The sequence below is a fragment of the Sphingomonas sp. genome (assembly GCF_045810705.1).
In the GTDB taxonomy this organism is placed as follows: domain Bacteria; phylum Pseudomonadota; class Alphaproteobacteria; order Sphingomonadales; family Sphingomonadaceae; genus Sphingomicrobium.
Window position 1 is genome coordinate 1 of record NZ_JBJMVI010000016.1, and the last position, 108224, is coordinate 108224.

Here is a 108224-nt window from a genome sequence, read left to right on the forward strand (position 1 = left end):
AGGATGGTGCGGCTGTCGATCTTGCTCGTCACCTGGAAGCTGATGCGCGTCGGCAGATTGGCCTTGATGACGCCGGTGATGACGTCGACCGACGGACGCTGCGTCGCCATGATCAGATGGATTCCGGCGGCACGCGCCTTCTGCGCCAGCCGCTGGACGAGGAACTCGACCTCCTTGCCGGCGGTCATCATCAAATCGGCGAGCTCGTCGATGATCACGACAATCTGCGGCAGCACCTCATATTCGAGCTGCTCGGTCTCGTAGAGGGGTTGGCCGGTATCGGCGTCGTAGCCGGTCTGCACGCGGCGTCCGAGCTTGGCGCCCTTGGCCTTGGCCTCGCGCACCTTGGCGTTGAAGCTCGGCAGCGCGCGGACACCGAGGTTCGCCATCATCCTGTAGCGCTCCTCCATCTGCTCGACCGTCCATTTGAGCGCGCGGATCGCCTTGCCCGGCTCGGTCACCACCGGAGAGAGCAGGTGCGGGATGTCGTCGTACATACTCAGCTCGAGCATCTTTGGGTCGATCATGATCAGTTTGCACTGGTCCGGACCGTAACGGTAGAGCAGCGACAGGATCATGCAGTTGAGGCCGACCGACTTGCCCGAGCCGGTCGTTCCCGCGACCAGCAGGTGGGGCATCGGCGCGAGATCCGCGATCACCGGGTCGCCCGCGATATTCTTGCCGAGGATCAGCGGCAGCGACATGTTCTGGTCGTCGAACGCCTGGCTGCCGATCAGCTCGGACAGCGTCACCGCCTCGCGCTTGGGGTTGGGCAGCTCGATGCCGATCACGCTACGGCCGGGGATCGTCGCAACGCGTGCCGAAAGCGCCGACATGTTGCGGGCGATGTCGTCGGCCAGCGCGATCACGCGGCTGGCCTTGATCCCGCTCGCCGGCTCGAGCTCATACATGGTGACCACCGGGCCGGGGCGCACTTCGACGATGTCGCCGCGGACGTTGAAATCCTCGAGCACGGTTTCGAGCAGGCGGGCGTTGCGTTCGAGCCCGGCGCGGTCGATCTGGTGGCGGGTCTCCCTCGGCGGCGGCGCGAGCAGGTCGACGGTCGGCAGCTGGTAACTGTCGCCGAACGCGAGTGTTGGCTGGGCCGAGGGTTTTCGGCCCGCGCCCCGCGCCGCGGGTGCAACTCCCCTTGCCGGCTCGGCAACGGCGACCGTCGGCTTCGAGCGGGGCGGAGCGGCGGGAAACACCTGCTCATCGGCGATTTCGGTCTTGCGCGGCGCGGCGCGGCCTCGACGTGGGGTGCGACGGAAAAGACCGCTGATCCATTCGCGCTCGCCTTCGCTGAGGCCGAGAGCGAAATATCCCATCCCGAGGCCGGCAAGTGCAAACAGCAGCAGGGTGGCAAAGCGCGCGGGCGCTTCGATCTGGGGCTTGGGAATGAGGGCGAGGCCGGCATCGACGCCGTGCGCCGCGGCGAGCCCGATGGCGCCGCCCCACCCGGCGGGCAGGCCGGACACGGAGGATCCGCTGGTGAGGCCGAGCGCGATTCCGAGCAGAAGGGCGCCGGTGGCCGCGAGAAACAGGCCGCGGCCGATGCGGCCGGCCGGCTCGAGCCGGATCAATCTCAGCCCCGCGATCGCGATCACCGGGAGGAGCAGCACAGCGCCGAGGCCGAACAGCAGGAGCAAGGCGTCGCTGAGATAGGCACCAAAGGCGCCCAGCCAGTTGGTCGGCGGACCGCCGGCGGCGGTGCTCAGCGACGGGTCATTGGGGTTGTGCGTGGCCAGCGCCACGGCGCCGGCGAGGCTGAGGGCGACGAGCACGACGCCCCAGCCGCGCACGGCGAAGCGGCGCACCGCTTCGCGCAGTGCGTCCCGCCAGTCAGGCGCCAGGTCGCGCTTGGGTGCGCGTGTCGCCACGGTTGCCATGTCCCACCCCCTAAACCGCGCGTAGAATCCCTCACGCGGAGTCCGCGGTCAAGCGACGACGTGGCGTCCTTGCGACGAACGGCGTAGGGGCGCCGCCATGGACCGGGCGGATGTGATCATCTTCGGCGGCGGGCTGGTCGGGCTCGCGCTCGCGTCCGCGCTGGATTCGAGCGGCCTTTCGGCGATCCTGGTCGATCCGGCCGATCCGGCGCCGCGCGCCGGCGCAGGCTTCGACGGGCGCACCAGCGCCGTCTCATCGAGCTCGATGCGCATGCTCGAGACGATCGGGGTTGCCGATCACCTGGCCGAAGCCGGCTGTCCGATCTGGCGCATCGCGGTCGCCGACGGTCTGAAGCCCGGCGGGCTGCACTTCGACCCCGACGACGGCGAGCCGCTCGGCTTCATGCACGAGAACCGCAACCTCCGCGCCGCGCTCCAGGCCCGCGCCGAGGCCGGCAAGAATTTGTGGCTGGTGTGGAAGTCCCGCGTCGCCAATGTCGAGCGCGGCGACCATGGCGTTGTCGTTGCGCTCGAAGACGGCCGCAAGCTCTCGGCCCCGCTGCTCGTCGCCGCCGACGGCCGCAACTCGAAGACAAGAGAGGCCGCCGGCATCAACATCGCGCGCTGGAAGTACGATCATCAGGCGATCGTCTCGGTGCTCCGCCACGAACGGCCGCACGACAATGTCGCCTACGAGATCTTCTATCCGACGGGTCCTTTCGCGCTGTTGCCGATGAACGAGGACGCAGGTGGACACCGATCGGCGATCGTCTGGTCGGTGCCGGAGGAAGATGCGGCAGGCTGGCTGTCGCTCAATGACGAGGATTTCTCCGCCGAGGCTCAGGCGGCGATGGGCGGCTTCCTCGGCGCGATCGAGATGCTCGCCCCGCACTCGTCCTTCCGGCTTGGCTTCCACCATGCCGCTCAGATCACCGCGCAACGGCTCGCCCTGGTCGGCGACGCCGCGCACGCGATCCATCCGATCGCCGGACAGGGCCTCAACCTCGGTTTCCGCGATGTCGCAGCTTTGGCCGAAGTATTGGTCGAGGGCGCGCGACGGGGGCTCGACCTCGGCGACCGGCAATTGCTCGACCGCTACCAGCGCTGGCGCTCGCTCGACGCTTTGTCGGTCGCCTTCGCCACCGACAGCCTGACACGGATTTATGGCGTTCCCGGCGCCACCGCGTCCGCGATCCGTCGCTTCGGCATGGGGCTGGTTGGCCGCATCTCCCCGCTGCGCAACCGCCTGATGAGTGAGGCGCGCGGCACCAGCGGCGAGCTGCCGCTGCTGCTCAGGGGACTGCCGATCTAACTACTGAAGCGTCGGTTCGATTTCGGCGCCGCCGGAGACGGCCGCACGGTGGAACTGCATCAGCTGGACCAGCAGATCGGCGCGGCCATCGAGCGTCGCCTGTTCGAGCAGCGCCTGCTTGGCCCCGACATCGAACGGCGCCACCTGCGCGATCGCATTGACCAGCATTTCGTCGTCGAGCTTTGCGACCGCAGACCAATCGACGGCCAGCCCCAACGCATCCCCGAGGCGGCGCGCCTCGCGCTCCACCTCGGCCCGCTCGATCAGCGCCAGCGGTGGCGGCTCCTCGTCGTTGAACGCCTCGATATCGACCTCGGCGCAGCGGTAGGCGGCATCGGCCTCGGTCTCGCGCACCAGCCGGAAGCGATTCGAGCCGAGGAGCACGATGTTGAAGCGGCCGTCCTCCAGCTCTTCCACGCCGACGAGCTCGCCCACGCAGCCGACCGCGTAGAGGGGCGCCTGGTTGTCGTCGTCGAGACGGTGCGGCTGGATCATCGCGATCCGCCCAACGCCGTCGATCGCGTCGCGGACCATCTCGCGATAGCGCGGCTCGAAAATGTGCAACGGCAGCTGCGAGCGCGGGAACAGGATCGCGCCGGGAAGCGGGAAGAGCGGCACCCGCAGCGTCCGGCTCACGTGAACAGCACGGCCGACAGGCGGCGGCGCTGCGCCCCCGACCACGGATCTTCGAGGCCCTGCGCTTCGAGGAGCTGGAGAAAGCGGTGGCGCGCGGCGCCATCGTTCCATTCGCGGTCGCGGCCGATGATCTCGAGCAATGCGTCCGCTGCGGCGTCGCGATCGCCGGCGGCCATCTTCGCCGATGCATATTCCAGACGGGCCTCATGGTCGTCCGGGCTGGCGGCAAGCCGCGCTTCAAGCGCCGAAGTATCGGCCGCCGGCGCGGAGGCGACTTCGAGCGCGGCCCGCGCGCGGCTGATCTCCGGCTTGCTTGCCAATTCTTCGGGAACGCCGTCGAGGATTTGACGCGCTTCGGCCGTTTCCCCGGCCGCGACCAGCGCCCGGGCCAGCCCGCCGATCACTTCCGCATTGTCCGGCGCCATCTCGCGTACCTGAGCGAAGATGTTCGCGGCCCGTGCTGCGTCGCCTTCGGCGAGCACCTGCTCGCCCATGACGATCAGCGGCTCGATCTCAGCTTTAGGAGTTGCGCCCTCGGGCTCAATCTTCAGCTGCTCGAGTAGCTGGTCGAGAACCTTCTTGATCTGCCCTTCGCTGCGATAGTTGGTGAGGTCGGCAACCGGCTGGCCGCGATGGATCGCATAGACCGTCGGGATCGATTTGATCTGGAACTGCGCCGCGAGCAATTTCTCCTGCTCGACGTCGATCTTGGCGAGCTTCACGCCCTTGTCGGCGTAATCGGAAGCGACCTTGTCGAGCACGGGCGAGAGCTGCTTGCACGGCCCGCACCACTCGGCCCAGAAATCGAGAATGACGAGCGCCGTCATCGACGGCTGGATGACGTCGCGTTCGAAGCGCTCGATCGATTCGCGCTCGGCTTCGGTCAGGCCCACAGTCGCCACTGGTATTCATGCTCCTGCTGGTGGGCCCGCTCATATGGCGCGCCGCGGCGTGGGCCACAAGATAACAGCCGCTTAACCGTACGCGGGTAAGGCGGATGGATGATTTCGCGCGATCGCCAGGCGATGCAGTGGTGGGCGACGGTCGCGGCGGCAACGCTGGCGGGCCTGGCGCTGCGCATTGCCGCCGCACGAGGCGGTCTGTGGACCGATGAAGCCTGGTCGGTGATCTACGCCGCGCGGGCCCGCGACGCAGTAGGCGTGTTCCTGCGCATCAACCACGACAACAACCACCACCTCTATTCGCTATGGCTCCAGGCGATCGGCATGGGCGCGCCACCTTTGCTCGCGCGGCTTCCGGCGATCGTCGCGGGCACCTTGTGCGTGCCGCTCGCGGCATTGGTGGTGGCTCGCCGCTCGGCGGTGGCTGGAATCGTCGCCGCGATCTTGTTCGCGGTGTCGCCGACGATGGTCAACTTCGGCTCCGAAGCGCGCGGCTACTCGCTGATGTTGCTCGCCGCCCTCGGGCTGCTGTGGCTCGCCGCCGAAGCGGTCGAAGGGCACGAGAGGCCGTGGACGCCGTGGTGGCTCGCGCTCGTTGCGGCGCTAGGCATGCTTTCGCACATGACGATGGCGGCGCCCGTCGTCCTCGTTGCGCTATGGGTCTACCTCGAGCGGCGGGCGCGCTTCGGACCGGCCATGGCGATGCGCGACGCGGCTCGGCTAATGGCGCCCTCACTCATCACCACCGCCGGGGTCGCGCTATTCGTGTTTGCCGCTGCGGCGGCCAGCCCGACGGGAATGCAGCTTGGCGGCTATCGGCCATTTGCCTGGCGCGACTTCATCGCCGCGCTCAACGATCTGGCAGGCTGGACCGTGGGCCTCGATCTACTGCGCAATTGGGTCGCGCCCCTGATACTCGGCGTCGTCGCATTGTGGATCGTAGTGCGGCCGCCGCAATGGCTTGGGGGCCGTGCTCGGCTTTACGCGATCCTCATCCTCGGCGTGCCCGTTGCCGCCGCCCTGGTTCAGTCGGGAAACAGCGGCTTCGCCCGTTATTACCTGTCGAGCGCGATCGGCCTGCTGCTGCTCGCTTCCGAATGGGCCGCTCGCGCCCTCGGCGGTCGCGGCCGCATCCGTGCCAGCGGCGCAATGTTGCTTGCGGTGCTGACCTTGACCGCATTGTGGCGCGATCGGGAGTTGATCGCGCTTCAGCGCGGCGCTCCGGACGGCGCGCTCGCTCTGATGCAACGCCGCTCGCCGAACGGCGCGCAGGTCGCGCTCCAACCCAAGCGACTTGAGGGCATGCTTGCCGTCGCGGCGAGCCAAACCGGCTATGCGATTCACATCGCCAAAGGCTGCGCGCGGGCCGACTATGTGTTCGCGGCGCAGTCACGCTCGGCGCCGGCGGCGGCGGCCATCGAACATTGCGGAATCCCGATGCGAGCAATCGGGTCGGCGGTCAGTCCATCGCTGAGCGGCGAAGCTTGGGTGCTGTACGGTGCGGAGAGCTTGCAAACGACGGGGGTGCCTGTTAGCGGGCCCGCTCCAGCGGCGAGCTATCGCCGAACATCCGGCCGAGCGGGCGTAGCTCAGGGGTAGAGCACAACCTTGCCAAGGTTGGGGTCGAGGGTTCGAATCCCTTCGCCCGCTCCAGTTTCCAACATTGCTTCGGACGGCCATGAGTGCGTGGTGGACACAACCACCCTCGCCGCTTTGTGCCTGCTGTTCGCGCTGGGCGCGGCGCTCTATTCGAGCGTCGGTCACGGCGGCGCGTCGGCTTACATCGCGGCGATGGCTTTGTTCTCGGTCGCGCCCGAGGTGATGAAGCCGACCGCGTTGGCTCTCAACTTGCTAGTGGCTGGGTTCGGCACGTGGCGCTACGCGCGGCGCGGCCTCACCAACTGGAGACTGGTGGCCGCCTTCGCACTGACCGCGACCCCGGCGGCGTTCATCGGCGGCGGCATCCATTTGCCGGCGATCACCTATAAGCCGCTGGTCGGGCTCTTGCTCTGGGCCGCGGCGGCGCGGCTGCTGTGGCAGCCCAAGGCCCTCGCCGAGCGGCCGGTCGCGGCGCCCCCGCCGTGGGTCAGCTTGCCCGCCGGGGCGGTGCTCGGCCTGCTCGCCGGCCTGACCGGGACCGGCGGCGGCATCTTCCTCAGCCCCTTGATCATCCTCAACGCATGGGAGGAGCCGCGCCACACGTCGGGCGTGGTCGCCGCATTCATTTTCCTGAATTCGGTCGCAGGACTTGCCGGCAATGCGGCTTCCGTCGGGCATTTGCCGCGCGAACTGCCATTTTTCCTGGTGGCGGTCGCCGCCGGCGCGCTTCTCGGCACCTGGCTCGGAGTCGAGCGGTTGCCGCGGCCATGGCTGCTGCGGACGTTGGGCGCGGTGCTCGTGGTCGCCGGCGCGAAGCTGCTGTTCACCTAGCCCAGCTGCCGGACTTGCCGCCGGTCTTCGCCGTTATCTGGATTTCGCCGATGATCATCGATCGGTCGATGGCCTTGAGCATATCGAACAAAGTCAGGCAAGCGACCGAGACTGCCGTCAGCGCCTCCATCTCGACGCCGGTTTCCGCTCTTGTCCGCACCTCCGCTTCGACACGGAAGCCCGGCAAAGCATCGTCGGTCTCGATCCGCACGTCGAGGTGGGTCAGCGACAAAGGATGGCACAGGGGAATGAGCTCGGCGGTGCGCTTCGCGGCCATGATTCCGGCGAGTTCGGCGGTCTGGATCACCGCCCCCTTCGGCGCGGTGCCGGCGAGCGCTTTTTCCACCGTCGCCGGCTCGCACCTCACCTGCCCGCGCGCGATCGCGGTTCGCAGTGTCGTCTCTTTGCCGGAAACATCGACCATGCGCGCGCGGCCAGCCTCGTCGATGTGGCTGAGATTGCTCATGAGGGAACGAGCTCACGCAATCGCGGAACCAGCCCGGCCAGCGAGCAGGGCCGGTAGCGGCTGTCGAGCTCGTCGCGCAGCACCAGGTCCCAGCCATCGCGGCAGGCGCCGGTCGAACCCGGCAGGCAGAAGATGAACGTGTCGCCGATCTGGCCGCCGAACGCGCGCGACTGGAGCGTCGAAAGCCCCACCGTGCCGCGGCTTGCCTGATGGAACAGCACGGCGAAGCCCTCCATTTCGCGGCGGCATAGCGGCCGGATCGCCTCCGGCGTCACATCGCGCGGCGCAAAGCCAGTGCCGCCAGTCGAGATGATCACGTCAACCTGGCCGGCCCAGGCCCTGACCTGCGCGCGGATCGCCTCGACATCATCGGGGACGATTGCCTTGCCCGCCAGCATGTGGCCCGCCGCCGTCAGGCGCTCGGCGAGCAACGCACCCGATTTGTCGCTCGCCTCGGTCCGCGTGTCCGACACGGTGAGTACCGCGATGTTGAGCGGGTAAAAGGGCAGGCTGTCGTCGATGCCAGCCATGTTAGCCCCAGCGGCCGCGGTCAGCGAAATCGGCTTCGGTCGGCTCGACCCAGCGCGCGCCCGACTCGCCGACCTCTCGTTTCCAGAACACTGCCTCGGTCTTCAGCCGATCCATCAAATAGTCCGCCGCGTCGAACGCCGCTCGCCGGTGGAGCGAGGCCGCGCCGGCGAAGACGATCGGCTCGCCAGCGGGAATTGTCCCGCAGCGATGGACGACTCGCACATGGCTGACGTCGAAGCGCTCGCCGCAGGCGACGGCGATCTCCTCGAGCGATTGAAGGGTGAGCGTTGCATGATGGTCGAGCACGACCGCGTCGACCGCATCGCCGCTCTTCGACTCGGGCCGCGCAAGTCCGATGAACGTGACGATCGCGCCGTCGCCCCGCGCGGCCTCGGTCAGCTCGGCCAGCTCGAGCTGCGGGTCGAGCGCTTGCGCTTCGAGAAGCGCGACGACGCTCATCCGCCCGACACCGGCGGGAGAAATTCGACCTGCTCGGTCCTCGTGACCGCGTGATCGTCGCCGACCAGGACGCTAGCGACGCGTGCGCGCGACCGGCCGAGCGTCTCGGCTGAAGCCGGGTACAGAGTTGCAAGTCGCCTGCGCAGCTCGCCGACCGAGCATGGGTCCGGCGCATCCACCTCGACCTCGCGGCCGAGGCCGTTCGCAAGCCGGCCATGGAGCAGGATTCTCAAGCCGAGGCTCCTTCGTCGCCGGACCGCTGTCGCGGCGCGGCGCGGCGAGGTCAACTGCCTTGGTGAAGTCGCGCGAAAGGTCTAGTTGCCGCGCGTCAGGAGACTCATCATGGCTGAACAGGCTGAGCTCACGCGCCCCGAGACTTCCGCAAAGAAGCTCCAAACCGTCAATCCGGCGACCGGCGAGCCAGGCAAGTTCTACGACCCGCATTCGATCGACGACGCGAAGGCGGCGGCGAAGGCCGCGCGGGCAGCCTTCCTCGAGTGGCGGCGGTTGAGCTTCGAGCAGCGCTCCGCGGTGCTGCATAAGGCGGCCGATATCCTCCGCGCGCGCGAAACCGAGCTTGCTCGCCTGATGACCGAGGAGATGGGAAAGACGCTCGACGATGGTCGGGCCGAGACGGAAAAATGCGCGTTCCAGTGCAACTGGTTTGCCGATCACGCCGCCGAATATCTCGCCGACCAACCCGTCGACATCGGCGGCGCCGAGGCGTTCGTCACCTTCAATCCGATCGGAATCGTCCTCGCGGTCATGCCGTGGAACTTCCCGCTCTGGCAGGTCTTTCGCGCCGCAGCGCCCGCGCTGATGGCGGGCAACGGCATGCTCCTCAAGCACGCCAGCAACGTACCCGGCTCGGCCCTTGCGATCGAGGAGGTGCTTCACCAGGCAGGCGTGCCGAAAGACCTGTTCCGGACCCTGCTGCTGCCAAGCAGCGAGGTCGAAGCGCTGATCAAGGACGACAATATCGCCGCGGTGACTCTGACCGGCAGCGTGCCGGCCGGGCGCAGCGTCGCGACGGCGGCGGCATCGGTCCTCAAGAAGTGCGTGCTCGAGCTCGGCGGATCGGACGCCTACGTCGTGCTCGAAGATGCCGACATCGAAGCGGCGGCCAAGGTCGCCGCAACGGCGCGGATGGTCAACGGCGGGCAGAGCTGCATTGCTGGCAAGCGCTTCATCGTCGTCCGCTCGATCGTCGAACCGTTCGAGCGCGCGATGGTCGAGGCGATGCGCAGCTACGAAATGGGCGATCCAACGCGTGAGGGCACAAAACTCGGTCCGATGCAGAGCATGAAAGCGCGCGACGAGATCCACCGCCAGGTCGAAGACAGCATCGCCAAGGGCGCCCGCTTACTGCTCGGCGGATCGGTTCCGGAGCGGACGGGCGCCTGGTATCCCGCGACGGTCCTGACCAATGTGCTTCCCGGCCAACCGGCGCACGACGAGGAAGTTTTCGGGCCGGTTGCGGCGATCATCGCGGCCGATGATGAAGCCGACGCGATCCGGATCGCGAACGACAGCCCGTTCGGGCTGGGCTCGGGCGTGCTGACGTCGGACCTCGACCGGGGCCGGCGAATCGCGTCGCAAGAGCTCGAGGCCGGGTTGAGCTTCGTCAACGAGAATGTCCGGTCCGATCCGCGCACCCCCTTCGGCGGGGTCAAGCATTCGGGCTTCGGACGCGAATGCTCGGCCTACGGGATCCGCGAGTTCGTCAACATCAAGACTGTCCACGTGAAGCCGTTGGAGCACGCCAACGGAAGCCAGGTCGAATAGCGGCGTCAGTCCTCGAACAATGAAGTGCCGACGCGGACCACGGTCGCGCCGAGCATCACCGCGGCCTTGAAATCATTGGACATTCCCATGCTGAGGCCGGTGACGTCATGACGCCGCGCGAGCTCCGCCAGAAGCGCGAAGAAGGGTGAGGGTTCGAGTCCGAGCGGCGGGATCGCCATCAGGCCCGCGAGCGGCAGAGGCGAACCGCGAACCGCGTCGACCAGCACGCCGACGTCGCCGATCGGGCATCCGCCCTTCTGCTCCTCTTCGCCGATGTTGACCTGGACATAGACCGCGAGCCACCGTTCGGCCTCGTCCGCTTGCTTCACCAGCGCCTCGAGCAGCGATGGCCGGTCGAGTGAATGGAGGGCGTCGAACAAGCGAACCGCCTCGGGCGCCTTGTTGGACTGCAGGCGGCCGATGCCATGCAGCCGCAGGTCCGCATATCGCTCCAGCAGCGGCGGCCATTTTTCGATCGCCTCCTGCACCCGGCTTTCGCCGAAGTCGCGCTGGCCGGCAGCGATCAACGGCTCGATCTCCTCGACGGTGCGGCCCTTGGTGACCGCGATCAGCTGGACATCGGCGGGGTCGCGTCCGGCGAGCGACGCCGCCTTGGCGATCTCGTCGCGGATATGCCCGAGCCGGTCGGCGGCGCTGCTCATATTCGGCCGGTCTTCGCTGTCTCTACGCGTTGCCGGCGATTGCGCGGCGACGGCAATGCCGCTCAGGCTAGAACCTGAACGCGGTGCCGACGTAAACCGCCTGGCTGTCGCGGCGTTGGTCTTGCAGCGCCGACAGGCGATCGCGCTCGATATTGTAGCGGACGCCGCCGGTCAGCGCGATGCGGCGCGACAGCGAGAAGGACGCGCCGGCGTCAAGTGAGACATTGTCGCCACGGCGCAGCGCGGGCAACGGGTTGCCGGATGCGCGGTCGGCGCCGACCGCGACACGCGTGCTCAGGCGGTCGCTGAGCGAATAGCTGACCCCGAGGACGGCGCGTTCGCGGCCGCCAATCGCCGGATCGGCGCTCTTCGCCTGGGCGACGTCACCGGCAAGGGCGAAGCGGCGCCAGCCGACGGCCACGCCGAGATTATAACCGGTCGGCGTAAGCTGGTTGACAGCCACCGGCGTAGCCGACGCTTCGGCCAGCCGCGTCGGCGCGAGTGTCCGCGCGCGAATCGCAACCCGGACTTGCGATGGCCGGCCCTTGGCCGGTGCCGGCGTGAATTTGAGATCGGTTAGCGCGAACCCCTTGCCGGCAAGCGCGGCCGCAAGCTTGGGGTCGGCATTGGCCGGGGTGAAGGAGGAGACCGGGTCGAAGCTCAGCGACACCGCAGGGGCGCGCTTCTTGGCGGGCATGCTCGTCGCAATTGCAGGAGTCAGCACAAGACCGGCTGCGGCGGCTGCCGCAACCAGCTTGGATCCTCTGCGCTGCGCGACTCTGAGCACCAAAAGAACTCCCTGTCGAAAGTTGATATAGCCACAGTTGGATGAAGGTTCCATGAGCGGAATCGATTCCGCCGGCCCCTGTTGCTGACTCAACACAATGACCTGGGGACGATCCGTGTTCCGGCACCTGCTTGCGGGCGGGGCTTGACCTTCTATAACGCGGCAAAGCCGTTTCCCCGATGCCCCCGAGGACCCCAGATGAATCGCCTGCATACGACCGCCGCCGCCGTCATGGTCTTGGCTCTTGCCACGCCCGGCTGCTCACGCAACCGTACCCTGCCGACCCAGCTTGCGCCGTCGCAAGTCACGACGCTTGCGATCAATTCCTATTTGTGGCGCGCGGCGATCGATACGGTTTCGTTCGCGCCGCTGCTGCAGGCGAACGCGAGCAGCGGGGTGATCATCACCGACTGGTACCGCAACCCCAAGGTGCCGACCGAACGCGTCAAGCTGACGGTGGCCGTGCTCGACCCCGACCTGCGCGCCGACGCGCTTCGGGTCTCGGCCGCGAAGCAGGTCTATCAAAATGGCGCGTGGAACGATGCACCGGTGAGCGCGGCGACCGTCCAGAAGCTCGAGGACATTATCCTGACCCGGGCCCGCGACCTCCGCCGATCGACAATACCGGGCGAGGGCGCAAGGCGCGTGCGCGGACGACGTAGCCGGTAAGCTTCAGCATGGGCAGCCGGTTCAACGCGGCTGAGGCCGACCGCCAGTGGCAGGCGCGGTGGGACGAGGCGCAATGCTTCCGCGCCGACAGCAACAGCAACAAGCCCAAGACGTATGTGCTGGAGATGTTCCCCTATCCGTCGGGGCGGATCCACATGGGACACGTGCGCAACTACACGATGGGCGATGTGCTTGCCCGCTTCCGGCGGATGCAGGGCATGGAAGTGCTCCACCCGATGGGCTGGGACGCGTTCGGCATGCCGGCCGAGAATGCGGCGATCGAGCGCAAGGTCCATCCCGGGGCATGGACGTGGGCGAACATCGCGGCGATGCGCGAGCAATTGAAGAGTATCGGCTTCGCGCTCGACTGGTCGAGAGAGCTCGCGACCTGCGATCCCGCTTACTACGGCCATGAGCAGGCGCTTTTCCTCGACCTGTTCGATGCGGCGCTCGTCTACCGCAAGGAGAGCGAGGTCAATTGGGACCCGGTCGACATGACCGTGCTCGCCAATGAGCAGGTGATCGACGGGCGCGGCTGGCGCTCCGGCGCGCTGGTCGAGCGGCGCAAGCTCTCGCAATGGTTCGTCAAGATCACCGATTTTGCCGACGATTTGCTCGAGGGCCTGCAAACGCTCGACCAGTGGCCGGACAAGGTCCGGCTGATGCAGGAAAATTGGATCGGCAAGAGCCGCGGCCTGCGGTTCGACTTCCGCCTTGCCGCCCCGGTCGGCGGCATCGACTCGGTCGCGGTGTACACGACGCGGCCGGACACGATTTTCGGCGCCAGCTTTGTTGCGGTCGCGGCCGACCATCCGATCGCCCAGGCCGTCGCCGCGTCGAGTCCGGAAGCGGCGAGGTTCGTCGCCGAATGCAAGGCCGGCGGGACCAGCGCCGCGGAAGTGGAGACCGCCGAAAAAAAGGGGTTCAAGACCACCATCGAGGTGGTCCATCCGCTCGACGCCGAATGGCGCCTGCCGGTCTTCATCGCGAACTTCGTGCTGATGGACTATGGGACTGGCGCGATTTTCGGTGTGCCTGGTCACGACCAGCGCGATTTCGGATTTGCGAGGCAATATCATCTGCCCATCGCGCGCGTTGTTGCCAGCAGTACCGACCTGGCGTCGGAGCCGATCGGGGACGAAGCCGAAAATGCGCCGGGAATCGCGGTCAACTCGCGTTTCCTCGACGGTCTGACGACGGAGCAGGCCCAGGCCGAGGTCATCCGCCGCGCCGAAGCCGCCGGCTGGGGCCAGGGGACCGTCCAGTACAGGCTGCGCGATTGGGGCGTGTCGCGCCAGCGTTACTGGGGAACGCCGATCCCGATCATCCACTGCGCGCAGTGCGGCGCGGTGCCGGTCCCGCGCGAGCAGCTGCCGGTCGTGCTCCCCGACGATATCGAGTTCGACGAGCCCGGCAATCCGCTCGACCGTCATCCGACGTGGAAGCAAATCGCCTGTCCGGCGTGCGGCGGGCCGGCGACCCGCGAAACCGACACCCTCGATACCTTCGTCGATTCAAGCTGGTACTTCATCCGCTTCGCCAGCCAGCCGACCGATCGGCCGTTCGACCGCGCCGAGGCCGAAAAGTGGCTGCCGGTCGCGCAATATATCGGCGGGGTCGAGCATGCGATCCTTCACCTGCTCTATGCCCGGTTCTGGACCCGCGCGCTGCAGCGGCTGGGCCGAATCGCGATTGCCGAGCCATTCAAGGGACTGTTCACCCAAGGCATGGTCACGCACGGGACCTATCGCGCCGGCGACGGCAGCTGGCTCAGCCCCGATGAAGTCCGCAAGGACGGCGACGACTGGGTCCATATAGAAAGCGGTCATCCGGTGACGCCTGGCCGAGTCGAGAAGATGTCCAAGTCGCGGCGCAACACGGTCGACCCCGAGCCGATCCTCGCCAAATATGGCGCCGACGCGGTGCGCTGGTTCATGCTCTCGGACAGCCCGCCCGAGCGCGACCTCGAATGGTCCGAGGCCGGGATCGAGGGCGCTTCGCGTTTCGTCCAGCGCGTGTGGCGGCTTGCGACGAGCACCAAGCCCGCGGACGGCGAGGATCCGGAATTGAAGCGCAAGCTCCATCGCACCATCGCCGCGGTCGGCGAGGCGATCGACAGCCTGCAGTTCAACAAGGCGGTCGCCCAGATCTACGAGTTGACCAGCGCGATCGAAAAAGCCGGTCCGTCGGGCACCCGGCATGACGCCGTCCGCACCTTGATCCTGCTCGCCGCGCCGGCGGCGCCGCACTTGGCCGAGGAGTGCTGGTCGGTGCTCGGCGAGAGCGGCATGATTGCCGGGGCCCCGTGGCCGAGCTTTGATCCTGCACTGCTGGTTGACGACCAGGTGACGCTCGCGGTGCAGGTCAACGGCAAGCTGCGCGATACGCTGAGCGCTCCGCGCGGGCTCGACCGCGCCGCCGCCGAGGCGCTCGCGCTGGCCTCGGACAAGGTGCAGCGTCAGCTTGCCGGGGCATTGCCGCGCAAAGTCATTGTCGTTCCCGACCGGCTGGTGAATATCGTCGCCTGATGCGCGCCCTCGTCCTCCTTGCCCTCGTGCCGCTCAGCGCGTGCGGCCTGCATCCGCTCTACGGCGGGGGATCGGCCAGCTCCGTCGCATCGACCCTGCGCTCAATCGCGGTCGGACCGATTCCCGGCCAGTCAGGCTGGCTTGTCCGCAACAAGCTGGTCGACCGGCTCGGGGAAGCGGGCAGCGGCACGGCGATCTACCGCCTTGACGTCACGCTCGACGACAACATCACCGCGTTCGGCCTCAGCAGCAATCAAGCCGCAACTCAGGAGCGGCGGACGTTGCGCGCGCGCTACCAGCTGGTCGAGGTCAAGACCGGCATGGTTGTCCTCGACGCAACCGCCGGGTCGGACAGCGGCATCGATATCGTCGGCTCCGAATATGCGACCGTGGCTGCGGAGCAGACCGCGCTGGAAAATCTCGCTGAAATCGTCGCCGACCAGATCACCGCGCGCGTCGGGCTCTACGCGTCGCGGACCGCCCAGCCGAAGTGAAGGCGACCAAGGCCAACGTCGGCCGCGCGGTCGACCAACCTGCCGACCAGGTGCGATTCTATCTTTTCCACGGTCCCGACGAAGCCCAGTCGCGGGCGCTCGCGGCGCGCCTGCTCGAGACGCTAGGTGCGGACAAGGTCCAGCTTAGCGCCGGAGCGATCAAGACGGATCCCGCCGCCCTCGCCGACGAAGCCAGCGCCATGAGCCTGTTTGGCGGTAAGAGGCTGATCTGGATCGAGCCGGCCGGTGATGACATCGCGGAAGGCGTCGCGGCGCTGTTGGAAGCGTCGGCGGGCGAAAGCTCGGTGGTCGCGATCGGCGGCGCGCTGCGCAAGACCTCGGCGCTGCTCAAGCTTACGGAAGCGTCGCCGCAAGCGCTCGCCTTCGCCGCTTATCCGCCCGAGGGGCAGGATGCCGAGCGGATGGTGATCGACCTTGGCCGCCGCTTCGGTCTTAAGATTAGCTCTCCGGTCGCTGCTCGGCTCGCCGAGAGCGCCGGCAACGACCAGGCCATCGTTGCGCAGGAGCTGGCAAAGCTCGCGCTCTACATCGACGCTTCGCCCGAGGCGCCCAGGGAACTCGATCACGACGCGGTCGACGCGGTCGGCGCCGACACCGCTGAGGGCGATTTCCAACGTCTTGCCGACCTCGCGCTCGCCGGCGAGGTCGCCGAGCTCGCCGGCGAACTGGCTCGGCTCCCGGCCGGCGGCGGCGAGGCCATCCCGGTGGTTCGGTCGCTCCAGCGCCGGCTGCTGATGCTCGCCCCCCTGAGGGCCCGTGTGGAGCGAGGCGAGCGGATCGACGGCGTCATGACGTCAATGGGCAAGGCATTGTTCTTCAAGGATAAAGTCAAGGTCCAGCGCATGCTCTCGAAGTGGACCGCCGAGGGTCTCGCGACTGTTGCAGAGCGTGCCGGCAAGCTCGAGCGGGCGCTAATGTTCACGCGGGTGCCGGATCAGGAAGCGCTCGGCGAGGAGCTGCTGGCGATCGCCCGCAAGGCGCGGTCGGCGAGCTAGATCGGCTCGCCGGAGAGCCGCTGGCAGATCATGTCGAGCTGGTCGAGGCTCGAATAATGAAGGGTGACCGCGCCGCCATGGCCCTTGTGAACGACCTGGACCTTGAGCCCGAGAAGGTCTCCCAATTGCCGTTCGAGCACTTCGAGGTCGGTGTCGACCGCCTTGGCGGCGTTGCGCGCGCTGGCGCGGCCGATGTCCGCGCCGGGGCCGGGACGCACCTTCTCCCGCCGGGCGCGGCTCTCCGCCTGGCGCACCGACAGCCCCTTGGCGACGATCTCGCGGGTTAATTCCTCTGGATCCGGCGCGGTGGCCACTGCCCGCGCGTGTCCCATGCTGATATCGCCTTTCAACAGCGATTGCCGGACAAACTCCGGTAAATCGAGCAGCCTCAACAGATTGGCGACATGGCTGCGGGACTTGTGCACGATCCGCCCGACCTCGTCCTGGGTATGGCCGTGGCGGTGGATCAGCTGCTTGTACCCTTCCGCTTCCTCGAGCGGATTGAGGTCCTCGCGCTGGGTATTCTCGATCAGCGCAAGTTCGGACGTGGTCGAATCGTCGATTTCGCGGACGATCGCGGGGATCGCATGAAGCCGCGCCCGCTGCGCCGCCCGCCAGCGCCGCTCGCCGGCGATGATCATATAATCCTCGCCGTCGGGCCGGAGCAGGATCGGCTGGAGCACGCCGCGTTGCCGGATCGACTCGGCGAGCTCGTCGAGCGCCTCCTCGCCGAACTGGATCCGCGGCTGACCCGGATTGGGCCGGATGCGCGCGATCTCGATCTCGCGCACGCCGCCCCTCGAAGCAGGCGAGCCTTCGCTCGCGCCAGGCGCAGGTGTCTGGCGCCCCGCTTCCCCGAGCAACGCCTCAAGGCCCATGCCGAGGCCTTTCGCCGGCCGCTCGCCGCTCATGCCGCGGCCGCGAGCTGCGGCAGACGTCCGATCAACTCGCGCGCAAGCCGGATATAGGCCTCCGACCCCGGGCATTTCAGATCATAGATCAGTGCCGGCAAGCCATGGCTCGGCGCCTCCGACAGCCGGACATTCCGCGGCACGACCGTATCGAACACCGTCGCGCCGAGGCATGCGCGGACGTCCTCGGAGACCGCCTGAGACAGGTTGTTGCGGCGATCGAACATGGTCAGCGCGACGCCGAGGATCGACAGATCGGGATTGAACGCCACGCGGATCCGCTCGACCGTCTGGAGCAGCTGGCTGAGGCCCTCCAGCGCAAAGAACTCGCATTGCAGCGGCACCAGCAAGTGGCGCGCAGCAACCAGGGCGTTGACGGTGAGCAGCCCCAGCGAGGGCGGACAGTCGATCAGCGCGATGTCCCAGCGGCCGACGGGTGCGCCGGCGAGCGCCTTTTCCAGCCGGTGGGCCCGGTCGGCGAGCGCGACGAGCTCAATCTCGGCCCCCGACAGGTCCTGCGTCGCCGGCAGCAGCTCGAGCCGCGGCACGCGCGTGGCGACCGCGACGTCCGTCGGCGAAGCGCTGCCGATCAATACGTCGTAACTGGTCCGCAATCGTTGCGCCTGCGAAACGCCGAGCCCGGTCGAGGCATTGCCCTGCGGATCGAGGTCGACGAGCAGGACGCGCCAGCCGATCGCCGCCAGCGCGGTTGCGAGATTGATGCAGGTCGTGGTCTTGCCGACCCCGCCCTTCTGATTGGCCACCGCAATGCGGATCATCATCTCGCCCTCACCCCTGTGCCGACCACGATCAGCGATTCGGCGTCGGTCACGCTGCGTTCCACGTGGAACGTACCTTGCCACGCTTGTTGCGCCGCGGCCAGTTCCCGCTCGGCGCTTCTACCCTTCGGCAGCAGCCATAATGATTTTCTTGTGGACAGATGTGCGGATATCTCAAGCAATTGCGGCAGGGCCATGACCGCGCGGGCGGTGATTACGTCGTACTTTCCATGAGCGCGCTGCACCTTGGCGCCGATGATCGTGACAGAAAGCCGTAACGATTCGGCGGCCTTGTGGAGAAACTCCGCGCGGAGGCGCCGCGGCTCGACCAACGTGACCGGTCCGTCCACGACGCAGGCGACGACGATTCCAGGCAGCCCCGCGCCCGAACCGATGTCGACCCATGAGGCTCCTTTATGCGGCTCGAACCGGACGAGCTGCGCCGAATCGAGCAAATGCCGCTCCCACAGTTGCTCCAGCGTCGAAGCGGAAACGAGATTCTGCTGCTTGCTCTCCTCGCGAAGAAGAGCGGCATAAGCTTCCAGCTTGTCGTATGTTTCACGTGGAACATCTCGCCCCGCGACTTGGGCGAGCCGTTCGATCACGCCGCCGCGCGGCGCGCCGCCGCCACATAAAGCGCCGACAGGGCTGCCGGTGTCACCCCCGGCACCCGCGAGGCCTGATCGAGCGTCTCCGGCTGGGCGGCCGCAAGGCGCTCCACCATCTCATTGGAAAGCCCTGGGATCGCCGAGAAATCCAGCTCGGCTGGAATCCACACGCGCGAGTCGTGCCGCACGACTTCCCACTCCCGTTGCTGCCGCGCGACGTAGGGCGCGTAGAGCGCGTCGGCCTGTCCCTCTGCCGTTTCCGCCCAGGCCGCGGTCGAGCGAATCGCCAGCTGGGCTCCGATCTGCCGCCGACGCCGGGCCGAAACGCAGCCAGCCGCCAGCGCAGCCTGGCCGAGCCGGGAAATCGCATTGTCGGCGCGCAGCGACAAACGGTACTCGGCGCGCGCGGTCATCATTCGGTACGGCTCGCTCACGCCCTGCAGCGTCAGATCGTCGATCATCACGCCGATATATGAGGTGCGGCGGTCGAACCGGACGTCGTCGAGCCCACGCGCCGACGCCGCGGCGTTGAGGCCTGCCGCAAGCCCCTGCGCCGCCGCTTCCTCATAGCCGGTCGTGCCGTTGATCTGTCCCGCGAGGAACAGCCCCGGCACGTCGCGCACCTCTAGCGTTTGGTTGAGCCGCCGCGGATCGACGAACTCATATTCGACCGCATAGCCAGGGCGAACGATCTCCGCGCGCCCGAGGCCCGGGATTGAGCGGACGAAAGACTCCTGCACGTCGGCCGGAAGCGAGGTCGAAATGCCGTTGGGATAAACGAGAGGATCGTCGAGCCCCTCCGGCTCGAGGAAGATCTGGTGCGCGCCGCGGTCGGCGAAGCGCTTCACCTTGTCCTCGATCGAGGGGCAATAGCGCGGTCCCCTGCCCTCGATCGCGCCGTCGAACAAAGGCGACCGGTCGAAGTTGGCGCGGATGATGTCATGCGTCCGCTCACCGGTGCGGGTGATCGCGCAGCGCAGCTGCGGCACGCGCGCCCCGTCGTCGAACGCCGACATCGTCCATTCCTCCGAGTCGCTCGGTTGATCTTCGAGCCGCGCCCAGTCGATCGTCCGCCCGTCGAGCCGAGGTGGGGTCCCGGTCTTGAGCCGTCCTTGACCCATCCCGAGCTCGCGCACCTGGCTCGCCAAGGCGAGGGACGCACGTTCGCCCCGCCGACCGCCCTCAACCACCTGCTCTCCGATGAACATGCGCGCGTCGAGAAAGGTGCCGGTGGCGATCACCACGGAACGGCAAGGCAAGGTGCCTGCGCTGGTTTCGAGACCAACGACCCGCCCGTGCTGGATGGTCAAGCTCAGGGCTTCGGCGACGATCAGCTCCACCCCGCTCTCGTCCAGCAGCGCTGAGATCGCGGCGCGATAGAGCTTCCGGTCGGCCTGAACCCGCGGACCCCACACGGCGGGGCCCTTGCTCCGGTTGAGCATCCGGCGATGGATCGCCGCGCGGTCCGCCGCCCGGGCCATGAGTCCGTCGAAAACGTCGAGCTCGCGGACCAAATGGCCCTTGCCCACACCGCCGATCGATGGATTGCACGACATCTGGCCGACATCCTCGGCCCGAAAGGTCAGCAGGCCCACGCGCGCGCCGCGCCGCGCCGCGGCAGCCGCGGCCTCGCACCCGGCATGGCCGGCGCCGATGACCAACACATCGTACATGCGCGGGCCCTTAGCGGAACGACGTTCCACGTGAAACTATTTGCCGAGGCAGAAGCGGGCGAACAGAGCGTCGAGCACATCCTCGATGCCCGCCCGGCCGGTGAGCCGATCGAACGCCGTCCGCGCGAGGCGCAATTGCTCGGCGATCAAGACGAGATCGTGCTCGGCCGACGCCGCGTTCATCGCCTCGGCGGCCTCGCCAACATGATGGGCCTGGCGGCGATTGAGCGCGATCGCATCCTCAGCGGGCAGCAAGGATCGGGCACGGCGCCCGATCTCGTCGAGCAGTGCAGTCCGCCCCTCTCCCGTCACAGATGAAACGGGGATCGAACCATGCGGTGCCGCGGACCGATCCGGCAGATCGGCCTTCGCATGCACGAGGATGAGGCGTCGGTGATCCGGTGCGTCCTCGGGCTCGCCGAGCCACACCAGCACGTCCGCGGCATCGACCAGCCGCCCTGAGCGCTCGACGCCGATGGCCTCCACCCGGTCCTCCGTCTCCCGCAAACCCGCGGTATCCGTGAGCAGGATCGGCACGCCCGCCAGCGACATCGGCACCTCGATATGATCGCGAGTGGTGCCCGGCACGTCCGTCACGATCGCCCGATCTTCTTCCGCTAGAAGATTGATAAGGCTGGACTTTCCCGTATTCGCCGGTCCAGCGACAACAACCCGGACGCCGTCCTTCAGCGGTTCGATGCGCGGCCCAGCCAGCCATTGCCGAAGCTCTGCGGCAAAAGCGGCGCAATCGCGCAGCAAGGATGGATCGACCGCCTCGTCTTCCTCATCATAGTCGATCGCCCGCTCGGCCCGCGCCGAATATGCCAGGACCTGCTCCTGCCAGGCGGCGATCTGCTTCCTCAGCCCGCCCTCCGCCAACGCCATCGCTGCCTTGCGCTGCGATTCGGTTTCAGCCTCGATCAGGTCGGCGAGGCCTTCCGCTTCCGTCAGGTCGATGCGGCCGTTTTCGAACGCGCGGCGGGTGAACTCCCCCGGTTCTGCCTGGCGCAGGCCGGCGACGCTGCCGAGCGCCGCGAGCAGGGCATCGACCACCGCCCTGCCGCCATGACATTGGAATTCCACGACATCTTCACCCGTCGCGCTTGCGGGCGAGTCGAAGCGAAGCATCAGGGCCCCGTCGAGCAACTCGCCCGAAGCCGGATGGCGCAGCTGGCGCACTGCCGCTGTCCGGGGGCGAGGCAATTGACCTGCTAGCCGGGCCGCGGATGAATGCGCGAGCGGCCCGCTGACGCGGATCACCGAGATCGCCGCCGGCGGACGGCCGCTCGACAAAGCGAAAATGGTGTCGCGCTCGCTCACAAGGGCCAAGTCCTACGCCAACAACGGCGCGACGTCGTGCCACCCCTCCCAGATCATTTTCAGGGCGACGTAGAGGATCATCAGCAGGCCAGCCCAGGCGAGCAGCGGGAAGCGGTGGACCAGGCGCGCGACGAAGCTCGCGGCGACGCCCATAAAGGTGACTGAGAGCACCAGTCCGACGAACAGCACCGCCGGGTGTTCGCGCGCCGCTGCGGCCACCGCGAGCACATTGTCGAGGCTCATCGATAGATCGGCGACGGTGACCTGTACTGCTGCCCGGAGAAAGGTCTTGGTCGCGGGCGGGCCCTCGACCCCCGGCGTGTCGGGGTCGTCGGCGGTCACCAGCGCCTTGGGCTTGAGCTCGCGGAACATGTTGTACGCGACCCACAACAGCAGCAGGCCGCCGGCGAGCAGCAGCCCGGTGATCTTGAGGAGTTGCGTCGCGATCAGCGCAAAGGCGATCAGGAAGACCACCGCGAGGGCGACGCCGAGCATGATCACCTTGCGCCGCTCGCGCGCCGGCAGCCCCGAGGTCAGGGTGCCCATGATCACGACATTGTCGCCGGCCATGGTCAGGTCGATGAGGATCACCTGGACGAGCACGGCCAGCCCGACGGGAGTCAAGATCTCGGCGAAGTTGAACATTCCGTCGGGCATGGCCGGCGTGAACTCTTACTGGTTCATCGACGCGAAGAAGTCCTCGTTGGACTTGGAGTCCTTCATCTTGTCGAGCAGGAATTGCATCGCGTCGACAGTGCCCATCTGCATCAGGATCCGGCGCAGCACCCACATCTTGGTCAGCACGTTCTGATCGACCAGCAGCTCTTCCTTGCGGGTGCCGGACTTACCGACGTCGAGCGCCGGGAAGATGCGCTTGTCCGAGACCTTGCGGTCGAGCACGATCTCGCTGTTGCCGGTGCCCTTGAACTCTTCGAAGATGACCTCGTCCATCTTGGAGCCCGTATCGATCAGCGCGGTGGCGATGATCGACAGCGAGCCGCCCTCCTCGATGTTGCGCGCGGCGCCGAAGAAACGCTTCGGCCGCTGCAGCGCGTTGGCGTCGACGCCGCCGGTCAGGACCTTGCCCGACGAGGGCACGACCGTGTTGTAGGCGCGTCCCAAACGAGTGATCGAATCGAGCAGGATGACGACGTCTTTCTTGTGCTCGACCAGACGCTTGGCTTTCTCGATCACCATTTCGGCGACCTGGACGTGACGTGACGCCGGTTCGTCGAAGGTCGAGGATATCACCTCGCCCTTCACGCTGCGCTGCATGTCGGTGACTTCCTCGGGCCGCTCGTCGACCAGCAACACCAGCAGGAACACCTCCGGGTGGTTGTCGGTAATCGCCTTGGCGATGTTCTGTAGCAGGACGGTCTTTCCGGTCCGCGGCGGCGAGACGATCAGCGCGCGCTGGCCCTTGCCTTGCGGCGAAACGATGTCGATCACCCGCGCCGACTTGTCCTTGACCGTCGGGTCGCCGCTGTCGAGGGTCAGCTTCTCGTCCGGATAGAGTGGCGTCAGATTGTCGAAATTGACGCGGTGGCGGACCTGCTCGGGGTCGTCGAAATTGATCTGGGTGACCCGGGTCAGCGCGAAATAGCGCTCGCCTTCCTTGGGCCCGCGAATCTCGCCTTCGATGGTGTCGCCGGTGCGAAGCCCAAAGCGGCGGACGATCGACGGCGCGACATAGATGTCGTCCGGCCCGGCGAGGTAATTGGCCTCGGGCGAGCGGAGAAATCCGAAGCCGTCGTTCAGCACCTCGATGGTGCCCGATCCCATGATCTCGACGCCATTATCGGCCTGGATCTTGAGGATCGAGAACATCAGGTCCTGTTTGCGCATCGTCGACGCGCCTTCGACCCCCATCTCCTCGGACATTGCGACCAGGTCGGCGGGGGATTTCTTTTTCAATTCTTTCAAATGCATGTGGACAGTCTTTTCGTGGGGAGTGGTGTTCGAGCTTGTTGACGATCGGTCGAAAGCTGAAGGCGGCAGGACGCCGCGAACGGAGATGGATCGGTCACCGGCGAATTTGGGAAACGGGCCGGGGCCGCTCGCGATTGAGGTATGTCTGGCGCTTGCCCGTGTCAATCAGCAGCGGGCAGGACTTGCGGCGAAAAGTTCAGAACGGGCGAACGATCACCAGCACGACGATCAGCGCCGCTGCAATTCCCGGGATTTCATTGATCATGCGGACGGCCTTGCCCGACAGCGGCCGCTCGCCCCGCGCGAGCTTCTTGCCGTACGCGCCGAGCCAACCCTGGTAGCCGGTCAACGCGACTACAAGCGCAAGCTTGGCGGAGAACCAGCCCTGGCCCCAAACATCGAGGTGGAAGGCAAGCATCAGGCCGAGAATCCACACCACCAGCATTGCGGGCGTGAGGATGATCGAGCGGACTCGCGCCTCGCGCTCGATCCAGGCGCGGTCCTCGGGCGAGCCGACAATCGTCTCCTGGTGATAGACGTAGAAGCGCGGCAGCAGGAACAGGCCGGCCATCCAGAAAATCACGAACGTGATGTGCGCCGCCTTGACCCACGGGTAGGCGAGCCCGAGCCAGCCGGTCAGATTGGTCACTTCGCCCCCTTCACCAGTGCGATCAGCTGCTCGACATGGGCAATCGGCGTGTCCGGCAGGATGCCGTGCCCGAGATTGAAGATGTGAGGACGGCCGGCGAAGGCGTCAAGGATATGCTTCACGGCGCTCGTCAGCTCCTCCCCTCCGGCGATCAGCGCGAGCGGGTCGAAATTGCCTTGCACGGGGAGGTCTTCCGGCAGCTCTTCCGCGGCCCACGCCGGATCGACGGTCTCGTCGAGACCGATGGCGTTTACGCCGGTCTCTCGCGCATACGCCGAGAGCTTTCCGCCCGCGCCCTTGGGGAAACCGATCACGGGCACTTCGGGATGGCGCGACCTCAGCTCGGCCACCAGCCGCGCCGTCGGCGCGATCACCCATTGCTCGAACTGTGCGGGCGACAGGCTCCCGGCCCAGCTGTCGAACAATTGCAGCGCCTCCGCGCCCGCTTCGACCTGCCCCGAAAGATAATCGAGCGTCACCGACTCGATCCGCGCGATCAACTCGCCGAACTTCGCCGGATCGGCATAAGCGAGACGACGCGCTTCCGACTGATCGCGGCTTCCCTGGCCGGCGACCATGTACGTCGCGACCGTCCACGGACTTCCCGCGAAACCGATCAGGGCCTTGTCCGGCTCGAGCCCCGCCTTGACCTTCCGAACCGTCTCGTAAACCGGCTCCAGCCGCGCGAGATAGGGCGTCAGGTCATCAAGGTCGGCGCCGATCAGCGGAGGCGTCAGCCGCGGCCCCTCGCCGGTGACGAAAGTCAGGTTCTGCCCGATCGCAAAGGGCACGATCAGAATGTCGGAAAAGAGGATCGCCGCGTCCAGCTTGGGGAAGCGCTTCAAAGGCTGGAGCGTGACCTCGGCCGCGGCGTCGGCGTCATAGACGAGATCGAGGAAGCTGCCTTTGTCCTGACGCAGCGCCCGATACTCTGGGAGATAACGTCCGGCCTGGCGCATCATCCACATCGGCGGCGGATCGCGGCGCGTTCCGCGAAGCACGGATAGCAAGGGCTTGTCGACCTGCGTCTCGGCTCGTTCCGCAGGCTTTGGAGCCACTCCTTCTTCTCTTCCTTATATATTTAGAATCTAAGATTGATGATGTAGTTGGCCGCTTGGCAGCGGGGTTTAGGCAGCCTTTCCCAAATTGCCAACAAGCGCGCTCGCGCAGCGCCCGCTGCAGTTGCGCGAGTCGCACCGATTCCACCCCGTGACTCACAGGCTGGGGACGGATTTAGTCCCCGTGGATGGATTGTCGGATCAAGCGAAGGGCGTGGCCTCGAAATCAGCAGTTGAGACCGCCCCCAGGCTCGGGCTAGCTGCCGTTCGGTCCTTTTCCACAAGGTTGTTCCTTTGGCCCTGATCCTCGCCTCGACCAGTGCAATCCGGAGGCAGATGCTGTCCGCCGCGGGGGTTGCGCATGAAACGGTCAAGCCGGACGTCGACGAGGATGCAGTCAAGGCGCAGCTCGATGATGCAGGAGGGATTGCGTCGGCGCTCGCAGCTGCCAAGGCGTGCAGCATCCCAGGCGATGATTGGGTGATCGGGAGCGACAGTGTCGTCAGTGTCGGCGGCCGACTGTTTGACAAGCCCCGCGACCGCGAGGAGGCCACCGAGCACCTGCGCTTTTTCTCGAACAGGACGATGCTGCTGACGAGCGCGGTCGCTCTTGCTCGCGGCAGCAGCGTGGATTGGCAGCATATCGCGACGGCGCGCCTCGAGGTGAGACCGTTGTCGGATGAATTCATTGCCGACTATCTCGATGCCGAATGGCCCGAGGTCGGTTACACTGTCGGCGTCTTCCAGCTGGAGGGACGCGGGGTGCAGTTGTTCTCGACGATCGAGGGGGATCATTTCACCATCCTCGGGATGCCTTTGATCCCCCTGCTCGGCGCGTTGCGTGAACGGGGATTGCTTGCATCATGATCCGCATCGCGCTCACCGGGTCCATCGGCATGGGCAAGTCGACCGTTGCCGCGATGTTCGAGCGCGCGGGCGTCCCGGTGTTTGACGCCGACGCCGTCGTTCGCCAGCTGCAGGGTGCCGGCGGCGGGCTGGTCGAAAAGATCGCCGAGCTGTTTCCCGGCTGCGTGCGCTGCGGCACGCTCGACCGCGAGTGCCTCGCGCAGATCGTTCTTGCCGATCCCGCCAAGCTCGCCGCGCTGGAACAGCTCGTTCATCCCGCCGTCCGAGCCGCGCGGGAGCAATTCATCGCCGACCATGCCGACGCGGCTGCGCTTGTGTTCGAGATCCCGCTTTTGCTCGAGACCGGCGGTCAGGCGGAATTCGACAAGGTCGTTGTCGTCTCCGCTCCGCCCGACGTCCAGCGTGGCCGAGTCCTGCGGCGCACCGGGATGACCGTGGCCAAGCTGGATGCGATCCTAGCCCGTCAAATGCCTGATGCGGAGAAACGCGCCCGCGCCGATTTCGTGGTCGATACCGGCGCCGACCTATCCACAACAGAAAGCCAGGTCGGCGACATTCTCGCTTGTCTCGGAATCCCCGGGGGCCGATAGATTCTGTCGTGCGGGAAATCGTCTTCGATACAGAAACCACGGGCCTCAACCCCGCCGGCGGCGACCGGATGGTCGAGATCGGCTGCGTGGAGATGTTCAACCGGGTCGAGACCGGCCGTCACTTCCACTGCTATTTCAACCCCGAGCGCGACATGCCGTTCGAGGCGGAAATGGTGCATGGCCTGTCGACGACCTTCCTGTCCGACAAGCCGCTGTTTACCGACAAGGCGCTCGATCTGATCGAGTTCATCGAGGATTCGCCGCTGGTCGCACACAACGCCAGTTTCGATTTCGGCTTTCTGAATTTCGAGCTGGAGCGTTGCGGCCGGCCGGGCGTCTCAATGAGCCGTATGGTCGACACCCTGACGATCGCACGTTCGCGGCACCCCGGCGCCAAGCACAGCCTCGACGCCTTGTGCATGCGCTTCGGGATCGACCGCAGCCATCGCGTGAAGCACGGGGCGCTGCTCGACGCGCAATTGCTGGCGCAGGTCTATGTCGAGCTTACCGGCGGGCGCCAGATCGGCCTCGGCTTGGTCGCCGATGCCGGCACCGTCGCGGTCCACAAGTCGGCCGGTCCGGTGACGATCCGCGAGCCCCGACCGGCGCGTCCGCACGCGGCGCTGGCCGAGGAACTTGAGCGGCATCGTGCGTTTATTGCCAAGCTCGTCAACCCGCTGTGGGACCGCTTCGCCCCGCCGCACTAGCCGCTGGTTGACGGCGCAATGGGCGCAGTCCTAAGCGCCCCACAGCGAGAGGAGCCAGCCACGGTGGACGTTCGGGTCGCGGGTCATCAGGTCGACACCGGCGAGTCGCTTCGCGCGCACGCGCAGCGGCGAGTCGGCGAGATCACGGAAAAGTATTTTTCGCGCTCGGTCGGAGCCAATGTGACGTTCGGCCGCGGGCCGAACAACGATTATACCTGCGACATCGTCGCGCCGGTGGTGAACGGCGTGGTGCTGAAGGCATCGTTCAGCGGGCGGGAGCCCGAGATCGCATTCAACGGTGCGGCCGACCGGATCGAAAAGCAGCTCCGCCGCTACACCAACCGGCTGAAGGAACATAAGGTCGACGAAACCGAGACCCAGCCGTTCGTTGAGAATGCCGGCTACACGATTTTCTCCGGAGGGCCGCGTGGCGACTCCGAGACCGAGGACGCGGGCTTTCCAACAATCGTCGCCGAGACCCGGATCGACATCCCGGATTCGAGCGTCTCCGACGCAGTCATGCTGATGGACCTTAGAAACACCGACGCGCTCATGTTCAGGAATAGCGCCACCGGTGAGTTCAACATGATCTATCGCCGCGAAGACGGGAATATCGGCTGGGTCGAGCCGCATACGAACTGATCCCCATTCAATTTGAAGCGGCCGCGGTGCGCCCGGTCGCGCCAGTGACGAGTTCCTTATCCGATGCAGCTTGCCGATTTCCTTGACTGCGACGCGATCAAGACCGCCCTGCCGGGCGGCAACAAGCGCTCGCTGATGAAGCAGCTGGCGGATCTTGCCGGCCAGCGGCTCGGAGCGGACAGCGCCGCTGTGCTTGTCGGCCTTAACGACCGCGAGCAGGTCGGTTCGACCGGGTTTGGTCACGGCGTCGCCATCCCGCACGCCAAGATCGACGGCCTCGTCCAGATCTACGGCTTGTTCGCGCGTCTCGGCGAGCCGGTCGATTACAAGGCGATCGACGGCCGTCCGGTCGACCTCGTGTTCCTTTTGCTCTCCCCGCCCAATGCCGGCGCCGAGCATCTCAAGGCGCTCGCGGCGATCAGCCGGGTCACGCGCGACGCCGCGACCCTCGAAAGGCTGCGTGGTGCGCGCAGCCGCGATGCGCTGGCCGCCGTTCTCATGGGCGCAGACGAACGGGAAGCGACCTGAGCAGCGACCGACTCCCGACCCACGTCGAAGTTGCCGGCATCCTTCGCCGGGTCGAGGCCGCGGGCGGTTTCGGCGCAGTAATGAGGAAAGGCGACCGGGAGCGCGGTTCGCTGCTGATGTTCGTTAGCAGTCGGGGCGTCCACGTCGCCGGTCTCGAGCGCGTGCTGAATCTCGATGGGAGCTATGGCTGGCAGCGCGTCGGCCCGGGCGACTCGGCAAGTTCCACCGAAATCCGTGATTTCCTCGCCCGTAGGGCACGGTTCGACGAGGATTGCTGGGCAATCGAACTGGATATCGCGGACGCCGAACGGTTCATCGCTGAAACGACCTCTGCGGGTTGACCCCTGCGCTGGGCGCGGTGAAAACCCCGAACAACAACAAGAGCGGGGGGTATTTCTCTGGCGCCAAGTGCCGGGAAATGCCACGCGAGACGGGGAATCGCCAGGCGTCGCCGAAGTAACGGCAAAATAAAGGCGCTGTAGTTTCAGGCTGATTCACCGCACTATACGGCTGATATTTTGGCTTCTTTTCGTTCGGCGCTGCTGATGGTTGCTGCGCTCACCACGACGATTATTGCCCCGGTCAAGGCCGGACCTGCTGCTGAACCGCTGGTTTCGGTGGCCAACGCGACCCTTCCGACGGTCGTGGTTCCCGATCTGCTCGACCCCGAGGGGCAGGCAGTCCTGTCCGAGCCACAGGCGCCGGACACCGACATTCAACTCGATGCCAACGATGACCAGGCCACGGCCAAGCCGAGCGGCGATCTTGCGGCGATGGTCGCACAGCTTCGTGGCCCCGAGGCGGGCACCCGCGAGCTCGATTGCCTCGCGACCGGCATCTATTTCGAATCCAAGGGCGAACCGCTCGCCGGCCAGCTTGCCGTGGGCAAGGTGATCGCCAACCGTGCCGGCAGCGGCGGGCGCTTCCCCGGGACATATTGCGGCGTGCTGTTCCAGCGCGGCCAATTCTCGTTCGTGCATGGCCAGGGGCTGCCGAGCGTACCGCACTCGAACCGGCAGTGGCAGACCGCGGTGGCGGTCGCCAAAATCGTCGACCAGCGGCTCAAGGAGTCGGCCGTCGGCAACGCTCTCTTCTTCCACGCGCGCTACGTTTCCCCGGGTTGGGGCATGAAGCGCGTTGCCTCGATCGGCAATCACATCTTCTATCGCTAATTGGTCGAGAGTGGGGCGGGCAGCGGGCGGGCTTTGGATCGCCCGCTATCTTTTTGGCAAACGCAGTGCTCCCAGGATTGGCGCCGTTTGCGTTTTGTTCTAGTTTCGGCTGATGGCCACGCAGCCCGATTCTCCCTGCTTCGTTGACGCACCACCGATCGCGGCCGAAGTGGCGCGCGGAGTCACCCGATTGTTCTGCCGGCAGGATCAGTTCGCGGTGTGTGAGATGCCGCTTCCCAACGGCCGCCGCGCCGACCTTATGGCCATCGACGGCAAGGGCGGTTTCACCATTGTCGAGATCAAGGTCGCGAAGGCCGACCTTGTCGGAGACGGCAAGTGGCCGGATTATCTCGATTATTGCGACCGTTTCTATTGGGCGGTGCCGCCGCATCTCGCGCTCATCCTTGAGGAAGAGCGCTACCTGCCGAGCGCAGCCGGGCTGATCGTGGCCGACCGTTATGATGCGGCCGTGGTGCGCGAGGCCGCCCACCGACCCCTCGCCCCGGCGCGGCGCAAGGCCGAGCTTCTGCGCTTCGCCCGCCGCGCGGCACGACGGCTCGCGGCACAGGTCGACCCTTCGCTCGGAGATTTTACTTAGCGGCCGCGGCCTTCGGCTTCTTGTCTTGGATCAGCTTGAGGATGTCGCGGGCGCGCGGGTCGCGCGTCGCATAGTCGCGCGCGGAATAGCCGGCAGCGGCATCAGACCTGTCCGGATTCGCCCCGGCATCGAGCAGCATCCGGGCCATCGGCAGCTCGCGCTGCTGGACGGCGATGATCAGGGGCGTTTCGCCCATGCGATTGGTGGCGTCGACCTTGGCACCGAGCGCGATCAGCCATTGGGCCGCCTGCTCGAAGCCGACGCGAGACGCGGAGATCAGCGGCGTGTCCCCGCCCTTGCCGCCAAGATTGGGGTCGGCGCCCTTGTTGAGGAGATACCCGGTCCACGTCTCGTCGCTGCGGCTGATGGCAATGATCAGCCCGGTGTTTCCTTCGCCGTCCCTGGTATCGACGATGCCGTGCGGATGCCCTTCAAGGATGCTGGTGGCCTTGTCCCCGTCGCTCTTCTTCACGGCTTCGACGAAGTCGTTGCCGGCCGTACCCGCCGACTGCGCATACAGCGGAGAAGCGACCGTCGCCGTTGCGGCAAGAATAACAAAAGCTAGCTGTTTCACGACCTTATGCCCCGATGCGCTGGGTGACGATGCCCCTTGATCAGGCTCGCTTAGCAGAGCAAGGCTCGACATCAAATGAACGGCGAAGCACCATTTTGGGAACGACCCCTCGCGACGCTCGACAGCGGCGAGTGGGAAGCCTTGTGCGACGGGTGCGGTCGGTGCTGCGTTCACAAGCTCGAGGACGAGAAGACGGGGCTGCTCTACCCGACCAATGTCGCGTGCAAGCTGCTTGATCGCCGCAACGGGCGTTGCCTCGATTATAAGAACCGCAAGAAGCTGGTCGCGGATTGCGTGAAGCTCGATCGCAAGAATCTCGATCGCCTCGACTGGCTTCCCGCCACCTGCGCTTACCGGCTTCGCGCCGCCGGTCAGCCGCTGCGGGAGTGGCATTATCTGATCTCGGGAAGTCGCGAGACGGTGCACGAGGCCGGTTTGTCCACGCGCGGCTGGACCGTCAGCGAGGACGACGCCGGCGAGCTCGAATATCATGTGGTCGACCGCGCGCTCTGAGGCGGCACTCGAAGCCGCGCTGCCGGCGCCGATCGAGATCCGGCGGCTGAGGAGCGCGCGACGCTTGCGCCTTCGGTTCGATGAGGTTGGCGGTACGCTGAAGCTGACCTGCCCTTGGCGTACCAGCCGCCGGGCAGCGCTTGCCTGGGCGCTCGACCAGCGTGACTGGATCGACGCACAAATCGCGAGGACGGAACCGGGCGAGCCGTTCGAGCCCGAAGCGACCATCCCGCTCGAAGGGCGGGACGTGCGGCTGGTGTGGGATGCGCGGGCTCCGCGGACGCCGGTCATGACCGACCATGTGCTGCGCTGCGGCGGGCCTCGGGAGGGCTTCGCCCGCAGGATCGAACGGTTTCTCCAACGTCGTGCGCTCGAGACAATGAGCGACGAGGTCGCGGATTATGCAACGGCCGCCGGCGTTGCCGCGCGGTCGGTGAGCGTCGGCGATGCCGGGACCCGCTGGGGCAGCTGCTCGTCCCACGGGCGAATCCGGCTCAGCTGGCGGCTGATCCTCGCCCCGCCTGCGGTGCGTCGCTACGTGGTCGCGCACGAGGTCGCGCATTTGGCTCATCTCGACCACAGCGCGAAGTTCAAGGCGCTCGAGGCGCGTCTCTACGGCACCGGGCTCGCTGAAGCGAAAGCGCTGCTACGGCGCGCCGGGCCGCGGTTGCGACGGGTCGGGCGGCGGCACTGAGTCCTGGGGCTGCGGCTGTCGCTGCCGCGGGTTGGCCGGCTGCCGCTGCGGCTGCGGCGGGAATGCCTGGTCGAGCTCCTGCTGGCTGGGCTCGCCGGTGCCGTCGGGCCTGACCATCGGCTGCTGCTGGGGGGGCTCCTGCGCGGGCGGAGTTCCGAGCGGCATGCCATTCTCGTCGACCATCGGCTGCATGTCGTTGGCGTCGATCGCCTGGTCGCCGAACATCTGCTCCTCCGGAGTCAGCTGCCAATCGGGCATCGGCACCTGCGTCTCGAACTGCTCGACCGGACGATTGGCGACCGCGACACTCATGAAGTCATGGAACGCCCGGGCGGGCGCGGTGCCGCCCTGCAGTCCACCCACGGGCCGCGCGTCGTCGCGTCCCATCCAGACGCCGGTCGTGAGCCCGCTCGAGAAGCCGATGAACCAGCCATCCTTGTTGGAACTGGTCGTGCCCGTCTTGCCGGCGACCGGGCGTCCTATCTGCGCCGCTCGGCCGGTGCCGGACAGCACCGCCGACTGCAGCAGGTCCGTCATTTCCGCGGCGACCCACGGGGCGACGAGCACGCGCTCTTCGTCGGCCTCGTGCTGGTACAGCATCCGTCCGTCGGCAGTGACGACGCGCCGGATTCCATAGGGCGTGACCGCGACCCCCTTGTTGGAAACCGACGCGAAAGCGCGAGTCATGTCGACAAGGCGCACGTCGCTGCTGCCCAGGACCATCGAGGGATAGGTCGAGATCGGAGTCGTGATTCCGAACCGCCGCGCCATGTCGGCGATGGTCGAAAAGCCGACCTGCGCGCCGATCTTCGCGCTGATCGTGTTGATCGACCGCGAAAAGGCCTCGCGCAGCGTGACCGGACCCAGGTTGGTGCGCGTCGAGTTGCGCGGGCTCCAGCCATCGATCGTCACCGGCTCGTCGATGATCGTGTCGGTCGGCTTCATCCCCGATTCGAGCGCGGAGAGATAGACGAACAGCTTGAACGCCGAGCCGGGCTGGCGCACCGCCTGGGTCGCGCGATTGTAGATCGAAGAGACATAATCCTTGCCGCCGACCATTGCCCGCACCGCCCCGTCGCGATCGATCGCGACGAGCGCGCCTTGGGTTCCATCGGGTGCATTCGCGCGGATCGCCCGGTCCGCAGCCACCTGCATGGCGGGATCGAGCGTAGTCCAGACGTCGATCGGCTCGCTGGTCTGGTCGATCAGCGTATCGAGCTGCGGCAGCGCCCAGTCGGTGAAATAGCGAACGCTGTTCTGGCTGGTCGTCTGCTGGATCCGCACCTTGGCGGGATCGACCGCGGCTGCCGTTTGCGCGGTGATAAAGCCGTTGCGGACCATCGTCTGCAGCACCACGCCCGAGCGCGATCGTGCGGCTTCGACATCGGCTGACGGCGAATAATTGGACGGCGCCTTGACGAGGCCGGCGATGATCGCCGCCTCGCCGAGGCTCAGATGGTCGGCGCCGTGGCCGAAGAACTTCCGCGACGCCGCATCGATTCCATAGGCCCCGCCGCCGAAATAAACGCGGTTGAGGTAAAGCTCGAGGACCTGGTCCTTGCTGAACTTGCGCTCGACCGCCATCGCCAGGATGGCTTCCTTGATCTTGCGCACAAAGCTGCGGTTGTTGGTCAGGAAGATGTTGCGGGCGAGCTGCTGGGTGATGGTTGAGGTCGCCTGCACCCGGTGACCGCTGGCAAAGGCAGAGGCGAGGGCGCGGCCAATGCCGATCGGGTCGATGCCGATATGGCTGCGGAAGCGCCGGTCCTCGGTCGAGATCATCGCCGCGCGCATCTCCGGCGGGATGCGGTCGTAGGTCAGCCACTGGCCGAAGCTCGGGCCCATCGAAACGAGAACCTGGCCGTTGGCCGCGCGGACGCGGATCATTTGGCCGAGGTCGGACCGCTTGGTGAGGTCGGCGTAGCTCGGCAAATAGGCAGTGGCGACGGCGACCGCGACAATCAGCGCCAGAATCGACAGCAGCGCCGCATATGCGAGGCCCTTGAGGATAGTCATGAAGGTGGAGCGTCCTCTTGACGATGGATCGGGGCGCGGTCGGGCCATGGAATGTGGGGGGATAGAAAGCTGCGGGCGGCGCGACAATAGTCGCACGGCCAAGGTTAGCGGCGCCTTAACCCTGAATTAGCCTGTCGCGGCTACACGCTGCGTCATGGGCCGCCTTCGCAGTCTCGCCTTCTCACTCGCCGCCGCGTGCGCAGCGGGCATTCCGTCGCCGGGAATGGCGCAATGCCGTCTCTGTACGCAGCCTTCGACCCAACTTGCCGCCGACAGTGTCGACGGCGATGTCGAGCTGCGGGTGGAAACCAACCTCGACTTCGACCGGCTGATCTTCTCCGGCGTCGGACTCGGCGCGGCGCTTCTCCGCCCCGACGGCTCGAGCGCCGCCGAAGGGATCGTATCCGCGGTCGGCCCGCGGGCGACCGTCGGCACTGTGCTCGTCCATGGCGAGGCCGGGCGCGCGCTCCGGGTCGAGCTGCCGCACCGGATCGAGCTTTATTCGATGAATGGGGCGCGGATGACGCTCGAGCAGGTGACCACCGACCTGCCCGCGGCGCCGCGGCTGGATTCGGCGGGCAATCTTAGCTTCCGTTTCGGCGGGCGCCTGGTCGTCACGGGCGACGGCGACGGCCAGTATCGCGGCGATCTGCCGATCACTGTCGAATATCTCTGACCGTCCCTCCGATCCGGACCGAAACCTAAGTCCGCATTAACCATGTGCTTGAGCGAAGCCGTAAGCGCTTCTGGTTAATGAGGCGGACACGATAAGTGGGGGCTGCGTGGCCATCGCGACGAAGTGGGGACGTACGATGAACAAGTCGATCGCGACTGCCGGTGCGCTTGCTGCGCTGATGCTGACGAGCAGCCCGGCCGCGGCAGTTAGCCCGGTGACACAGGCGACCGCCAATGCCCATGTTTACAAGGCGCTCCAGATCTCTTTCGTGCAGAACCTCGACTTCGGTGCGCTCGCCCTCGCCTCGGGAAGCTGGACGACCCAGCTGATCAGCATGGACCAGGCAGGGACCCTGACCGGATGCGGCGGCAACGTGACCTGTTCGGGGGCGGCCCAGCCGGCAAAATACCACCTCTTCGGCACCAACAATTCGGTTGTTAAAATCACCGCGCCGCCGTTCAACCTGAACGGTCCCACCACGATCGCCTTCACCCCCAACGCACCGCTGACGGTGAATCTCGGCCCGGGGGGGCTCGCCACCGGCGTCGATTTTTCCATTGGCGGATCGATCACTCTCACCTCCACGACGCCCGAAGGGCTCTACACCGGCAACTTCGCAGTCACCGCCGACTATCAATAACCTCCGGCTAGCGGCGCTGCCGCGAGTGGGGGAAGGGGCTGCCGGAAGGCGGCCCCTTTCCTTTTGCGGACCAGGCGATCGTTGAGAGCCGCGACATGGTTGACCGAAATTCAACCATTTCGGTTGTACGCCCTCAATCGGCTCAACAGGTGGGGATGGGCAGGACTTGTCTCATAGCGTCGCAAAGCTCGCGCCGATGATCGCAGCGCTGGTCGGCCTCGCGGCGACCGGAGGGCCTGCGGCCGCGGCGACGGTGACGGCGCAGGTGACGGCGAGCAACGTCAAGCCGTTGATCCTGACGAAGCTGCAGGATCTCGACCTTGGCACGGTGTCCCTCGGCCCCGGCGTGTGGAGCAACGCAGTGATTGCACTGTCGCAGGCAGGGGCGTTGAGCTGCGCCAGCGCCAATCTCGTGTGCAGCGGCGCGCCCCTCGTCGCGCGCTACAATGTCCAGGGATCGAACCAGCAGCCGGTTCGGATCAGCGCGCCCAATGTGACCATGGTCAACCAAAGCGATTCGACCCAGACGCTGACGCTGGTCACCGACGCGCCCGCCAGCGTCCAGCTGACCAACTCGGGGTTTCCCGGGGTGAACTTCTCGATCGGCGGTTCGGTGACACTGAACTGGTCGACGCAGGCCGGCACCTATGTCGGCACGTTCAACGTAACCGTGGATTACTGACTTCGACCTCGGCTATCCGGGCGGTTTGCCGGTCATGGTTGACCGAAAATAAACCATTCCGGTCCAATACGATCGGCGATCGCTCCATCCAGGAGCAAAGTGGGGATCGCCGTGATGACATTCTGGACCAGGTCCATCCTTGCCGCCGCGCTCACCGCCGCGGCGCTCTTGCCGAGCCCGGCCGGCGCCGGCGTCGGCGACCTTCTGGTCGCGCCGACCCGCCTTGTCCTCGACGGGCGCAGGGGTGCCGAGATCATCCTCAACAATATCGGCGAAGAGCCGGCGACCTATCGCGTGTCTGTCGAGTTCCGCCGCATGACCGAGAAGGGTGATCTGGTCGATGTCCCGACTCCGACCGATGCCGACAAGGCCGCGGAGGACATGATCATCTATGCGCCGCGCAAGGTCACCCTCGCGCCGCACGAACCGCAGGCGATCCGCATCGCCGCCCGCGCACCGCAGGGCCTGCCCGATGGCGAATATCGCGTGCACATGCTGTTCCGCGCGATTCCGCCCGCGACACCGGTCGTGCAGCCGACCGGCGAACAAGCCAAGGGCGTGCAATTCCAGCTTACCCCGATTTACGGCGTCACCATCCCGGTGATCGTGCGCCTCGGCAACCTCGAGGCGAGTGCGGGAATCGCCAATGTCCAGCTCGAGAAAAAGGACGGCGGCGATGCGGTCGGGCTCGATCTCACCCGCACCGGCTCGCGCTCGACCTATGGCGAGGTCCGGGTGCTGAAAGCGGGCGTCAAGGACCCGATCGCGCTCCAGAAGGGCATCGCGATCTACACCGAAGTCGCCCGCCGCCATGTCACCATTCCGCTCGGCCCGGCCTACAAGGCCGGCGTCACGGGCCCGGTGACGGTCGAATATATCGAGACGTTCGACGACGGCACCCACCTGCTTGCGCAGACGCAGGCGGTGCTGCGCTAGAGCGAGCAGGTCAGCGCGGACATAGGCCAATGGTCGGCGGCCGCTTCTGGCTGCGCAAGGCGGCGGCGCTCCTCGCGCTCGGCGCCGGCAGCCTCGGTGCGTCGGCGCCCGCGCCGGGCACCAGGCCGTGGACGGCCGACCCCGACGAGCAGTTTCTTCTCGACGTCAATATCCGCCAGCTGCGGCTCGGCGACACGGTGCGCGCCTACAACCCGCCCGAAGGCCCATGTGTCGTCTTAGGCGACTTTCTGACCGCGCTGGACGTGCCGATGCGCATCGATGTGAGCGCCAGGAAGGCGAGTGGCTGGGCGTTCCGGGAAGCTAACAGGATTTCGATCGACGCCGCCGCTCTGAAAGTGACCTACGGGAGCAAAAGCGAGCCAATCGAGCCCGGCACGATTCGCGAAACGCCCGAGGGCTGGTGCGTCCAGGCCGCGGCGCTTGGCCGCTGGTTCGGCATTGGTGTCAGGCCGATGACCTCGGGCTCGGTCCTGTTGCTCGAATCGGACACCAAGCTCCCGGTCGAGCTCGCGATGGAGCGCAAGCAGCGCGCCGCCCGCATTCACCGCGCGAGCTTCGACCTCAACAGCTTGCCGCAGGTCCGCGTGCCGTACCGCATGTGGCGCTCGCCGGCGCTCGATTTCGTCGTCAGCGGCGGCGCCACCTATCGCGCCGGTGACGGCGTGCGAGTCGATCGCCAGAGTTCGGTCTACGCCGCCGGCGAGGTGGCGCATTTGTCGTACGACGCCCAGGTCACGACCAATGCCAAGGGCCGGCCAAATCTCCTGCGGCTGCGCGCCTTTCGGTCGGATCCCGACGCGCATTTGCTCGGACCGCTCAAGGCGACGCATTTCGGGTTCGGCGACGTCGAGGGATTCGACACGCGGCTCACCGGGTCCGTCGCGGCGGGCCGCGGGGCGGTCGTCACCAATCGGCCGCTGACGGCGCGGACGGCATTCGATCGCACTCGCCTGGAAGGTGATCTGCCGATCGGTTGGGAGGCGGAGGTCTATCGTAACGGCGAGCTGCACGGTTTCGCCAAGTCGGACGCGTCGCAGCGCTACGTGTTCGACGACGTCCAGCTTCTCTATGGCGAGAACAGCATCCGGGTCGTGCTCTACGGGCCCCAAGGCCAGGTCCGCGAGCGCGACGAGACGATCGATGTCGGCCAGGACAATGTCCCCAAGGGCAAGACTTGGTACTGGCTCGGCGCGAACCAGCCCGGCCGCGATCTTATTACGCTGGAAAAGCCGCCGGATTCCGCGCTTCCGAGGGCGCAGGCGGCGCTGTCGGTCGAACATGGACTCGATACGCGCACGTCCGTCGCCGTCCTGGCGCGGGCGATGCTCGTTGACGACCAGCGCCTGACCTTCGTCGAGGGCATTGTTCGCCGCTCGATCGGCGGGGCGATGGTCGAAGTCAGCGCCGCCCGCGAGTCGAACGGCGGCACGGCCGCGCACGCGCAGCTTCTGGGCAAGTTCGGGGCCGTCTATGTCAACGTGGATGCGCTAATCGCGAATGATTTTCATTTGCGGGGAGCGGAGCCGGAAACATCGCGCGAGCTGCGGGCGTCGCTCGATTCCCCGCTCAAAATCGGCAAGGCGCTCATTCCCGCCCATGCCGAGGCGCATTTCGTTCAGCACGCCGACGGTTCCCGACTGCTCGAGGCGGCAACGCGGCTCTCGGCCAGCATCGACCGTTTCAATCTCGGCGCCGAAGTCCGGTACCGAAAGGATTATGTGCCCGCGGGGCCGGCGCCGCCCGGTGAGTTTCGGCTCGGCCTGATCGGCAGCGGGCATATCGGCGACGTCCGGGTGCGCGGCTCGACCGAGTTCGATGTCAAGCCCTCGGCGCGTTTCCGCAGTGCCGAGCTGTCCGCTTACTGGTCCGCTTCGGAGAACATAGATTGGGAGGGCGTCCTCGCCTACGACGAGCTGCAGCACCGCGGCCGCGCGCGCATCACCCATATCATGCGCGTCGAATCCTTTGCGCTCGCGCTAACCGCTGAAGCGACCACCAGGGGCGACCTGGCGGTCGGCTTCAACCTCAATTTCTCGCTCGATCCGCGCCACGGCCTCAGCCTGTCGCGGCGCCCGCTCGCCGAGGGCGGGATGGTGCACGCGACGGTGTTCCGCGATCTCAACGACAATGGCGCGCTCGATCCCGGCGAACCGCTCGAGAAGGGCGCGCTGATCACCACCGGTTCCCGCCAGGCCCAGCGCAAGACCGATGCGAAGGGCTCAGTCACGATCGGAGGCCTAACTGCCTATGTGCCTGTGCCCGTGGGGATCGACGTGACCAGCCTCGACGATCCGATGCTGACGCCGAAAAAAGCGCTGCAGGTCGTCGTCCCCCGCCCGGGAGTCGCTGCCGACGTGGCGATCGCGCTGGTTGGCGGCGGCGACGTCGAAGGCGCGCTGATCAAGAGCGGCGAGCTCGGCTTCGAGGGCGTCGACCTCGAGCTGTTGGACGGCACCGGCAAGGTGGTCGCGACCGCGCGGACCGACTTCGACGGCTTCTTCCTGTTCGAACGGGTTCCTTACGACGCTTATCGGCTGCGGGTCAGCGCCGCGTCGGCCAAAGCCGCCGGAATTGTGTCGGATCTGGGCATTTCCTTGAAGGTCACGACCGAGCACTCGATCGTCCGGCTTGGTTCGATCCAGGCGCGGCCTCAGCTGCGCATCGCGACAGCCGAATTGCCGAAGGCTGGATTGTAGGGGGCCGTCCCGTCGATGGTGCGGTCGAGAAGACTCGAACTTCCACGGCCTTTCGGCCACAGCGACCTCAACGCTGCGCGTCTACCAGTTCCGCCACGACCGCACGTCATGAAAAGGCCGGCATGCAGGGGCAGCCGGCACTGGCAAGGCGCGGCCCGTAGCAAAGGCTCCCAAGGCGCGCAATGCCGTCTCGCCGGCGGCGAAGCCGGTCCGTTCTGGCACAAACCTTAAAGCGCGGTTTACCATTTCCCGCCGAGTGCGTTAGCACCTGGTCATGTTCATGCTTGCCGCCGCCGTCCTCGCAACCGCCGCACCGCATTCCGCGGCGAACTCGGCTGTTGCTCAGGCGACCGCGACGATCCGCGTCGTGACCGCCGTCCGGCTCAAGCTCGGCGCACTCAACAACCCAGGCGCTCCATCGGCGCGCAACGCCGTGGTACGCCTCAACGACGGCACTGCGAAGCCGGCGAAACTCATTGAATTCCAGTAACTTGGGTGGTCAGGCTTTTTGGCCGACGGTGATCGTCAGATACTCGCCGCCGGGCGGGACATTGACTTCGGCGCTGTTGAAGCTCGCGCTGGCGCCAGCCGCCAGCGAGCGAGCCGGGGGAGCGATCGTCCAGCTGTAGACCAGCTTTCCGGCCTGGTTGGTCAATTTCGCCTGTAGCGGCGGCACGTCCTGCTCGTGTCCCGTGGGATTGATCACCCGTCCGGAGACGGTCAGCAATTCATTGCCGCTGGCCAGCTGCAGCCGTTCGACATGGGGCGGGTTCGACACCTGGAGCGGGCTGTCCGCAGCCGACGCAAGACCGAGCCGCGCTTTGACATCGGCGGGCGCGAAGAACCAGAACAAAGCGGCGAGGAGGACGATCGCCACTGCAACCACCAGGATCGTTCTCGATCCGCTGCGCCCCCGCGGCTCCTCGTCCTCTTCGGCGAATGGACTGAACATGTCAGCCGCCGCCTCGGCCTCGGGCGGCTCCCGCCAATCTTGCGCGGCTCGCGGCGTCCCCTCGGTTTCGGCCAGCGGATCGCGGGCTTCCGGAAGATCCGCGGCTCCCTCGATCACCGCCTCTTCGTAGGCGCGCTCCTCGGCCTCCGGACCGCTGCGCGGCTCGATCGAGGCTGCTTCGGCGAGGCCTTCATCACCGTCAACAATCGTCTCTTCCGAAGCTTCGGCACTTCCATCTGCTTCAGCGGCTTCTGACTCTTCGAAGGCGCTGGGTTCGGCGGTCGCTTCATAGGCCGGCTCGCCTGCCTCGGGCTCGGCCGACCCGCCGGGCGCGGCCTCGCCGCCTTCCCCGGGATCTTGATGCCAGCTGTGCTTGCACGCGGCGCACCGCACCTGCCGGCCCTCCGGCGGAATCGTGCCGTCCTTTACGACATATTGCGTGCCGCAGCTCGGGCAGGTGAGGATCATCGCGTTAAAAGCCCTCTTCCGAGACCGTCACAGGACGGTAAACAGGAATGATTGGGGCTTGGCAAGGCGGGCGCAATGCCGTCCGGTGCGTCTGACACGCGGGGAAGCAAGTGGCAGCAGTTGCCGAATTCGACAGTGTTGGCCTGCGCTACGGCACCGGCGCCGAGGTCCTGCGCGACCTCGACTTTCGGCTGCGCGCCGGCGCCTTCTACTTCCTCACCGGACCGTCGGGCGCCGGCAAGACGTCGCTGTTGAAGCTGCTCTATCTTGCCCAGCGGCCGACCCGAGGGCGGATCAGGCTGTTCGGCGAGGAGCTGAGCGAGGCGCCGCGCGATGCGCTCCCGCCTTTCCGCCGGCGGATCGGCGTCGTCTTCCAGGATTTCCGCCTGATCCGTCACCTGTCGGCATTCGACAATGTCGCGCTTCCGTTGCGCGTCGGAGGCGCCGGCGACGGCGAGGTCGAGGGACCGGTGCGCGAGATGCTCGCCTGGGTCGGACTTGCCGATCGCGCCAGCGCGCGGCCGCCAACGCTGTCGGGCGGCGAGCAGCAGCGAGTCGCCATCGCCCGGGCGGTGATCAATCGGCCCGAGCTGCTCGTCGCCGACGAGCCGACCGGCAACGTCGATGCCGAGATGGCCAACCGCCTGATGGGGCTGTTCACGGCCCTCAACGGTCTCGGAACGACCGTCGTCGTCGCCACCCACGACATCGGCCTCATCAGCTCCACCCCCGGCGCGCAGCTGATCCGGCTGGAGAATGGGACGCTGGTCGACCCGACCGGCACGCTGCGCAATCCGCCACACCCGCCGCGAGGTGCGGCGTGATGCTCCGCTGGCTGTTCGTGTCGCCGTCCGAGCGGCGCCTGCTCGGGCTTGCCCGGTTCGGCGGGCCGACGCCGTGGGTGATCGCGATCATGACTTTCTCGATCATGCTCATCGCCGCCACCGGCCTCGCGCTCGCCAGCACCACTTCGCTGGTCAGCCGCGCGATCGAGGCGCGCTATGCGCTGCAGGTGCCGGGTGGTGGCGGCGCCGACCTCGGCGCCCTGGTCCAGGCCGTCCGCTCCACTCGCGGTGTAACCTCGGACGAGGCAGTGCCAGAAAGCGACATGCGAAAGACGCTCGAGCAATGGCTCGGCCCGGCCGCGCACAGCGCCGAGCTGCCGGTCCCCGCACTGATCAATTTCGATGCCGCCCCCGGCACGGATCTGGCCGCACTTCAGCGCCGCGTGCAGGCAATTGCCCCGGGCGCGACAATCGCCGCTCACCGCGACAGCGTCGGCCCGCTGCTCCATTCGCTTCGGCTGCTGCAGTGGGTCGCGTTCGGCCTGGTGCTGCTGCTCAGCATCGCGGCGTCGGCTGCCGTCGTGCTGGCCGCGCGGGGCGCGCTCGACACCCACCGTTTCACCATCGAGGTGATGCACGGTATCGGCGCCACCGACCTCCAGGTCACTCATTTGTTTCAGCGCAAGATTCTGATCGACGCGTTGATCGGGAGCATTGCCGGCGCCCTCGCGGCGGCGCTCGTGCTGCTCGTCCTCGCGAGCGGTGCTGCGATCACAGGAGAACTCACCGGCGGCGCAACGCTGGGCGTCGTCGACATTCTTACCCTCGCGTCGCTGCCGCTCGCGCTCACCGTCCTCGCGACCTGGGTCGCGCGAACCGCGGTGCTCCGCACGTTGCGCCGGGCCTTATGATCGCTCGTCTCGGCGCGCTGCTCTTATTGTTCTACGCGCTCAGCTTCGTGCTGTTCGCGTTCACTCTCGGCAAGCCCGCGCCTGCGGACGCCGCAGCAAGCGACGCCGCGGTCGTCGTCACCGGCGGCCCGGGCCGGATCGAGCATGCGATCGACGTCCTCAAGCAGCATGAGGCCAAGCGCCTCCTGGTGGCCGGCGTGGATCCGACCGTGACCAAGCCGGACCTCGCGCGGCGCATCGCCGGGAGCCGGCAGTGGCTTTCCTGTTGCGTCGACCTCGGCAGCGAATCGGTCGACACCAGGTCCAATGCGGAAGAAGCCGCGCGCTGGCTCGCCCGTCACAATTACAGGTCGGTGCGGCTGATCACGAGCGACTGGCACATGCGACGCGCGCGCTACGAGTTCGAAAAGGTGCTGCGCGGCAAGTATCAGCTGACCACCGATGCGGTGCGCACCGAGCCGAGCTTCGTCACTCTGTTCGGCGAGTATAATAAATATCTGCTGCGCCGCCTTGCGGTTTGGGCCGACCTTTGACCGCGCTGCTCCGGTCGCTGCTCTATGCCGCGATCTTCTACCCGGCGACCGTGGTGTTGGTGCTGATCGGGATCGTCGCGACCTTGATTGGCCGCCGCCCGACGCTCGCCGTGGTGCTGGGCTGGGTCGATTTCCACCATCTGCTTGCGGAACGCGTCTTGGGCATCCGCACGCGGGTCGACGGAACCATTCCCAGCGGTCCGTACCTGATTGCGGTCAAGCACCAGTCGATGCTCGAAACGATGGAGATGGTCCGGCTGACCCATCTGCCCGTGATCGTGATCAAGAAGGAATTGGCCGACATCCCGCTCTTCGGCCGGATGACGCGACGTTATGGCGTCATCGCGGTCGAGCGCTCGGCCGGCGCCAAGGCGCTGCGGGCATTGATGGACGAAGGCCGCAAGGCGCTCGAGACCGGACGCCCCGTGATCATTTATCCAGAGGGCACCCGGGTACGCGCCGGGGAAACGCCGCCGCTCAGGTCGGGTTTCGCCGCTTTGTATCGCGCACTTGGGCTCCCCGTTGTTCCGGTCGCGGTCGACAGCGGCCGATTGTGGGGACGCGGCCTCATCCACCGGAGCGGCACGGTGACGTTCAAGGTCGGCCAGACCATTCCGCCAGGGTTAAAGCGGGAGGAGGTCGAAGCGCGCGTTCACGCCGCAATCAACGCGCTTGAACTAGGTCCTCAGCCGAGCGCCTAGCTTCTCCGCCGCGGCCACGATTCGGTTGGATATCTCGCCGATCTGATGGTCGGTGAAGCTCTTGTCTGTCGGCTGGAGCGTCACTTCGAACGCCAGAGACAGTCCGTCCGCGGCTTCGAACCGGTCGAACAGGCGCGCGCCGGTGATCGCCGTCTTGTCGGCGCCGCGCAGCTCCCGCAGCAAAGCGCCGGCCGGCAGGTCGGCGGGCACAATGAAGGCGAAATCGCGCGTGACCGGCTGCAATGCCGGCGGCGCGAACGCGGGCCGGGTGCGACCGGACGCGCGCGGCGCGGGGATCGAGTCGAGGTAAATCTCGGCGGCAACCGTGCCCGCCGGCACGTCGAGGCTTCGTGCGAGGCCGGGATGCAGCTCGCCAAAGGCGGCGACGATCGCTTTCGGGCCAAGCGTGAGCTTCGCCGATCTGCCGGGATGCCAGGTTGGGCCCGCGTCGGGGATTATCTGGAGGCCGGCGACGGGTGCGCCTGCCGCCTCGAGCAGCGCCAGCACTTCGGCCTTGGCGTCGAATGGGTCGAAGGCTTGCGCTTTGCCCGACTGCCAGTTTCGCGGCTGACGTTCGCCGCAAAGCAGCAGGCCGAGTGTCGGATGTTCGCGGTCGCCAAGGTAGCGGCGGCCGATCTCGAACAAGCGGACCGACGCAATTCCCCGGTCGAGATTGCGGCGCGCCGCCGCGATCAGCCCCGGCAGCAGCGATGGGCGCATCACCTTCATGTCTTCGCTGATCGGGTTGGCAAGCCGCCAGTCCGCTCCGCCGAACGCTTCCGCCTCCGCTTCGGAAATGAAGCTCCAGGTGACGGCGTCGTCGAGCCCGCGCGCAGCGGCGGTGCGGCGCACGCGGCGCTCAACCCTCTGCGACCGGGTTGCGGTTGGCTTGGCCACGCCCGGAGCACGGCCGAGCGGTGTCGAGGGCACCTCGTCGTAGCCGACAATCCGCGCCACTTCCTCGACCAGATCGGCTGGACCTTCGACGTCGCGCCGCCAGGTTGGGACGGTCACAACGTTGCCGCTGAGCGCGAAGCCGAGGCTTTCAAGGATCTCGCGCTGGCGTTGCTCGGGAACCTCGATGCCGCCGAGCGCCTTGGTCCGGGCGAAGTCGAAGCTGATCGTTCGGCGCTCGACCGGCGGTTCGCCGACTCGCAATGCCGCAGAAGCCTCGCCGCCGCAGATGTCGAGGATGAGGCCGGCGAGGATCGCCAGCCCGTCGTCGAGGAAGGCGGGATCGACCCCGCGCTCGAAGCGGCTGCGCGCGTCGCTGGTCAGCCCCAGCGCCTGGCCCGTGCGCGCGATCCGCTCGGGAGTGAAATAAGCGACTTCGAGCATCACCTCGGTCGTCGCCTCGCTGACGCCGGAATCCTCGCCGCCCATGATCCCGCCGATATCGTGGACCTGAACGTCGTCGGCGATCACCGTCATGAACGGCTCGAGCCGATATTCCTTTTCGTTGAGCGCCAACACCGTCTCGCCGGGTTTTGCCGCGCGCGCTGTCAGGCCGCCCGAGAGCTTGGCGATGTCATAGGCATGCGCCGGCCGGCCGTGATCGAGCATCACATAATTGGTGATGTCGACCAGGGCCGAGATCGGCCGCTGCCCCGCGGACGTGAGCCGCCGCTGCATCCATTCGGGGGAGGCGCCGTTCTTCACCCCGCGGATTGCCTGGCCGAAGAACGCCGGGCAGCCGTCCGGGTCCTCGATGCGGATCGGCACCGGGCAGGGGAAGGCGCCCTCGATCAGCGGCACGGCGAGCGGTTTCAAGGTCCCGATGCCCGCCGCCGCCAGATCGCGCGCGATACCCCGGACACCCATGCAATCCTGGCGGTTGGGCGTGACGTTGACGTCGAACACGGGGTCGTCGAGCCCGGCATATGCGGTAAAGGCGACGCCCACCGCCGCGTCCGCCGGCAGCTCGATGATCCCGCTATGATCATCGCCCAGCTCGAGTTCGCGCGACGAGCACATCATGCCGCGGCTCTCGACGCCGCGGATCGTTGCCACCTTCAGAATCATGTCGCTTCCAGGGATGTAGGCGCCCGGCGGACCGAACACGCCGAGCATGCCCGCGCGCGCATTGGGCGCACCGCACACGACCTGGATTTCCTCGCCAGTCCCGGCGTCGACCGTCAGCACCTGCAGCTTGTCGGCCTGCGGGTGCTTCTGGGCGGTGAGGACCTTGGCCACGCGGAATGGCGCCAACGCCTCAGCGGGGTTCGAGACGCTTTCCACCTCCAGCCCGATGGCGGTCAGCTTACTGGCGATTTCCTCGGCCGAGGCATCCGTCTCCAGATGTTCTCTCAGCCACGAAAGGGGAAACTTCATCGTTTGCCCTTTCGTGCCCCGGCGGAGGCCGGGGCCCAATCAAACAGATTGCGAAGCTGGACCCCGGCCTTCGCCGGGGTACTGCAATGCGAGAACTTCATGCCCCCACTCCGCCCGACAGCGTCGGCACGTCGAGGGCGCGGAATCCGTAGTGCTTCAGCCAGCGGACATCGCCGTCGAAGAAGGCGCGGAGGTCGTTCATGCCGTATTTGAGCATCGCCAGGCGATCGATGCCGCAGCCGAAGGCGAAGCCCTGCCACTCGTCGGGGTCGAGCCCGCAATTGGCGATGACGCGGGGGTGGACCATGCCGCTGCCGAGCACTTCCATCCACCCTTCCTGTCCGCCGACGACGCGGCGGCCCTTCTCCATCGACCAGCCGACGTCGACCTCGGCCGACGGCTCGGTGAAGGGGAAGTAGGACGGGCGCATCCGCAGGACGACGTCGTCACGCTCGAAGAAGGCCTTGAGGAATGTCTCCAGCGTCCACTTGAGGTGTCCGAGGGTGATCGCGCGGTCGAGGACCAGCCCCTCGACCTGGTGGAACATCGGGGTGTGCGTCGCATCGCTGTCGGAGCGGTACACGCGGCCCGGCGCGATCGTGTAGATCGGCGCGCCATGCTCCTGCATCGCCCGGATCTGGACGGGGGAAGTGTGGGTGCGCAGCACCATCGGCTCCCCGCCCGGCTCGCGCGGCTCGAGGTAGAATGTGTCCTGCATCGCCCGCGCCGGGTGGTTCTCCGGCATGTTGAGCGCGGTGAAATTGTACCATTGCGTCTCGATCTCGGGCCCTTCCGCGACCGAAAAGCCGAGATCGGCAAAGATTTCCGCAAGCTCGTCCATCACCTGGCTCACGGGATGGATCGTGCCGTTGACGCTCTCCGGCGCCGGCAGCGACAGGTCGATCCGTTCGGTCGCGAGCTTTCGCTCGAGCTCGGCGTTCTCGAGTTCAGCCTTGCGATCGGCGATCGCGCTGGTGACGCGCTCGCGCAGCGCGTGGATCTTGGGGGCTTCGGCCGTTCGCGTCTCCGCGTTCATGGCGCCGAGCGACTTGAGCAGCGCGGTGATCGAGCCCGACTTGCCGAGCGCCGACACGCGCAGCGCATCGAGATCGCCGAGGCTATCCGCGGCGGCGATCCGGTCGAGCATGGTTTCGGCGTCGATCATCGTCGGAGGCTCTAGCAATGCCGCACCGCAAAATGCAAAGGCGGGACGCGATGAGTGACTGGCCCGAGCTGAGCGTCGAGCACGACCACGAGACGTTCGCGATCCTGCACCTCGCCGCGCAGATGCTGGGCAAGCTTCGGGTCGCCCACGCGCCGTGGGTGAACCACGGCTGGCATGCCGCGCTGCAGCCCAACGCGCGCGGGCTCGCGACGCTGCCGACCGCGGCGAGCGGGGACCGGAGCTTCACGCTCACGCTCGACCTGTGCCGGCACGCGATCGTGCTCTGGGTCAGCGACGAATCGCGCGAAGAGCTACCGCTCAATGCGGGGAGCATCGCCGCGCTTCACCAGCGGCTGATTGCGATGCTCGACAAGCATGACCTGCCGTCGAGCTTCAATGGCGTGCCGAACGAGATCGCCGACGCCGTCCCGTTTGCCCAGGACACGGCCCCAAGAGAATATGACCGCGATTCGGCGAGTCGCTTTCGCGAAGCGCTGGCGGCGATGATGCCGGTGTTCGCCCGCTTCCGCGCGGGGTTTGCCGGCAAGGCCAGCCCGGTCCACTTTTGGTGGGGCGGATTCGACCTTGCGGTTAGCGTCTTTTCGGGCCGAAAGGCGCCGCAACATCCGGGTGGAATGCCGGGCCTCCCGGACCGCATCGCGCGCGAAGCGTACAGCCACGAGGAGGCGAGCGTGGGCTTCTGGGCCGGCGGGGCTACCGCGGCCGAGCCTTTCTTCTACAGCTACATCTATCCGGAGCCCGAAGGCTATCGCAGCTCGCCGATCGCGCATGGCCGCTTCGACGAAACCTATGGCGAGTTCGTCCTGCCTTATGCCGAGGTCCGTGTCTCAGCCGACCCTGCGCGCATGCTCGGGGATTTCATCCAATCCACCTATGAAGCCGGTGCCGATCTCGCGCACTGGGACCGCGCAAACCTCGAACGGGAGCCGGTCGCGCCTTAGCTCGGGACGAACGGGTAAGGCGAGATCGATTTGCGGTTTTCCTCGACCGCCAGCATCCGCCCGGCTGGAGGCGTCGCGCGATAGGCGCATTGCAGGCGCGGACAGATCGCGCAGGCGGGGCCGACCGGTGTCGCCGGCGTGTTGGTGAGGTCGAGCCCGTCGGCATAAGCGATCCGGGGCGCATATTTGACGTCGCAGCCGAGGCCGATCGCGAGCAGAGCGTCATCGCGAAGGTCGGGGCGGATCGGCCGCTCGATCGTCCGGCTGATGGTGAAGAAGCGCTGCCCGTCGGGCGTCTCGATCAGCTGGCGGATGGTCTGGCCGGGAGTCTGGAAGGCGGTGTGGAGGTGCCAGCGCGGGCACGTCCCGCCAAAATGCGAGAAGGGGAAATTCTCGCCGGCATAGCGTTTGGAGATGTTTCCGGCGGGATCGACGCGCAGCATGAAGAAGGGCACGCCCTTGGCGCTCGGCCGGCTGAGCGTCGTCAGCCTGTGCGACACCTGCTCGACGTTGGCACCGAACTGCGCGGTTAGCCGATCGAGATTGTAGCGATGCTCTTCGGCCGCCCGGAGGAACTTGCCGTAGGGCATGATGATCGCCCCGGCGGCATAATTGGCGAAGCTCATGTGCAGCAGGCGCCGGCTGCCCGGATCGGGCGACCGCGCCGCCTCGAGCATCCGCGCAATGATCGGCGCGAACTCGAGCAGTGCCAGCTGGTAGGCGATGCCGAAGGTCCGGTTCTCCGGCCGAAGTAGCGAGGACAGCATCAGCAGCCGGCGCTGAGGATCGTAATTCTGGCTCGCGTCCTCGAGGATTTCCGGCTCGACGACGCGGACCTCGACGCCCCATGCCTCCTTCAGGCGCTGGCGCAGCGGCTCGGACACCGACAGCGGGTGGTTGAGCGCCCCGCCGAGCGTCTCGGACGCTTCTTCGAGCTCGGGATAATGGTTGCGCTGCGCCTGGATGTAGTCGCGCACCCAGGTTTCCGGCGTGATCAGCGATCGCGGGTCGGTGCGGCGCTCCTCGCCTTCGGGGCGGCGCTGGACTTCGCGGACCGCGGTGTAGAGCCGGGCGATCCCTTCGGCGACCGATGGCGCGTTGTCGGCGAGCTCGACCAGCTCGTACCGGCTGACGCCGAGGTCGGCGAGCATCGGGTCCGAGAAAATCTCGGCCAGCAGGGTTGCGCCGCCGCTGTCGCCGGCTTCGGAGGCGAAGGCCTTCACGTCGACATCGAACGCCTCGGCCAGCCGCACGAGGATGCCGGCGGTGACCGGCCGCTGGTTGCGTTCGAGATGGTTGAGGTAGGACCCGGAGATGCCGAGCTGCTCGGCCATCTGGCTCTGGTTGAGCCCGCGCTCGCGGCGCAATCGCGCGAGCCGGGCGCCGAGGAAGAGCTTGCGCGGAAGCATCATCAGTGAAGTTGTCAAACAATTTACAAGAACACAAGTCGTGACCTGACACGTCCGCACTTTTCTGTGCGACTTTTACCGAGCGGATGGGTTCTCCTGCGGCTTCGGCAACAGGGGATTTGCGATGGGTGATTTCGGCTTGGTGGTGGCGGCGCCTGACGGGCGGTTCGCGGGGATCGAGCGGCCCTACGGCGTCGACGACGTGCTGAAGCTGCGCGGCTCGATCCCGGTCGAGCACACGCTCGCGCGGCGCGGAGCGTTGAAGCTGTGGGAGCTGCTGCACCAGGACGAGCCCGTGCGCGCGCTCGGCGCTTTGTCCGGCAATCAGGCGATGCAGATGGTCCGCGCCGGCTTGAAGGCGATCTATCTGTCCGGCTGGCAGGTCGCCGCCGACTCGAACGCCGCGGGCTCGATGTATCCCGACCAGTCGCTCTACCCGGCCAATTCCGGCCCCGAGCTCGCGCGCAAGATCAACCGCACGCTGCAGCGCGCCGACCAGATCGAGCATATGGAAGGCGGGGCAAAACGCGACTGGTTCGCGCCAATCCTCGCCGATGCGGAAGCCGGATTCGGCGGACCGTTGAACTGCTTCGAGATCATGAAATCGTACATCGAAGCCGGCGCCGCGGGCGTCCACTTCGAAGACCAGCTCGCATCCGAGAAGAAGTGCGGCCACCTCGGCGGCAAGGTGCTGATCCCCACCCAGGCGGCAATCCGCAATCTGGATGCCGCGCGCCTTGCCGCCGACGTGTGCGGCGTGCCGACGATCCTCGTCGCCCGCACCGATGCGGAAAGCGCCAAGCTCATCACCAGCGATGTCGATGAGCGCGATCGGCCGTTCATCACCGGTGAGCGCACGCCCGAGGGCTTCTACCGGCTGAAGGACGGCACCGGCCTCGACCATTGCATCGCCCGCGGGCTCGCCTTCGCGGCTCACGCCGATTTGTTGTGGTTCGAGACGAGCCATCCAAACCTCGACGAGGCTCGCGCCTTCGCCGAAGCCATCCACGCACGCTTTCCGGGCAAGCTCCTCGCTTACAATTGCTCGCCCAGCTTCAACTGGGCGGCGAAGCTCGACGCTGCGACGATCGCCAGCTTCCAGCGCGAACTCGGCGCGATGGGCTACAAGTTCCAGTTCGTGACGCTGGCCGGCTTCCACAGCCTCAACCACGCGATGTTCGAGCTGGCGAGCGACTACCGCGAGCGCGGCATGGCGGCTTATTCCGAGCTGCAGCAGGCCGAGTTCGCGAGCGAAGCGGCGGGCTACACCGCGACCCGCCACCAGCGCGAGGTCGGCACCGGCTATTTCGATGCGGTCGCGTCCGCCGTTTCGGGCGGCAGCAGCTCGACCGTCGCCCTGCGAGAATCGACCGAAGCCGCGCAGTTCGTCGCGACGGCCATCGCAGCCGAGTGAAGGAGGACGATATGGGACAGCGTTATTGGGTCATCGGCGGTCATTATGCCGACTGCCGTTTCCGCGAGCTCGAGCCCGGTACCGAGGTGATCCATGGGCCCTACAGCGATGAGCTGAAGGCGCGCACGCAATGGCAGCGCCTCACGTTCCGCGATCGCTGCGCCGCGACCGAACGCTACTCGATCTGCGTGGAGCCCGTGCTACAGTGAGGCCAAAGGCCACAAAAGTGCTCGATCGACCACGCATCATTGCCGAACCCTCCACCGTCAGAGGGGCCGATGGGGTCCTGACCGAGGGCGCGCTCGAATTCCTCGCCGAGCTGCACGAGCGGTTCGATTCGCGCCGCCGCGGCCTGCTCGACAGGCGGCTGGAGCGCCAGCGACGGTTCGATGCCGGCGAGCTGCCGGACTTCCGCGACGACACGCGCGACATCCGCGAGGGTGAGTGGACCGTGCGATCGATCCCGCGCGACCTGCTCGACCGCCGGGTCGAGATTACTGGGCCGACCAACGCCAAGATGCTGATCAACGCGCTCAACAGCGGCGCCAAAGTGTTCATGGCCGATTTCGAGGACGCGACCTCGCCAACCTGGGAAGAGCTGGTCCAGGGTCAGGTCAACTTGCGCAACTATTGGGCTGGCCGGCTCCATTACACCGACCCCGACAGCGGCAAGCATTATGCGGTCGGCGACGATCCCGCGGTGCTGATGGTGCGTCCGCGCGGCTGGCATTTGCCCGAGGATCACGTCACCGTCTCGGGCGAAGTCGTGGCGGGCGCTTTCTTCGATTTCGCGCTTTACCTATGGCACAACGCCCGTCCGGCGCTGACCAGGGGTTCAGGCCCCTATTTTTACCTGCCCAAGCTCGAGAGCAGCGATGAAGCCGCGCTGTGGAGCGACGTGTTCGCCTTCGCCGAAGCCAAGCTGAGGCTCGAGCGCGGGACGATCAAGGTGACGGTGCTGATCGAGACGCTGCCGGCGGCGTTCGAGATGGACGAAATCCTCTACGCGCTGCGCGAGAATATCGTCGGCCTCAACTGCGGCCGCTGGGACTATATCTTCTCCTACATCAAGCGCCTCGGCCGCTCTGCCGACCGGATCACGCCCGACCGCGCGCTGATGACGATGGATAAGGCGTTCCTTGCCGCTTACTCACTGCGCCTGATCGCGACCTGCCATCGCCGCGGAGCGTTCGCGATGGGCGGGATGTCGGCGTTCATCCCGGTCAAGGGCGACGAAGCGGCGAACGCCGGTGCTTTGGAGAAAGTCCGCGCGGACAAGCTGCGCGAGGTCGGCAACGGCCATGACGGCACCTGGGTCGCGCATCCGGCGCTGGTGCCGGTCGCGATGCAGGCGTTCGAGGCGATGCACGGCCCCAACCAGCTGTCCAAGATGCCCGATCACACCCCCGGCCGCGACGCGATGCTGAAGCTGCACGAAGGCGCGCGGACCGAAGCCGGCGCGCGCGAGAACATCCGCGTCGGCGTCCAGTATCTCGCCGCCTGGCTCGGCGGAAAGGGCGCGGTGCCGCTCTACAATCTGATGGAGGACGCGGCGACGGCCGAGATCTGCCGTACCCAGCTGTGGCAATGGCTCAAGTTCGAAGCGCCGCTCGACGACGGCCGTAGCCTCACGCCCGACCTGTTCGAAACATGGTTCGACGAGGAGCTGGCCCTGCTCGCCGAAGTCCCCAACATCGCCGAAGCCGCCCGCCTGATGCACAACATGATCGTCGCCGACGACCTCGTCGAGTTCCTGACGCTGCCCGCTTACGAGTTGCTGGATTGAAGTTCTAACGGTCGGTTGCCTGCCGCTGATCATTGGTTAGTCTCGCGCCATGCCTGCGCGAACCAGCACAATCGCGATTGCGACCGTCGTTGGCATTACAGCACTGCTGAAATCTATGGTTCCGCTGCTGCAGCAGAACGGAATCATCTGGCTCATTGTCGTTGCTGTCGGCGGTCCCTGGATCGTTTGGGATTGCGCCAAGCAACTCTATAATGCGGCAATGCACGGATACGTGATCACTGGCGTCCCTGAGAGGCACGTTTACAGGGACAAGGAGCCAAGCCTCTTCCGAAACAATGTCGTGGCGTGGATAGTGATGTTGCCGATTATCGCGAGCGGGGCCGTCGTGCTGCTTCTCGACGCGCTCGAAGCGGAGCATCTCATTAGCTGAGTACAAAAAGAGCGCCGGAATCGCTCCCGACGCCCTTCCTTGTTCTTCGCTGAGAAAGCCTAAGCCGCTTTCTTCTCCAGCGCGCCTTTCGCCTGGGCGATGATGGCGCTGAACGCCTCGCCCTCGTGCATCGCGATGTCGGCGAGCACCTTGCGGTCGAGCGTGATGCCGGCGAGGTTCAGCGCGTGGATGAACTGGCCGTAGGTCAGCCCCTCGGCGCGGACCGCGGCGTTGATCCGCTGGATCCACAAAGCGCGGAAGCTCCGCTTCTTCACCTTGCGGTCGCGGTAGGCATATTGCCCGGCCTTCTCGACCGCCTGGCGGGCGATACGGATCGTGTTCTTGCGGCGGCCGTAATAGCCCTTCGCCTGATCGAGAATCCGCTTGTGCTTGGCGCGGCTGGTTACGCCGCGTTTGACGCGTGCCATGTTCTATCCGCTCCTTATTTGAGGCCGTAGGGCGCCCAGCCCTTGACCCGCGCCACATCGGCGTCGGCAAGGATCTCGGTGCCGCGGTTCTGGCGGATATACTTGGAATTGTGGCTGATCAGGCGGTGGCGCTTGCCGGCGACACCGTGCTTGAGCTTGCCGGTGGCGGTGACCGTGAAGCGTTTCTTGACGCCGCTCTTGGTCTTGAGCTTGGGCATTTTCGTCTCCTTTGTGCGTCCGCTTGGAACGCGACGTTATCCAACCGCCACGGCATGCCTTCCGGCCGGGCCATTGGTTTTTCCAACGATCTGGAAAGCGCGGGCGTATAGGGGCGCCTCGGTAAATTGGCAAGGAGGCGAGTCGCATGGAACAGCATGAGCAAGGACCAGCCGGCGGGATCACCGCCCACCTCACCATCCGCGACGGCAAGGCCGCCGACGCCATCGCCTTTTACACAAAGGCGTTCGGCGCGGAGGAGATCGGCCGCCACATGGCCGACGACGGCAAAAGGATCATGCACGCCCATCTCAAGCTCAACGGCGGCAACCTGATGCTCAACGATGACTTTCCCGAATTCGGCCATGGCCAGGCCGCCCCGCCGGCGGGGATCACGCTGCACCTCCAGGTGCCCGACGCCGATGCCGCTTGGAACAAAGCGACAGGCGCCGGCGCGGAAGTGCGCTTCCCGATGGCCGACCAGTTCTGGGGCGATCGCTACGGGCAGGTGAAGGACCCGTTCGGCTTCACCTGGTCGATCGGGGCACCGGTCAAGCGGGAGCAGCAGCAGTCGACGGAGCAGCCCGCGACCGCCTGACGCTCACCAGGGGATTTCGGAGCCGTCGCGGCGGAGGAACCGGCCGCTGTCGGCGATCGTCAGCCGCTCGATCAGCCTGCGCATATCGCCGACGCTCTGCTCGGGCGTGATCTCGGCGCCGGCACCGCCCATGCGCGTCTTCACCCAGCCGGGGCTGAGCGCAACAGCGGTGACGCCGCGCGGTTTCGCTTCGAGCGCGAGGCAGCGCCACGCCATGTTGAGCGCGGCCTTCGAGGTGCGGTAGGGGATCCATCCGCCGCCAATGTCGCCGATGCTGCCCAAGCCGCTTGAGATGGCGATCATCTTGCCGCCGTCCACCAGCTTTGGGAGCAGCGCCTGGCCGAGCTGGAAGGGCGCGATGGCGTTGACCATCATCATCTTCTGCCAGTCGCGCGCGTCCTCGGCGCCGCCGGTGTTCATCGGGCGGCTGGTGCCGGCATTGGCGATGAACAGGTCGCGCGGAACGTCGATCTTCGCCGGAAACGCCGCGACGTCATCGGCGTCGGACAGGTCGAGCGGCTCGACGCGGACGCCGAGCGCGTCGAGCTCGGGGCTCGATTGCCTCGCCGTCGCGACCACATCCCAGCCGTCCGCGGCATATTGCCGCGCGAACTCCAGTCCGATTCCGCGGTTCGCGCCGGTGATGAGGAGTGTGGCCATGTCGTTCGCTCCGTTTCTCCCCTCCCTAGCAGGGAGGGGTAGGGGGTGGGTTGAACGTTCGCGCGCATGCGACGGATGCAAGAACTCGCTTCGCTCGCACCCACCCCTCGTTCCCCTCCCTTGAAGGGAGGGGATGCTTAATCGAACAGGCTCGAGACCGACGCCTCGTCGGAAATGCGGCGGATCGCCTCGGCGAGCAGCGGGGCGATGGTCAGGCGGCGGATCTTCGATCCCTTCGGATCAACCTCGCCGGTCCAGATGGTGTCGGTGACGACCAGCTCGCTCAGCTCCGACTTGCCGACCCGCGCGGCAGCGCCGCCGGACAGTACGCCGTGGGTGCAATAAGCGAACACCTCGGTCGCGCCCTGCTGCTTCAGCGCCGCGGCGGCGTTGCACAGGGTCCCGCCCGAATCGACGATGTCGTCGATAAGGACGCAGGTGCGCCCGTCGACGTCGCCGATGATGTTCATGACCTCCGATTCGCCGGCGCGCTCGCGGCGCTTGTCGACGATCGCCAGCGGGGCGTTGTTGAGGCGCTTGGCGAGGCCGCGCGCGCGGACCACGCCGCCGACGTCGGGGGACACCACCAGCAGCTCGCGGTTGCCGAGCCGCGCCTGGATGTCGGCGGCGATCACCGGCGAGGCGAAGAGATTGTCGGTGGGAATGTCGAAAAAGCCCTGGATCTGGCCGGCATGGAGGTCGATCGACAGCACCCGGCTGGCGCCGGCGACGGTAATCAGATTGGCGACCAGCTTGGCCGAGATCGGCGTGCGCGGACCGGGTTTCCGATCCTGCCGCGCGTAGCCGAAATAGGGCAGCACGGCCGTGATCCTTTTGGCCGACGCGCGCCGCAGCGCGTCGATGCAGATGAGCAGCTCCATGAGGTTGTCGTTGGCGGGGTAGCTAGTCGACTGGATCACGAACACGTCTTCGCCGCGGACATTCTCGTTGACCTCGACGAACACTTCCTCGTCGGCGAAGCGGCGCACGCTGGCATCGGTCAGCGGCATTTCCAGATACTCGCAAATCGAGCGGGCCAGCGGCAGGTTGCTGTTCCCGGCGAGCAATTTCATGGCGAGCGTTCCCCCGAGCGGTGAATCGGGCTTTAGCCAGCCAGTCCCGGTCCCGTAAAGGTTGCCCCTCCGACGATCGTCGCTAAATCGCCTGCATGACCGACCGCCTTCGCATTGCGCTCGCGCAGATGAACCAGCGCGTCGGCGACCTCGAGGGCAATGCCGCGGCCATGCTCGACATGCGGCGCAAGGCGAAAGACGCCGACCTGTTGCTGTGCCCGGAGCTGCAGCTGGTCGGCTATCCACCCGAGGATTTGGTGCTGAAGCCGGAGTTCGTCCGGCGGGTCCACGAGTGCACCGACCAACTGGTCGCGGCGACGGCCGAGCCCGGTCCGGCGATGCTGATCGGGACCATCACCAACGAGGGCGGGCAGAACTTCAACACCATGCTTCTGGCGGACGGCGGGAGGGTCATCGGGCGCACGTTCAAGCATGAGCTGCCCAACTACGGCACGTTCGACGAGAAGCGCATTTTCACGCCCGGCCCGCTTCCCGAGCCGATCGTCTGGCGCGGGATCAGGCTCGGCGTGCCGGTGTGCGAGGATATGTGGCTCGAACCGGTCTGCGCGCATCTGGCCGAGCTCGGCGCGGAGCTGTTCCTGGTGCCGCACGGCAGCCCGTTCGAGCTCGACAAGAACCAGACTCGGGAGCGGCTGGGGCGCGCGCGGACGACCAGCACCGGGCTTCCGCTCGTGTTCCTCAACCGCGTCGGCGGGCAGGACGAGCTGGCGTTCGACGGATCGTCGTTCGTCATGCACCCGGACGGCGAGATCGTCGTGCAGATGGCCGATTGGGACGAGGCGTTCCTGGTGACCGAATGGGCGCGGGGCGCGGATGGCTGGCGCTGCGAGACCCGCTTCGACCACGAGCTCGATGCCTTCCCCGCCGATGTCTATCGAGCGATGATGGTTGCGATCCGGGACTATGTCGGCCGCAACGGCTTCCCGGGCGTGATCCTGGGCTTGTCGGGCGGGATCGACAGCGCGCTTTCGGCGGCCGTCGCCGTCGACGCTCTGGGTGCCGACAAGGTGTGGGGCGTGATGCTCCCATCCAAATATACTTCGCCGGAGAGTCTCGAGGACGCGCGCGAATGCGCGAAGCTGCTCGGTTGCCGCCATGACGCCATTTCGATCGCGCCCGGCGTGGATGCCGTCGACGAGATGCTGCCGCAGCTCAGCGGTCTCGCCGCCGAGAATGTCCAGGCGCGCCTCAGGATGGTGACGCTGATGGCACTGTCCAATGCCGGGGGACAAATGCTGCTCACCACTGGCAACAAGAGTGAGATGAGCGTCGGCTATGCCACGCTCTACGGCGACATGGCGGGCGGCTATTCGGTGCTTAAGGATGCGTACAAGACCACTGTCTTCGCGCTTTCACGCTGGCGCAACGCTAGCAAGCCGGAAGGCGCGCTCGGGCCCGACGGTCCGGTGATGCCGGCGCGCGTCATCACCAAGCCGCCGACCGCCGAGCTTCGACCCGGCCAGAAGGACGAGGACAGCCTGCCGCCTTATTCCGTGCTCGACCGGATCCTCGAAGGGCTGGTCGACAAGGAAATGTCGGTGAATGAGGTCGCCATTGCGACCGGCGAGGAGGTTGCATTGGTCGCCGACATCGAAACCAAGCTGCTCAAGGCCGAGTACAAAAGGCGTCAGGCGCCGCCCGGCGTGAAGATTGGTACGCGCAACTTCGGCCGCGACCGGCGCTACCCGATCAGCAATTTCTTCCACACCGGGCCGACCGTGAAGCTGCCGCGATGAGCGCAGGAACATGATGGTCGTCACCCGCTTCGCGCCCTCGCCGACCGGCCGGCTTCACGTCGGCAACATCCGCACCGCGCTGCACAACTTCCTGTTTGCGCGGAAGAATGGCGGGACGTTCATCCTCAGGATCGACGACACCGACCGGGAGCGTTCGACGGCCGAGTTCGACCAGGCGATCCGCGACGATCTCGAGTGGATGGGGCTGACGGCCGACCAAGTCGTTCGCCAGTCGGAACGGTTCGACCTGTATGAGCGCCAGTTCGAGCGGCTGAAGGCGGCCGGCCGCGTCTATGCTTGCTACGAGACCGCCGAGGAGCTCGAACTGCGGCGCAAGGTGCTGCTCGGCCGCGGGCTGCCGCCGGTTTACGAGCGCCAGCCTGCTGACGCCTCGGTGCCCGAGGGCCGCGCGCCGCACTGGCGCTTCCGGCTCGACCATGAGGCGCCGATCACATGGACCGACCTGATCCGTGGATCGCAGCGTTTCGACCCCAAGCTGCTGAGCGATCCGGTCGTCCGGCGCGAGGACGGCAGCTGGCTCTATTTGCTGCCGAGCGTGATCGACGACGTCGACCTCGGCATCACCCATGTGGTGCGAGGCGAGGACCATGTTTCCAACAGCGCGGCGCAGACCCAGATGTTCGACGCGCTGGGCGCGAAGCCGCCGCAGTTCGCTCACGAAGCCTTGCTCGTCGCCGCCGAAGGCAAATTGTCGAAGCGGCTAGGCTCCTATGGGGTGGAGCATCTCCGCGCCGAGGGTGTCGAGCCGATGGCGCTGCTTTCGCTCCTCGCGCGCATCGGAACCTCTCAGCCGATTGAGCCGGCGGCGAGCGTGGACGAACTCGCCGCAGGGTTCGACTTCTCGACCTTCGGGCGAGCGCCCGCGCATTTTGACCCGAAGGACGTCGAAACGTTGAACGCGAAGCTATTGCACCATGCTTCGTATGCTGAAGTGGCCAACGCCATTCTATTGGACGTCTCGGAAAAGGATTTCGATCTTCTGCGCGGAAACATCAGTCGACTCAGCGACTTGGAAGGCTGGCTACCTGTGCTTGATGGCGACATCGAGCCGCCGGAGCTGAGCCACGATGAGCGATTGCTGGTCAAGGAGGCGGCAGGCATTTCGGAGCGCCTCGATTGGTCTGCGGAGCCGTGGCGCGCCTTGACTGAGGAGCTGAAGCGTACGTCCGGAAAAAAAGGCCGCGAGCTGTTCCACCCGCTCCGCCTCGCCCTCACCGGACGCGAGAGCGGGCCAGAGATGGCGGGCCTCGTTGCGCGCATGGGCAGGGATCGCGCCGTCCGCCGACTCGAGGACGCCGCCAAGCGCTAGGACTGGCGAAGGCCCGCGCGCTTCCTTATCTTTGCCCCCATGTCCTGGTTTCCTAGTCCTTCGAGTCCGCGTGCGGCCTTGCGTGATCTTGTGGCGGTGATCCGCCATAGCGGCCGCGAGCAGAGAATTGGCGCGGCGCTTGCGCTGCTGGTGACGGCGATCATCGTCATCGAGTTTCTCGTCGATTCGAAGTTTGGCACCGCGCTGCCGCCGCAGACCACCTATGTCGAGCTCTATCCAGCGAACCGCACCGACGCCGAGATCATCGCCGACCAGAAGAAGGACATGGCGGAAAAGCTCGCCGGCGAGAAAGAAAAGCAGCGCCAATTCCAGAAACTCGAAAAACAGCTCGGGATGTAGCCGCGGCCAAGGGGGCCGACGCGCGCTTCATGGCCGAAGCGCTGCGGCTTGCTGAGGAGGCGCGCGGGCGAAGCGCGCCCAACCCCAATGTCGGCTGCGTCGTCGTCTCACCTGCCGGGCGGATCATCGGGCGCGGAGCCACGGCCAGCGGCGGACGCCCGCACGCTGAAGCTGTGGCGCTAAAGCAGGCCGGTACGCGCGCCGAGGGCGCGACGGTTTACGTGACGCTCGAACCCTGCGCGCATGCCAGCGACCGCGGTCCTGCCTGCACCGACCTGCTGCTCGCGAGGAAACCGGCGCGAGTTGTGATTGCGCTCAAGGATCCCGATCCCCGCACCGCCGGCAAGGGGATCAACCGCCTGCGCCGCGCCGGGATCGAGGTAAGCCTGGGCACTGGGCGCGACGCGGCGAAGCGCTCGCTCGCCGGCTGGCTGACGCGGCTCAATCTCGGCCGCCCGCGGATCACGCTCAAGCTCGCGCTGTCGATCGACGGCAAGATTGCCCTTCCGTCGGGCGAATCGAAATGGATCACCGGCGAAGACGCGCGGCGCCACGTCCATCTGGAGCGCGCGCGCAGCGACATGATCCTCGTCGGCCGCGGCACCTACCTCGCCGACCAGCCGCGGCTGGACGTGCGGCTGCCCGGCCTCGAGCAATCCGCGCCGAGACGCGCGCTGCTGACTCGAGGTGAGGCGGTCGACGGCTGGGAAACGCTGGGAAATCCGCGGGATGTGTACCGACTTCATGACGTCAACGATCTGCTGGTCGAAGGTGGATCGGCGACCGCGACCGCCTTCCTTTCCGAGGACCTGGTCGACCGGATCCTAATCTACCGCGCGCCGATCATCGTCGGCGAGGGCAAGTCGAGCTTCGGCTATGTCGGCCTCGACGCGATTGCCGACGCCCACGACCGGTGGCGGCTGGTGGACGAGCAGCGCCTGGGCGTCGACCGGCTCGAAGTTTACGAGCGCGCGGCCCGGGACTAAGCGCTGAAGCGATGTTCACCGGGATCGTCACCGACGTCGGCACCGTGCGCAGCGCCGAGCAGCGCGGCGATCTCCGGCTGATGATCCGTACGGCCTATGACCTGGGAACCGTCGACATCGGCGCCTCGATCTCCTGCTCGGGCGTGTGTCTCACCGTCGTCGACAAGGGCGAGGACTGGTTCGCCGTCGACGTCTCGGGCGAAACCATGTCCAAGACCGCGCCGGACCATTGGCATGAGGGCGCCAAGCTCAACCTCGAGCGCGCGCTTCGCCTCGGCGACGAGCTCGGAGGGCATATCGTCACCGGCCATGTCGACGCGGTCGCTGAGGTTGTCGGCACTTGCCCCGAGGGCGATTCGGCGAGGATCGGTGTGCGCGTCCCGCGCGAGCTCGCGCCGATGATCGCGCCCAAGGGCTCAGTGACGCTCGATGGCGTGTCGCTGACGGTCAACGACGTGCGTGACGCGGACGACGGAAGCACCCATTTCTCGGTCAACATCATCCCCCACACGGGCCAGTGCACGACGCTTGGCGAGCTTGGCCAGGGACAACAGCTCAATGTCGAGATTGACGTGCTCGCCCGGTATATCGACCGCATGCTTGCCGTTAGATCACAGTAGGAACATCATTGTTCCTTCTTTCCATCACATCGCAATGTGATATCTGGGGCGCATGAGCACGACTCTCATCGAGCGCCTGAACGCCATCATCGAAACCGGCGAAGTCAGCCGAGCCGGCCTTGCGCGGGCGGCCGGGCTTCACCCCAACTCGCTGCGCAAGCTTGGGGCGCCCGACTGGAACCCCACCGCCGACACCCTCGGGCGGCTCGAAAAGCTGATCCAGCGCGGCTCGGGCGACGTGCTGGTCGGACCCGAAGAGATTATCAACGAGGCCCGCAACGGCCGCATGTTCATCCTCGTCGACGACGAGGATCGCGAAAACGAGGGCGACCTCATCATTCCCGCCCAAATGGCGACGCCGGACGCGGTCAATTTCATGGCCCGCCACGGGCGCGGCCTGATCTGCCTCGCGCTGACCAAGGACCGCGCCGACCATCTCGGCCTCGAGCCGATGACACGCACCAACCGCAGCCGCAACGAGACCGCGTTCACCGTCTCGATCGAGGCCAAGGAGGGCATCACCACCGGGATCAGCGCCGCCGACCGCGCGCGCACCATCGCCGTCGCCATCGACGCGACCTATGGCCCGGAAGCGATCGTCTCGCCCGGTCATGTCTTCCCGCTGATCGCCAGGCCGGGCGGTGTCCTCGTCCGCGCCGGCCATACCGAGGCCGCGGTCGATGTCTCGCGTTTGGCCGGGCTCAATCCCAGCGGAGTCATCTGCGAGATCATGCGCGAGGACGGGACCATGGCCCGGCTCGACGATTTAATGGATTTCGCCCGCGCCCACGGCCTCAAGATCGGCACCATCCGCGACCTCATCGCCTACCGCCTGAAGAAAGATCATCTGGTCGAACGCGTGGCCATCGCGCCATTCACCGCCGGCAGCGGCCTGCCCTGGCAGGCGCAGGTGTTCCGCGACAAGTCGAGCGGCGAGGAGCAGCTGGCGCTGGTCTACGGCACGCTCGATCCGGAAAAGCCGGCGCTGGTGCGGATGCACAGCCTCGACCTGTTTGCCGACGTGATCGGCGAATCCTGCCCGCGCTCCGGCGTTCTCCAGGGCGCGATGCGGATGATCGAGCAGGAAGGCTCGGGCGTCGTCGTCGCGCTGCACGCCGCGGCGCCGGGCTCGCTGTCGCGCTCGATCGATCTTCGCGCCGGCAAGCCGGTCGAGGGCGGCGATGCGGTGCGCGGCTATGGTACAGGCGCGCAGATCCTCGCCGCGCTTGGCATCCACGACATGATCCTGCTGTCGAACTCGCACCACGCGCCCGTCGGCCTGTCGGGCTACGGGCTCGCCATCGTCGAGGAACGTCCGATCGAGGTGGACGCCTGATGTCCACCATTCTCCTGGTCGAAGCTCGCTTTTATCCGCACCTCAACGACCTGCTGCTCGGCGGCGCGCGCAAGGCCGTCGAAGCCGCCGGCCACAAGCACGAGACCCTGACCGTGCCCGGCGCGCTGGAGATCCCGGGCGCGATCGCGCTTGCCGCGCGCAGCGGCCGCTTTTGCGCTTTCGTCGGCCTCGGCGTCATCATCCGCGGTGAGACTTATCATTTCGAAATCGTCTCGAACGAAAGCGCGCGTGGCATCATGGACCTGACGCTCCAAGGCTTCGCGATCGGCAACGGCATCCTCACCGTCGAGAATGAGGCGCAAGCCGTCGCCCGTTGCGATCCCGCCCAGCTTGACAAGGGCGGCGGCGCAGCCAAGGCCGCGCTTGCGCTCTACGAGCTCCGCGAGCAATACGCGCCCTAGGCGGCTTGCGCTTGCTCCAGCGTCGGATAATCGACGTAGCCCGCCGCGCCGCCAGAATAAAAGGTTGAAGGGTCGCCGTCGTTGAGCGGCGCGCCGAGGGCAATCCGCGCCACCAGGTCGGGGTTGGCAATGAACAGCCTGCCGATGCTGACCGCGTCGGCATCGCCGGCGGTGACCCGCTCGAATGCGTCGCGCCAGTCATAGTCGCTGTTGATGATGATCTTGCCCGAATAGAGCGCGCGCATCACCGGGCTAACCGGCTCGGTCGGGACGGCGCCGGCCGAGGTCGGGCGGCGCGGTTCGCGAAGCTCGATCCACGGCACCTTCAGCTCCTCCAGCCGCTTGGCGACCGCCTCGAACAACAGCAACGGATCAGTGTCTTCGACTCCCTGCGAATAGATGTTGGGAGAAAAGCGGATGCCGACCTTGTCCATGCCGATCGCCGCGCCGACGGCTTCGAGTGCCTCGGTCATGAACTGCAATCGGTTGTCGATCGATCCGCCATATTCGTCGACGCGGAAATTGGCGCCATCGCGCAGGAATTGGTCGATCAAATAACCATTGGCGGCGTGGATCTGGACCCCGTCGAACCCGGCGCGGATCGCGTTGCGCGCAGCGGCCGCATAGTCGCCAACGATCCGGCGGACGTCGTGGTGCGCGGCCGCGCGCGGTTCGACGTAGGGCAGCTTGCCCTCCCACGTGTGCGCGTAGTCGGGCGCCGTCACGGCCGAGGACGACACCGGTTCCATTCCACTGACGTTCGGATGGACCAGTCGGCCCATGTGCCACAGCTGGGCGGCGATGCGCCCGCCATGGTGGTGGACGGCGTCGGTGACGCGCGTCCAGCCTTCGACCTGGGCCTCGTTCCACAAGCCTGGCGCACCCGGCCAGCCGAGCCCTTCTCGGCTGATCCCCGTCGCTTCGGAAATGATCAGCCCGGCACCGGCACGCTGCGCATAATAAGCGGCCATCAGCTCGTTCGGCACGGCGTCGCGGCCGGCGCGGGCGCGGGTCAGCGGCGCCATCACGAAACGGTTGGGAAGCTCGAGCGAACCGAGCCTCAGTGGATCGAACAAACCGGACATCTGCACTCCTTCAGCGTGGCGCCACTCAGTCCGCCTAAAAATAGTTGCAGATTGAAACTCTACAACCGCGATTGGCTTTCGGTCCCGATAAGTCAGGCTTATCGCGCAGCCGAGACTTCCGTCTTTCGCAGGCCCCACGCAGACCCTATCGAAGCTCGATGCGCGACGCCGATCATCGATTTGCCTTCCCCGCCGTGCTTATCGGCAGCTGCGCGCTGGCGTTCGGGCCGTGGCTGGTGCGGCTGTCGGGGGTCGGTCCGGTCGCCGCGGGTTTTTGGCGTCTCGCGCTCGCGCTGCCGTTCCTGTTCGCGATTGCCGCGGTGACTCGGCAGCCGGTGCATTGGCCCGGCCGCCGCCTCGGCCTGCTCGTCGCGGTCGCCGCATTCTTCTTCGCCGCGGACCTCGCCGCCTGGCACGTCGGCATCCACATGACCAAGCTCGGCAATGCGACCCTGTTCGGCAACGTCTCAAGCTTCGGCTTCGCCGCCTGGGGGCTATGGCTCGCGCGGCGCTGGCCGTCGCGGCTGCAGGCTGTTGCGCTCGGCCTTGCCGCGGTCGGGGCCGCCTTGCTGATGGGCAGCAGCTTCGAGCTCAGCCCGCGCCACTTCGCTGGCGACCTGCTGTGCCTGCTCGCGGGGCTCCTCTACGTCGGTTACCTCATTGCCGTGCAGCATGGCCGCGGTAGCTTGAAACCGCTGCCACTGCTGTTCCTGGCAAGCGCGTTCGGCGCCGCCATGCTGTTGCCCCTTTCGCTCGGGCTGGGTGAGCGGATCGTGCCGAGCGACTGGACCTATGTGTTGCTGCTCGCGCTCGGCAGCCAGGTGATCGGCCAGGGGCTGCTGGTCTACGGCATCGGCCACGTCCCGCCGCTGGTCGTTGGCCTTGCGCTGCTGACCCAGCCAGCAATCTCCGCCTTCGTCGGGTGGAGCGCCTACGGCGAAACCCTGTCGCCGGCAGACTGGCTCGGCGCGGCGGCGATCGGCGCCGCACTGGTGCTCGTGCGGCTGCCTGAGCGGGGCTTGCGCCAGGCTGCCGTCCAGCCCAGTTGAGCCGCATGGATCGCGTGAGTCCGCTCGAGCAGTTTCGGCGCCGCCTCGCGCTCGCCGTTGGCGAGAATGCGGTGTTCGACGGCTGGACCAGGGCAGCGGTCGACAGCGCTGCGGCGCAACTCGGCGTCGATCCGGTGCAAGCGCGGCTCGCCATGCCCAAGACGCAGTCGGGGATGATCGACGTCTACATCCAGGAGGTCGATCGCGCGCTGGAGGCCTGGTTCACGCCCAAGCGGCTCCAAGGCATGAAGATCCGCGAAAAGATCCGCTCGCTCGTCTGGCACCGGCTGGAGATCATGGGACCCGCGCGGGAAGCCGTGCGCCGCGCGCTGGCGATCCTCGCGATGCCGAAGAACCTGCCGCTGGCGCTGCGCATCTCGTGGCGCAGCACGGACCTCATGTGGCGCATTTCCGGCGATACCAGCACCGACTTCAACCACTACACCAAGCGCCTGACGCTCGGCGCGGTCTATGGGTCGACGCTGCTGGCGTGGCTCGACGACCAGAGCGAGAACTGGACCGAAACCGCCGCCTTCCTGGACCGCCGAATCGACGACGTCATGCGGTTCGAGAAGTTCAAAGCCGAGTGGCGGGGGTCGTCCGACCGTCTCAGCCTGTCGCGCTTCCTCGGGCGGCTGCGCTACCCGCCCAGGTGAAGCCCCCTTTTGCGGGCGAAGTCCCGCTTCCACTTTGGTGTGGAAATTCTAATTCGTAAATGATAATCAGTCGCAATAATGAATACGCCCTTCGTTCCTGATGCGATCAGCCTCGACCGCCTGCCACTGGGCACGGTCGGGCGCGTGGCCTCGGTCGACTGGGCATCGCTCGACGAGGGCGAGGCTTGCCGCCTGCGCCAATTCGGCTTCGATGAGGGCGTGACCGTCGAGCCGCTGCACCTCGGCCCATTCGGCCGCGACCCGATTGCCATCCGCGTCGGGCGCATGACGGTTGCGATCCGGCGCAAGCATGCGGGCGCGATCGGCGTAACTCCGCTCAAAAGGTGAACCCGCTTCCGCTCGTTGCGGTGGCCGGCAATCCGAATGCCGGCAAAAGCGCATTGTTCAACGCCTTGACCGGCGCGCGCCAGAAGGTCGCCAACTATCCCGGAGTGACGGTCGAGCGCCATTCGGGACGCGTGACGCTGGCCGACGGTCGCCCGGTCGAGATGGTCGACCTGCCGGGCTCCTACAGTCTCGACCCGGCTAGCCCCGACGAAGCGGTGACCCGCGACGTGCTCCTCGGCAAGCAGAAAGGCGAGCGCCAGCCCGACGCCCTGGTGATCGTGCTCGATGCCTCCAACCTCGACAACCACCTGCGCTTCTGCCTCCAGCTGATCGAGCTCGGCCTGCCCACCATTGTCGCGCTCAACATGATCGACCTCGCCAGGCGCGACGGGCTCGAGCTCGATCCCAAGATCCTCGAGCGCCAGCTTGGCGTGCCGGTGATCGAGACGATCGCGGTGCGCCGCCGCGGGATCGCCGAGCTGCAGGCCGCGCTCGACGACATGCTCTCGGCGCCGTTCTGCGGCGTGCACCAGCATGTGAAGAGCGACCTCATCCACCTCCAGCGGCGTGCGCGCGAGATCGCGAGCGCCGCCGTCATCAGCGAAACGCCGGTGCGCCGCTGGACTCACCGCCTCGATGCCGTGCTGCTCCACCCGGTGCTTGGACCGATCATCCTGGCGGTGATCATGTTCGTCATGTTCCAGGCGGTATTCGCGTGGAGCGAGACTCCCAAGTCGTGGCTCGAGGACGGCGTCGCCTGGCTATCCAACGTGGTCACCGGCGCGCTTCCGGCGGGGCTGCTCCGCTCGCTGATCGTGGACGGCGCGATTGCCGGGGTCGGCGCGGTCATCACCTTCCTGCCGCAGATCCTGATCCTGTTCTTCTTCATCCTTCTGCTCGAAGGCACCGGCTATATGGTCCGCGCCGCCTTCCTGATGGACCGGCTGATGCACGGCGTTGGCCTGTCGGGCCGGGCGTTCATCCCGCTGCTATCGAGCTTCGCCTGCGCCGTGCCGGGGATCATGGCGACGAGGACGATCGACGACCCCAAGGACCGGCTGACGACGATTCTCGTCGCGCCGCTCATGACCTGCTCGGCCCGCCTTCCGGTCTACACGCTGATCATCGCGGCGTTCATCCCCAACACCCGGCTGGCCTGGGGCGTCGGCCTGCAGGGCGTCGTAATGCTTGGCCTGTATCTCACCGGCATTTTCGGGGCTTTGCTGGCCGCCCTCGTCCTCCGCCGCGGCGTGCTCAAGGGCCGCGGAAGCGGCTTCATGATGGAGCTGCCCAAATATCAATGGCCGCCGTTGAAGGACCTGGGAATCGGCATCCTCACCCGGGCCCAGATCTTCCTCAAGCGCGCGGGAACGATCATCCTCGGCACCACGATCATCCTGTGGGCGCTGGCCAGCGTTCCGCAGGCCGGCCCCGGCCAGAAGCAGAGCGACGTGTCGATCGCGGGCAAGATCGGCAAGGGCATCGAAACCGTCGTCAAGCCGATCGGCTTCAACCACGACATCAGCATGGCCTTGCTCCCCGCGATGGCCGCGCGCGAGGTCGCGGTGAGCGCGATCGCGACGGTCTATTCGATCGATTCGCCGGACGGGAAGGCAGGTGCAACCACGCTCCAGGACAAGCTCCAGCACCGCTGGAGCCTGGCCACTGCGCTGGCTTTCCTCGCCTGGTTCGTCTTCGCCCCGCAGTGCATCTCGACCATCGCCGTCACGCGCCGGGAGACCAATGGCTGGAAGTGGCCGCTGTTCATGGTCGGCTATCTGTTTGTCCTCGCCTACGCCTTCGCCGGCCTAACTTACTGGACCGCCGTCGCGCTGGGCGTTTGATGTCACTCCGGCAACTGGCACACCAGTTCGACAAGCCGGCCATCGGGATCGCGCAGGTATCCAGCATAATAATTAGGATGCACATTCGGCGCTAAGGCGGGCGGCCGATCGGTCTTGTGATCAGCCGCTCTGGCCGCCTCCCAGGCCTCGTCTACGGTTTGCCGGCTTGAGGCGGCGAATGCGAAATGGACGTGGGCCGAGGGCGCGCCATCGACAAGGAAAAGATCGAGCGAGCCGTCAGAGCCGAATCCCTTCGACGCACCGTCAACCTTCAGACTGTAGCCGAGCGGGCCGAGCACGTCGGCATAGAAGCGGACGGATTCCTGCATTTTGCGTGTTTGCAGTTCGAGATGGTCGATCATGTGGGTTCTACCTTTGGCATGAGCTTTACTGTAGACGGCGCTGTTGCATATTTACTGCGAAATATGGGATATATGTGCATAAAGCTTGCGCCCTTGGGGAAATCACGGTGGTATCTCGCAGTCTGGATCGGATCGACAAGCTGCTCCTCGAAGAGCTCCAGCTCGATGCCTCGAGGACGAACGATGAGCTCGCCGAGCGCATCGGTCTGTCCCCGTCGGCGGCGAGCCGCCGGCTGCAGCGCCTGCACAATGCGAAAGTGATTGAGCGGACAATTGCCATCGTTGACCCCCTGACGGCCGGTAGTCGCGCTCTCCTTGTGGTCGGCATCGAGGTCGAACGGGAACGCCCGGAGCTGGTCGAGCCGCTTCGCCGCTGGCTGCGCAGGGAATCGTGGGTCCAGCAGGCCTATTACGTCACCGGCAGTGCCGATTATGTGCTGGTGGTGAGCGCGCCCGACATCGGCGCCTTCGACGAGTTCATGACCAGGATGATGATCGACAATCCGAACGTGCGTCGTTTTACGACCAACGTGACCATGACTGTGATCAAGCACGGCCTTTTTGTGCCGGTCGACTGACAGCCGCTTGCAGGGATGTTTCGCCAGGTTTAGCGGTTGGCCCAGCAACAAGCGGAAAGCGTGGCGATATGGCGGGCGTGAACAAGGTGATCCTGGTCGGCAACCTCGGCGCGGACCCCGAGGCGCGCTCGCTCAACAACGGCGGCGAAGTGGTCAACATGCGCATCGCCACGTCCGAGCAGTGGAAGGACCGCGACGGCAACCGCCAGGAGCGGACCGAGTGGCACAATGTCGTGATCTTCAACGAGAATTTGGGCCGCGTCGCCAAGAGCTATTTGCGCAAGGGGTCGAAGGTGTACGTCGAAGGCCAGATCCAGACCCGCAAATGGACCGACCAGTCGGGGAACGACCGCTACACGACCGAGGTCGTGCTCCAGAAGTTCCGCGGCGAGCTTCAGCTGCTCGACAGCCGTGACGGCGGCGGCGGCGGCCGCGGCGCTTTCAATGAAGACTTCGGCGGGGACGATTCCGGGGGTGGCGCCCCGGTGAAGTCCCAGTCGCGCCCGCAGCCGGCGGCCTTCGATACCGATCTCGACGACGATGTCCCTTTCTGACGGGTGCGGGGCACTCGTCTAGGCGGGAGCATCCTTTCTAGGTTTCGTCATTCTTCCTGAGCTTCGCCAGGACCGCGAACGGGCCCGCCTGCTCTTCGGTCAGCACGCCCGCTTCCTTGAGGCTCGCCTCGGCACCCGCGCTGCGTGGATAGGGGTCGAGGCTGAGCGCGAGCGTGTCCGCGATCGCGGTGCCGAGGTCGATCGCGGCGCCGTCGTAGAAAACGGTATCGCAGTCCGCCTCGCCAAGCTCGATCTCGTCCTCGGTCGCGCCGCCCGGCGGATCGGGCATGAACAGCAGCGAGAAGGGCTCGTCGACGTGCGCGGCGACCGGATCACCGGTGACCACACAGGCCTGGTCGAGCGCGGCGGTCAGCCGTCCCTCGGCTCGTATCACCTCCCCGGTGCGCGCGATGCAGACGTGCGCTTCGAGCCGTTCGAGCGACGCGAGGCCGAGCCGCTTGGCGACGTCGCGCCGCTCCGTCTCATCGGCGACGAGGTCGAGCCGCTCGCCGTCGCGGACCTGGTCGAGCCGCAAATGGTGCGCGAAACGGTCTGTCATGCGATCTTCCCTTGTTCGAGGTCGGCGAGCGGAGTCGCCTCGAGGCGCCGCGCGAGCTCGCGGAGTGCACCGGTGCTGTACTGCAGCGGCGCTTCGGCGATGTCCCCCCTGTACAGGCTGTCGCGAGTCGCTTGGGTCCACTCATCATTCGCGTCGCGCCATAGATCGGTTCGCCTCGCCAGCATCCCGACCAGCTTGCGGATGGTCTTACCCAACGTCGGATCGCCAAGGCCGAGCTCGCGATGCTCGCTTTCCATGACTTCGATAAATCGTTCGGTGAGGGCCACCGACGCCGCATGACCGGCCTCACCCTCGCGCTCAAGCCGGACGAGCACCAAAGCGGCGATCGTCGCCAGCACCGCAAAGCGCCCGTCGAGCGTGTCGGGCACGGCTCCCTCGACGTACCACGAGCGGCGCCGGGCTTCGTCGGTGACGGCGCCGAACGGCGCCTCGCCCCTCGCCGGCTGCGCGGTTAATCCCCGGAACAGGAAACCCAGCATAATCCTTCGGCTTCGACTAAGGCCAAGCGAAGAGTTGCGTCGCTTCTCGCCACCCGCATATTGAGGCGCTACAGCCCGCTGGCAAGGCTGCAATCACCGGCGCGGCGGCGCCCATTGAAGGTTCTGACGAGATGAAGTTTGGGGTTTTGAGCACGACAGCGGCGGCGCTGCTCCTCGCGGGCTGCGCGCAAATCCACCAGCATAAAGGCGTGGTGCTCGACAGCCAGCTGGTCGCCGGCGTCCAGCCCGGCGTCGACAATAAGGATTCGGTTGAGAAGCTGCTCGGCCGGCCGAGCTTTACCGGTCAATTCACGCCCAACGAATGGTATTATGTCTCGCGCGACGTGAACCAGGTGGCGTTCCGCAACCCGCATGTCACGAAGCAGACGGTGTTGATGGTCCGCTTCGATCAGAAGGGCAACGTCGCCGCGGTCCAGCGCACCGGCAAGGAACTGGTGATGAACGTCAAGCCGAGCGGCAGGCAAACCCCGGTTCTCGGCCGCAAGCGCAGCTTCTTCGAGGAGCTGTTCGGCAATATCGGCAGCGTCGGTGCGCCCGGCCTGCCGGGCCAGGGCGGCGGTAGCGGGCAGTAGTCGCCCCGCGCTTCCGCGCAGCTGCCGTTTCGCTTAAGCCGTCGCCATGACCGCGACGCCCGCCGGCATCACCTATGCCGATTATCTGAAGCTCGATCAGCTGCTGTCGGCGCAGCAGCCGCTGTCGGGCCTTCACGACGAAATGCTGTTCATCATCATCCACCAGACCAAGGAGCTGTGGATGAAGCAGATGCTCCACGAGCTGGAGCTTGCGATTGCGCTGGTCGAGAAGGACAGCTTCGCGCCTGCGTATAAGGCGCTGGCGCGGGTCAGCCGAATCCAGTCGGTGATGACGCTGTCGTGGGACGTTCTTTCGACGCTCACCCCGGTCGACTATCTGGCCTTCCGTGACGTTCTCGGCACCTCGTCGGGTTTCCAGTCGGTGCAGTTCCGTGAGATCGAATATCGCCTCGGCTTGAAGGACCCGGCCTATCTGCAGCACTGCCCAGAAGGCAGCGCCGATCGGGCGCGTCTCCAGGCGGCGCTCGACAGCACCAGCTTGCGTGAGGCGTCGATAGCCGCGCTCCAGCGCGCGGGCTTTGAAGTGGGGGACGCGTCGACCGAAGCGCTCGCCGCTGCGTGGCTCGAGGTTTATCGCGACGCGGACCGCTGGTTCGAGCTCTACCAGCTCGCCGAGAAGCTGGTCGACCTCGACGATGCGCTCGCCATGTGGCGCCACAAGCATGTGCTGACGGTCGAGCGGATCATCGGCAACAAGCGCGGGACGGGCGGCTCGGCGGGTGCGGCCTACCTCCGCTCGACGCTGGAGAAGCGCGTGTTTCCCGAGCTCTGGGCGCTGAGGACCGATCTTTGAGTTTCAAAGGCCTGTTCAGCCGGAGCCTTGGCGCCGATCCCGAACGCCTGCACTTCGCCGCGCACAGCCATCACCTGTGGCCCGATGCGAGTTTCGAGGGACACGTCGAGGCGTGGAACGACGCCGCCCGGCTCGCCGACCGCAAGTGGGACAAGGTGATGGACGAGGTCTGGCCCGCCGCCCAGGCCGAGGTCGCCGCCGAGCTCGGCACGGGACAGCCGGATGCGATCGTCTTCGCGCCGAACACGCATGATTTTCTGGTCAGCCTGATCACCGCCGCGCCGCGGCGCGGCTTCGGCCCACTCCGGATTCTCACCAGCGATGGCGAATTCCACAGCGCGCGCCGCCAATTCGCGCGCTGGGCGGAAGAAGCTTGGGTTGCAGTCGACCGAATCGCCGCCGAACCGTTCGATAGCTTCGCCGAGCGCTTCCTCGCCGCTGCACAATCCGGCGACCACGACTTCATTTTCGTGAGCCAATTGCTGTTCGGCAGCGGGCGGATTTTCGGCCGCGTGGACGAGCTTGCCGCTTTGGGACGGCCCGACGGCCCGTGGGTCGTAGTCGACGGCTATCACGCTTTCATGGCGCTCGACCGCCCGTTCGCCGGCGCCGTCGGGGACAGTGCCTTCTATCTCGGCGGCGGCTACAAATATGCGATGTCGGGTGAGGGCTGCGCCTTCATGCACGCCCCGGCCGGCTTCGGTCCGCGCCCGCGGATCACCGGCTGGTTCGCCGAGTTCGAAGATTTGACCCTACCGCCCGGCAGCGTCGGCTATGCCAAGGACGCGAGCCGCTACCTCGGCGCGACCTTCGATCCCAGCGCTCTCTACCGCTTCACCGCGGTGCGGCGGATGCTCGCGGAAAACGCTCTCACGACGGAAGGCATTTCCGCCCATACGGCAGGCCTTCAAGAGCGTTTGCTCGGAAGCGTCGCCGGCACCGCGCTCGCCGATGCGGAGCTGCTGAACCCGCTCGACGGCGGGCCGCACGCGCGCTTTCTCGCCTTCCGCAGCCCCAATGCGCAGCGCTGGTATGCCACGCTCAAGGCGAGGAATTGCATCACCGATGTGCGCGGCGACGTGCTGAGGCTCGGGTTCGGCATCTACCAGGACGAAGGCGACGTCGACGGCCTTGTCCGCCTGCTGGGGGAAATCAAATGACTGGCACCGCGGATCTGCGCAGGACGAGCGCCGCGCTCGTCCTCGCCCTCCTGCTCATCGCGTACGTCTTCAATTATCTCGACCGGCAAATCCTCGGCATCCTCGCGGGCTCGATCATCGCCGACCTGCACCTCACCGACAGGCAGTTCGGGGCATTGAGCGGGCCGCCATTCGCGATCCTCTACTCGGTCCTCGGCATCCCTTTCGCCTATCTCGCGGACCGCACGAGCCGCAGCCGCGTGATTGCCGCCGCGGTGGCGTTCTGGAGCGCCTTCACCGGACTGTGCGGCATTGCCGGTTCCTTCTGGCAGTTGTTCGTCTTCCGCATGGGCGTCGGCATCGGCGAAGCGGGCGGTGTCGCCCCCTCCTACGCACTGATCGCCGATTATTTCGAGCCGCGCCGCCGCGCCCGAGCGCTGGCAATCTTCTCGCTCGGTGTACCGATCGGACTGTCGCTCGGCACCGTGCTCGGGGCCTATATCGCGCACGCCATCAGCTGGCGCGCGGCCTTTTACACCATGGGCATTGCCGGAATCCTGCTCGCCCCGGTCATGCTCATCGTCGTGCGCGACGTTCGGCGTCCACATCTGCCCAGCGCCCCCCCGATTGGCCAGGTGTTCCCGATGCTCGCACGCAAGCCGGTTTTCTGGCTGATGGCCTTCGCAGCCTCCTCGAGTTCCTTGTGCGGTTACGGTCTCGCGGTGTGGACACCCTCGGTGCTCGAGCGAAGCTTCCATCTCGGCCTGATCGAGCGCGGGCAGTTCATGGGATCGGTCGTGTTCCTCGGCGGATGTACCGGAGTCCTCGCCGGTGGCTGGCTCGCAGACCGCCTGGGCGCGTTGGATCGCGGCTGGTACGCGAAGCTCCCCGCAATCGCGTGGCTGATCACCGCGCCGACTTTCGCCGCCGGGCTGATGGCACCCAGCCTGTGGCTCGCCTGGCCGCTGTTGCTGATCCCCAACGCCCTCAACATCCTGTGGCTCGGGCCCGTGATCACCGCGGTCCAGCATCTCGTCCCGCGACCGATGCGAGCCACGGCCTCCGCGAGCTTCCTGCTCATCAACAATCTGGTTGGGCTGGGAATCGGACCGTTTCTCATCGGCGGATTGTCCGACGCGCTAAAGCACAGTTACGGGGTCGAGGCGCTTCGCTATGCCGCTGTCGCCTGCACATCTTTCTATGTCCTGGCGGCGCTGCTCATGCTGCTCTGTGTCTCGCGCTTGAGGCGAAGTTGGGTCGACGACGTTGCCGCATAGCTAACTACCTGAACAGCAAAGACATTTCAGGTTCAGGCGAATGCGCTAGGGTGCAAGTTCCATCCGTTCAGGCGATGGAACGGTGCAGCGAACGGGCCGTTTTCACCGTTCGAAAGGAGATTCTCATGTCCAAGCTGTTTCTCGCCGCGGGCGTCGCCGCCTTGGCGATCGCGAGCGCGGCTGCAGCAAAGCCCGGCGGTGGTGGCGGCGGCGGTAATCCGCACGGCAATGGTGGCGGCAATGGTGGCGGCGCTCCCCAAGCGGCTCCCGGCGGCGGTGGTGGCGGCGGCGGTCACGGCCACGGCGGCGGTGGCGGTGGTGGCGGCGGTGCCGCTCCGGACTTCGTTGGCGGCGGCGGCGGCGGTGGCCACGGACATGGCGGCGGCGGCCAAGCCCCGATGTTCATGGGTGGCGGCGGACGCGGCCACGGCGGCGGAGGCGGCGGCGGAGGCGGAGGCTATACGCCAATGTATGCCGGCGGCGGCGGCGGTGGCGGCGGTCACGGTCACGGCGGCGGCTTCGCCGCGCCGCAAATGCGCGTCGAGCGCCAACAGGCGCGCCAACAGTCGCGCGGGTTCGAGCGCCAGCAGGCGCGTCAGCAATCGCGTGGCTTCGAGCGCCAGCAGGCGCGTCAGCAGTCGCGCGGGTTCGAGCGTCAGCAGGCGCGTCAGCAATCGCGCGGGTTCGAGCGCCAGCAGGCGCGTCAGCAATCGCGCGGGTTCGAACGTCAGCAGTCCCGGATGGCCGAGCGCCAGCAGTTCCAGGGCACCCGCGGCCAGCAGATCCAGCAGCAGCAGGCATTTGCCCAGCAACAGCAGCTCGGCGGGCGCTTCAATGGCAAGCAGGCGAAATTTGCGGACCGGCAGTTTGCGCAGGACTATAATCGGACGCCGTACCAGGCACTGACCTACGCCAATGACGTGCAGGTCGTGCCGTACAACCAGGTCGAGCGCTTCGTCGGCGTTCCGGTGGCGCAGGTCACCAACTTCGTCGGCCTGAGCGCCCTGCCGGCGCAGATCCAGTACCTCTATCCGGATACGCCCAATTATTATTACCAATATGGCGACGGCTATTTGTACCAGGTCGACCGCGGCACCAGCCTGATCGATGCGCTGATCCCGCTGCTGGCTGGCGGATATCTGCCGGGCCAGTATCTGCCCCAGCCGTACATGGCGAGCTACGTGCCCAATTATTACGGGCTGAACTCGTTCTACCCCGACTACGGGGATACCTGTAATCGCTATGCCAACGGCGTGATCTACGAGGTCGACTGTGCGACGGGCTATGTCGAGGACGTCATCCCGATGTATGCCGGCGGCTACGGCGTCGGTCAGATCCTGCCGACGGCCTATAATTACTACAATGTGCCGATGCAGTACCGCAGCGTCTACTACGACACGCCGAACTACGGCTATTGGTATTCGCCGGGCGCGATCTATCAATATGACCAGCGCAGCAGCCTGATCACCTCGGTGGCGGCGCTGATGTCGCCGGGGTTCACGATCGGCCAGCAGCTTCCGCTCGGCTACGACGCGTACAACGTGCCCTACGATTATCGGGCGACCTACTATGACACCTCGAACGCCTGGTACCGGTACAACAACGGCTACATCTACCAGGTCGACCCGGTGACGCAGGTCGTCACGGCGATCGTCGCGTCGCTGCTGACCTAAACTCGGCATGACAAATGGCCCGGCGCGGAACCCAAGCCTCGCCGGGCCATTTCGCACCAAGAACAAAGACGGGAGAAGAAGCATGACAACCCGCATGCTCGCGCTCGGAATCGCCGGCGTGGCTATGCTCACCCTTGGCGGGTGCAACAAGCAAGACGGCAACGGTGCCGCGCCCAATGCTCAAACGTCCAAGGCGCAGAAAGCCGCGGGCGCCAAGACGATCTCGGCCGGTCTCGCGCCGAACAGCCGCTTTATGGTGGCAGCCAAGGCTGCGGGTCTCGATCAGACCCTCGCCGGCCCTGGTCCTTATACTGTGTTCGTTCCCGACGACGCGGCGTTCAGCGCGGCACCGGCGGGCACATTCGATCCAACCCCCCAAAATCGGGCGCAGTTGACCGGCGTGCTGACCAACCTCATCCTGCCGGGCACGGTGCTCGCGGCCGACATCGACAAGCTGATCGACAAGAACAAAGGCAAGGGCGTGCTTGCGACCATGGGCGGCGGAACGCTGACGGCGACCAAGGAAGGCGGCAACACCGTCCTCACCGACGCGGCAGGGCACAAGGCGACGGTCACCAAGGCCGACGAACTGTTCACCAACGGCGTCGTCCATCACGTCGACGCCATGCTCATGCCAGCGCAGGCGGCGTTGCGGCCGGCAGTCGGGCAGAAGGCCGGCAAATAGCCGCTACATCTTGGGTTCGCGCACGCTTGTGGACCCCACATAAGCTTCGCGCATCATTCCGCTTCCGCGCATCAATCCGCTCGCTATAGTGCCGCGAAGAGTGGCAGCTGATGGGGCGTGAGCGACATGAAAGCGACGATTGAGCGGGCGACACTCTTGAAGAGCCTCGGCCACGTCCAGTCGGTCGTGGAGCGCCGGAACACGATCCCGATCCTGTCCAACGTCCTCATCGAAGCGCGCGAGGACGGCTCGATCCGGCTAATGGCCACCGACCTCGACCTGCAGGTCGACGAAAGCGTCCCCGCCAACGTTACGCAGGCGGGGGCGATCACCGTCTCGGCGCACACCTTTTTCGACATCGTCCGCAAGCTTCCCGAGGGCAGCCAGGTCGAGCTGACCGCTGCCGAGGGCAAGATGCAGGTCGTCGCCGGGCGCTCGCGCTTCAACCTGTCAACTCTCCCGCGCGACGACTTCCCCGTGATTGCCGAGGGCGATCTTCCGACCCGTTTCGAATTGCCGGCGGCGACGCTCCGGCAGGTCATCGAGAAGACGCGCTTCGCCATCTCGAGCGAGGAGACGCGTTATTATCTGATGGGAATCTTCCTCCACGTGGTCGAGGACCAACTGCGTGCCGCTGCCACCGATGGCCACCGCCTGGCGCGCGTGACCGTGCCGCGGCCCGATGGCGCCGACGGCATGCCCGACGTGATCGTGCCGCGCAAAGCCGTGACCGAGCTCTACCGGCTGCTCGAGGAGCTCGAGGGCACGGTCGAAATCTCCCTGTCGCCGACCAAGATCCGCTTCGGGTTGGGGACGGCGATCCTCACCAGCAAGCTGATCGACGGTACCTTCCCCGATTACAACCGCGTCATCCCGACGGGTAACGACAAGCTGCTGAAGCTCGACCCGAAGAGCTTTTCGGCCGGCGTCGATCGCGTCTCGACCATCGCCTCGGAAAAGACCCGCGCGGTGAAGATGAGCGTCGACCGGGACAAGGTCACCTTGTCCGTCGTCTCTCCGGAGAACGGTGTCGCGACCGAGGAAGTGCCGGCCGACTATGGCTCGGATGGGCTCGAGATCGGGTTCAATGCCCGCTATTTGCTCGACATCCTCGGCGAGATCGACGGCGACACGGTCGAGGTCCACCTCGCCGACGCCGCCGCGCCGACGCTCCTGCGCGAGAATGACAAGGCCAACGCGCTCTATGTGCTGATGCCGATGCGGGTCTGATGATCTGCCGCCTGTGGCGCGGCTGGACCACGCCGGACAATGCCGACGCCTATGAGCGGATCGTCCGGGGCGAAGTAATCCCCGGCATCGAGGCGCGGAAAATCCCGGGCTTCCGTCACATCGACTTGATGAGACGAGATCTCGATGGCGAGATCGAGTTCCAGACCTTGATGTGGTTCGACGATCTCGATGCGATCAAGGCGTTCATGGGCGAGGATTATTCAGTCAGCCATGTACCCCTGGAGGCTCGCGCGGTGCTCAACAGCTTCGACGATCGCGCCGCCCATTACGAAGTCATCGACCGGCGAGAGCAGTAGCGGCTAGACGCATTGCGTGCCCGTCAGCCGCCTGACCCTAACCGACTTCCGCTCCTACGCCTCGGCAACGATCGAGCCGGGGTCTGGCTTCGTGCTGCTGAGCGGCGACAATGGCGCGGGCAAGACCAACCTGCTCGAGGCGGTGTCGATGTTGACGCCGGGCCGCGGCCTGCGCGGTGTTCCGTTGTCCGAGATGGCGCGCCAAGGTGGAAGCGGCGCCTGGGCAGTGGCGGCGAAGCTCGGCGAGATCGATATCGGCACGGGCACTCAGCCAAGCGCGCCCGAGCGGCGCCAGGTGCGCATCAACGGCGCCGCGGCATCCGTGAACCGCCTTGGCGAATGGCTGTCGGTGGTTTGGCTGACTCCGGCCATGGACCGCCTGTTCACCGGCAGCGCGGGCGAGCGGCGGCGCTTCCTCGATCGGCTTGTGCTCGCGCTCGAGCCGGCCCACGCCCACCACGCCGCGCGCTACGAAGCGGCGATGCGCGCGCGCAACAAGCTGCTCGCGGAGGACGGTTGGGACGAGACTTGGCTCGACGCGCTCGAAGAGCAGATGGCCGAACATGGCGTCGCCGTATCGAGCGCTCGGCTAAGGACGATCGAGCAGCTGAGCCCCGTGATCTGGGAATTCGCAGGCGAGGATTTTCCGGGATCGCGCATCGAGCTGGCGAACGTCACGTCGGGCGGGATTCGCGGAACGCTGAGGGCCAACCGGAAGGCCGACGCCGCAGCGAAGCGGAGCACGCACGGCCCGAACAACGAGGACGCGATCATTTATTACGGCGCCGGCGAGCGGCTTGCCGCGCAATCCTCGACGGGCGAGCAAAAGGCGCTGCTGATCGGTTTGATCCTTGCCCATGCCGAGCTGGTCGCGCGGCGTCGCGGCGAGCCTCCGCTGATCCTGCTCGATGAAGTCACTGCGCATCTCGATCCCCGGCGCCGCGCCGCTTTGTTCGGTCGTCTCGACGGCCGCGGTCAGGTGTGGATGACCGCGACCGAAGCGGCGTTGTTCGACGGCATCGGCGCCGCGTCGCGCTTCCACGTCGAGCCCGGAAAAATATCGCCGGCGTAACGAGGGTGGACTTCTTAAACCCTTACCCCTATGTTGCACCGCAGCACGAGGCGCTTTTTTAAGCGGCGTGAACTCTCCCGATCAAGTCGGGGGCGGCCCGCGCCTCGGTTTTGTTGCTCTCCTATTCACGCGGGGCGCTTTTTCGACCCCGCTCGCGGCTGCGCAATCATGCGCCGGCCGCGCGCAAAATATTGGAATAAATCAATGTCATTCATGTCCCTGGGGCTTTCCAAGCCCCTGCTCGATGCGCTCGCCGCGAAAAATTATTCGCAGGCGACCCCCATCCAGCTCCAGGCCATCCCCACGGTCCTCACCGGCCGCGACCTGCTCGGCATCGCCCAGACCGGCACCGGCAAGACCGCGGCTTTCATGCTGCCCTCGCTCGACCGCCTCGCTGCTGCCCGGCAAATTCCGAAGCCCGGCCAGATCCGGATGCTGGTGCTAGCGCCGACGCGCGAACTAGCCTCGCAGATCGCCGCCAGCGCCGAATCCTATGGCAAGTTCATGCGGCTGTCGGTCGGCGTCATCTTCGGCGGCGTGCCCAACCACAAGAGCCTCCGCACCGTCGCGCGCGGCCTCGACGTCCTCGTGGCGACGCCGGGCCGCCTGCTCGACCTCATCGATCAGCGCGCGCTCAGCCTTCGCGAGCTCGAGATCCTGGTGCTCGACGAGGCCGACCAGATGCTCGACCTCGGCTTCATCCATGCGCTCAAGCGAATCGTCGCCTTGGTCCCTCAAAAGCGCCAGACTTTGTTCTTCTCGGCGACCATGCCGAAGGCGATCAAGGAACTGGCCGATAAATATCTGACCAATCCGGCCGAAGTGTCGGTGGCGCCCTCGGCGACGACCGTCGAGCGGATCGAGCAGAGCGTCACCATGGTCAACCAGACGGAAAAGACCGCGCTTCTGACCATCTTCCTGCGGACGCACCCGATGGAGCGCACGTTGGTGTTCAGCCGCACCAAGCACGGCGCGGACAAGATCGTGCGCCAGCTCGAAGCCGCCGGGATCGCCGCCAACGCCATCCACGGCAATAAGTCGCAGCCGCAGCGCGAACGCGCGATCGCGGCGTTCAAGTCGGGCGGCATGGCGGTGCTCGTCGCGACCGATATCGCCGCGCGCGGGATCGACATCCCGGGCGTCAGCCACGTGGTCAATTTCGACCTGCCCGATGTCCCGGAACAATATGTCCACCGCATCGGCCGCACCGCGCGAGCGGGAGCGGACGGCATTGCCATCGCATTCTGCAGCCCGGACGAGCGCGGCAATTTGCGCGACATCGAACGGACGACCCGGCAGCGCATCCCGGTTGCACCTTTGCCGGCGGATTTCGCCGCCTCGGCCGAAGCGCTCAAGCGCTTGAAGCCGGCGGTCGCGGTAAGACCGCAACCGGCGCATCGCGTCTCGACCAAGGCGCACCGGCGCAGCGAGGGTCAGCAGCGCGAGAACCGCAACGGCGCGCAGCAGCGCCATCCGCAGCGGAGCGACGGTCATCCCGCGCATCGCCCGGAAGGCGGCCAGCCCAAGCGCAAGTTCCACGGCCGCCGGCGCCCGGGCGGGGGACCCCGCCGCGCTTACGGCTAGGGATCGTCTCACGCGTGCGCGTACACGCGCACGCGCGTGACTTCCGGCCGTAAATCCCTATATCTGGACTATGGCAACCGACCCCAATCAGAACGAATATGGCGCCGACAGCATCAAGGTCCTCAAGGGCCTCGATGCGGTGCGCAAGCGGCCCGGAATGTACATCGGCGACACCGATGACGGCTCGGGCCTGCACCACATGGTGTTCGAGGTCTCGGACAATGCCATCGACGAAGCCCTCGCGGGGCACTGCGACCGGATTCTCATTCAGCTGAACCCCGATGGATCGGTCACGGTCGAGGACAATGGCCGCGGCATTCCCACCGGAATTCACGAGGGCGAGGGCGTGTCGGCGGCCGAGGTCATCATGACCCAGCTCCATGCCGGCGGGAAATTCGAGAACACCAGCGACGACAATGCGTACAAGGTTTCGGGCGGCCTCCACGGTGTCGGCGTCAGCGTGGTCAACGCACTCAGCGAGTGGCTCGACCTCACCATCTGGCGCGACGGCGAGGAGCATTTCATGCGCTTCCGCCACGGCGATGCCGAGGCGCCGCTCAAGCTCGTTGGCCCCGCGCCCGAAGGCAAGAAGGGGACACGCGTCACCTTCCTGCCGAGCTCCGAGACGTTCAAGATCACCGAGTTCGACTTCGAGCAGCTCGAGCATCGCTTTCGCGAGCTCGCGTTCCTGAACTCCGGCGTCCGCCTGATCCTCGCCGACGCGCGGCACGAGGAACGCGTCGAGCACGAACTCTATTATGAGGGCGGAATTGCCGCTTTCGTCAAATATCTCGACCGCGCGAAGACCGGCCTGTTCCCGGAGCCGATCGCCATCTCGGCGGTCCGTGACGGGATCGGCATCGACGTCGCGCTCGAGTGGAACGACAGCTATTACGAGAACGTCCTGCCGTTCACCAATAACATCCCGCAGCGCGACGGCGGCACCCACCTCGCGGCGTTCCGCGGCGCGCTGACCCGCACGCTCAATAATTATGCGGAGCGTTCGGGAGTTCTGAAAAGGGAAAAAGTCACACTGACCGGCGAGGATATGCGCGAAGGCCTAACCGCGATCGTGTCGGTCAAGCTCGCTGACCCCAAGTTCAGCAGCCAGACCAAGGACAAGCTCGTCAGCTCCGAAGTGCGCCAGCCGCTCGAAAGCCTGATGGGCGACAAGATGAGCGAATGGCTCGAGGAGCATCCGGGCGATGCGCGGTCGATCATCCAGAAGGTGATCGATGCCGCTGCGGCGCGCGAAGCCGCGCGGAAGGCGCGCGAGGCGAGCCGCAAATCGGTGATGGGGATCGCCTCACTGCCCGGCAAGCTCGCCGACTGCCAGGAGCGCGACCCCGCTTTGTCGGAGCTGTTCCTGGTCGAGGGCGACAGCGCCGGCGGCTCGGCCAAGCAAGGGCGCAACCGGCACAACCAGGCGATCCTTCCGCTCAAGGGCAAAATCCTCAATGTCGAGCGCGCGCGCTTCGACCGTATGCTCGGCTCGAAGGAAATCGGGACTCTGATCCAGGCCTTGGGCACGTCGATCGGCCACGAGGAATTCAACCTCGAGAAGCTGCGCTATCACAAGATCGTGATCATGACCGACGCCGACGTCGACGGCGCGCACATCCGAACGTTGCTGCTCACATTCTTCTATCGCCAGATGCCGCAGCTGATCGAAAACGGACACCTCTTCATCGCCCAGCCACCGCTCTACAAGGTCAGCCGCGGACGGTCCGAGGTGTACCTCAAGGACGATGCCGCGCTCGACGATTATCTCGAGGTGGCCGGCCTTGAGGGCCTCATCCTCGACGCGCCCGAAGGCCAGCGTACCGGCAAGGACCTGAAGACTCTGGTCGATCATGCCCGGCGCATGCGGACTTTGATGCGCTACGCGCCACGCAAATATGATCCTGCCCTGATCGAGGCGCTGGCCCTGGGCGGCGCGTTGAAGCCCAACCTCGACAAGGACGGCAAAGCCAAGGCGGTCGCGAAGGTCGCGGCCTGGCTCGGCGCCGGCGACCTTGAAGCGGAATGGTCAGGCGAAGTTTCGGCCGAAGGCGGCTATCTGTTGAAGCGCGTGTGGCGCGGGGTGACCGACGCGCACGTCATCGAACCGAGCTTCCTGGTCTCGGCCGAGGCCCGCAAGCTCGACGCGCTCGCAAAGGAGCAATCCGCCGCCTACGCCAAGCCGTCGACCCTGCGCACGTTGAAGAAGGGCGCGGTCGCCGAGGAGCAGAAGCCCGAACCGATCGAAGGCCTGGACGATGACGACCAGCCCGCCGAAGCCGATACCAAGGGCAAGCCGGTTCCGGTCACCCGCCCGTCCGAGCTGCTCGACGCGGTGCTCGCCGCCGGCCGCAAGGGCCTCTCGATCCAACGCTACAAGGGCCTCGGCGAAATGAACGCGGAGCAATTGTGGGAGACGACGCTCGACCCGACCAACCGCTCGCTCCTCCGGGTCGAGGTCGCGCAGGCCGACGTCGCGGACGAAATCTTCACGCGCCTGATGGGCGACGTCGTCGAACCGCGGCGCGAGTTCATCCAGGACAATGCGCTGAGCGTCGCCAATCTCGACGTCTAGGAACCATTCAGCGGGAACGGCTATTGGCAAGCCGTGACCACCGGTCCCTGCATCACCCTCGCCAGCTACAACATGCACAAAGCGGTTGGGCTCGACGGCAAGCGCGACCCGCACCGCGTGCTCAAGGTACTGCAGGAAATCGACGCCGACGTCGTCGCCCTGCAGGAGGCTGACAAGCGCGTTGGAGGGCGAGGATCAACCGTTCCGCACGAGCTGATCGACAGCCACGGACTATACAACCCGGTGCATTTCGGGGTTCGCCATCGACGGGTCTTCGACAAGGCGCGCCGGCACACCGATCGATTGCTCAAGGTCAACACGCGCAACATCGGCTGGCACGGCAACGCGATCCTGGTGAAGCGCCACGTCGGCGTGATCGATTGCGCCGCGCTCGCGCTGCCGGCGCTCGAACCGCGCGGCGCGGTGATGGCCGAACTATTGATCGGCGACAAACCGCTGCGTGTCGTGGGCATGCACCTCGACCTCTCCGGCCTGTGGCGCAAGCGGCAGTTGCGCGCGATCCTCGAGGCGATCGACCGCCGGCCGCAGAAAATGCCGACCGTGCTAATGGGCGACACCAACGAGTGGCGGACGGTCGCGGGTTGCCTGAACGATTTGCAGCCGGAGTTCCACCTGGCGCCGACGGGACCCAGCTTCCATGCGCGCCATCCGGTCGCGCAGCTCGACCGGATCATCGTCCACAAGGACCTGACGATCGAAGCGGCGGGCGTCCACATGAGCGCAGCCGCGCGGCGGGCGTCTGATCATCTGCCGATCTGGGCCCGGGTCAGCGCCTAGCCCGCGATCTTCCGCAATCGCCTGCGTTGGATTGACGAGCCGATCCCCATCGATTCGCGATATTTGACGACGGTGCGGCGGGCGGCTTCGAAGCCTCGCTGCTTGAGCAGCGCCGCAATCGCATCATCACTCAGGATCTCTGTCTCGGCCGCGACCAGCTCCTTGATCGCCGCCTTGACCGCTTCGGCGGCGCCGCCCTCGCCGTCGGAGGATGCGACGCCGGACCCGAAGAAATATTTGAGCTCGTAAAGTCCGCGGTCGCACAGCAGATATTTATTGGACGTGACGCGACTGACGGTCGACTCATGCATACCGATCGCCTCGGCGACTTCGCGCAGCGTCATCGGCTTCATCGCCGACACGCCGCGCTCAAAGAAGGCCTGCTGGCGCTTGACGATCTCGCTGACGGTCTTGACGATCGTCCGTGCCCGCTGGTCGAACGCTTTGACCAGCCAGTTGGCGTTCTGCAGGCATTCGCTGAGCCAGGCACGCGACGCCTTGTCCTGCGGACCGGCCTTGAGCTCCTGGTAGTAACGGCGGTTGACCAGCAGGCGCGGCAGCGTCGCCTGGTTGAGCTCGACCGCGAAACCGGCGCGGGTCCGGCGCACGAAGACATCGGGCGCAACGTCCTGCGCCGCCGTTTGCGTGAAGCGGCAGCCGGGCTTGGGGTCGTAGGCGCGAAGCTCCCGGATCATGTCGGCGAGATCCTCGTCGTCGACTCCGCAGATCCGCTTGAGGTCCGCGATTCGCCCCTTCGACAGGAGGTCGAGGTTGTCGATCAGCCGCGCCATCGCCGGGTCGTAGCGATCCGCTGCCTTGGCCTGGAGCGCGAGGCATTCGGCAAGCGAGCGCGCGCCGACGCCGGGCGGGTCGAGACCCTGGACGAGCTCGAGCCCGCTCTCCACCAGCGACAGCGGCGTGCCGGTCTGCTCGGCGATCTGGTCGAGGGGGACGGTCAAATAACCGGTCTCGTCGAGGCTCTCCGCGATAATGCGCGCAAGATTGCCCGCGTCGCCCGATGCCCCGTGCAGCTGATCGGTCAGATGCTCGGCGAGCGAGGCAGCGGCATATTGCACGCGCTCGAAATCGAAGCCCTCCTCCCCACCGCCCGAAGTCACGACGTCCGCGAAGCCGTCGGTTTCGAGAGCTTCCGATTCCCGGTCGACATCGAGCGGCCGGTCATCGTCGGCCTGGCCCATGATCAGGTTGTCGGCTCCCGGCTCTTCCGGCGCCTCTTCCCCATCGGCTTCGTCATCGACGAATTCGCCGGCGGCCCCGTCGTCGCCGCCTTCGTCCGATCGCGCCTCGAGCAGGGGGTTCTTCGACAGCTCTTCGGCAAGGAATGCGTCGAGCTCGAGGTTGCTCAGCTGCAGGAGCTGGATCGCCTGGCGCAGCTGGGGGGTGAGGACCAGCGACTGGCTTTGGCGGATGCTTAGGGAGGGGCCCAGGCCCATCGCGCTGCCTCGTTACAGCGCGAAGCTCTCGCCGAGGTAGAGGCGCCGGACCTCCTGGTCGGCGACCAACGCTTCGGGAGTACCAGCAAACAGGACCTGCCCGTCATAGATGATGCAGGCGCGGTCGACGATGTCGAGCGTCTCGCGGACATTGTGATCGGTGATCAGCACGCCGATGTCGCGGCTCTTCAGTTCGATCACCAGCTCACGGATATCGGCGATCGAGATCGGGTCGATCCCGGCAAACGGCTCATCGAGCAGCATGATCGACGGATTGGCCGCGAGCGCCCGAGCGATCTCGCACCGCCGCCGCTCGCCGCCGGACAAGGCCATCGCCGGGGAGTCGCGGAGCGCGGTCAACCCGAATTCGCCGAGCAGCCGCTCGAGCCGCGCGAAACGCACCGCTTTGTCGGGCTCGGAAGCCTCGAGCACCGCGAGAATGTTCTCTTGGACAGTCATCCCGCGGAAGATCGAGGTTTCCTGCGGCAGATAGCCGAGGCCGAGGATCGCGCGACGGTACATCGGCAGCCCGGTGATGTCGTCGCCGTCGAGATAGATGCGGCCGCTGTCCGGCTTCACCAGGCCCATGACCGAATAGAAGCAGGTGGTCTTCCCGGCCCCGTTGGGCCCCAACAAGCCGACGACTTCGCCGCGGTGCACATCGAGGCTGACATCGTGGAGAACCGCCCGTTTGTCGTAGGACTTGGCGATGGAGCGCACTTCGAGGCCATCGTGAGTCTGCCGGGCCGATGCCGGCGGACGCGCGAAAGTCGCGGCTTCGTTCACTTGGATTGCTGGCGTTGCGGCACCGTGAAGTGGCCGGTGACACGCCCCCCGCTCTGGTTCACGCCGGGAGGTCCGCCGTCGACCACCGCCCGGCCGGAATCGAGGTCGATGACCAGCCGCGCGCCGCTGACGCGATCGTTCTGGCGGTTGAGCTCGACGTTGCCGATCAGCGTGATCAGCTTGCGGTCGAGATCATAAATGCCGAAGTCGCCGCGCGCCGTCTCCGACGGGCTCTTCACCACCACGCCGCCAGCCGCGTCGAGTCGCCGGATCTGGACGCTGGCGCCGCCGGAATAAGCGACCGTCAGCCGCGGGGTCTCGAGCGTCAGCTCGGCCTGGGTCACGTGGACGTTGCCCGCGAAAATCGCCCGGTCGGCGCGATCCTGGACCTCGATCCGGTCGGCCGTCACATCGACCGGGGCGTTGCCGTTGTGCCCCTTGAGCGCCGAGACCGGCTGTTCCTGGCGCACCTGTGCTACAGCGGCACCTGCGAGCCCGATCGTTGCAAGGATGATGCCAAAAAAGCGCACAGTCTTCATCTGACCGCCCCTTGCACGATTTTCAAGCGAGCACCGCCGTCGAGCACGACGGTGTGAGTGCCGAGGTCGGCGTGAATCTGGTTTGCGCGGAACTGGCCGAGGCGCATTGCACCCTGCGCGGGGCCATGGCTCGCGAGCTGGCGCTGCTTGAGATCGACGGTGACGTCGCGCGTTTGGAGCCGCCACCCGTCGGCGCCGGCGACCTTGATCGCCCCGTTCACAGCCACTTGCTGCGTATCGAGATTATAGCGGCCCTGGTTCGCAGCGATCAGCAGCGGTCCCTGTGCCAGGTTGAGCGTTGCGAACATGCCGTTGATGTCGACCAGCGGCGTGTCCGAGCTGCGTTGCACCGCGCGGCCCGCGGTCATCGTGAACTGCTGCCCCTTGTCGTCGGTGCCGGTGTAGCGCGCCTGCTCGACGCGCATTCGCTCGGGCGCACTCTGGACCTTCTTCTTGTCGAGGATGAAGCTGACGTCTCCCTTCTTGTCGAGCGGTGCGACGGCGAGGATCGCGACGAGCACGCCGACCGCGCTGGGGAGCACGATCTTGGTCCATTTGACCAGCCGGTCGTGCGCGCTGCCGGGCTCGGCCCAGCGCTGGTTCGCCGAGCGTTGGCCGGTGGTTGCCCCGTCCGGCATCAGGTCCGGACCTCAGCCATCGTGGGCGAAAATGTCTTGCTCGGGCCAGCCGGCCAGATCGAGCAGGGCTCGGGTGGGCAGGAAGTCGAAGCACGCCTCGGCCAGTGCCGTACGGTCCTCGCGCGCGAGCCGTTCGTCGAGCTTCTCCTTGAGCTGGTGGAGATAACGAACGTCGCTCGCCGCATAGTCGCGCTGCGGTTCGCTGAGCTCGCCTGCGCCCCAGTCGCTGGTCTGCTGCTGTTTGGACAGGTCGACGTTGAGCAGTTCCTTGACCAGATCCTTGAGGCCGTGGCGGTCGGTGTAGGTGCGAACCAGCCGCGAGGCGGTTCGTGTGCAATAGACGGGGGCAGCCATGACTCCGAGATAGGCGCTCATCATGCCGAGGTCGAACCGGGCAAAGTGGTAAAGTTTGACGCGCGCCCGATCGCCCAGCAGGGCCTTGAGGTTCGGCGCTGAATAGTCGCTGCCGCGGCCGAAGCGGACGAGATGCTCGTCGCCCTTGCCATCCGACAATTGCACCAGGCACAGCCGGTCGCGCGAGGGCACCAAACCCATCGCCTCGGTGTCGACGGCGATCGGCCCGGCGGCGAACCGGACGCCCGCGGGCAGGTCTTCCTCATGGAGATGTACGGCCATTCCTGCTCCTTGGCGAAACCTTGTCCAGGCGCTTTAGTCCCCTTGACCGGCGACTTGCCAGCCCCACCGCCAAGGGGTCGATTCGAGTCACTAGAGACGACTCACTTTTTCATGTAAGGTCCAAAGTGTGCGTGAGTGAATTTACGCGCCATGACCGGTTGCGCCATTTGGCCCGAGCGCGTTGGTTTGTGGGGTAGGCGGGCTACAAGTTTCGGACGGTTCATGGGTTTCGACAAAGGGCGTAAGGGAGACCGCGGCGGGCGCGGTCGTGACAAGCGCGACGATTTCTTCGGCGGCGAGCAACCACACGGCGATTTTGGCTTCCAGGAGCGACCTGCCTACGGCGGCGGCGGTCGTGGTGGCTATGGCGGCGGCGGCGGTTTCGGTGATCGCGGCGGCTTCGGCGGCGCCGGTGGCGGCGGCGGATTTCGCGGTGGCGGCGCCGGGGGCGGCGGCGGCGGGTTCCGCGGCGGCGGCGGCGGTGGCGGCGGAATGCCGCCTCAAGTGGTTGGCGAAGGCAAAGGCATCGTCAAATTCTTCAACCCCCAGAAGGGCTTCGGCTTCATCGTTCGCGATGACGGCGGCGAGGATGTATTCGTCCATATCTCGGCAGTCGAGCAGGCGGGCCTGACCGACCTTGCCGATGGCCAGCCGCTCGAGTTCACGCTGGTCGATCGTGGCGGGCGCGTATCGGCCACCAACCTTCGCATCGAAGGCGAGCCGATGGCCGTCGAGCGCAGCGGCGGCGGCAGCAGCAGCGGCGGCGCTGGCGGACCTCAGCGGCAGCTGACGGGAGAAAAGGCCAGCGGCACGGTCAAGTTCTTCAACGCGATGAAGGGCTTCGGTTTCATCCAGCGCGACGACGGCCAGCCTGATGCTTTCGTCCATATTTCGGCAGTGGAGCGCGCCGGCATCCCGACGCTCAACGAAGGCGACCGGCTCGAATTCGAGCTGGAGGTCGACCGGCGCGGCAAACACGCGGCCGTGAACCTGCAGCCAATCAGTTAAGCGCCGCTTTTCGAGAGGGGCGGAAGGGCCGGAGGTTAACCTCCGGCCCTTTTCCTATTCTGCGCCGACGTAGAAGGCCGCGAGGTCGCTCTTGAGCTGGCGAGCGGACGTCGGGTCGATGTACATCATGTGGCCCGCGGGATAGTAAGTGTAGCGAATGTTCGCCTTGAGCCGCGGCTCGAGCGCCATGTGCCCGAGATCATATTCCGCAGCGAAGAAGGGCGTCGCGAGGTCGTAAAGACCGGCGGCGTTGAGGATCTTCAAGCGCGGGTTCTCCCTCATCGCCTGGGCGAGGTCGGAACTGGTGTCAGCGGCGAACTGCTGGCCGTCGGGCGAATTGTGTTGGAAGTTCCAGTCGTTGCCGATTCCGCCGTAATTGTTCGGCCGGAACGTCAGCTGCGTTTTGTAGCCCAGATCGCGGAACATATAGTCGTTGAAGGCGCCGACGAAGGCGCCGGTGATTGCGCTCGCCTGCGGATCGTAGCTCGGCGCCTCGCCGGCGGCATCAGATTCGGTTCCGACAAAACGCGAATCGATCCGGCCGATGATCTGGCGCCGGTCGCGCAGCAGCTCGCGCTGGAAGCGGTTGGGCGGAACGCGCAGGTTCGATCGGATGACGTAGTCGGTCGATAATCCGGTCAGCTTCGCCATCTGTTCGGCGACCGACTGCTTTTCCGCGTCGCTGATCGCGGCGCCCTTTTCCAATGCGGCGGCATAGGGTCCGGCGGAGAAAGACTTGGCCTCGGCGATGAAGCTGGCGAGGTCGGGCTTGGGCTGGATCTTGCCGTGGTACCAGGCATCCGCGGCATAGGTCGGCAGGAAGCCGACCAAAGCCTGATCATTGCCCGAGAACAGGCCGATGTTGAGGATCGTCGAGACCAGCACGATGCCATTCAGCTGAACGCCTTTGTCCGACAGCATCTTCGACAGGCCACCGGCGCGGGTCGTGCCGTAGCTTTCGCCGATGATGAACTTGGGGCTATTCCAGCGGCCATAGGCCGTCAGGTACCGCTGAATCGTCCGCGTGAACGCGTCGAGGTCCTTGTCGACCCCGAAGAAATCCTTCGGCTCCGACTTGCCGAGCTCGCGCGACAAGCCCGTCGTTGGTGCATCAATGAACACGAGATCGGTGAGGTCGAGCAACGTCTCCGGGTTCGGCCCATAGCGGAACGGCGGGCCGGGGATCGTCTCCGGTTGCGATGCATCGACCTTCATCGGCCCGAACGACCCCATGTGCAGCCACATCGTCGCCGACCCGGGACCGCCGTTGAACAGGAAGGTCACCGGCCTCTGCCGCCCCGCCGAGGGGATGGTGTAGGCCGTGTAGAACATGCTGGCGATCGGCTCGCCCTTGTCGTTGCGGATCGTCAGGTGACCCGGCGTGGCCGTGTAGGCGAGCGTACGCCCTCGGAGGGGGATCGACCGATGCACCGGCTGCGCGTCTTCATCGACGCTCGCTTTGACGACATCCTTGTCGGGCTTCGGCTCGGCCTTCGCATCCTTGGGCGGGACGTCGCCGGCCGAGCTGTCCTGGGCATAAGCCGGCGCGCTCAAAGTGAGCGCAATCGCAAGCAGTGACGAACGCATCATTGTCCTTTCATCGGAATTGGTCGTCCCTCGACCATGACATAGTCGATGCGTTGGACAGCCGTCGGATCGACCAACGGGTCTCCTGCGACTGCAATCAGGTCGGCCGACTTGCCCGGATCGAGCGTTCCGGTCTCGCCGCCGATGCCGAGCAGGTCGGGACCGCCCTTGGTCGCCGCGATCAGCGCGGCGCGCGGGGTCATGCCGCCCTTGCTGACCATCAGCTCGAGCTCCTTGTTGGCCTGGCTGTGCGGCGCAACCGCGCTGTCGGTGCCGAGGGCGATCTTGACGCCCGTCCGGTAGGCGAGGTTGAGCCCTTTGCCCCAGACGGCGAAGGTCTGCTTTGCCTTGGCTTCCGATTCGGGCGGCAGCTTGCCGGTCCCGATCAGGCCCTGGACGCCGCTGAACGCCATCAACGTCGCGGAATAATATGTGCCGCGAGCCTTCATCGCATTCGCACCGGCCTGGTCGATGAACGTGCCATGCTCGATCGAATCGACCCCGGCCAGCGTTGCGCCGAGAATGCCGCGGGTGCCGTGGGCATGGGCAGCAACCTTGAGGCCGCTGGCGTGCGCCATGTCGACGATGCCCTTCATCTCGGCGTCGGTGAAATGCTGCTCGAGGCCGCGCGCGCCCGGATCGAGCACGCCGCCGGTGGCCATGATCTTGATCACGTCGACTCCGGCGGCGGCGAGCCTGCGAACGGCTTTCTGGCATTCCTCTACGCCGGTGCAGACCGACGGGCTGAGATGCGCGTCGTCGACCGCCGCGGCCAGTTCGGGCGGCAGGCCCGTTGCGGCGTCCGCGTGTCCGCCGATGATCGACAGCGGGTTACCCGATACCTTGATCCGTGGGCCGGGGAAGCGGCCTTCACCGACGGCGTCGCGGACAGCGATCACCGAGCTCGTGTCGCCGCCGAGATCGCGCACCGTGGTGAAGCCGGCGCGCGCCATCTCGAGCGCGTGGGTGAGGCCGAGCGTGGTGCCGTAAGGGTTGGAATATTTTTGCGTGAAGCTTTGGTACCAGGGCGTGCCGGCGGTCTGGGTCAAATGGACGTGGACGTCGGTCATGCCCGGCATCACGGTGCGCGCGCGCTCGTCGACGACAATGGCGCCGGGCGGGGCGGTGAAGCCGCTGTCGATGCGCGCAATCCGTCCGCTCTCGACGATCACGGTCGAATTGCCGCGCGCCGGCTGGGCGGCGTCGACGATCAGGTGCCCGGCCTGGATCGCATAACTCTCGGCATTGGCGACAGCGGCGAGCGCCAGCGCACCAGCGCCGGCGAGAAATGTCTTGAGCATTGAGGTCCCCTCCGAAGAGCGACGCAGGCTTAGCGCTGTTTACGAACGCTTCAAGTTACCAGTGCCTGCAGGGTCGCGACGCTATCGGCTTCGCTTGCGGGCTTGTCGGTGCGGATTCGGCTGATCCGCGGGAAGCGCATGGCGAGCCCCGACTTGTGGCGCGTGCTTTTGTGGATCGAGTCGAACGCGACTTCCAGCACCAGGCTTTTCTCGACTTCGCGCACCGGGCCGAAGCGCTGCACCGTGTGGCCGCGCACCCAGCGGTCGATCCATTTGAGCTCCTCATCGGTGAAGCCGAAATAGGCCTTGCCCACGGGCAGCAGCTCGCCTTCCGGCGTCCAGCACCCGAAGGTGTAGTCGCTGTAGTAGCTCGATCGTTTTCCCGAGCCGCGCTGAGCGTACATCAGCACGCAATCGGCGGTCAGCGGGTCGCGTTTCCACTTGTACCAAAGCCCGGCGCGGCGGCCGGCGACATAGGGACTGTCGCGGCGTTTGAGCATGATGCCCTCGATTGCGACGTCGCGGGCATTGAGACGCAGGTCTTCCAGTTCCTCGAAGGTCTTCGCCTCGATCAGCTGCGAGACGTCGAACCGGTCGGGATCGAGGTCCCCGGCAAAGGCCTGGAGGCGACTCCTCCGTTCCGTCCAGCAAAGCTCGCGCAAATCTTCCTCGCCGTCGAAGAGGATGTCATACAGCCGTACGAACGCGGGATAGTCGCCGAGCATCTTCTGGGTGACATTCTTGCGCCCGAGCCTTTGCTGGAGCGCGTTGAAGCTCGCCGCAGCGCCGCCGTGCATGTCGGCCACGCCCTGGTCCGAGCCGCGCACGAGCAGCTCGCCGTCGAGCACGCCGCGTCTGCGGTACGCCTCAGCGACGTCGGGAAAGCTCATCGAGATGTCGTCGCCGGTGCGGCTGTAGAGCCGGGTCTCGCCACCGGCGTGGACGAGCTGGACGCGGATTCCATCCCATTTCCACTCGGCCGCATAATCGTCGAGCGAGACCCGCGTCTCATCGAGCGGGTGAGCGAGCATGAACGGACGGAACACCGGCACGTTGCGCACGGCCGGCTGCTCGGCCCGGCCTTCGGCCCAGTCGAACAACTCCGTAAATGGCGGAGCGAGACCGTGCCAGACCTCCTCGACCGCCTCGACCTCGAGCCCAAAAGCCTGCGCCAGGGCCTGCTTGGCGAGCCGGGCATTGATGCCCACGCGAAGTTCGCCAAGCGCGAGCTTCAGGAGCGCGAAACGGCCCGACGCGTCGAGATGGTCGAGCATCTCCGCCAGCCGGCGCGGGGCATCCATTTTCGATACCGAGCGCAGCCGATCTATGGCGTCGCCGATCGAGAGGGTGGCGTCGTCCACCTCAGGCGGCTCGTTCGCGCGCTTGGGCCAAAGCAACGACACGGTTTCGGCGGTGTCGCCGACATAATCGCGGCTCATGTAGAAGAGGACGGGATCGATGCGCTCCTCGACCAGGCCGCGAATGGCCGCCGGCTTCACATGCGGAATGTCGAGCGTGCCCGTCAGCGCGGCGAGACCGAAGCCTCGGTCGGGGTCGGGCGTTTCCTTAAGATAGTCGCCGATGAGCTTGAGCTTGGTGTTGCGTGAGCGCGTGTAGACGAGATCGTCGAGCAGCTGCGAGAAGGCGCGCATTGCGCCTTAATGCATCAACCGCGCTGCGGTGTCAGTGAAGGCGGACGGCGAGTGCCGCGAGGATGGTGGTACGATCGCCGTCGGTGTGGCTGTCGAACGCTTCCTCGACGTGCTCGAGGCACGATTGCACCGCGACCCTGTGGCCCGGCAACAGCGCGAGCTGTGTGGAGTGGCGCGCCAGGCCTTCGAGCACGGCGAGGCCGTTCAATGCCGCAAGCTGGCGGATCGCATCCATCCTCGCGTAGAGATCGAGGGGTGAAAGACGGGGCCCGGCGTCGCGGATTTCGGCGACGCGCAGCCCAATCTCGTTCCTCACCTTGGCGAGCGGATCGGTAGCCATTGCGCGTCCTCCTGGTTTAACGGAGGTTCGCCCAAACTCGTTAACGGGTCGTTACGCTTCCACGACGAGTGTGCGTCTCGGTTGACAGAATCGGTGGTTTTCGCCATGGGACGCCGCGACTTGAGGCGGCCGCGGCCGCTTTCTTTTTTCCAATCGGGATCGATGAAATGGCCAAGCCGGCAACCGTCAAGATCAAGCTCGTCAGCAGCGCGGACACGGGCTTCTTCTATGTCACGAAGAAAAATCCGCGGACCCAGACCGAGAAGCTGAGCTTCAAGAAGTACGACCCGAAGGTGCGTAAGCACGTCGAGTTCAAAGAATCGAAGATCAAATAACGGCGACGGGCGTCGGCTAGGATTCCTCGCCGCCAGCCTCGCCCGGACCGGGACCATCGTCCGACTCGTTGGCCAGGCTTTCCGGGTTGTCGATCTCGGACGCGTCACTTTCGCCCTTCAGTAGCTCGTCGACGGTCTCGGCGAAGCGCACCACCGAAATCGGCTTCGAGACATAGGCCTGCGCGCCCGCTGCGCGGATTCGCTCCTCGTCGCCGCGCGCCGAATAGGCCGTCACGGCCATGATCGGCACCTCGGAAAGCTGCTCATCCTTGCGGATCAGCCGGATGAGATCGAGGCCGCTGACATGCGGCAGCTGGATATCGGTGATCACGAGGTCGGGTGAAAAACTGCGCGCGACGTCGATCGCGTTGCGGCTGTCGGTCACGGCTTCGGGCTCGTGGCCGTGCGCTGCGAGCAGGTCGCAGAACAACTTGATGTTGAGGGCATTGTCCTCGACGATCAGGATCTTGGCCAATTCGCTTCCTTCACCCCGACTGCGGCTGTTCTAGGCCGTGCCCACACGGAAACCAAATGATCCGGTGGCTCTTGCCCTCGCCGCGCTTGCGAAAACGCTCGGCTCGGAGCGTCGGGCGCAGCGCTTCGTCGATCTGACCGGAATCGGGACGGACGAGCTTCGACGCAGGGCGTCCGATCCGACGCTCCTCGCGGCCTTGCTGCGTTTCCTCGAAGCGTATGAACCCGACCTGGTGTCCGTCGCCGAAGAGCTTGGCGTCGAGCCATTGGAACTCGTAGAGGCGCGGCGTCAGCTCGAAGAAGGGACCACGTGAAGACGATCCTGATCACCGGTGCGACCTCGGGCTTCGGCGAGGCCACGGCGCGCAAGTTCGCCGCCGGCGGCTGGAAGGTCGTCGGAACGGGGCGGCGCCGCGACCGGTTGAGGACGCTCCAGCAGGAGCTCGGCGACGCCTTCCTGCCCCTTGAGATCGACATGCGTGACCGCGCGGCCGTCGAGAGCCTGGCTAAGTTGGAGGGGCCGTGGAGCGAAATTGACCTGTTGCTCAACAACGCCGGCCTGGCGCCGCCGACCGACCCGCTGCCGAAAACCGAATGGGACCGGATCGAGCAGGTCATTGAGACCAACATTACCGGCCTGGTTGCGCTGACGCGGGTGCTCATTCCCAAGCTGGTCGAGCGCAAGGGCCAGGTCATCAACCTATCGTCGGTCGCGGCGACTTATCCGTACAAGGGCGGCGCGGTCTATGCCGGGACCAAGGCGTTCGTCCGCCAGTTCTCGTTGGACCTTCGCTCGGACCTTGCGGGCACAGGCGTCCGCGTGACGTCGGTCGAGCCGGGAATGGCCGAGACGGAGTTCACCATCGTCCGCACCGGGGGTGACGAAGCGGCCTCGGAAAAGCTCTACGCCGGAATGAAGCCGATGACCGCCGGGGATCTCGCCGATCTCTTCTGGTGGCTCGCGAACCTGCCGCCGCACCTCAACATCAACACGATCGAGCTGATGCCCGTCTCTCAGAGCTTCGCCGGCTTCACGGTCAGCCGAGAGGCTTGATTCGGCGCCGCACCGGTGCTTGGGGCGAGCGCATGACCATCGACCAACGGCTTTCCGAGCTCGGGATCACTCTCCCCCAACCCGCGGCACCAGTAGCCGCCTACGTCCCCGCAGTGGAGCAGGGCGGTCTCCTCCACATTTCGGGCCAGATCAGCTTCGCCGAGGACGGCAGCCTGATCAAGGGCCGGCTCGGGGATGATGTCGACGTCGAGGGCGGCGTGGCCGCCGCGCGGCGCTGCGGGATCATGCTGCTGGCCCAGATGAAGGCGGCGCTCGGCTCGCTCGACCGGGTCGAGCGAGTCGTGAAGCTCGGCGTGTTCGTGAATAGCGCACCTTCCTTCGTCGACCAGCCCAAGGTCGCCAATGGCGCCTCCGAGCTGATGCAGGACGTGTTTGGCGAAGCCGGCCGTCATGCCCGAAGCGCGGTCGGTGTCGCCGTCCTTCCGCTCGGCGTCGCGGTCGAAGTGGATGCGATCGTCGCCGTCAGGGCCTGATCCTCTCGACCCCGGACCGTGCGGGTTCGCCCATCGCGGCCTGCATTCCGGATCGGCGGTTCCTGAAAATAGCCTCGCCGCCTTCGCTGCCGCGATCGATCTTGGCGCGGGGATCGAGTGTGACCTTCGGCTGACCGCCGACGACCAGTTGGTGGCGTTTCACGACGCCGACGCTCGGCGGCTGTGCGCGAGCGCGCTGCGAATCGGCGAATCGCGCTGGCAGGACCTCGCCGGCCTGCGCGTCGGCGGGCATCCGATCCCGACGCTCGGTAGCCTGTTGCAGCTCGCCATCGGTAAGATCCCGCTGCTTCTCGAAGCCAAGGTGGATGGCGACTGGCGGCGCTGGGTGCCGGCGCTCCAGCGCGAGCTTGCGGGCTATCGCGGACGCTTTGGCATAATGACCTTCGATCCGCGGCTGTGCCGGCTGATCCGGCGGCCGATGCCGGGCGTCCGCAGGGGGCTGCTGCTCAAGGACCGACAAAGCTCGTTCGAGCGCGTCGCTTACATGCGGATCGCCGCGCCGGACTTCCTCGGAGTCGAACGGCTGGCACTCGGCAAGAGGTGGGTCGCATCGGCGCGCCAGTCGATGCCGGTCTATGCCTGGACGATCCGCACGGCCGCCGAGCGGGCGCAAGCCGAGGTTCAGGCCGACGCGCTCATCTGGGAAGGCGATGGCCGACCGCGAAACTGAAATCATCGCCAAGATCACTTCCGGCGTAGCCGGCCTGAATGCGCGGGCGTGGGACCGGCTTGCCGTAGGCGACCCGTTCCTCAGCCATGCGTTCCTGTCGGCGCTCGAGGATTCGGGCAGCGTCGGGCCGGGCACCGGTTGGACGCCTGCCCCGATCCTTGTCGAAGACGATGCCGGCCATCTCGTGGCGGCGGCTCCCGCTTACCTGAAGACGCACAGCCAGGGCGAATATGTGTTCGACCACGGCTGGGCCGAGGCGTGGGCCCAGGCCGGCGGCGAATATTATCCCAAGCTGCAGGTGGCGGTGCCGTTCACGCCGGTGCCGGGTCCGCGGCTTCTCGGAAGCCGTCCGCAGCAGCTGCTGACGGCCATCGAAGCGGTGACGGTGCAGAACGTCATGTCGTCGGCGCACATCACCTTCATCGATCAAGGCGGGGTCGCCGAATGTGAACGGCGCGGATGGCTGATCCGTGACGGCATCCAATACCATTGGTTCAACCGCGATTATTCGAGCTTCGACGATTTCCTCGCCACTTTGACCAGCCGCAAGCGCAAGGCGCTTCGCAGGGAACGGGCCGCGGCGTGCGAAGGACTGACGTTCCGAAGCCTGCGCGGTTCCGAGATCGGCCCCGCGGAATGGGACGCGATGTGGGCGTTCTATCAAGACACCGGATCGCGCAAATGGGGCCAACCTTACCTCACGAGGGAATTCTTCGACCTCGTCGGAAGGCGGATGGGCAACGCGGCGCTGCTGTTCCTCGCCTATCGCGGCTCAACGCCGATCGCGGGGGCGCTCAACTTCGTTGGGCTGGACGCGCTTTACGGCCGCTACTGGGGCTGCAGCGAGGAAGTGCCGTTCCTCCATTTCGAGCTCTGCTATTACCAGGCGGTCGACTGGGCTTGCCGGCACGGTCTCGCCTGCGTCCAGGCCGGTGCTCAGGGCGAGCACAAGGTCGCGCGGGGCTATGAGCCCGTGATCACCAGGAGCGCGCATTTCATTCCCAATCGCGGCTTCAGGGATGCGGTCGCTGCCTTCCTCGAAGCGGAGCGTGAAGGCGTTTCAGCCGAGGTCGAGTGGCTCCGGCGCGATCTGCCTTACCGCTCGTCTACGTCGGAATAGACCCGCACCGTCCGGCCGCTCGCGTCGGCCATTCCGCGGTACATCGCCGGCGTGGTGAAGCCCCACGCGGCATCGCCGTCGGGCGCAACGGCGATCATACCGCCCTTGCCACCGAGTGTTTCGATGTCGGCGAGCACGGCATCGAGCGCGTCCTGCAGCGATTGCCCGCCGATGCGGATTCGTTCGGCCAGCTGGTGGGCGGCGACGGCGCGGATGAAAAACTCGCCCGATCCCGTGGCCGAGACGGCGGCCGACCGGTCGTCGGCATAGGTCCCGGCGCCGATGAGCGGCGAATCCCCGACACGGCCCCAGCGCTTCGCGGTCAGCCCGCCCGTCGAAGTCGCGACCGCGACATGGCCATCGACATCGACCGCGACCGCGCCGACGGTTCCGTACTTTACCTCATCGTCGAAGCCGCCCTCGCCGAGCAGCTCGTCGAGCTGACGTCGCCGCTCGGGCACTTCGAACCAGCTGTTCTCGACCTGCTCGAACCCGTGGTCGCGCGCGAAATCGTCGGCGCCGTGACCGCCGAGGAACACGTGCGGCCCTTGCTCGAGCAACCGGCGCGCGAGGCTGATCGGCGCGCGTGTCGTTCGCAGGCCCGACACCGCTCCCGCGGCACGTGTCCGCCCATCCATGATCGCCGCGTCGAGCTCGATGCAGCCGCTCGCGGTGAGCACGCTGCCGCGGCCGGCATTGAAGCAGGGGTCTTCCTCCAGCACACGCACCCCGGCCTCGACCGCGTCGATCGCGCTTTCGCGCCTTTCGAGAATTGCCGAGCCTGCCGCGAGAGCGGCCTCGAGCCCGGCGCGTGCACACCGCTCCTGCTCGGGATCGAGCTTGCCGGGGCGCATTGAGCCCGCGCCGCCGTGCACGACCAGCCGCCAACGTGTCTCGTCCATGGCGAAGGGCCTTAGCGGCGACCTCTTGCCCGCGCCAGTTGACGGTTACGATTGTTTATATTATTATGATATCAATTAAATAAGGAGGCAGAATTGGCCAACGACAAAATCATTGCGCTGACCGCGACCAGCGAACGGCGCGCATCCACCTACAGCGGCTATGTAATGCTGCTCCTGCTGCTGTTCGCGATCTTCGTCGACGCGTACGCAATTGCGACCTTGCCGAATGGCCCGGGCGGGACGTTGAATGTCCTGCTCCTCGTCCTTGCGACCGTGGCGTTCATCCTGGTGATGCCGGGCTTCTACATGCTCCAGCCCAACCAGGCGGCGGCGATCACCTTGTTCGGCTCCTACTCGGGCACCGACCGCAACACCGGCCTCCGCTGGACCTGGCCGTGGCTCACCAAGAAGAAGGTCTCGGTCCGCGCCAACAACTTCATTTCCGACAAGATCAAGGTCAACGACCTTCGCGGCAACCCGATCGAAATGGCGGCGCAGATTGTTTGGCGCGTAGTCGACACCGCCCAGGCTTTGTTCGACGTCGACGATTACCGGTCGTTCGTCAGCGTCCAGGTCGAGGCCGCGATCCGCACCATCGGCTCGCGCTATCCGTATGACGACTTCGAGCATCAGGAGGTGACGCTGCGCGGCAACCACGACCAGGTCGGCGCCGAGCTCCGCACCGAACTGCAGGCACGGCTCGCGGTTGCCGGCATCACCGTCGACGAATGCGGTTTCACCCACCTCGCGTACGCGCAGGAGATCGCCGGCGCGATGCTCCGCCGGCAGCAGGCCCAAGCGGTCGTCGCCGCGCGCAAGACCTTGGTCGAAGGCGCAGTCGGCATGGTCGAAATGGCGCTCACCATGCTGTCGGAGAAAAAGGTCGTCGAGCTCGACGACGAGCGCCGCGCTGCGATGGTGTCGAACCTGATGGTCGTCCTATGCGGCGAGCGTGATACGCAGCCCGTCGTCAATACCGGCACTTTGTATCAGTAGACGATGCCCGGCGGCCCCGAGCGCAAGGCGTTTCCATTACGCGCCGACCCCGCCCTGTGGGCGGCGGTCGAGCGCTGCGCGTCGGCCGAACTGAGAAGCGTGAACGCGCAGGTCGAATGCCTGCTGCGCGAGGCGCTCGGCGCGCGCGGGGTGAAGCTGAAGGCGCCGGTGACGCGCAAGCGCGGGCGCCCGCCCAAGGAGAGCAAGTCATGAGTGACGGCCCCGAATGGTTCGCGCCCAAGCGTTATGGCTATGGCTCGGGCAAACCGATCAGCTGGCAGGGCTGGGTGCTGACGCTTGGCTTCGTCGCGCTCGCGATTGGCCTCAGCGTGCGTTTCGCTCACCGGCCGCTTCAGCTGTTCGCGGTGTTGGCACCTTTCATTGTCGCCTTCACCGTGACCTGCGCACGAACCACCAGGGGCGGTTGGCGCTGGCGCTGGGGCGGCGAGGATTAGCCGACTGAAAGGTCACGCTGCTGGTTGACCAGCCGCCACTCGTCGAGATCGGCGAGCATGATCCGCGCCGCCTGCTCGGCGAGGTCGGCGGCGCGTGAGAGACTGACGTCCCGACGCAGCTCATGGTCGATCTGCCGCAGCGTCTCCGCCGTCGCCTTCGACCGCAGCGCGTCGCCGCCGAAGTCGGCTTGGAAGCGGATCCCGAACACCGCGGTGCCGAGCGCCGGGAAACCCGCGGAAACGAGGGTGAACCAATTGCCGTAACGGTGGACGAAATCGGACCCCAGACCGAGCCCGATGATGGTCGCGACGGTGACGAGGACGGTGGCCGCGAACAGCACCATGCCGATCTGCTCGAGGCGGTGATCGAGCGCTTCGATCTGCTCGGCGTTGCGAAGGTGGTAGCCGACCTGCGGCTCGACCTCATGCTCGGCGATCGCCTTGCCGAGCTGCGCCGCGCACGCGCGGTCGATCGTCCCCGATGGGCACGCCAGCGCGCGCCAGATGCCGCTCGCGTACCAGTCGATCCAGCGCTTGGGCACCGGGTTGGTCGCGGTGCCCGGGGGATCGGGCGCGGCGATGCCGAGTAGCTTGAGGCTGCGCATCGGCCGCAGCCGTTCGGCGAGCTGGCGATAGTCGAGCCAGCGCCGATGCCATTCCTGGCGCTTGCCGATGATCGCATTGAGCAGGATGGCGAGCGTGATCAGCACCTCCAGCGCCGCCTCCTCGAACTTGAGGTGCGGCGCCACGAAGGCGGCGAGCCCGAGGCAGACGGCGACGCCGCCGAGCAGGAAGTTGAAGATGTGGCCGCTGCGGTAGGTCTGGGCGAAGTGCGTCGCGAGCCCGTCCGCCCAACTATACGAATCCTCGAGCAAGTCGATCGAAGCCGAGATGTTGTGGGCCTCGGCGCAGCCGACGCGATAACGCCGCCATTCGTCACGCGTCTGCGCGTTGCCATGGCCGGCAGTGAGATCCCGCGCGCGGAAACGGCGAACGCCGGCCGCGCTCAGCAACAGGGGATATTCGATCCGCGCGCGAATGTGCCGCAGCCGCTCGCTCAGAAAGCGCTTGAGAAACCGATGCTCTTGCGGATTGGGCGGAGGCATCAGCAGGCCGCGCAGAAGCGCATCAACATCGGCCCGTTCCAGTGGCCGTGCGACCGCGGGGTCGTCGGCAATTGTGACGACCGTCGGGTCGAATGCGCTCCACAGAATCCGCGTGTCGCCGCCAGGGGCCAGCGGCACGTGGATGATGGCCGTGCCACGCGTGAGCGCGAATTGGACGACCTCGCCGGTGCCGCCGCGGCCGCGCGGCGGAAGCCCGTCCCAGACGGCGATCAGCATGTCGCAATGTGCAACCGTTGCCCGCCCGGTCATCACATAGGCGTCGAGGCCGTGGCGTGGATCGCCGGGCAGTTCGAGTAGGCCCGCCGCGCGCTCGAGCAACTTGTCGAAGCGCTCCCGCGCGCCGCCGTTCGCCAGGCTCGCGCGATACGCCGACCTGTCGAAGGGCGTGATGACCTGCAGCTCCCAGCCGAGCTCGAGCGCGACCTCGGCGGCGATCTGGTCGGCGCCGTCGGCGATCGGCGAGACGAACCGAAGCCGGCAGTCTCCGGGAGCGAAGCAGTCGCGCTCCTTGGCGAGCAGGTCCGCCCCCGCAGTGGCTACGAGCGTCAGCACCTCGGCGATCCTCGTCCGCAGCATGTCCGCCCCGTCGTCGCCGAGGACATCGGCGCGATGGCCGGTAACACCGACGCTGAGCACGAACGGGACTGGCGGCGGACCACCAAGCGAACGCTCAGATCCGTCGGCCTGCGCGCTCAATTGCCGATCTACGGATTCCTTGTTCAATCGTTGCTCAGGGTTTCGGCTAGAAAATTGATCGACGGCTTAGCACATCGGCTCAACGCCGCCGCCGCCGTTGTCGATAATCGGATCATATGGAGGGAGCCCGTTGCCGGCAGGATCAACGAAATTGAGCTGGTACCGCAAAGTGCGCTTCCTGCCATAATTCCAGTTGGTCACGACGAGCGTGCCGCCGGTGCAGCTGTCTGGCTTCAGCTGCTTCGATCCCTTTCGCGTCGGCGATGGATCGTTCTCGTTTTCTTTGACATAGACCGGGTTGGAGACGTCAAACCGCACCTGCAAGTTTGTATTGTCCTGCAACGTGAAGGTGATTCTGTAGCCCAGTCCAGCGGGGCATTTCACGCGTCCCTGGTCGTCATATTGAGAGTCGATGATGTCTTGGGACCAGTCGATGCCACCCGAACCGTCTGGATCGGCGATGACCACAATATCAAAGCTGACGAGCTGGGGAACGGCCGACGTCCATTTTATCTTGTGATGCTTCGCCATTTTGTATCCTTCCGCCGGGTTATTTCAGGTCACCGGGCTCCGATAACCAATTGCCGCGAGCCGTTTCGTGAGAGCGCTTGAGTCGCGGCCAAGTCGATTGAGGAGAACCGCACGCTGCTTGGTATCCTGGGGACGCTCGGTCGCGCCCGGGGGAAGCACGGACAAGCCGGTGCTCCACGCCGCGGCACCGCCGCCGGCATTCCCGTTGACGTTTAGCGCGTCGCCGAGGGCTAGATAGGCGCCGGCAAGCGCGTAACGATCGCTAATCGGGTCGCTTGTTTTCACCGATTTCCCTGCGCTGACGGCCTGCTGCGCGGCAAAAGAGGCCTGGTCGCCGCGGTTATTTGCGAGAGCGAGGCGCGCGCGCGCGATCCAACAATCGCGCAACCCGCCACGCCATTCGGGCCGATGCGGATCCTTGGCCAAAAGGCGGCCGACGATGCCGCAGGCAGTCGTCGTTTGCACCTCGGCCTCCGACTTGTCCGCAGCGACGAGTAGGTAACGGGCGAGATCAAGCCGCGCTTTGAATCCGCTGGTTAGCCATAAGGTGTTGTCCGGCTCGACTGAACTCAACAAGTCGGCGTGGGTGACCGCCGTCCGGATGTGTCCGAGGGCCGGTTCGAGCTGACCTCGCGCTCCGTAAAGGTTGCCTAGCGCACGCTCGGCGATGACCAGCTTCTGTCGATAGATCACGTCACCGGTTCTCGATAGTCCGGCGTCGAGCATTGCCACGTGCCGTTCCCGAAGCTCGGTTGCGCTGTCTAGCTGACCTTCAGCAGCGCGGGCATCGGCAAGCCAGGCGATCGCCTCCACAAGGGATTTCCGATAGTCGGCATTGCCGGGGTCGGCCGTTGCGAGCGCCTCAATTGTCTGAAGCGCCTGCCCAAACTGCGCTGCGGATTCAGCGAAGCGGCGTTGGGTCCAGTAGACGATTCCGAGATCGGCGTCGGCATATTGGACTTCCATTCGATACTTCATGTTGTCGGGCTGAAGCGCGACCATTTGGCGGGCAAGTTGCTGATACTCCCGCATCAAGGCTTCGGCGGTTCGTAAATCACCGTCGTTTTGAGCGATCTCGCCGACGTAGAACACGTTCTGCGCATGGTCGAATATGGCTTGGGCATTTGCCGGGTCTCGCCTCATTGCTTCCGCGGTACCGGCCATCGCCTGTCGATAGAGGCTGAGCGCAGTCCGCGTATTTCCCCGGGCATTGGCGACCTCTGCCGTCAAGCTCAGCGCCTGTGAGCGCTGGCTGAGCGCCGCGTCCGTCAGCTGTGAAGCATCCTGCTTGCTGTAATAAGCCAGCACTCGCGCGCCGACCCCGTCGAGCGCATCGAGCTTTCCGATCGGCTCGAGCTTGTCCTTTAGATCCCCGAGCATGAAAGCGACCAGGCCCTCCGCCTCGCGCCGCTGCTCGCGCGCCTCGTTGCGGGCCTGGAAGGCGGCGACGGCGAGCGTGCTGGTTACCGCCATCCCGGCAAGCGAGGCCGCGGCCAGCCACGCCATGTGCCGGTGCCGTCGCGTCTGCTCGCGCCGGACCAGCTCGTCGAGGCCGACCCCGAGCATGCCTGCAACGAGCTTGAGGAAGGCCATCCGCTTCCCCTCGCCCACCTCACGAAAATCAGCCGCGAGCGGCTCCGCGCGCTTGCTCGTCTGGTGTCCGCGGCGGTCATATTTGTAGCGCAGCGCAGGCGGAAAGCATTCCTCGCTTTCGTGGCCGGGCACGTCGCTCGCGAACGGCTCGCCGGCAGCGACCGCGGCGAGCACGCAGCCCTCCGGCCGGGTCCGCTTGAAGCTCTCGATCTCGGCATTGGTCCAGCGCGATTTAGCCGCCGTCGGCGAGCACAGCACGACCAGGAATTGCGACGCCGCAAGCGCCGCCTTGATCTCTTCGGCAAGGTCGCCGCCTGCCGACAAATCCTGTTCGTCGCGGAAAATCGGGGTCAGCCGCCGCGGCACGACCCCGTTGGCGGTGAGCTTGCCGGCGAGCGCGCTCGGCACTCGGAACCGCTCGAGCTCCCGATGGAGCCAGTCGGCAAGCTCCTTGTCCTTGTGGCTGTAGCTGAGGAACGCATAGTATCGCGTGCGCAGCCGCGGCACGCGCCGAGGACCGCTTTCGGCCTCCCGCGAGGGTTCGAACCCCGGCAATTGGGCAAGCTTGGCCATCGGCCGCCCCCAGCATTCCCGTTAACCCTGTTAACACAATGCGATAAGAGTCGCGACCAATCTGTCGCTTGGCTTGGCCCTGCGCGGCCGACCGCCTATATGCTTGGGCCATGTCCATCCGTCCCTGGCGCGATATCGAGCGGCGCACGTCGCGGCAGATCATGGTCGGCTCCGTCCCCGTCGGCGGAGACGCGCCGATCAGCGTCCAGACGATGACCAACACGCCGACCGAGGACGCCAAGGCGACGATCGCCCAGATCCGCCGCTGCGAGGAAGCGGGCGCCGACATCGTCCGCGTGTCATGTCCGACCGCCGATGCGACCGCCGCATTGAAGGAAATTGTGCGGGCGGCGAGCGTGCCGATCGTCGCCGACATCCACTTCCACTACAAGCGGGCGCTCGAGGCGGCCGACGCGGGCGCCGCGTGCCTGCGCATCAACCCGGGCAACATCGGCTCCGAGCAGCGGGTGCGCGAAGTCATCGCGGCTGCGAAGGCCAACGGCTGTGCGATCCGCATCGGCGTCAATGCCGGGAGCCTCGAGAAGGACCTGCTCGAGAAATACGGGGAGCCGTGCCCCGAGGCTCTAGTCGAAAGCGCGCTCGACCATATCCGCATCCTCGAGGACCATGGCTTTCGCGACTACAAGGTCGCGGTGAAGGCGAGCGATGTGTTCCTCGCCGTCGCCGCTTACCAGCAGCTCGCCGATCAGGTCGACTGTCCGCTGCACCTCGGCGTGACCGAGGCCGGCGGCTTGATCGGCGGGACGGTCAAGTCGGCGCTCGGCATTGGTTCTCTGCTGTGGGCGGGGATCGGCGACACGATTCGCGTCTCGCTCTCGGCCGAGCCCGAAGAAGAGGTCCGCGTCGGCTACGAAATCCTGAAAGCGCTCGGCATCCGCAACCGCGGCGTTCGCGTCGTCTCCTGCCCGAGTTGCGCGCGCCAGGGCTTCGACGTCATCCGCACCGTCGAGGCGCTCGAGGAGCGGCTCCAGCACATCAAGACGCCGATGTCGCTGTCGGTGCTTGGCTGCGTGGTGAACGGCCCTGGCGAAGCGCGCGAGACCGACATCGGGATCACTGGCGGCGGCAACGGCACGCACATGGTCTATCTGTCGGGCCTCACCGACCATCATGTCCAGGACGCCGACATGATCGACCATATCGTCACGCTGGTCGAAGCGAAGGCCGCCGAGATCGAAGCGGCCGAGGCGCAACCGACGCTCGACGCGGCCGAGTAAGCTTAGCCTTCCTTAACCAGTTGCGGCGCATCACTGCGCCATGGTCAAGCTGGCGCTTATCCTGATCATGGGCACTGCGTTCGCGCAGGGGCTCGCTTCGGCCAACAGCCAACCGCCGCTGCTCATCCAGGACACCACCGCCACACCTCTCGACGGCGCGCGCTAAGCCGCTAATTGCGGCGCTGTGAACCGCGTCGCGCAGCATCCGGTCCGGGGTTTCCTCGCCGCGCTCGGCGCGGTCGCGGTGCTGTCGATCATGGACGCGGTGATGAAGCACCTCGTCCTGGTCATCGGCATCGTCGCGGTCAGCATCTGGCGTTCGTCCGCCAATCTCTCGCTCAGCGCCGTCCTCTATTTGCCCGCGCGCAAGTCGTGGCCGAGCGCGGCGACGCTGCGGGTCCACATCGCGCGCGGGGTCATCGTCACCGTGATGGCCGCGCTGTTCTTCTGGGGGATCGGCCGGGTCCCGCTGGCGCAGGCCATTGCGCTGACCTTCATCGCGCCGCTCATCGCCATGCTGCTGGCCGCCCTGTTCCTCGACGAGCGCATCGGGGTGAGCTCGATCGCCGGGGCGTTGCTCGCGTTCGCGGGCGTGGTCGTGATCGTGCTGGGGCAGGCGCGCGCCCATGTCCGCACCGACATATTGCTCGGGATCGCCGCGATCCTCGCGTCTGCGCTCTGCTACGCGGTCAATATCGTGCTGATGCGCCGCCAGGCGCTCGCGGCCAGGCCGCTGGAGATCAACTTCTTCCAGTGCCTGACCGTCATGATGCTGTGGCTGATCGCCATTCCGCTGGTCGGGCTGCCCGCGTGGCCGGCCGGCGAGTGGCTGTGGATCATCGTCGCCGCCTTGCTTTCGACCTCGGGCACCCTGCTGTTCGCCTGGGGCTATGCGCGCGGGCCCGCGAGCTATCTGGCGGTGACCGAATATAGCGGGTTCCTGTGGGCCGCGCTCATGGGCTGGCTGGTGTTTCACGAACGGGTGTCGTCGTACACGCTTGCGGGTGCGGTCCTGATCGTCGGCGGGTGCTTCATCGCAGCGAGGGGCAGACGGCCGGAGCCGCCCGAGATCG

General features: G+C 66.3%; 118 protein-coding genes, 2 tRNA genes and 1 pseudogene (1 of these 121 running past the window's edge). 73 read left to right on the forward strand and 48 right to left on the reverse strand.

What is annotated here, in order from left to right; translation table 11 throughout:
* The coding region (locus ACJ8FR_RS07325; RefSeq protein WP_407827974.1) for a DNA translocase FtsK 4TM domain-containing protein at positions 1–1889 on the reverse strand (1889 nt) is incomplete at its 3' end.
* A gap of 97 nt (positions 1890–1986) precedes the next feature.
* Here ACJ8FR_RS07325 and ACJ8FR_RS07330 point away from each other — a divergent pair.
* Positions 1987–3201 carry a UbiH/UbiF/VisC/COQ6 family ubiquinone biosynthesis hydroxylase gene (locus tag ACJ8FR_RS07330; protein ID WP_407827975.1) on the forward strand — a complete coding sequence of 405 codons (1215 nt, stop codon included), beginning with the start codon at positions 1987–1989 and terminating at the stop codon, positions 3199–3201.
* Here ACJ8FR_RS07330 and ACJ8FR_RS07335 read toward each other — a convergent pair whose 3' ends face one another.
* Together ACJ8FR_RS07335 and ACJ8FR_RS07340 are read right to left on the reverse strand one after the other, a co-directional pair.
* The gene (locus ACJ8FR_RS07335) at positions 3202–3837 is read right to left on the reverse strand and encodes an LON peptidase substrate-binding domain-containing protein (protein ID WP_407827976.1); all 636 of its coding nucleotides are present in this window, start codon (positions 3835–3837) and stop codon (positions 3202–3204) included.
* On the reverse strand, positions 3834–4739 hold the full coding sequence (locus tag ACJ8FR_RS07340) for a tetratricopeptide repeat protein (RefSeq protein ID WP_407827977.1): 906 nt from the start codon (positions 4737–4739) through the stop codon (positions 3834–3836). Before ACJ8FR_RS07340 ends, ACJ8FR_RS07335 begins: the two co-directional genes overlap by 4 nt.
* Before the next feature lie 99 nt (positions 4740–4838).
* Here ACJ8FR_RS07340 and ACJ8FR_RS07345 point away from each other — a divergent pair, with 99 nt between their 5' ends.
* The 3 genes from ACJ8FR_RS07345 to ACJ8FR_RS07355 all read left to right on the forward strand — a co-directional run bounded on the left by ACJ8FR_RS07345 (position 4839) and on the right by ACJ8FR_RS07355 (position 7169).
* Positions 4839–6338: a hypothetical protein gene (locus tag ACJ8FR_RS07345; RefSeq protein WP_407827978.1), complete on the forward strand. Its 1500-nt coding sequence runs from the start codon at positions 4839–4841 to the stop codon at positions 6336–6338.
* Positions 6318–6392: transfer RNA gene (locus ACJ8FR_RS07350), tRNA-Gly, on the forward strand. Before ACJ8FR_RS07345 ends, ACJ8FR_RS07350 begins: the two co-directional genes overlap by 21 nt.
* Before the next feature lie 36 nt (positions 6393–6428).
* The gene (locus tag ACJ8FR_RS07355) at positions 6429–7169 is read left to right on the forward strand and encodes a sulfite exporter TauE/SafE family protein (RefSeq protein WP_407827979.1); all 741 of its coding nucleotides are present in this window, start codon (positions 6429–6431) and stop codon (positions 7167–7169) included.
* Here ACJ8FR_RS07355 and moaC read toward each other — a convergent pair.
* Genes moaC through ACJ8FR_RS07375 form a run of 4 tightly spaced genes read right to left on the reverse strand, consistent with a single transcriptional unit; the run spans position 7162 to position 8858 of the window.
* Positions 7162–7635, reverse strand: coding sequence for a cyclic pyranopterin monophosphate synthase MoaC (moaC, locus tag ACJ8FR_RS07360; protein WP_407827980.1), 474 nt, complete (start codon positions 7633–7635; stop codon positions 7162–7164). The genes ACJ8FR_RS07355 and moaC overlap by 8 nt on opposite strands.
* Positions 7632–8165 (reverse strand): molybdenum cofactor synthesis domain-containing protein, encoded by a 534-nt coding sequence (locus ACJ8FR_RS07365; RefSeq protein WP_407827981.1) that lies wholly within the window; start codon positions 8163–8165, stop codon positions 7632–7634. Before ACJ8FR_RS07365 ends, moaC begins: the two co-directional genes overlap by 4 nt.
* 1 nt (position 8166) lies before the next feature.
* Entirely contained in the window at positions 8167–8625 is a 459-nt protein-coding gene (locus ACJ8FR_RS07370) for a molybdenum cofactor biosynthesis protein MoaE (RefSeq protein WP_407827982.1), read from the reverse strand.
* Positions 8622–8858 (reverse strand): MoaD/ThiS family protein, encoded by a 237-nt coding sequence (locus tag ACJ8FR_RS07375; RefSeq protein ID WP_407827983.1) that lies wholly within the window; start codon positions 8856–8858, stop codon positions 8622–8624. Before ACJ8FR_RS07375 ends, ACJ8FR_RS07370 begins: the two co-directional genes overlap by 4 nt.
* 109 nt (positions 8859–8967) lie before the next feature.
* On the opposite strand from ACJ8FR_RS07375, the gene ACJ8FR_RS07380 reads away from it, so the two are divergent.
* Positions 8968–10410, forward strand: a complete 1443-nt coding sequence (locus ACJ8FR_RS07380; protein ID WP_407827984.1) for an NAD-dependent succinate-semialdehyde dehydrogenase — start codon at positions 8968–8970, stop codon at positions 10408–10410.
* 5 nt (positions 10411–10415) lie between these two features.
* On the opposite strand, the gene ACJ8FR_RS07385 is transcribed toward ACJ8FR_RS07380, so the two are convergent.
* Complete coding sequence (locus ACJ8FR_RS07385; protein ID WP_407827985.1) at positions 10416–11072, reverse strand: YggS family pyridoxal phosphate-dependent enzyme; 657 nt, start codon at positions 11070–11072, stop codon at positions 10416–10418.
* Between the two features lie 67 nt (positions 11073–11139).
* Positions 11140–11859 (reverse strand): hypothetical protein, encoded by a 720-nt coding sequence (locus ACJ8FR_RS07390; RefSeq protein WP_407827986.1) that lies wholly within the window; start codon positions 11857–11859, stop codon positions 11140–11142.
* A 198-nt stretch (positions 11860–12057) separates the two neighbouring features.
* Here ACJ8FR_RS07390 and ACJ8FR_RS07395 point away from each other — a divergent pair, with 198 nt between their 5' ends.
* From ACJ8FR_RS07395 to holA, 4 genes are read left to right on the forward strand one after another with little or no spacing between them, the layout of a single operon-like run.
* Positions 12058–12528: a DUF3576 domain-containing protein gene (locus ACJ8FR_RS07395; protein ID WP_407827987.1), complete on the forward strand. Its 471-nt coding sequence runs from the start codon at positions 12058–12060 to the stop codon at positions 12526–12528.
* Between the two features lie 8 nt (positions 12529–12536).
* Positions 12537–15056, forward strand: a complete 2520-nt coding sequence (gene leuS / locus ACJ8FR_RS07400) for a leucine--tRNA ligase (protein ID WP_407827988.1) — start codon at positions 12537–12539, stop codon at positions 15054–15056.
* The gene (gene lptE / locus ACJ8FR_RS07405) at positions 15056–15550 is read left to right on the forward strand and encodes an LPS assembly lipoprotein LptE (RefSeq protein WP_407827989.1); all 495 of its coding nucleotides are present in this window, start codon (positions 15056–15058) and stop codon (positions 15548–15550) included. Before leuS ends, lptE begins: the two co-directional genes overlap by 1 nt.
* Positions 15547–16566, forward strand: a complete 1020-nt coding sequence (holA, locus tag ACJ8FR_RS07410) for a DNA polymerase III subunit delta (protein ID WP_407827990.1) — start codon at positions 15547–15549, stop codon at positions 16564–16566. Before lptE ends, holA begins: the two co-directional genes overlap by 4 nt.
* Here holA and ACJ8FR_RS07415 read toward each other — a convergent pair.
* From ACJ8FR_RS07415 to hemE, 9 genes are all read right to left on the reverse strand, one after another.
* Positions 16563–17477: a ParB/RepB/Spo0J family partition protein gene (locus ACJ8FR_RS07415; RefSeq protein WP_407827991.1), complete on the reverse strand. Its 915-nt coding sequence runs from the start codon at positions 17475–17477 to the stop codon at positions 16563–16565. The genes holA and ACJ8FR_RS07415 overlap by 4 nt on opposite strands.
* Positions 17474–18256 carry a ParA family protein gene (locus ACJ8FR_RS07420; protein WP_407827992.1) on the reverse strand — a complete coding sequence of 261 codons (783 nt, stop codon included), beginning with the start codon at positions 18254–18256 and terminating at the stop codon, positions 17474–17476. Before ACJ8FR_RS07420 ends, ACJ8FR_RS07415 begins: the two co-directional genes overlap by 4 nt.
* Positions 18256–18861 (reverse strand): 16S rRNA (guanine(527)-N(7))-methyltransferase RsmG, encoded by a 606-nt coding sequence (gene rsmG, locus ACJ8FR_RS07425; protein ID WP_407827993.1) that lies wholly within the window; start codon positions 18859–18861, stop codon positions 18256–18258. The genes ACJ8FR_RS07420 and rsmG overlap by 1 nt, the downstream gene beginning before the upstream one ends.
* On the reverse strand, positions 18858–20537 hold the full coding sequence (gene mnmG, locus ACJ8FR_RS07430; protein WP_407827994.1) for a tRNA uridine-5-carboxymethylaminomethyl(34) synthesis enzyme MnmG: 1680 nt from the start codon (positions 20535–20537) through the stop codon (positions 18858–18860). Before mnmG ends, rsmG begins: the two co-directional genes overlap by 4 nt.
* A gap of 36 nt (positions 20538–20573) precedes the next feature.
* Complete coding sequence (gene mnmE / locus ACJ8FR_RS07435) at positions 20574–21857, reverse strand: tRNA uridine-5-carboxymethylaminomethyl(34) synthesis GTPase MnmE (protein WP_407827995.1); 1284 nt, start codon at positions 21855–21857, stop codon at positions 20574–20576.
* Between the two features lie 12 nt (positions 21858–21869).
* On the reverse strand, positions 21870–22514 hold the full coding sequence (locus ACJ8FR_RS07440; RefSeq protein ID WP_407827996.1) for a YjbE family putative metal transport protein: 645 nt from the start codon (positions 22512–22514) through the stop codon (positions 21870–21872).
* 15 nt (positions 22515–22529) lie between these two features.
* Positions 22530–23786: a transcription termination factor Rho gene (gene rho / locus ACJ8FR_RS07445; protein ID WP_407827997.1), complete on the reverse strand. Its 1257-nt coding sequence runs from the start codon at positions 23784–23786 to the stop codon at positions 22530–22532.
* A gap of 196 nt (positions 23787–23982) precedes the next feature.
* Positions 23983–24435 carry a CopD family protein gene (locus ACJ8FR_RS07450; protein WP_407827998.1) on the reverse strand — a complete coding sequence of 151 codons (453 nt, stop codon included), beginning with the start codon at positions 24433–24435 and terminating at the stop codon, positions 23983–23985.
* Positions 24432–25493: a uroporphyrinogen decarboxylase gene (gene hemE / locus ACJ8FR_RS07455; protein WP_407827999.1), complete on the reverse strand. Its 1062-nt coding sequence runs from the start codon at positions 25491–25493 to the stop codon at positions 24432–24434. The genes ACJ8FR_RS07450 and hemE overlap by 4 nt, the downstream gene beginning before the upstream one ends.
* A 294-nt stretch (positions 25494–25787) precedes the next feature.
* On the opposite strand from hemE, the gene ACJ8FR_RS07460 reads away from it, so the two are divergent.
* From ACJ8FR_RS07460 to ACJ8FR_RS07495, 8 genes are all read left to right on the forward strand, one after another.
* On the forward strand, positions 25788–26360 hold the full coding sequence (locus ACJ8FR_RS07460; protein ID WP_407828000.1) for a Maf family protein: 573 nt from the start codon (positions 25788–25790) through the stop codon (positions 26358–26360).
* On the forward strand, positions 26357–26950 hold the full coding sequence (coaE, locus tag ACJ8FR_RS07465) for a dephospho-CoA kinase (RefSeq protein WP_407828001.1): 594 nt from the start codon (positions 26357–26359) through the stop codon (positions 26948–26950). The genes ACJ8FR_RS07460 and coaE overlap by 4 nt, the downstream gene beginning before the upstream one ends.
* A gap of 8 nt (positions 26951–26958) precedes the next feature.
* A complete protein-coding gene (gene dnaQ, locus ACJ8FR_RS07470) occupies positions 26959–27657 on the forward strand; it encodes a DNA polymerase III subunit epsilon (protein ID WP_407828002.1) in 699 nt (232 codons plus the stop codon).
* Between the two features lie 63 nt (positions 27658–27720).
* On the forward strand, positions 27721–28299 hold the full coding sequence (hpf, locus tag ACJ8FR_RS07475) for a ribosome hibernation-promoting factor, HPF/YfiA family (protein WP_407828003.1): 579 nt from the start codon (positions 27721–27723) through the stop codon (positions 28297–28299).
* A gap of 63 nt (positions 28300–28362) precedes the next feature.
* A complete protein-coding gene (locus ACJ8FR_RS07480; RefSeq protein WP_407828004.1) occupies positions 28363–28827 on the forward strand; it encodes a PTS sugar transporter subunit IIA in 465 nt (154 codons plus the stop codon).
* On the forward strand, positions 28824–29168 hold the full coding sequence (locus ACJ8FR_RS07485; protein ID WP_407828102.1) for a DUF1491 family protein: 345 nt from the start codon (positions 28824–28826) through the stop codon (positions 29166–29168). The genes ACJ8FR_RS07480 and ACJ8FR_RS07485 overlap by 4 nt, the downstream gene beginning before the upstream one ends.
* 177 nt (positions 29169–29345) lie before the next feature.
* Positions 29346–29999 (forward strand): cell wall hydrolase, encoded by a 654-nt coding sequence (locus ACJ8FR_RS07490; protein WP_407828005.1) that lies wholly within the window; start codon positions 29346–29348, stop codon positions 29997–29999.
* Positions 30000–30111: 112 nt separating this feature from the next.
* The gene (locus ACJ8FR_RS07495; protein ID WP_407828006.1) at positions 30112–30597 is read left to right on the forward strand and encodes an MmcB family DNA repair protein; all 486 of its coding nucleotides are present in this window, start codon (positions 30112–30114) and stop codon (positions 30595–30597) included.
* Here ACJ8FR_RS07495 and ACJ8FR_RS07500 read toward each other — a convergent pair.
* The gene (locus ACJ8FR_RS07500; protein WP_407828007.1) at positions 30590–31171 is read right to left on the reverse strand and encodes an ankyrin repeat domain-containing protein; all 582 of its coding nucleotides are present in this window, start codon (positions 31169–31171) and stop codon (positions 30590–30592) included. The genes ACJ8FR_RS07495 and ACJ8FR_RS07500 overlap by 8 nt on opposite strands.
* Before the next feature lie 75 nt (positions 31172–31246).
* On the opposite strand from ACJ8FR_RS07500, the gene ACJ8FR_RS07505 reads away from it, so the two are divergent.
* Positions 31247–31684, forward strand: coding sequence for a YcgN family cysteine cluster protein (locus ACJ8FR_RS07505; RefSeq protein ID WP_407828008.1), 438 nt, complete (start codon positions 31247–31249; stop codon positions 31682–31684).
* A complete protein-coding gene (locus ACJ8FR_RS07510) occupies positions 31662–32378 on the forward strand; it encodes a M48 family metallopeptidase (RefSeq protein ID WP_407828009.1) in 717 nt (238 codons plus the stop codon). The genes ACJ8FR_RS07505 and ACJ8FR_RS07510 overlap by 23 nt, the downstream gene beginning before the upstream one ends.
* On the opposite strand, the gene ACJ8FR_RS07515 is transcribed toward ACJ8FR_RS07510, so the two are convergent.
* Positions 32331–34394, reverse strand: coding sequence for a transglycosylase domain-containing protein (locus ACJ8FR_RS07515; protein WP_407828010.1), 2064 nt, complete (start codon positions 34392–34394; stop codon positions 32331–32333). The two genes, ACJ8FR_RS07510 and ACJ8FR_RS07515, sit on opposite strands and share 48 nt — an antisense overlap.
* 154 nt (positions 34395–34548) lie before the next feature.
* Between ACJ8FR_RS07515 and ACJ8FR_RS07520 the strand changes: the two genes are divergently transcribed.
* The 5 genes from ACJ8FR_RS07520 to ACJ8FR_RS07540 all read left to right on the forward strand — a co-directional run bounded on the left by ACJ8FR_RS07520 (position 34549) and on the right by ACJ8FR_RS07540 (position 40045).
* Positions 34549–35070 carry a DUF4402 domain-containing protein gene (locus ACJ8FR_RS07520; RefSeq protein ID WP_407828011.1) on the forward strand — a complete coding sequence of 174 codons (522 nt, stop codon included), beginning with the start codon at positions 34549–34551 and terminating at the stop codon, positions 35068–35070.
* Positions 35071–35206: 136 nt separating this feature from the next.
* Positions 35207–35710: a DUF4402 domain-containing protein gene (locus tag ACJ8FR_RS07525; RefSeq protein WP_407828012.1), complete on the forward strand. Its 504-nt coding sequence runs from the start codon at positions 35207–35209 to the stop codon at positions 35708–35710.
* Between the two features lie 166 nt (positions 35711–35876).
* Entirely contained in the window at positions 35877–36392 is a 516-nt protein-coding gene (locus tag ACJ8FR_RS07530) for a DUF4402 domain-containing protein (protein WP_407828013.1), read from the forward strand.
* Positions 36393–36506: 114 nt separating this feature from the next.
* Entirely contained in the window at positions 36507–37328 is an 822-nt protein-coding gene (locus ACJ8FR_RS07535) for a molecular chaperone (protein ID WP_407828014.1), read from the forward strand.
* Between the two features lie 29 nt (positions 37329–37357).
* Positions 37358–40045 (forward strand): collagen binding domain-containing protein, encoded by a 2688-nt coding sequence (locus ACJ8FR_RS07540; RefSeq protein WP_407828015.1) that lies wholly within the window; start codon positions 37358–37360, stop codon positions 40043–40045.
* Positions 40046–40061: 16 nt separating this feature from the next.
* Here ACJ8FR_RS07540 and ACJ8FR_RS07545 read toward each other — a convergent pair.
* A tRNA-Leu gene (locus ACJ8FR_RS07545) sits at positions 40062–40148 on the reverse strand.
* Positions 40149–40319: 171 nt separating this feature from the next.
* On the opposite strand from ACJ8FR_RS07545, the gene ACJ8FR_RS07550 reads away from it, so the two are divergent.
* On the forward strand, positions 40320–40535 hold the full coding sequence (locus ACJ8FR_RS07550; protein ID WP_407828016.1) for a hypothetical protein: 216 nt from the start codon (positions 40320–40322) through the stop codon (positions 40533–40535).
* Positions 40536–40544: 9 nt separating this feature from the next.
* On the opposite strand, the gene ACJ8FR_RS07555 is transcribed toward ACJ8FR_RS07550, so the two are convergent.
* Positions 40545–41465 carry an MJ0042-type zinc finger domain-containing protein gene (locus tag ACJ8FR_RS07555; RefSeq protein ID WP_407828017.1) on the reverse strand — a complete coding sequence of 307 codons (921 nt, stop codon included), beginning with the start codon at positions 41463–41465 and terminating at the stop codon, positions 40545–40547.
* A gap of 110 nt (positions 41466–41575) precedes the next feature.
* On the opposite strand from ACJ8FR_RS07555, the gene ftsE reads away from it, so the two are divergent.
* Genes ftsE through ACJ8FR_RS07575 form a run of 4 tightly spaced genes read left to right on the forward strand, consistent with a single transcriptional unit; the run spans position 41576 to position 44395 of the window.
* Positions 41576–42289 (forward strand): cell division ATP-binding protein FtsE, encoded by a 714-nt coding sequence (gene ftsE / locus ACJ8FR_RS07560; protein ID WP_407828018.1) that lies wholly within the window; start codon positions 41576–41578, stop codon positions 42287–42289.
* Complete coding sequence (locus ACJ8FR_RS07565) at positions 42289–43161, forward strand: cell division protein FtsX (RefSeq protein ID WP_407828019.1); 873 nt, start codon at positions 42289–42291, stop codon at positions 43159–43161. Before ftsE ends, ACJ8FR_RS07565 begins: the two co-directional genes overlap by 1 nt.
* Positions 43158–43694, forward strand: a complete 537-nt coding sequence (locus ACJ8FR_RS07570; protein ID WP_407828020.1) for a YdcF family protein — start codon at positions 43158–43160, stop codon at positions 43692–43694. The genes ACJ8FR_RS07565 and ACJ8FR_RS07570 overlap by 4 nt, the downstream gene beginning before the upstream one ends.
* Entirely contained in the window at positions 43691–44395 is a 705-nt protein-coding gene (locus ACJ8FR_RS07575) for a lysophospholipid acyltransferase family protein (RefSeq protein ID WP_407828021.1), read from the forward strand. The genes ACJ8FR_RS07570 and ACJ8FR_RS07575 overlap by 4 nt, the downstream gene beginning before the upstream one ends.
* On the opposite strand, the gene pheT is transcribed toward ACJ8FR_RS07575, so the two are convergent.
* Positions 44372–46726: a phenylalanine--tRNA ligase subunit beta gene (pheT, locus tag ACJ8FR_RS07580; protein ID WP_407828022.1), complete on the reverse strand. Its 2355-nt coding sequence runs from the start codon at positions 46724–46726 to the stop codon at positions 44372–44374. The genes ACJ8FR_RS07575 and pheT overlap by 24 nt on opposite strands.
* Before the next feature lie 97 nt (positions 46727–46823).
* Positions 46824–47891 (reverse strand): phenylalanine--tRNA ligase subunit alpha, encoded by a 1068-nt coding sequence (pheS, locus tag ACJ8FR_RS07585; RefSeq protein WP_407828023.1) that lies wholly within the window; start codon positions 47889–47891, stop codon positions 46824–46826.
* A 50-nt stretch (positions 47892–47941) separates the two neighbouring features.
* Here pheS and ACJ8FR_RS07590 point away from each other — a divergent pair, with 50 nt between their 5' ends.
* Positions 47942–48853, forward strand: coding sequence for a DUF5996 family protein (locus ACJ8FR_RS07590; protein WP_407828024.1), 912 nt, complete (start codon positions 47942–47944; stop codon positions 48851–48853).
* Here ACJ8FR_RS07590 and ACJ8FR_RS07595 read toward each other — a convergent pair.
* On the reverse strand, positions 48850–50265 hold the full coding sequence (locus ACJ8FR_RS07595) for a short-chain fatty acyl-CoA regulator family protein (protein WP_407828025.1): 1416 nt from the start codon (positions 50263–50265) through the stop codon (positions 48850–48852). The two genes, ACJ8FR_RS07590 and ACJ8FR_RS07595, sit on opposite strands and share 4 nt — an antisense overlap.
* A 121-nt stretch (positions 50266–50386) precedes the next feature.
* On the opposite strand from ACJ8FR_RS07595, the gene aceA reads away from it, so the two are divergent.
* Genes aceA through ACJ8FR_RS07615 form a run of 4 tightly spaced genes read left to right on the forward strand, consistent with a single transcriptional unit; the run spans position 50387 to position 53853 of the window.
* The gene (gene aceA / locus ACJ8FR_RS07600; protein ID WP_407828026.1) at positions 50387–51676 is read left to right on the forward strand and encodes an isocitrate lyase; all 1290 of its coding nucleotides are present in this window, start codon (positions 50387–50389) and stop codon (positions 51674–51676) included.
* A gap of 11 nt (positions 51677–51687) precedes the next feature.
* Positions 51688–51885 (forward strand): hypothetical protein, encoded by a 198-nt coding sequence (locus ACJ8FR_RS07605; RefSeq protein WP_407828027.1) that lies wholly within the window; start codon positions 51688–51690, stop codon positions 51883–51885.
* Between the two features lie 17 nt (positions 51886–51902).
* Positions 51903–53462 (forward strand): malate synthase A, encoded by a 1560-nt coding sequence (gene aceB, locus ACJ8FR_RS07610; RefSeq protein ID WP_407828028.1) that lies wholly within the window; start codon positions 51903–51905, stop codon positions 53460–53462.
* Between the two features lie 49 nt (positions 53463–53511).
* Entirely contained in the window at positions 53512–53853 is a 342-nt protein-coding gene (locus tag ACJ8FR_RS07615) for a hypothetical protein (RefSeq protein ID WP_407828029.1), read from the forward strand.
* 59 nt (positions 53854–53912) lie between these two features.
* Here the strand turns inward: ACJ8FR_RS07615 and rplT are convergent, their stop codons facing one another.
* A complete protein-coding gene (gene rplT, locus ACJ8FR_RS07620) occupies positions 53913–54281 on the reverse strand; it encodes a 50S ribosomal protein L20 (protein ID WP_407828030.1) in 369 nt (122 codons plus the stop codon).
* Between the two features lie 14 nt (positions 54282–54295).
* Complete coding sequence (gene rpmI, locus ACJ8FR_RS07625; RefSeq protein WP_407828031.1) at positions 54296–54499, reverse strand: 50S ribosomal protein L35; 204 nt, start codon at positions 54497–54499, stop codon at positions 54296–54298.
* Positions 54500–54645: 146 nt separating this feature from the next.
* On the opposite strand from rpmI, the gene ACJ8FR_RS07630 reads away from it, so the two are divergent.
* Entirely contained in the window at positions 54646–55095 is a 450-nt protein-coding gene (locus ACJ8FR_RS07630) for a VOC family protein (RefSeq protein ID WP_407828032.1), read from the forward strand.
* Positions 55096–55098: 3 nt separating this feature from the next.
* Here ACJ8FR_RS07630 and ACJ8FR_RS07635 read toward each other — a convergent pair whose 3' ends face one another.
* Together ACJ8FR_RS07635 and ACJ8FR_RS07640 are read right to left on the reverse strand one after the other, a co-directional pair.
* Entirely contained in the window at positions 55099–55755 is a 657-nt protein-coding gene (locus ACJ8FR_RS07635) for an SDR family oxidoreductase (RefSeq protein ID WP_407828033.1), read from the reverse strand.
* A gap of 137 nt (positions 55756–55892) precedes the next feature.
* Positions 55893–56828 carry a ribose-phosphate pyrophosphokinase gene (locus tag ACJ8FR_RS07640; RefSeq protein WP_407828034.1) on the reverse strand — a complete coding sequence of 312 codons (936 nt, stop codon included), beginning with the start codon at positions 56826–56828 and terminating at the stop codon, positions 55893–55895.
* Positions 56829–56923: 95 nt separating this feature from the next.
* Between ACJ8FR_RS07640 and ACJ8FR_RS07645 the strand changes: the two genes are divergently transcribed.
* The 7 genes from ACJ8FR_RS07645 (at position 56924) to ribH (ending at position 63639) form a co-directional block, all read left to right on the forward strand.
* Positions 56924–58585 carry an NAD+ synthase gene (locus ACJ8FR_RS07645; protein ID WP_407828035.1) on the forward strand — a complete coding sequence of 554 codons (1662 nt, stop codon included), beginning with the start codon at positions 56924–56926 and terminating at the stop codon, positions 58583–58585.
* A 13-nt stretch (positions 58586–58598) separates the two neighbouring features.
* Positions 58599–59915 (forward strand): glutamate--tRNA ligase, encoded by a 1317-nt coding sequence (gene gltX / locus ACJ8FR_RS07650; protein ID WP_407828103.1) that lies wholly within the window; start codon positions 58599–58601, stop codon positions 59913–59915.
* A gap of 96 nt (positions 59916–60011) precedes the next feature.
* A complete protein-coding gene (locus ACJ8FR_RS07655) occupies positions 60012–60275 on the forward strand; it encodes a hypothetical protein (RefSeq protein ID WP_407828036.1) in 264 nt (87 codons plus the stop codon).
* Between the two features lie 29 nt (positions 60276–60304).
* The gene (gene ribD, locus ACJ8FR_RS07660) at positions 60305–61261 is read left to right on the forward strand and encodes a bifunctional diaminohydroxyphosphoribosylaminopyrimidine deaminase/5-amino-6-(5-phosphoribosylamino)uracil reductase RibD (RefSeq protein WP_407828037.1); all 957 of its coding nucleotides are present in this window, start codon (positions 60305–60307) and stop codon (positions 61259–61261) included.
* Between the two features lie 11 nt (positions 61262–61272).
* Positions 61273–61881, forward strand: a complete 609-nt coding sequence (locus ACJ8FR_RS07665; protein ID WP_407828038.1) for a riboflavin synthase — start codon at positions 61273–61275, stop codon at positions 61879–61881.
* Positions 61882–61933: 52 nt separating this feature from the next.
* On the forward strand, positions 61934–63217 hold the full coding sequence (gene ribB / locus ACJ8FR_RS07670; RefSeq protein ID WP_407828039.1) for a 3,4-dihydroxy-2-butanone-4-phosphate synthase: 1284 nt from the start codon (positions 61934–61936) through the stop codon (positions 63215–63217).
* Entirely contained in the window at positions 63217–63639 is a 423-nt protein-coding gene (gene ribH / locus ACJ8FR_RS07675) for a 6,7-dimethyl-8-ribityllumazine synthase (protein ID WP_407828040.1), read from the forward strand. The genes ribB and ribH overlap by 1 nt, the downstream gene beginning before the upstream one ends.
* Here the strand turns inward: ribH and ACJ8FR_RS07680 are convergent.
* Complete coding sequence (locus ACJ8FR_RS07680; protein WP_407828041.1) at positions 63636–64724, reverse strand: alkene reductase; 1089 nt, start codon at positions 64722–64724, stop codon at positions 63636–63638. The genes ribH and ACJ8FR_RS07680 overlap by 4 nt on opposite strands.
* A gap of 158 nt (positions 64725–64882) precedes the next feature.
* Here ACJ8FR_RS07680 and ACJ8FR_RS07685 point away from each other — a divergent pair, with 158 nt between their 5' ends.
* The 4 genes from ACJ8FR_RS07685 (at position 64883) to ACJ8FR_RS07700 (ending at position 68621) form a co-directional block, all read left to right on the forward strand.
* A complete protein-coding gene (locus ACJ8FR_RS07685) occupies positions 64883–65773 on the forward strand; it encodes a DMT family transporter (RefSeq protein WP_407828042.1) in 891 nt (296 codons plus the stop codon).
* A gap of 5 nt (positions 65774–65778) precedes the next feature.
* Positions 65779–66429 carry a COQ9 family protein gene (locus ACJ8FR_RS07690; RefSeq protein ID WP_407828043.1) on the forward strand — a complete coding sequence of 217 codons (651 nt, stop codon included), beginning with the start codon at positions 65779–65781 and terminating at the stop codon, positions 66427–66429.
* A 78-nt stretch (positions 66430–66507) separates the two neighbouring features.
* A complete protein-coding gene (locus ACJ8FR_RS07695; RefSeq protein WP_407828044.1) occupies positions 66508–66777 on the forward strand; it encodes a ferrous iron transport protein A in 270 nt (89 codons plus the stop codon).
* Entirely contained in the window at positions 66774–68621 is a 1848-nt protein-coding gene (locus ACJ8FR_RS07700) for a ferrous iron transporter B (protein WP_407828045.1), read from the forward strand. The genes ACJ8FR_RS07695 and ACJ8FR_RS07700 overlap by 4 nt, the downstream gene beginning before the upstream one ends.
* 2 nt (positions 68622–68623) lie before the next feature.
* Here ACJ8FR_RS07700 and ACJ8FR_RS07705 read toward each other — a convergent pair whose 3' ends face one another.
* On the reverse strand, positions 68624–68983 hold the full coding sequence (locus ACJ8FR_RS07705; protein WP_407828046.1) for a VOC family protein: 360 nt from the start codon (positions 68981–68983) through the stop codon (positions 68624–68626).
* A 107-nt stretch (positions 68984–69090) separates the two neighbouring features.
* On the opposite strand from ACJ8FR_RS07705, the gene ACJ8FR_RS07710 reads away from it, so the two are divergent.
* Together ACJ8FR_RS07710 and ssb are read left to right on the forward strand one after the other, a co-directional pair.
* Entirely contained in the window at positions 69091–69561 is a 471-nt protein-coding gene (locus tag ACJ8FR_RS07710; protein WP_407828047.1) for an Lrp/AsnC family transcriptional regulator, read from the forward strand.
* A gap of 68 nt (positions 69562–69629) precedes the next feature.
* Positions 69630–70115 carry a single-stranded DNA-binding protein gene (gene ssb / locus ACJ8FR_RS07715; protein ID WP_407828048.1) on the forward strand — a complete coding sequence of 162 codons (486 nt, stop codon included), beginning with the start codon at positions 69630–69632 and terminating at the stop codon, positions 70113–70115.
* Between the two features lie 37 nt (positions 70116–70152).
* Here ssb and ACJ8FR_RS07720 read toward each other — a convergent pair whose 3' ends face one another.
* Positions 70153–70674 carry a YceD family protein gene (locus ACJ8FR_RS07720; protein ID WP_407828049.1) on the reverse strand — a complete coding sequence of 174 codons (522 nt, stop codon included), beginning with the start codon at positions 70672–70674 and terminating at the stop codon, positions 70153–70155.
* On the reverse strand, positions 70671–71174 hold the full coding sequence (locus ACJ8FR_RS07725; RefSeq protein WP_407828050.1) for a ubiquinol-cytochrome C chaperone family protein: 504 nt from the start codon (positions 71172–71174) through the stop codon (positions 70671–70673). The genes ACJ8FR_RS07720 and ACJ8FR_RS07725 overlap by 4 nt, the downstream gene beginning before the upstream one ends.
* 146 nt (positions 71175–71320) lie before the next feature.
* On the opposite strand from ACJ8FR_RS07725, the gene ACJ8FR_RS07730 reads away from it, so the two are divergent.
* The 4 genes from ACJ8FR_RS07730 to ACJ8FR_RS07745 are packed head-to-tail and all read left to right on the forward strand — an operon-like array spanning position 71321 to position 74997.
* Positions 71321–71767 carry an outer membrane protein assembly factor BamE gene (locus tag ACJ8FR_RS07730; RefSeq protein ID WP_407828051.1) on the forward strand — a complete coding sequence of 149 codons (447 nt, stop codon included), beginning with the start codon at positions 71321–71323 and terminating at the stop codon, positions 71765–71767.
* Positions 71768–71813: 46 nt separating this feature from the next.
* A complete protein-coding gene (locus ACJ8FR_RS07735) occupies positions 71814–72581 on the forward strand; it encodes a tryptophan 2,3-dioxygenase (protein WP_407828052.1) in 768 nt (255 codons plus the stop codon).
* Entirely contained in the window at positions 72578–73741 is a 1164-nt protein-coding gene (locus ACJ8FR_RS07740; RefSeq protein ID WP_407828053.1) for a class V aminotransferase, read from the forward strand. The genes ACJ8FR_RS07735 and ACJ8FR_RS07740 overlap by 4 nt, the downstream gene beginning before the upstream one ends.
* On the forward strand, positions 73738–74997 hold the full coding sequence (locus ACJ8FR_RS07745) for a spinster family MFS transporter (RefSeq protein WP_407828054.1): 1260 nt from the start codon (positions 73738–73740) through the stop codon (positions 74995–74997). The genes ACJ8FR_RS07740 and ACJ8FR_RS07745 overlap by 4 nt, the downstream gene beginning before the upstream one ends.
* 32 nt (positions 74998–75029) lie before the next feature.
* Here the strand turns inward: ACJ8FR_RS07745 and ACJ8FR_RS07750 are convergent, their stop codons facing one another.
* Positions 75030–75809: a hypothetical protein gene (locus tag ACJ8FR_RS07750; RefSeq protein ID WP_407828055.1), complete on the reverse strand. Its 780-nt coding sequence runs from the start codon at positions 75807–75809 to the stop codon at positions 75030–75032.
* On the opposite strand from ACJ8FR_RS07750, the gene ACJ8FR_RS07755 reads away from it, so the two are divergent.
* The 8 genes from ACJ8FR_RS07755 to ACJ8FR_RS07790 all read left to right on the forward strand — a co-directional run bounded on the left by ACJ8FR_RS07755 (position 75738) and on the right by ACJ8FR_RS07790 (position 84931).
* Positions 75738–76670: a hypothetical protein gene (locus tag ACJ8FR_RS07755; protein ID WP_407828056.1), complete on the forward strand. Its 933-nt coding sequence runs from the start codon at positions 75738–75740 to the stop codon at positions 76668–76670. The two genes, ACJ8FR_RS07750 and ACJ8FR_RS07755, sit on opposite strands and share 72 nt — an antisense overlap.
* Positions 76671–76752: 82 nt before the next feature.
* Complete coding sequence (locus ACJ8FR_RS07760; protein ID WP_407828057.1) at positions 76753–77355, forward strand: fasciclin domain-containing protein; 603 nt, start codon at positions 76753–76755, stop codon at positions 77353–77355.
* 126 nt (positions 77356–77481) lie between these two features.
* The gene (gene dnaN / locus ACJ8FR_RS07765; protein WP_407828058.1) at positions 77482–78585 is read left to right on the forward strand and encodes a DNA polymerase III subunit beta; all 1104 of its coding nucleotides are present in this window, start codon (positions 77482–77484) and stop codon (positions 78583–78585) included.
* On the forward strand, positions 78585–78902 hold the full coding sequence (locus ACJ8FR_RS07770; protein ID WP_407828059.1) for an antibiotic biosynthesis monooxygenase family protein: 318 nt from the start codon (positions 78585–78587) through the stop codon (positions 78900–78902). The genes dnaN and ACJ8FR_RS07770 overlap by 1 nt, the downstream gene beginning before the upstream one ends.
* A 16-nt stretch (positions 78903–78918) precedes the next feature.
* Entirely contained in the window at positions 78919–79974 is a 1056-nt protein-coding gene (recF, locus tag ACJ8FR_RS07775) for a DNA replication/repair protein RecF (protein ID WP_407828060.1), read from the forward strand.
* A 204-nt stretch (positions 79975–80178) separates the two neighbouring features.
* Positions 80179–81558 carry a DEAD/DEAH box helicase gene (locus ACJ8FR_RS07780; protein ID WP_407828061.1) on the forward strand — a complete coding sequence of 460 codons (1380 nt, stop codon included), beginning with the start codon at positions 80179–80181 and terminating at the stop codon, positions 81556–81558.
* Positions 81559–81628: 70 nt separating this feature from the next.
* Positions 81629–84133 carry a DNA topoisomerase (ATP-hydrolyzing) subunit B gene (gyrB, locus tag ACJ8FR_RS07785; RefSeq protein ID WP_407828062.1) on the forward strand — a complete coding sequence of 835 codons (2505 nt, stop codon included), beginning with the start codon at positions 81629–81631 and terminating at the stop codon, positions 84131–84133.
* A 33-nt stretch (positions 84134–84166) separates the two neighbouring features.
* Positions 84167–84931, forward strand: a complete 765-nt coding sequence (locus ACJ8FR_RS07790; RefSeq protein WP_407828063.1) for an endonuclease/exonuclease/phosphatase family protein — start codon at positions 84167–84169, stop codon at positions 84929–84931.
* Here ACJ8FR_RS07790 and rpoN read toward each other — a convergent pair.
* Genes rpoN through ACJ8FR_RS07815 form a run of 5 tightly spaced genes read right to left on the reverse strand, consistent with a single transcriptional unit; the run spans position 84928 to position 88984 of the window.
* On the reverse strand, positions 84928–86385 hold the full coding sequence (rpoN, locus tag ACJ8FR_RS07795; protein ID WP_407828064.1) for an RNA polymerase factor sigma-54: 1458 nt from the start codon (positions 86383–86385) through the stop codon (positions 84928–84930). The two genes, ACJ8FR_RS07790 and rpoN, sit on opposite strands and share 4 nt — an antisense overlap.
* 12 nt (positions 86386–86397) lie before the next feature.
* A complete protein-coding gene (gene lptB / locus ACJ8FR_RS07800; RefSeq protein ID WP_407828065.1) occupies positions 86398–87171 on the reverse strand; it encodes an LPS export ABC transporter ATP-binding protein in 774 nt (257 codons plus the stop codon).
* Positions 87168–87701, reverse strand: a complete 534-nt coding sequence (locus tag ACJ8FR_RS07805; protein WP_407828066.1) for an LptA/OstA family protein — start codon at positions 87699–87701, stop codon at positions 87168–87170. Before ACJ8FR_RS07805 ends, lptB begins: the two co-directional genes overlap by 4 nt.
* A gap of 5 nt (positions 87702–87706) precedes the next feature.
* The gene (gene lptC, locus ACJ8FR_RS07810; protein WP_407828067.1) at positions 87707–88348 is read right to left on the reverse strand and encodes an LPS export ABC transporter periplasmic protein LptC; all 642 of its coding nucleotides are present in this window, start codon (positions 88346–88348) and stop codon (positions 87707–87709) included.
* A gap of 12 nt (positions 88349–88360) precedes the next feature.
* Entirely contained in the window at positions 88361–88984 is a 624-nt protein-coding gene (locus tag ACJ8FR_RS07815; RefSeq protein WP_407828068.1) for a ribonuclease D, read from the reverse strand.
* A 222-nt stretch (positions 88985–89206) separates the two neighbouring features.
* On the opposite strand from ACJ8FR_RS07815, the gene ACJ8FR_RS07820 reads away from it, so the two are divergent.
* Positions 89207–89992: a cold-shock protein gene (locus tag ACJ8FR_RS07820; RefSeq protein WP_407828069.1), complete on the forward strand. Its 786-nt coding sequence runs from the start codon at positions 89207–89209 to the stop codon at positions 89990–89992.
* Between the two features lie 54 nt (positions 89993–90046).
* On the opposite strand, the gene ACJ8FR_RS07825 is transcribed toward ACJ8FR_RS07820, so the two are convergent.
* The 4 genes from ACJ8FR_RS07825 to ACJ8FR_RS07840 are packed head-to-tail and all read right to left on the reverse strand — an operon-like array spanning position 90047 to position 94872.
* The gene (locus tag ACJ8FR_RS07825; protein ID WP_407828070.1) at positions 90047–91579 is read right to left on the reverse strand and encodes a S10 family peptidase; all 1533 of its coding nucleotides are present in this window, start codon (positions 91577–91579) and stop codon (positions 90047–90049) included.
* A complete protein-coding gene (locus tag ACJ8FR_RS07830; RefSeq protein ID WP_407828071.1) occupies positions 91579–92880 on the reverse strand; it encodes an amidohydrolase family protein in 1302 nt (433 codons plus the stop codon). The genes ACJ8FR_RS07825 and ACJ8FR_RS07830 overlap by 1 nt, the downstream gene beginning before the upstream one ends.
* Positions 92881–92930: 50 nt before the next feature.
* Positions 92931–94532, reverse strand: a complete 1602-nt coding sequence (locus ACJ8FR_RS07835) for a cisplatin damage response ATP-dependent DNA ligase (protein WP_407828072.1) — start codon at positions 94530–94532, stop codon at positions 92931–92933.
* A gap of 31 nt (positions 94533–94563) precedes the next feature.
* Positions 94564–94872 (reverse strand): hypothetical protein, encoded by a 309-nt coding sequence (locus ACJ8FR_RS07840; RefSeq protein ID WP_407828073.1) that lies wholly within the window; start codon positions 94870–94872, stop codon positions 94564–94566.
* A gap of 167 nt (positions 94873–95039) precedes the next feature.
* Here ACJ8FR_RS07840 and rpmG point away from each other — a divergent pair, with 167 nt between their 5' ends.
* On the forward strand, positions 95040–95207 hold the full coding sequence (gene rpmG / locus ACJ8FR_RS07845) for a 50S ribosomal protein L33 (RefSeq protein WP_407828074.1): 168 nt from the start codon (positions 95040–95042) through the stop codon (positions 95205–95207).
* Between the two features lie 118 nt (positions 95208–95325).
* On the opposite strand, the pseudogene ACJ8FR_RS07850 reads toward rpmG, so the two are convergent.
* Positions 95326–95673 (reverse strand): annotated as a pseudogene (locus ACJ8FR_RS07850) (response regulator); the annotation flags it as partial.
* A 73-nt stretch (positions 95674–95746) separates the two neighbouring features.
* Between ACJ8FR_RS07850 and ACJ8FR_RS07855 the strand changes: the two are divergent.
* The 5 genes from ACJ8FR_RS07855 to ACJ8FR_RS07875 are packed head-to-tail and all read left to right on the forward strand — an operon-like array spanning position 95747 to position 99040.
* Complete coding sequence (locus tag ACJ8FR_RS07855; protein ID WP_407828075.1) at positions 95747–95995, forward strand: DUF3572 family protein; 249 nt, start codon at positions 95747–95749, stop codon at positions 95993–95995.
* Entirely contained in the window at positions 95992–96735 is a 744-nt protein-coding gene (locus ACJ8FR_RS07860) for an SDR family NAD(P)-dependent oxidoreductase (RefSeq protein WP_407828076.1), read from the forward strand. Before ACJ8FR_RS07855 ends, ACJ8FR_RS07860 begins: the two co-directional genes overlap by 4 nt.
* Positions 96736–96767: 32 nt before the next feature.
* Complete coding sequence (locus tag ACJ8FR_RS07865; protein WP_407828077.1) at positions 96768–97229, forward strand: RidA family protein; 462 nt, start codon at positions 96768–96770, stop codon at positions 97227–97229.
* Entirely contained in the window at positions 97204–97920 is a 717-nt protein-coding gene (locus ACJ8FR_RS07870; RefSeq protein WP_407828078.1) for a glycerophosphodiester phosphodiesterase family protein, read from the forward strand. Before ACJ8FR_RS07865 ends, ACJ8FR_RS07870 begins: the two co-directional genes overlap by 26 nt.
* Entirely contained in the window at positions 97901–99040 is a 1140-nt protein-coding gene (locus ACJ8FR_RS07875) for a GNAT family N-acetyltransferase (protein ID WP_407828079.1), read from the forward strand. The genes ACJ8FR_RS07870 and ACJ8FR_RS07875 overlap by 20 nt, the downstream gene beginning before the upstream one ends.
* Here the strand turns inward: ACJ8FR_RS07875 and ACJ8FR_RS07880 are convergent.
* A complete protein-coding gene (locus ACJ8FR_RS07880) occupies positions 99016–99942 on the reverse strand; it encodes an isoaspartyl peptidase/L-asparaginase family protein (protein ID WP_407828080.1) in 927 nt (308 codons plus the stop codon). The genes ACJ8FR_RS07875 and ACJ8FR_RS07880 overlap by 25 nt on opposite strands.
* Positions 99943–100035: 93 nt before the next feature.
* On the opposite strand from ACJ8FR_RS07880, the gene ACJ8FR_RS07885 reads away from it, so the two are divergent.
* From ACJ8FR_RS07885 to ACJ8FR_RS07895, 3 genes are read left to right on the forward strand one after another with little or no spacing between them, the layout of a single operon-like run.
* A complete protein-coding gene (locus ACJ8FR_RS07885) occupies positions 100036–100938 on the forward strand; it encodes an SPFH domain-containing protein (RefSeq protein ID WP_407828081.1) in 903 nt (300 codons plus the stop codon).
* 3 nt (positions 100939–100941) lie between these two features.
* Positions 100942–101151: a toxin-antitoxin system HicB family antitoxin gene (locus ACJ8FR_RS07890; RefSeq protein WP_407828082.1), complete on the forward strand. Its 210-nt coding sequence runs from the start codon at positions 100942–100944 to the stop codon at positions 101149–101151.
* Positions 101148–101393, forward strand: a complete 246-nt coding sequence (locus ACJ8FR_RS07895) for a hypothetical protein (RefSeq protein WP_407828083.1) — start codon at positions 101148–101150, stop codon at positions 101391–101393. The genes ACJ8FR_RS07890 and ACJ8FR_RS07895 overlap by 4 nt, the downstream gene beginning before the upstream one ends.
* Here ACJ8FR_RS07895 and ACJ8FR_RS07900 read toward each other — a convergent pair.
* The 3 genes from ACJ8FR_RS07900 to ACJ8FR_RS07910 form a co-directional block, all read right to left on the reverse strand.
* Positions 101390–103216: a hypothetical protein gene (locus ACJ8FR_RS07900; RefSeq protein ID WP_407828084.1), complete on the reverse strand. Its 1827-nt coding sequence runs from the start codon at positions 103214–103216 to the stop codon at positions 101390–101392. The genes ACJ8FR_RS07895 and ACJ8FR_RS07900 overlap by 4 nt on opposite strands.
* Before the next feature lie 66 nt (positions 103217–103282).
* Entirely contained in the window at positions 103283–103747 is a 465-nt protein-coding gene (locus ACJ8FR_RS07905) for a hypothetical protein (RefSeq protein ID WP_407828085.1), read from the reverse strand.
* A 24-nt stretch (positions 103748–103771) separates the two neighbouring features.
* Complete coding sequence (locus ACJ8FR_RS07910; protein WP_407828086.1) at positions 103772–105913, reverse strand: TIR domain-containing protein; 2142 nt, start codon at positions 105911–105913, stop codon at positions 103772–103774.
* A 110-nt stretch (positions 105914–106023) separates the two neighbouring features.
* Here ACJ8FR_RS07910 and ispG point away from each other — a divergent pair, with 110 nt between their 5' ends.
* The 3 genes in view from ispG to ACJ8FR_RS07925 are tightly spaced (at most 40 nt apart) and all read left to right on the forward strand, a layout consistent with a single transcriptional unit that may run on beyond the window.
* Positions 106024–107151, forward strand: coding sequence for a flavodoxin-dependent (E)-4-hydroxy-3-methylbut-2-enyl-diphosphate synthase (gene ispG, locus ACJ8FR_RS07915; protein ID WP_407828087.1), 1128 nt, complete (start codon positions 106024–106026; stop codon positions 107149–107151).
* A gap of 40 nt (positions 107152–107191) precedes the next feature.
* Positions 107192–107317, forward strand: coding sequence for a hypothetical protein (locus tag ACJ8FR_RS07920; RefSeq protein ID WP_407828088.1), 126 nt, complete (start codon positions 107192–107194; stop codon positions 107315–107317).
* An 18-nt stretch (positions 107318–107335) separates the two neighbouring features.
* On the forward strand, positions 107336–108224 hold the 5' portion of the coding sequence (locus ACJ8FR_RS07925) for a DMT family transporter (protein ID WP_407828089.1). The gene runs 14 nt beyond the window's last position; the window shows 889 of its 903 coding nt (coding positions 1–889); its start codon is at positions 107336–107338; its stop codon lies beyond the right edge, outside the window.

What these genes read in the sequence shown, in the direction of transcription:
- ACJ8FR_RS07330 (WP_407827975.1), top strand. Translation starts at nt 1,987, where the DNA reads ATGGACCGGGCGGATGTGATCATCTTCGGCGGCGGGCTGGTCGGGCTC.
- ACJ8FR_RS07345 (WP_407827978.1), top strand. Translation starts at nt 4,839, where the DNA reads ATGATTTCGCGCGATCGCCAGGCGATGCAGTGGTGGGCGACGGTCGCG.
- moaC (WP_407827980.1), bottom strand. Translation starts at nt 7,635, where the DNA reads ATGAGCAATCTCAGCCACATCGACGAGGCTGGCCGCGCGCGCATGGTC.
- ACJ8FR_RS07365 (WP_407827981.1), bottom strand. Translation starts at nt 8,165, where the DNA reads ATGGCTGGCATCGACGACAGCCTGCCCTTTTACCCGCTCAACATCGCG.
- ACJ8FR_RS07370 (WP_407827982.1), bottom strand. Translation starts at nt 8,625, where the DNA reads ATGAGCGTCGTCGCGCTTCTCGAAGCGCAAGCGCTCGACCCGCAGCTC.
- ACJ8FR_RS07380 (WP_407827984.1), top strand. Translation starts at nt 8,968, where the DNA reads ATGGCTGAACAGGCTGAGCTCACGCGCCCCGAGACTTCCGCAAAGAAG.
- ACJ8FR_RS07385 (WP_407827985.1), bottom strand. Translation starts at nt 11,072, where the DNA reads ATGAGCAGCGCCGCCGACCGGCTCGGGCATATCCGCGACGAGATCGCC.
- ACJ8FR_RS07395 (WP_407827987.1), top strand. Translation starts at nt 12,058, where the DNA reads ATGAATCGCCTGCATACGACCGCCGCCGCCGTCATGGTCTTGGCTCTT.
- leuS (WP_407827988.1), top strand. Translation starts at nt 12,537, where the DNA reads ATGGGCAGCCGGTTCAACGCGGCTGAGGCCGACCGCCAGTGGCAGGCG.
- lptE (WP_407827989.1), top strand. Translation starts at nt 15,056, where the DNA reads ATGCGCGCCCTCGTCCTCCTTGCCCTCGTGCCGCTCAGCGCGTGCGGC.
- ACJ8FR_RS07415 (WP_407827991.1), bottom strand. Translation starts at nt 17,477, where the DNA reads ATGAGCGGCGAGCGGCCGGCGAAAGGCCTCGGCATGGGCCTTGAGGCG.
- ACJ8FR_RS07420 (WP_407827992.1), bottom strand. Translation starts at nt 18,256, where the DNA reads ATGATCCGCATTGCGGTGGCCAATCAGAAGGGCGGGGTCGGCAAGACC.
- mnmG (WP_407827994.1), bottom strand. Translation starts at nt 20,537, where the DNA reads ATGTACGATGTGTTGGTCATCGGCGCCGGCCATGCCGGGTGCGAGGCC.
- ACJ8FR_RS07440 (WP_407827996.1), bottom strand. Translation starts at nt 22,514, where the DNA reads ATGCCCGACGGAATGTTCAACTTCGCCGAGATCTTGACTCCCGTCGGG.
- rho (WP_407827997.1), bottom strand. Translation starts at nt 23,786, where the DNA reads ATGCATTTGAAAGAATTGAAAAAGAAATCCCCCGCCGACCTGGTCGCA.
- coaE (WP_407828001.1), top strand. Translation starts at nt 26,357, where the DNA reads ATGATCCGCATCGCGCTCACCGGGTCCATCGGCATGGGCAAGTCGACC.
- ACJ8FR_RS07480 (WP_407828004.1), top strand. Translation starts at nt 28,363, where the DNA reads ATGCAGCTTGCCGATTTCCTTGACTGCGACGCGATCAAGACCGCCCTG.
- ACJ8FR_RS07495 (WP_407828006.1), top strand. Translation starts at nt 30,112, where the DNA reads ATGGCCACGCAGCCCGATTCTCCCTGCTTCGTTGACGCACCACCGATC.
- ACJ8FR_RS07505 (WP_407828008.1), top strand. Translation starts at nt 31,247, where the DNA reads ATGAACGGCGAAGCACCATTTTGGGAACGACCCCTCGCGACGCTCGAC.
- ACJ8FR_RS07510 (WP_407828009.1), top strand. Translation starts at nt 31,662, where the DNA reads ATGTGGTCGACCGCGCGCTCTGAGGCGGCACTCGAAGCCGCGCTGCCG.
- ACJ8FR_RS07515 (WP_407828010.1), bottom strand. Translation starts at nt 34,394, where the DNA reads ATGACTATCCTCAAGGGCCTCGCATATGCGGCGCTGCTGTCGATTCTG.
- ACJ8FR_RS07520 (WP_407828011.1), top strand. Translation starts at nt 34,549, where the DNA reads ATGGGCCGCCTTCGCAGTCTCGCCTTCTCACTCGCCGCCGCGTGCGCA.
- ACJ8FR_RS07525 (WP_407828012.1), top strand. Translation starts at nt 35,207, where the DNA reads ATGAACAAGTCGATCGCGACTGCCGGTGCGCTTGCTGCGCTGATGCTG.
- ACJ8FR_RS07535 (WP_407828014.1), top strand. Translation starts at nt 36,507, where the DNA reads ATGACATTCTGGACCAGGTCCATCCTTGCCGCCGCGCTCACCGCCGCG.
- ACJ8FR_RS07540 (WP_407828015.1), top strand. Translation starts at nt 37,358, where the DNA reads ATGGTCGGCGGCCGCTTCTGGCTGCGCAAGGCGGCGGCGCTCCTCGCG.
- ACJ8FR_RS07550 (WP_407828016.1), top strand. Translation starts at nt 40,320, where the DNA reads ATGTTCATGCTTGCCGCCGCCGTCCTCGCAACCGCCGCACCGCATTCC.
- ACJ8FR_RS07555 (WP_407828017.1), bottom strand. Translation starts at nt 41,465, where the DNA reads ATGATCCTCACCTGCCCGAGCTGCGGCACGCAATATGTCGTAAAGGAC.
- ACJ8FR_RS07565 (WP_407828019.1), top strand. Translation starts at nt 42,289, where the DNA reads ATGCTCCGCTGGCTGTTCGTGTCGCCGTCCGAGCGGCGCCTGCTCGGG.
- ACJ8FR_RS07570 (WP_407828020.1), top strand. Translation starts at nt 43,158, where the DNA reads ATGATCGCTCGTCTCGGCGCGCTGCTCTTATTGTTCTACGCGCTCAGC.
- pheT (WP_407828022.1), bottom strand. Translation starts at nt 46,726, where the DNA reads ATGAAGTTTCCCCTTTCGTGGCTGAGAGAACATCTGGAGACGGATGCC.
- pheS (WP_407828023.1), bottom strand. Translation starts at nt 47,891, where the DNA reads ATGATCGACGCCGAAACCATGCTCGACCGGATCGCCGCCGCGGATAGC.
- ACJ8FR_RS07590 (WP_407828024.1), top strand. Translation starts at nt 47,942, where the DNA reads ATGAGTGACTGGCCCGAGCTGAGCGTCGAGCACGACCACGAGACGTTC.
- ACJ8FR_RS07595 (WP_407828025.1), bottom strand. Translation starts at nt 50,265, where the DNA reads ATGATGCTTCCGCGCAAGCTCTTCCTCGGCGCCCGGCTCGCGCGATTG.
- aceA (WP_407828026.1), top strand. Translation starts at nt 50,387, where the DNA reads ATGGGTGATTTCGGCTTGGTGGTGGCGGCGCCTGACGGGCGGTTCGCG.
- ACJ8FR_RS07605 (WP_407828027.1), top strand. Translation starts at nt 51,688, where the DNA reads ATGGGACAGCGTTATTGGGTCATCGGCGGTCATTATGCCGACTGCCGT.
- ACJ8FR_RS07615 (WP_407828029.1), top strand. Translation starts at nt 53,512, where the DNA reads ATGCCTGCGCGAACCAGCACAATCGCGATTGCGACCGTCGTTGGCATT.
- rplT (WP_407828030.1), bottom strand. Translation starts at nt 54,281, where the DNA reads ATGGCACGCGTCAAACGCGGCGTAACCAGCCGCGCCAAGCACAAGCGG.
- rpmI (WP_407828031.1), bottom strand. Translation starts at nt 54,499, where the DNA reads ATGCCCAAGCTCAAGACCAAGAGCGGCGTCAAGAAACGCTTCACGGTC.
- ACJ8FR_RS07630 (WP_407828032.1), top strand. Translation starts at nt 54,646, where the DNA reads ATGGAACAGCATGAGCAAGGACCAGCCGGCGGGATCACCGCCCACCTC.
- ACJ8FR_RS07635 (WP_407828033.1), bottom strand. Translation starts at nt 55,755, where the DNA reads ATGGCCACACTCCTCATCACCGGCGCGAACCGCGGAATCGGACTGGAG.
- ACJ8FR_RS07640 (WP_407828034.1), bottom strand. Translation starts at nt 56,828, where the DNA reads ATGAAATTGCTCGCCGGGAACAGCAACCTGCCGCTGGCCCGCTCGATT.
- ACJ8FR_RS07645 (WP_407828035.1), top strand. Translation starts at nt 56,924, where the DNA reads ATGACCGACCGCCTTCGCATTGCGCTCGCGCAGATGAACCAGCGCGTC.
- gltX (WP_407828103.1), top strand. Translation starts at nt 58,599, where the DNA reads ATGGTCGTCACCCGCTTCGCGCCCTCGCCGACCGGCCGGCTTCACGTC.
- ribD (WP_407828037.1), top strand. Translation starts at nt 60,305, where the DNA reads ATGGCCGAAGCGCTGCGGCTTGCTGAGGAGGCGCGCGGGCGAAGCGCG.
- ACJ8FR_RS07665 (WP_407828038.1), top strand. Translation starts at nt 61,273, where the DNA reads ATGTTCACCGGGATCGTCACCGACGTCGGCACCGTGCGCAGCGCCGAG.
- ribB (WP_407828039.1), top strand. Translation starts at nt 61,934, where the DNA reads ATGAGCACGACTCTCATCGAGCGCCTGAACGCCATCATCGAAACCGGC.
- ribH (WP_407828040.1), top strand. Translation starts at nt 63,217, where the DNA reads ATGTCCACCATTCTCCTGGTCGAAGCTCGCTTTTATCCGCACCTCAAC.
- ACJ8FR_RS07680 (WP_407828041.1), bottom strand. Translation starts at nt 64,724, where the DNA reads ATGTCCGGTTTGTTCGATCCACTGAGGCTCGGTTCGCTCGAGCTTCCC.
- ACJ8FR_RS07685 (WP_407828042.1), top strand. Translation starts at nt 64,883, where the DNA reads ATGCGCGACGCCGATCATCGATTTGCCTTCCCCGCCGTGCTTATCGGC.
- ACJ8FR_RS07690 (WP_407828043.1), top strand. Translation starts at nt 65,779, where the DNA reads ATGGATCGCGTGAGTCCGCTCGAGCAGTTTCGGCGCCGCCTCGCGCTC.
- ACJ8FR_RS07695 (WP_407828044.1), top strand. Translation starts at nt 66,508, where the DNA reads ATGAATACGCCCTTCGTTCCTGATGCGATCAGCCTCGACCGCCTGCCA.
- ACJ8FR_RS07705 (WP_407828046.1), bottom strand. Translation starts at nt 68,983, where the DNA reads ATGATCGACCATCTCGAACTGCAAACACGCAAAATGCAGGAATCCGTC.
- ssb (WP_407828048.1), top strand. Translation starts at nt 69,630, where the DNA reads ATGGCGGGCGTGAACAAGGTGATCCTGGTCGGCAACCTCGGCGCGGAC.
- ACJ8FR_RS07720 (WP_407828049.1), bottom strand. Translation starts at nt 70,674, where the DNA reads ATGACAGACCGTTTCGCGCACCATTTGCGGCTCGACCAGGTCCGCGAC.
- ACJ8FR_RS07725 (WP_407828050.1), bottom strand. Translation starts at nt 71,174, where the DNA reads ATGCTGGGTTTCCTGTTCCGGGGATTAACCGCGCAGCCGGCGAGGGGC.
- ACJ8FR_RS07735 (WP_407828052.1), top strand. Translation starts at nt 71,814, where the DNA reads ATGACCGCGACGCCCGCCGGCATCACCTATGCCGATTATCTGAAGCTC.
- ACJ8FR_RS07745 (WP_407828054.1), top strand. Translation starts at nt 73,738, where the DNA reads ATGACTGGCACCGCGGATCTGCGCAGGACGAGCGCCGCGCTCGTCCTC.
- ACJ8FR_RS07755 (WP_407828056.1), top strand. Translation starts at nt 75,738, where the DNA reads ATGGCCGAGCGCCAGCAGTTCCAGGGCACCCGCGGCCAGCAGATCCAG.
- ACJ8FR_RS07760 (WP_407828057.1), top strand. Translation starts at nt 76,753, where the DNA reads ATGACAACCCGCATGCTCGCGCTCGGAATCGCCGGCGTGGCTATGCTC.
- dnaN (WP_407828058.1), top strand. Translation starts at nt 77,482, where the DNA reads ATGAAAGCGACGATTGAGCGGGCGACACTCTTGAAGAGCCTCGGCCAC.
- ACJ8FR_RS07770 (WP_407828059.1), top strand. Translation starts at nt 78,585, where the DNA reads ATGATCTGCCGCCTGTGGCGCGGCTGGACCACGCCGGACAATGCCGAC.
- ACJ8FR_RS07780 (WP_407828061.1), top strand. Translation starts at nt 80,179, where the DNA reads ATGTCATTCATGTCCCTGGGGCTTTCCAAGCCCCTGCTCGATGCGCTC.
- gyrB (WP_407828062.1), top strand. Translation starts at nt 81,629, where the DNA reads ATGGCAACCGACCCCAATCAGAACGAATATGGCGCCGACAGCATCAAG.
- rpoN (WP_407828064.1), bottom strand. Translation starts at nt 86,385, where the DNA reads ATGGGCCTGGGCCCCTCCCTAAGCATCCGCCAAAGCCAGTCGCTGGTC.
- lptC (WP_407828067.1), bottom strand. Translation starts at nt 88,348, where the DNA reads ATGCCGGACGGGGCAACCACCGGCCAACGCTCGGCGAACCAGCGCTGG.
- ACJ8FR_RS07815 (WP_407828068.1), bottom strand. Translation starts at nt 88,984, where the DNA reads ATGGCCGTACATCTCCATGAGGAAGACCTGCCCGCGGGCGTCCGGTTC.
- ACJ8FR_RS07820 (WP_407828069.1), top strand. Translation starts at nt 89,207, where the DNA reads ATGGGTTTCGACAAAGGGCGTAAGGGAGACCGCGGCGGGCGCGGTCGT.
- ACJ8FR_RS07825 (WP_407828070.1), bottom strand. Translation starts at nt 91,579, where the DNA reads ATGCGTTCGTCACTGCTTGCGATTGCGCTCACTTTGAGCGCGCCGGCT.
- ACJ8FR_RS07830 (WP_407828071.1), bottom strand. Translation starts at nt 92,880, where the DNA reads ATGCTCAAGACATTTCTCGCCGGCGCTGGTGCGCTGGCGCTCGCCGCT.
- ACJ8FR_RS07835 (WP_407828072.1), bottom strand. Translation starts at nt 94,532, where the DNA reads ATGCGCGCCTTCTCGCAGCTGCTCGACGATCTCGTCTACACGCGCTCA.
- ACJ8FR_RS07840 (WP_407828073.1), bottom strand. Translation starts at nt 94,872, where the DNA reads ATGGCTACCGATCCGCTCGCCAAGGTGAGGAACGAGATTGGGCTGCGC.
- rpmG (WP_407828074.1), top strand. Translation starts at nt 95,040, where the DNA reads ATGGCCAAGCCGGCAACCGTCAAGATCAAGCTCGTCAGCAGCGCGGAC.
- ACJ8FR_RS07865 (WP_407828077.1), top strand. Translation starts at nt 96,768, where the DNA reads ATGACCATCGACCAACGGCTTTCCGAGCTCGGGATCACTCTCCCCCAA.
- ACJ8FR_RS07870 (WP_407828078.1), top strand. Translation starts at nt 97,204, where the DNA reads ATGCGATCGTCGCCGTCAGGGCCTGATCCTCTCGACCCCGGACCGTGC.
- ACJ8FR_RS07875 (WP_407828079.1), top strand. Translation starts at nt 97,901, where the DNA reads ATGGCCGACCGCGAAACTGAAATCATCGCCAAGATCACTTCCGGCGTA.
- ACJ8FR_RS07880 (WP_407828080.1), bottom strand. Translation starts at nt 99,942, where the DNA reads ATGGACGAGACACGTTGGCGGCTGGTCGTGCACGGCGGCGCGGGCTCA.
- ACJ8FR_RS07890 (WP_407828082.1), top strand. Translation starts at nt 100,942, where the DNA reads ATGCCCGGCGGCCCCGAGCGCAAGGCGTTTCCATTACGCGCCGACCCC.
- ACJ8FR_RS07895 (WP_407828083.1), top strand. Translation starts at nt 101,148, where the DNA reads ATGAGTGACGGCCCCGAATGGTTCGCGCCCAAGCGTTATGGCTATGGC.
- ACJ8FR_RS07905 (WP_407828085.1), bottom strand. Translation starts at nt 103,747, where the DNA reads ATGGCGAAGCATCACAAGATAAAATGGACGTCGGCCGTTCCCCAGCTC.
- ACJ8FR_RS07910 (WP_407828086.1), bottom strand. Translation starts at nt 105,913, where the DNA reads ATGGCCAAGCTTGCCCAATTGCCGGGGTTCGAACCCTCGCGGGAGGCC.
- ispG (WP_407828087.1), top strand. Translation starts at nt 106,024, where the DNA reads ATGTCCATCCGTCCCTGGCGCGATATCGAGCGGCGCACGTCGCGGCAG.
- ACJ8FR_RS07920 (WP_407828088.1), top strand. Translation starts at nt 107,192, where the DNA reads ATGGTCAAGCTGGCGCTTATCCTGATCATGGGCACTGCGTTCGCGCAG.